Genomic DNA, 114,200 nt, shown 5'->3' on the forward strand with positions numbered 1-114,200 from the left:
CGGTGCACGCCCGACGGGACGCGGCGGTGCGGTGCGATGCGGGGCGGTGCGGTGCGGTCAGGCCTGCGGCGCGGACCGCGGGCGGAGCGTGCCGTCCGACGGCACGACCGGCGACGCCTCGGCGAGCGCCGCCCGCGTCGCCGTCAGCAGGTGCTGCGCGGTCTCGATCCCGTTCGCCGAACCGGTCGTCGCCTGTCCGCCCGCGTGCGCGAGGAGCTGCGCGCCGATCGCCGGACCGATGCGGTCCGCTTCGCCGGGGTTCCGCGCGACCCAGTCGCGCGCCACGGCATCGGCGAGGCGCTCCGCGGCCGCACCGCGCTCGGCGTCGCCGCGCGACCGGTGCCAGAGTCCCGTGACGACGAGGTGCGCCACCACGGCGCCGATGTCGCGGACCGGGAAGCCCCACCCGGCGGTGTCGATGTCGAGCAGGCCCGAGATGCGCCACGGCTCGTCCTCGTCGACGAAGACCTGCTCGAGGTGCAGGTCCCCGTGCACGACCTGCTTCGTCGCGCTCCCCCAGCCGACCGAGCGGCGGCCGATCGCGTCGTAGAGCGCGTCGATCTCGGCGGCGTCCTGCGGCAGCGCGGTGACCAGCGTGCGACGGTGCCAGTCGGCGTGGTCCATCGCGTCGGCGCGTGCCTGCTGCGTCATCGGCACGGTCGCGATCCGCCCGGTGAGCGCCGCGAGCGAGGCGACGAAGCGCGGGTCGTCGGCGATCTCGGTGATGCGGCTGCCGGCCGGCACCCCGCGGATCCGCTCGAGCACGAGCAGGCCGTCCCCGCGGCTCGACAGCACCCGCGGCACCGGCAGCCCGGCGGCGGTGAACTGCTCGTGGGACTCGACGATCGGAGCGACCCGGTGCGGTCGCACGATCTTGAGGAAGAGGGTGCGCTCCGGGGCGTCGACGCGGACGACCGCCCGCTTGCCCGGGCGGTAGGCCGCGACGGAGAGCACCGGGTCGGTGACGGGCATGCCGAGGCCGGCCAGGAGCTCGGCCACGGCGTCACGGTAGGTGACCTGCGGCAGCACGGGCAGGCCGGGGTCGTTCGGGTACGCCCACACGGACACGGGCTCGCCGGTCGCGGGATCGGTGACGATGGCGCTGTTCTGGTCGTGGGCGCCGCCGGTGTCGACGTAGGTCAGGACGGTGGCGCGCTGGCCGGCCCGGTCCACCGTGTCGACCTCGTACCCGTAGAGGTAGCCGTTGCCCGACGGTTCGACGGAGTGCGCGCGTGCGGCGACCACCGAGGTCCCGGAGCCGGCGAAGGCCTGCGGGATGACGCGCTCATGGTTGGGCCACACGGGACCAGTCAACCGTGCGGACGTGCTTTCGTCGCCATCGTGCACGGCTCGGCGTGCGGCTCGTGGCTAGCGTGGTCGTCGTGAACCCGGTCGCGCGCCTCCGCAGTTCCAGCCGCACGCCGTTCCTGCAGGTCGTGAAGACCGCGGTGGCGGTGGTCGCGGCGGTGCTGCTCTGCCGGGTGCTCGTCGACGGACCGTTCCCGACCTTCGCCGCGATCGCGGCGCTGCTCGTCGTGCAACCGAGCATCAACCAGTCCTTCGTGAAGGGGTTGGAGCGGAGCGCCGGGGTGGTGCTCGGCGTCGTGCTGGCCACCGGGTTCCACCTGCTGTTCGGCGACGCTGTCTGGGTCGTGCTCGTCGTCATCGTGCTCGCGATCCTGCTCAGCTGGGCGCTCCGGCTCACCCCGACGTCGGCGACCCAGGTGGGCATCAGCGGCATGCTCGTGCTCACCGCGGGCGTTGTCACGCCGAACTACTCGGCCGACCGCATCCTCGAGACGGTGATCGGCGCGGTCGTCGCGCTCGTGGTCAACGCGGTCGTCGTGCCGCCCGTGCTCCTCGAACCGGCACACCTGGCGGTCGCCCGACTCGCCCGCGACACCGCGGCCGCGTTCGAACGGATCGCGATCGGGCTCACCGAGGGGTGGGACGCCGACCGGTGGCACGAGGCACTCCTGCAGGCCCGTGCGCTCCGGCAGCAGCACGCCCGCGCCGAGGCCTCCCTCACGGCCGCCGGCGAGTCGCTGACGATGAACCCGCGGGGCGGTCGGCACCGGACGATCCTCGAGCGGGACGTCGCCGTCGCCGAACACCTGCGGGTCCTCGTGACGCGGGTGACCGGCATGACGCGCGCCGTCCGCGACAACACGGCGCCGGACCTGCGCTCGGACCCCGTCGTCGGCAGCATCGCGACCGAGGTCGCCCGGATCGGAGCGGACGTCCGGGCGCTGAGCGCACGCGTCGAGGCGACGCGGTTGCACCACGCGGAGCACGACGGCTTCGTGGGCGCGGAGCGGGACGACACGGACGCGGTGGAGCCGGCGCTCACGGCGCCGCTCGCGGTCGTCCGCCCGAACTCGCGGCACTGGGTGCTCATCGGGGCGCTGCTCGAGGACATCCGACGCGTGCGCGAGGAGCTGCTCGGCGAGGACGACTGACGGCGGCAGGACGCTCCGCTGGGTCGCCTGGTCGCTGCGTCGCTGCTGCGTCGCTGCGTCGCTGCGTCGCTGCGTCGCTGCGTCGCTGCGGTCAGCGGACCAGGGTGACGGGCTCCGGACGTCCGACCGCCCGGGCTGCCTCGACCGCCGTGTGCACGATGTCCTCCCACAGCCCGGTCGCGGCCCCTGCAGGCCCGACACCGTCCGGAACGTGACCGGCCACGGCACGGATGGTCGCGACGACGTGCTCCGCTCCGGCCTCGTGCGCGGCCCGGCTCGCCAGGTCCGGCACCGCGGTGCGGAGCTCGGCGACGACACGCTCGCGCCGCGGGGCGTCGAGCTCGTCGAGGACGACGATGCCGACGCGCGCGGCGTCGAGCTCGGCCAGCAGGCGTTCGACGGCCGGGTGGTGCTGCGCTGGCGTGTCGGCGTGGTCTGATCGGTCGTGCACGGTTCCCCCCACGGACACCGCGTCGGGTACGCCGTGTCCGGTCCGGAGCCTAGCAACGAGTACCGCTCGGTATCACTCCCCACTCCACGGGACGCACCGTCCTGCCCCCGGCCGGGTGACACCGGCACGGCAGCCCCGTCGTCCGGGCGCCGCTCGGCAGCCCGGTGCCCGCGGGGTCACTGAGACGAGATTCAGCGACTTCGGAGGTCCGACGGCCCCGAACCGCCCGTTCCCTGCCACGATGGGGTCCGAGGAGGTCGATCATGCGCCTGTTGGTGGTCGAGGACGACGACGAGATGCGTGCGCTCATGGAGCGGGGACTCGCAGCAGAGGGGTACCGCGTCACCGCGGTCGAGAACGGGGTCGAGGCGCTCATCGCCCTCGGCGAGCAGGCCTTCGATCTCGCGGTCGTCGACGTCATGATGCCCGGCATGTCCGGCTTCGAGCTCGCGCGACGCATCCGCGAGCGCGAGGACCCGGTCCGCATCCTGCTCGTGACCGCGCGCGACGCCGTGGACGACCGCGTGTTCGGCCTCGACGCCGGCGCCGACGACTACCTGACGAAGCCCTTCGCCTTCGCCGAGCTCACCGCCCGGCTCCGGGCCCTCGGTCGCCGTGAGTCGACCGCCGGCCAGCGCACGATCGAGGTCGGCGACGTCGCGATCGACTCCGAGGCCCGCCGCATCTCCATCAAGGGGCAGCGCGTCGCCGTGAGCCCGACCGAGTTCGCGCTCCTGCGGCTCCTCGCCCGCTCCGTCGGCTCCGTCGTCGACCGCCCGAAGATCCTCGAGGAGGTCTGGGACGGCTCGCAGCACGTCGACCCGAACGTCGTCGAGCAGTACATCTCGTACCTCCGCAAGAAGCTGACGTCGCACGAGGCGACCGTCGCCATCTCGACCGTGCGGGGTCGCGGGTACCGCCTCGACCTGCTCGGGGCGTGACCGACACGGCGCCGACCCCCGGGAGTCCCGGACCCCGACACGGGCTGCCCCGTCCGCTGCGGAACCTGTCGCTCCGCTCGCGGATCACGATCGGTTCGACCGCGATCGCGGCGGTCGTCATCGTCCTGCTCGTGCTCGTCATGCGCTTCCAGGTCGTCAGCGTCGTCGCGAGCGCCACGAGGACGCTCCTCGACGCCGACGTCGACCCGTACGTGGCGACGCTCGAGGTGGACAGCGATCCCGACCTGTCCGCACCCGGCAACGCCCAGCTCGTCGCCGTCGTCGCCCCGTCGGGACAGATCCGCCTGTCGACGATGCCGCCCCGGGTCGAGCGCGCCCTCGGCAGCCTGACCAGCACCCAGGCCGGTGCCTCGGTCATCGACGTGTCCGGCTCCGAGTACCGCGTGGTCATCGAGCACCCGGTCAACCAGGCCGGCCGCTGGACGGTCGTCGCCGCCCGCAACTCCCAGGCCGAGGCGATCGTCGTCGACGACCTCACCACCACCCTGTCGCTCACCGGACTCGCGATCCTCATCGCCTTCGGTGTCGCCTCGTGGATCCTCGCCACTGCCGCCTTGCGCCCGGTGAACCGGATGCGCCGCGAGGCCGAGCGGCTCTCGGTCGCCCCCGAGCGAGCCGAGCTCCCGGTCGGTCCGGCCCAGGACGAGCTCGCCTCGCTCGCCACCACGCTGAACGCCTTCCTCGCCCGGACGCGGCAGGCCACCGAGCGCGAACGACAGATGGTGTCGGACGCCAGCCACGAGCTCCGCACCCCGCTCGCCATCCTCACCACGCAGCTCGACCTCGCGTCACTCGACGGCGACGACGCCGCGGCGCTCGCGGCCCACATCGACCGCGCCAAGCGCAGTGTGGCCCGGCTGTCCCGACTCGCGAACGACCTGCTGACGCTCTCCAGGATCGAGGACTCGGAGCGACGCGAACAGGACGGCGGACCGCAGCCGACGACCACGTGGAGCGACCTCGGTGACGAGGTCATGGCCGCCGTCGACCGCGTGCGGCTCATCGCGTCGGCGAAGGACATCACGGTGGACTTCGACCTCGAGCCGCCCGGACCCACGAGCCCGGCCGGTTCGTCCGAGCCGCACGGTGCACCGGTCGCGGCCCCGCGCTCGGACGCGTCGTCGGACCGATCCGACGGCGCGGTCCCCGGTGGCGACGGGACGGACGCGGGCGAGCCGCGCTTCCGGTTGGACACCGGCGGCATGGCGCAGCTCGTGACGAACACCGCGAGCAACGCGGTCGCGGCACTCCCCCGCGGGGGTGGCGTGTTCGTGTCCTGGCGCGTCGAGGGGGCCGAGGGCGTCCTGCAGGTCACCGACGACGGCCCCGGGGTGCCGGAGTCGTTCATCCCGGTCGCCTTCGACCGGTTCACGCGCCCCGACGAGGCGCGGACGTCACGCCGCGACCCGGACCCGGCGACGGGCGGGGTCCCGCTGCCGGGCGGCTCCGGCCTCGGGCTCGCGATCGTGCGCGCCATCGCGGAACGGTCGGGAGGCACGGCCTCCCTCCGCAACGTGCGTTCCGGTGGGCTCGAGGTCACCGTCCGGGTACCCGTGGTGCCTCCGCAGACCACCGCCTGACCGGCACCCGCGCACCGTCAGCCGTCGGCACCGCCACCGCCGCCCGCGGCGGTCACTGGAAGTCCCGCGACCGCGTCCGCACCCCCAGCGGCAGGTGCTCGATCTGGTCGGCCACCAGGTTCACCACACCGTCGGGCGACCGCTCGAGGATCCCCCGGACCACCACCGCCGGCGACTCCCGCGCCACCCGTCGGTACCGTCCCCACACGCCGACGCTGCAGATGACGTTCACCAACCCGGTCTCGTCCTCGACGTTGAGGAACGTGATCCCCGACGCCGTCGCCGGACGCTGCCGGTGGGTGACGATCCCGCCGACCTCGACGCGACGCCCGGTCTCGGCCGTGGCCGTGTCCAGCACGCTCAGCACCCCTCGGGCGTCCAGCCGCGGGCGGGCGTGTCGCACGGGGTGGTCGTCGGTCGACATGCCCGTCGACCACATGTCGGCGATGAGGACGTCCCCGCTCGTCATCTGCCCGAACAGCGGCGGCTGCACCGTCACCTGCGTGTCCGGCAGCTGGTCGGGACGCTCCGCCGCGGCCTGGGCGGCGGACCACATGCCGCTCCGCCGGTCGATCCCGAGTCCGGCGAACGCGTCCGCCGCCGCGAGGGCCTCGAGCTGCGCCGTCGTCAGGCGGACCCGCCGGGCGAGGTCGGACATGTCGGTGAACGGCCCGTGGGCCTCCCGCTCGGCGACGATCGCCTCGGCACTCCGGCGGCCGAGCGAGGCGACCTCGGCGAGTCCGAGGCGGACCGCGAAGGCCCCGTCGCGGCGGTGCTCGGCGGTGTCGTCCGGCCGCGAGCCGTCGAACGGCAGCACCGGGGGCTGTTCCTCGGCCAGGCACGCGTCGGCACCGTGGTGCACGGCTCCGTCGTGCTCGTCGAGCGGTTCGAGCGTCGCGTCGACACCCGAGCGCAGGACGTCCGGCCGGAGCACGCGCACGCCGTGCCGCCGGGCGTCGGCCACCAGCGTCTGCGGCGAGTAGAACCCCATCGGCTGCGCCCGGAGCAGCGCCGCCAGGAACGCCCCCGGGTAGTGCAGGCGCATCCACGCGCTCGCGTAGACGATGAGCGCGAAGCTGATCGAGTGGCTCTCCGCGAACCCGAAGTTCGCGAACGCCTGGATCTTCGCGTAGATCGCGTCCGCGTCCGCGCCGTGGATGTCGTTCGACGCCATCCCCGCGTAGAGCTTCTCGCGGAGCCGCTCGATCTTCTCGTGCCCCCGCTTCGACCCCATCGCGCGGCGGAGCAGGTCGGCGTCGTCGCCGGAGCACCCGCCGACCGCGATCGCCATCTGCATGAGCTGCTCCTGGAACAGCGGCACCCCCAGCGTCCGCTCGAGCACGGGCTCCAAGGAGGGGTGGATGTAGGTGATGGGCTCCTCGCCGGTCCGACGCCGGATGTACGGGTGCACGGCCCCGCCCTGGATCGGCCCGGGGCGCACCAGGGCGACCTCGATCACCAGGTCGTAGAACCGTCGGGGCAGCAGGCGCGGCAACGTCCCCATCTGCGCACGGGACTCGACCTGGAACACCCCGATCGTGTCCGCGCGGCACAGCTGGTCGTAGACGCCCTGCTCCTCCTTCGGGATGGAGTGCATGTCCCAGCGCTCCCCGCAGTGCTCGTCGGCCAGGTCGAACGAGTACTGCAGCGCCGCGAGCATCCCGAGCCCGAGCATGTCGAACTTCACGAGCCCCATGTACGCGCAGTCGTCCTTGTCCCACTGCAGCACGGTCCGGCCGTCCATCCGGGCGTGCTCGATCGGCACGACCTCACCCACCGGTCGGTCGGTGAGCACCATGCCGCCGGAGTGGATGCCGAGGTGCCGCGGGAACCCGAGCACCTGCTGCGCCATGTCGACCACCGTGTCCGGGATGTCGTGGTCCTGGCTCTCGGTGACCGACCCCCAGCGCTCGACCTGCTTCGACCAGGCGTCCTGCTGCCCCGGGCTGTGCCCGAGCGCCTTCGCCATGTCGCGCACGGCGCCCTTCGGCCGGTAGGTGATGACGTTCGCGACCTGGGCGGCGTTGAACCGTCCGTACTTCTCGTAGACGTACTGGATGACCTCCTCACGGCGGTCCGAGTCGAAGTCGACGTCGATGTCGGGCTCCTCGTCGCGCATCGCCGACAGGAACCGCTCGAACGGCAGTCCGTACCGGATCGAGTCGACCGCGGTGATCTCGAGCAGGTAGCAGACCGCCGAGTTCGCCGCCGACCCACGCCCCTGGCAGAGGATGCCGCGGTCGCGGGCGTACTGCACCATGTCCCGCACGATCAGGAAGTACCCCGGGAAGTCCTTGTCCGCGATGACGGAGAGCTCCCGCTCGATGCGCTCGCGCTTCTGCGGGTCGACGCCGTCCGCGCTGCCCGGGTAGAACCGCCGTGCCCCGCGCCAGGTGAGCTCGCGGAGCCACGACATCGTGGTGTGTCCCTCGGGGACCTCGACGTCGGGCAGCCCGGGCTTCGCGGTCCGCAGCCGGAAGCCGAGCTCGTCGGCCAGCTCGACGCTCGTCTCCACAGCCCCGGGCCACCGCGCGAACCGCCGGGCCATCTCGGCCCCCGACCGCAGGTGGGCGGTCGGCGCGGCCGGCAGCCAGCCGTCGATCTCGTCGAGGCTCCGCCGCGCCCGCACGGCTGCCAGCGCGGTCGCCACCGGGAACCGGTCGGGTGTCGCGTAGTGCACGTTCCCGGTCGCGACGACGGGCAGTCCGTGCTGTGCCGCGAGGGCTGCGAGCACGTCGTTCCGCGCGCTGTCGAGCGGCTCGCCCTGGTCGGTGAGCTCGACGACGACCCCGGCCGTGCCGAACCGGTCGAGCAGGGCCCGCAGGGCCTCGTCGGCGGCGGACTCGCCGCCCTGCTCGAGGGCCCGGCGCACGGTGCCCTTGCGGCAGCCCGTGAGCACCCGCCAGTGCCCGTCCGCCTGTGCTGCGAGCTCGTCGAGGTCGTACTGCGGCCGCCCCTTCTCGGCACCGGCGGCGAGGTGCGCCCGGGTGACCGCCGCCGCCAACCGGTGGTAGCCGTCCTGGCCGTCGGCGAGCAGCAGCAGGTGCGTGCCCTCGGGGTCGGGCACACCGTTCTGCGGTTCGGTCAGCCCGAGCGACAGCTCGGTGCCGTACACGGTGGCGACGGTCGGGTACGCCTCGGCGACCTCGGCCATCCGGGCGGCCCCGTAGAAGCCGTCGTGGTCGGTGAGCGCCAGGCCGTGCAGGTGCAGGCGCGCTGCCTCCTCGACCAGGTGCTCCGGACCGCTCGCACCGTCGAGGAAGCTGAAGGTCGAGTGCGCGTGCAGCTCGGCGTACGGCACGACCGGGACGTCGTCGTCGGACGCCGAGGGCGGCGGGACGTACCGGGAGCGCTTCCGCGACCAGGCCGGACTGTCCCCGCCGTCGCCGGCGTGCGCGCTGTCCGGACGCTTGTCGGACAGCGCTCGCTCGAACTCCGACCACGGGATCGGGGGGTTGCTGTAGCCCATCAGTGCTCCCTCACGTCGCGACCGCCTCGGCCCACCAGCGGTGGTCGGCGAGCACCAGGTACCAGGCACGGCCGTCACCGTCGACCAGCTGCAGCCGGTGCAGGCGCCGGCCGCCGGACTCCCACCAGCGCACGACGAGCGGCCACGGGCCCGCCCACGCGGTCACCGGGGCGAACCGTCCGCCGCGCTCCCCCTCGGCCCGGAAGCGCTCGGGCGCACCGGTCAGCGCACCGCGGTCGTCGACGTCCACGGTCTCACCGTCGGCGGCGACCACGTCCACCGGTCGGGGCCGCTCGAGCACGGTGGCGGGCGGCGGTCCGGGGAGCCGGCCGGGCCACGGTCGGTCCCGGACGGTCGCCAGCGCACGCTCGCCGCCCACGGGGGCGTCGCCCCACGGGACGAGCACGACGCGTTCGGCCAGGGTGCGCCCGCCGCCGATCCGCGGGGTGACCACGCCCTCGTGCCCGACGAGTCCCTGCACACGGGCGAGGGCGTGGTGCACCCGTTCGTCGGGTCCGGTGCCCCAGAGCCCGCGCTCGTGGTTCGCCGCGTCGTCGACCGCGACCGGTTCGAGCACGACCTGGACGACGGGTGCCTCGAGCCCCGTGGGGTCCACCCCGCCGGCGAGCTGCCACCGGACCCGGTCGACCACGTCGGCGGCGTCGAACCACCGCGGGTGCACCCAGGTCCGTTCGAGCAGCAGGTCGCGCTCGTCGACGATGCCGACCCGGATGGTGGTGGCGACGAGACCCGCCGATCGCAGCCGGGCGGCGAAGTCGTCCGCCGACCGCCGGAAGGCGAACGCCACCTGGTCGGCGCGGTCGAGCGGCGGTTCGAAGGACGCCTCGACCTGGAGCTCCGGCGGGACCGCACGCGACGTGACCTCGCGCGGGTCACGGCCGCCCGCGAGCCGGTGCAGGAACGCCCCGGCGACGCCGAACCGGTCACGCACCTGCTCGTCGCCGAGCGCGGCGAAGTCGCCGAGGGTGCCGAGGCCCAGCCGCCCGAGCACCGTCGCCAGGTCGGGGTCGCCGAGCACGCCGAGCGGCAGGTCTGCCAGGAACGGCGCCGACCCGCCGACCGGCACGATCCGCACCCGCTCGCCCGGGCGCACGGGACGGGCACGCGCCGCCTGCTCCGCCGCGAACGGCGTGTCCGCCACCCCGGCCCGCACCCCGGGGGCGCCGTGGTCGGCGGCGATGCCGGCGAGGGTCGCCGCAGCCGCACGCTCGCCGCCGTAGTACCGGGCCGGCCCCCGGGAGCGCAGGGCGACCGTGCCGGGCCGCAGGACCTCGACCCCGGGGACGGCTTCCTCGATCGCCCGGATGACCGGTTCGAACGCCCGGTGGTCGAGGGCGTCGTCGTAGGGCTCCACCACGAGCTCGGGACAGCGCGCCTGGGCCTCCCGCACGCGGAGCCCGCGCACCACGCCCTGCTGCCGGGCGCTGGCCGAGCTGGCGAACACCGTCCCCTTCGCCACCAGGGCGAACGGGTGGTCCGGTGGCGAGCCCGCCGCACGGGCCGCCGCGATCACGGGCCAGTCCGGGCACCAGAGCACGATCGTGCGGGTGGGCGGCGGCTCCGGCAGTGCTCCACCGCGCGCCAGCGCATCGGCCCGCACGGACACGGCACCGGGCACGGCGGCGCTCGACCGTGCCGCCACCCGCGGCGCGGTCGCCCGCGAGCGCCCGCGGGGACTCACGACGCCACCGCGACGGGACGCAGCACGGGCGACGACGACCCGGCAGCACCGGCAGCACCGACAGATCCGGCAGCCCCGACCGCACCGACGACCGCGGGACGAACCGCGCCGTCGGCCGCCGGCAGGAGCAGGTCGGCGCTGACCGGCCGTCCCGCTCCCGCCCGCCCCGAGGCCGTCACGGTCGCCCGGCGCTCCGCCAGGTGCCCGTGGCCGTCCCCGATCCCGCTCCACACCGACTCCGTCACCCGCAGCGTGACGTCGGCACCGGGCCAGGACCCCAGCGCGACGAGCGCCCCGCCGCGCTGCCGCAGCCGAGCGGCGAGCCGCGAGACGTCGCCGGGCACCACGCGGCCGAGCGGTCGGGTGAGGACGATCTGCGCGACGTCGGCGAGTGCGGCCGTCACGGTGAGCCACTGGTCCCCGGGGTCGGGCACGAGCACGAGCCGTTCGAGGTCGATCCCCATCGCGGCGGCGGCCTCGACCCCGAAGGACGGCACGCCGACGACGGCGCACCAGGCACCCTCGGCCGACGCGGCCTGGAGCATGGTCATCGCGAGGAGCACCGACTCCTGCACCGCGTAGGACCCGCCGACGCGGATCGCACCGCCGGGCAGCAGGGACTGCAGCGCCGCGGCGGTGGGCAGCCCCTGGACGTCGACGCGGGTTGCCTCCATCTCGGACACCCTGGAGCGCAACGCGGTGATGCGCTCGAGCGCCGCCCGCGCGTCACCGAGGTGGTCCACGCGCCGGGTCGGCCGCGCGGAGGCCGGCGACACCGCGCCCGCCCGGGCAGGACCGGTCCGCCCGGACGTCCCCTCGGACCCGGGCGACAGGAGTGCCGCCGCCGACTGCATGCCCTCATATTCGAACATGTGTTCGATGATGTCAACCGGGTCCGACATCCGTGGACAACCTGGTCGAACACGCGTTCGACACGCCCGGCGTCACCAGGACAGGGTGGCTCCCAGCGCCCCGAGGACCGACCGGGTCTTCGTCTCGACCTCGTCGGCCTCGTCCGCCGCCGTCGAGGACCACGTCACCGCACCACCGGCGCCGAACGACCGCGACCGCTCGACGCCCCGACCGTCGAGGACCGTGACCAGTGTGCGGATGGCCACCGACAGGTCGACCGAGCCGTCCGCCGAGAAGTACCCGATGACCCCGGAGTACACGCCCCGCGGAGCACCCTCGAGCCGGTCCGCGATCGCCGTCGCGCTGCGCTTCGGCGCGCCGGTCATCGACCCCGGCGGGAACGCCGCGTGCACGACCGCCGCCCGCGAGACCCCCTCCGGCAGCACCGCCGACACCGTCGACACGAGCTGGTGCACGCTCGCGTAGGTCTCGACGGCGCAGAGCCGCTCGACGTGCACCGACCCGGGCACCGCCGTCCGGAGCAGGTCGTTCCGCAGCAGGTCGACGATCATGACGTTCTCGGCCCGGTCCTTCGCGCTCGTCGCCAGTCCGGCCCGGACGACCGCGTCGCGCGCCGGGTCCGGGTCACGCCGCCGGGTCCCCTTGATGGGCTCCGCGACCACCGTGCCCGCCGCGTCGACGCGCAGGAAGCGCTCCGGCGACCGGCTCGCCACCCGCAGGGGGCCGAGCCGCAGGTACGCACCGAACGGCACGGGGTCCGCCCGTCGCACCCGCAGGTACTCGTCCAGGTGGGGGTCCGTGCCGGGGCCGACCCGCGCCTCCCGTCCGACCGTCCCCACCGCGAAGGCGGTGGTGAGACACACCTGGAACGCGTTCCCCTCGCGGATCTCGGTGCGGCAGTCCTCCACGGCCGCCTCGTAGGCGGCGCGCGTCACGCGCCCGGTGGCGACGGCCGGGAGGCCCGTGGTCGCGTCCGGCGCGGCGCCCCGCGTCCGCGACCCGTGCGGGTCCTCGAGCCACGCCCGGTTCGCCGCACCGGCCGTCGGCTCGTCCTCGCCCACCAGGGCGAGCGCCCAGGCGCGCCCGTCGGCGTGCACGACCACCGCGCGGTCGACGAACCGCAGGTCCGCGTCGGCGTGCCCGTCGGCGGTGCGGTCCGGACCGTCCGACTCCCGGCCGAGCTCGTACCCGAGGAACCCGACCCACCCGAGCGCGAAGCCGCAGCCGGGCACGGGCGCGTCGAGCACCGGCGTGCGCTCGAGCAGGTCGCCGAGCACGGCGAACGCCCGGCGGTCCTCCGTGCGGGACGCCCCGAACCACAGCTCGGCGGCGGGTGGGACATCGAGGACGGCCCGGCGGTCCTCGTGCCGGAACCGCGTCGAGAAGGGACCGTCCGTCAGCGCGAGGACCGACCAGGCGGCCCGCTCGTGGGCGGTGTCGGGGGCGCCGTCGGGCAGACCGGAGTCGAGCCAGACGACGTCAGCGGTCGTCGCCGCCGCGAGCGCGCCGAGGTCCGGCGTCCGGTCGAGCCGTCGCGCGACGACCCGCGCTCGGCTCAGACCGCGGCGATCGTCCACGACGCGGCGTGTGCGGCACCGGGGGCGAGCACGACGAGGCCGGACCCGGACCCGGCGTTGAAGGCGTCCGGCGCGCAGGTCATCGGCTCGACCGCGAGCCCGACACGGTGGTACTCGGGGACGACGTGGTCGGCGGTGTGCACCTGCGCCCAGCCGCACTCCGGACCGAAGGACACCCGGACGCCGTGCCCGTCCGCCGCGGTGAGCACGATGGTGGCGGTCCCCGCGGCGTCGCGGTCGAACCCGGTGAAGGCGTGGTCGATGAACCGGTCGCCGATCGGGGTCGCGGTGCGGAGGTCGAACGCGTCGTGCACGGGCGCGAGACCGGTCGGCACCAGGCGGTCCTCGGTGACCTCGAGCACCTCGGACGCGGGCAGGGTCAGCGTCCAGTCGTCGACCCGGCCGGCACCGGCCACGAGGTACGGGTGCGGCCCGGTCCCCCACGGTGCCGCGTCGGCGCCCGTGTTCGTGCCGGTGATCGTCGTGTGCAGGCCGTCGGCGTCGAGGCGGTACTCGACGAGCACCTCGACGCGGAACGGGTAGCCCTCCTGCGCCGGCACCGTGGTGGCGAGGACGGCACGGTCGGGCTCGTGCGCGACGACGCGGAAGTCGGTCCACGCGACGAGGCCGTGCAGGGCGTGCTGGCGCTTCGGCTCGGTCAGGGCGAGCTCGTGCTCCCGGCCGTCGAACGTGTAGCGACCGTCGACGACCCGGTTCGGCCACGGCGCGAGCACGGCACCGCGGAAGGCCGGGCGGACCTCGTCGGCGGCGAACGGCACGACCAGGTCACGCCCCTCGACGCGGAGGGTCCGGAGCGAGGCCCCCACCGAAGCGATCTCGGCGGTGTACCCGCCGGCGGTGATCGTCAGGGCGGATCCGGACAGGGGCGCGTCGTTGCTCATGCGGATCAGCGTAGTGGCGGGCGGGAGCCGCGCCGGACCGCGGAGGCCGGCGCCCGGGAACGACGAAACCCCGCCGCATCGCGACGGGGTTCCTGCGTGTTCCGTTGTGGGTGGATCTGAGGGGACTCGAACCCCTGACCCCCTGCATGCCATGCAGGTGCGCTACCAGCTGCGCCACAGACCCGTGATGGTACTGCCGTTCGTCTTGCCGTTCTTCCGTGCCACCGTTCCCGGAGGCACCATGGAAGCGTACACCACGCGGACCCCGGGTGACGAAATCGTCGCCGCCACCCGGGCGCGTCGCACCTACGCGGTGTGGTCGACCGGCAGTTCGAGCGGGATCGTCGGGCAGTCCGACCAGAGCCGCTCGAGCGAGTAGTACTGGCGGTCCTCCTCGTGGAAGACGTGCACGACGATCTCCCCGAAGTCGATGAGGACCCAGCGACCCTCGGTCCGTCCTTCGCGACGGAGGGGCTTCGCGCCGGCCGCGATGAGCCGGTCCTCGACCTCGTCCGCGATGGCGAGCACGTTGCGCTCGTTCCGACCGGTCGCGAGCAGGAACACGTCGGTGAGCTGCAGCGGGGCGGTCACGTCGAGGGCGACGAGGTCTTCGGCCTGCTTCGCGTCGGCCGCCTGGGCGGCGATCTGCACGAGTTCCAGTGCACGTGGGGAGGCGGTCACGGAGTCCTTCCGGTCGACGGACCCGCCGTGTGCGGCTCCGTGTGGTGGGTCCCGATCATAGGCCACCCCGCCGACAGCGGCCAGGCCGGTGCGGCGGGGTGGACGAGGACCCGAGGTGGTGTCGGGGGCGGTCAGCCGCCGAAGTGGGTGGTCAGCAGCGCGACGATGATGACGCCAGCCGCGGCGAGGCCGACGGCACCGACGGTGACGCCGAGGATCACCGGGGTGCGGGACTCCTTCGGCTTCGCCGCCGCGAGGACGACCTGTCGCGTGGAGGTGTGGCTCGACACCGCACGGCTCGCCCGCACGGGGCTGGCGTCCGTCTCGGGCTGCTCGTCGTGCTGCTCGAGCAACCGGTCGACCTCGGCACCGTCGATCGGTCGGTGCGACCCGGTCGACGACAGCGAGGCGGGCAGGTCGATCGACCCGGTCAGGATGACCTCGCCGGTCGCGTTCAACGCGCCCGTCGGGTCCGCGAGGGCCGAGTCGGGCAGCACGATCGAGTTCGTGTCCTGCACCGCCAGGCGGCGGACCCCGGTCGCGTCGTGCACGTCGTCACCGTCCTGGGCCTGCTGCGACCAGTGACCGGCGGGCGGCTCGAAGGCCGTGGTGACGGGCTTGGGCTCGGTCGGCCGCTGGAACGCGGCGGGCAGACGGGGAGCCTCCGGCACGTCGCGACCGTTCCGGTCGTCGTCGCGGTCGTCGGTCGCGGGCGTGGGCCGCTGGACCGGTACCTCGTTCGTGTCGTCGTCGAGCGACAGCGGGAAGACCACGGGCGTCGAGGAGGACGGCACAGCGGTCGTCGGCATCGCAGCGACCGACCCGGTACCGGCGTCCTGCACGTCGTCGTCCTGGGCGTCGTGGTCCTGAGCGTCGTGGCCCTGGGCGTCGTGGTCCTGCGCGTCGTGGTCCTGGGCGTCGTCGTCCTCCGGCGGCGCCCACGTCGAGCGGTGCCGGCGCGGTTCCTCGGCGTGTGCGGCGGCCTCGCTCAGGGGCTCGACGGCGTCGGGCGAGCCGTCGGCCTCGGTGGCCTGCGCCACGGTCGCGGCGTCGAGCTGCTCGGGCTCGGCGGACGACTCCTGCGCGGGGTCGTCGTGCGCGCCGCCGTGCAGGTCGTCGACGGATCCGATGACGTCCTGCACGGTGCGGTCGGAGGAGTGCGGCGTCGGCGCACGCAGGGGCACGGGCTGGACCGCCTGCCCCTCGGCCTCGCGCATCAGTCGGAGCTGTCGGCGGGTGAGACCCCCGGTCCCCGGCACGATCTCGGTCGCGGAGGCGGGTGCCGGCGTGAGCGGGAACACGCCCGCGGACGGAGCGGTGCCCGCGGAACGCGGCCCGCTCTCGCTGCCCGGGCGGACGGCGGACTGCGCCGGTCCGCTCGGCGACGGCGCGACGTGCGAGCCGGGGCGACGCGGCCCGTCGGCCTCGCCGGTGGTGGGGGCGGCGACGGTGGGCGGCGGCGTGACCGGCTGCCCGCCGGCTGCGGCGGCACGCTCCCGCTCGCGCGCCTCGCGCCGCGACAGTGGCGGCTGCGCGTCGGACGAACTCATGCAACGCTCCGATACAGGTGGTGCTTGGAGATGTACTGGACGACCCCGTCCGGGACCAGGTACCAGACCGGGTGGCCACGCCTGACCCGGTCGCGGCAATCGGTCGAGGATATCGCCAGTGCGGGGACTTCGAGCACGCTCACGTCACGCTCGGGGAGACCGGTGATGCTCAGGTCGTGCCCCGGCCGCGTGACCGCGACGAAGTGCGCGAGGTCCCACAGCTCATCGTGGTCCTTCCAGTCGAGGATCTGCTGAACGGCGTCAGCGCCCGAGATGAAGACGAGCTGGGCGTCCGGTCGCTGGTCGTGGAGGTCCCGCAGGGTGTCGATCGTGTAGGTCGGACCGGGCCGGTCGATGTCGACGCGGCTGACGGTGAACATCGGGTTCGACGCCGTCGCGATCACCGTCATGAGGTAGCGGTGCTCGGCGTCGGTGACGTCGGACTTCATGTACGGCTGGCCGGTCGGGACGAACACGACCTCGTCCAGGTCGAAGGCGCGGGCGACCTCCGATGCCGCCACGAGGTGCCCGTGGTGGATCGGGTCGAACGTGCCACCCATCACGCCGATGCGGGGGCGCCCCGTGCTCTCGAGCATCGAGCGGCTGGTCAGAGCTTGGTGTGACCGAACTCGTCGACACCCGTCTCGTGGTGGCGGGTGGCCTCGAACTTGTGCGAGTGGCGGTAGGCGACGTCGCGGAAGCTCCAGGTCACGAACCCGAGGAAGATGAAGAAGAGCGCGCCGCACATCGGGAAGACGAACGCGGGGACCGAGGAGGCGTGCTCTGCGGCTTCAGCGAGGAAGGTCATCGGTCCGGTGCTCCGTTCGATCGGGTGGGAAGTCGCCGCCCAGTCTAGCCGCGGATCTGACCCTGCCCGCGCACGATCCACTTGGTGCTCGTCAGTTCCGGCAGCCCCATGGGGCCGCGGGCGTGCAGCTTCTGCGTGGAGATGCCGACCTCGGCACCGAAGCCGAACTCCCCGCCGTCGGTGAAGCGGGTCGAGGCGTTGGCCATCACCACGGCCGAGTCGACCTCGGCGAGGAACCGCTCGGCCGTGACGAGGTCGTCCGTGACGATCGACTCGGTGTGGTGCGTCGACCACCGCGCGATGTGGGCCATCGCCGCGTCGACGTCGGGCACGACGCGGATCGAGAGGTCGAGGTCCATGGACTCCGTCGCCCAGTCGGCCTCGGTCGCCCGCAGCACGCCCGGCACGATCGTCCGGGTGGCGTCGTCCCCACGCAGGGTGACGCCCGCGGCGCGCAGCCGGTCGGCCAGCTCGGGCAGCAGCCGCTCGGCGGCACCCTCGTGCACGAGCAGGGTCTCGAGCGCGTTGCAGACGCTCGGCCGCTGCACCTTGCTGTTGAGCACGATGTCGACCGAGCGCGCCAGCGGTGCCGAGGCGTCGAGGAACACGTGCACGACGCCGGCGCCGGTCTCGATCACGGGCACCTGCGACTCGGTCACCACCGTCTGGATGAGCGAGGCGCTCCCCCGGGGCACGAGCACGTCCACCAGGCCCCTGGCGCGCATGAGGTCCGTCGCGCCCTGTCGCCCGAACTCGTCGATCGTCTGCACGAGGTCCGCCGGCAGCCCGACCGAGGCGACCGCGGCGCGGATCCGCTCCACCAGCTCGGCGTTGGTGCGCTGCGCCGCCGACCCGCCGCGCAGCACGACGGCGTTGCCGCTCTTCAGTGCCAGGGCGGCGATGTCGACCGTGACGTTCGGGCGCGCCTCGTAGATGGCCCCGACCACCCCGAACGGCACGCGCACCTGGGTGAGCTGCAGGCCGTTCGGCAGCCGGGAGCCGCGGACGTGCTCCCCCACCGGGTCGGTGAGGCCGACGACGTGCTCCACCGCTGCCGCCAGGGCGTCGATCCGTCCCGCGTCGAGCCGCAGCCGATCGAGGAGTCCGGAGGACGTGCCGCGCTCCTCGCCCGCCACGAGGTCGTCGTGGTTCGCGGTGACGATCGCGTCGGTGCCGTCCCGGAGGGCCGCCGCCACGGCCCGGAGTGCCCGGTCCTTGACCGCGGTCGTGGCCGTCGCCAGTGCGGTCGACGCGGCACGGGCGGCGACGAGCTTGTCGGTGAGCGTGGGAGCGGTGACCGTCGGCGACATGGTCCGATGATAGGTCGCCGCCGGCATCGTGACGCCCGTCGTGACGGCGACGAGACGCCACCTTCAATGCGAGACGGTCCGGCGGCGCCGAGACGGGCCCGGATCCGGCGGCGTCTCGGCCACGTGGCGGTGTCTGGCCACACGCTGGACCGGCACCGCGCCTCCCGGCCGCTCGCCATTGCCTGCTGCGTCAGCCGCGCGGAGCCGCGTGGAACCAGGTGCCGACGTGCTCGCCGGTCAGCGCCCGGTCCACCAGCGCCGTCGCCGTCACGAGCACGGCGGTGCCGGCCTCGGCCGCGAGCCGTGCCGCGGCGACCTTGGTCCCCGCTCCCCCGGTGCCGACCCCGGCCTTCCCGGTGGACCCGAACGTGACCCCGGCGAGCTCGTCCCCGAACGGGACCTCGTCGATCGGCTCCGCGTCCGGGTGCTCGGGGGGTCGCGTGTACAGCGACTCGACGTCGGACAGGAGCACGAGCGCATCGGCGCCGAGCAGCCGGGCGACGAGCGCCGCGAGTCGGTCGTTGTCGCCGAAGCGGATCTCGTCCGTGGCGACCGTGTCGTTCTCGTTGACGATCGGCAGCACCCGCAGCGCGAGCAAGCGGTCCACGGCGCGCTGGGCGTTCACCCGGTGCGTCGGGTTCTGCAGGTCGCCGGCGGTGAGCAGGACCTGCGCCGCGACGACCCCGTGCCGGTCGAGTTCCTTCTGGTAGCGGAACATGAGCACGTTCTGGCCCGTGGCCGCCGCCGCCTGCTGCGTCGCGAGGTCGTCCGGCCGTCCCTCGAGTCCGAGGAACGGGAAGCCCGTGGCGATCGCTCCGGAGGACACCAGGACCACCTCGGTCCCCCGGGCGTGCGCGGCGGCGATCGCGTCGACGAGCGCCGCGATCTGCCCGGTGTTCTCCCCGCTGACCGACGACGACCCGACCTTGACCACGAGCCGACGTGCACGCGGGACGTCCTGCCGCCGGGTGACGGGTCCGAGGTCGGTGCGCGCGCTCGTGTCGGTCATGCCGGGATCAGTCCTCGTCGTCGTCGGCCCACAGGCCGGAGATGCGCTCCTGCTCGAGTTCGGCGCGTGCGGCCGCCTTGGCGTCCATGCGCTCGAAGTAGTCCTCGCGGCGCTCGTTGCGGGTGGGTCGCGAGGACCCGCCGACCCGGGCGTCGGTGCCGCGGGCACTCGTGATGAGCTCCGCGGTCGAGGTGAGCGTGGGCTCCCAGTCGAACACCATGCCGCCGTCGCCGCCGATCACGACGGTGGAGCCGGCGACGGCACCGGCCTTGAACAGGCCGTCCTCGACGCCGAGCTTCGCGAGCCGGTCGGCCAGGTAGCCGATCGCCTCCTCGTTCGTGAAGTCGGTCTGCACGACCCAGCGCTCCGGCTTGGCGCCACGGACCCGGTAGAAGCGGTGCTCCTCGCCGCCCTCGGCGCGCACGGTGAAGGGCTTCTCGTCGACCGCCTTCGGCCGGAGCACGATGCGCTCCTGCTCCGGTGCCGCGGGACGCTCGGCGCGGGCGCGCTCGACGACCTCGGCCATGGCGAAGGTCAGCTCGCGCAGGCCCTGCCGGGAGGCCGTCGAGATCGGGAAGACGCGGTAGCCGCGCTCCTCGAGCTCGGCGGTGACGAACTCGGCGAGCTCGGCGGCCTCGGGCACGTCGACCTTGTTGAGCGCGACGAGCTGGGGACGCTCGAGCAGCGGCGTCTGTCCCTCGGGCACCGGGTAGCGCTCGAGCTCGCCGAGGATGACGTCGAGGTCGCTGAGGGGGTCGCGACCCGGGTCCATCGTCGCGCAGTCGATGACGTGCAGGAGCGCCTCGCAGCGCTCGACGTGGCGGAGGAACTCGAGGCCGAGGCCCTTGCCCTCCGAGGCACCCTCGATGAGCCCGGGGACGTCGGCGACGGTGAAGCGGACGTCACCGGACTCGACGACGCCGAGGTTCGGGGTCAGGGTGGTGAACGGGTAGTCGGCGATCTTCGGCTTCGCGGCGGAGACCGCGGCGATGAGCGAGGACTTGCCGGCGCTCGGGAAGCCGACGAGCGCGACGTCGGCGATGGTCTTCAGCTCGAGGCTGACGTCACCGGTCCACCCGGGCGTGCCGAGCAGCGCGAACCCGGGGGCCTTGCGCTTCGTGGTCGCGAGCGCCGCGTTGCCGAGGCCACCCTGGCCACCGGGGGCCACGACGACCCGCATGCCCGGCTCGGTCATGTCGGCGAGGACCTCGCCGCCCTCGTCGTGCACGACGGTGCCGATCGGCACGGGTAGCTCGAGGGTCTCACCGCTCACGCCGCTGCGGTGGTCGCCCATGCCGGGCTGACCGTTGCGCGACGAACGGTGCGGCGAGCGGTGGTAGCCGAGCAGGGTCGTCACCTGCGGGTCGGCGACGAGCACGATGTCGCCACCGTCGCCGCCGTTGCCGCCGTCCGGGCCGGCGAGGGGCTTGAACTTCTCACGGCGGACCGACACGCAGCCGTTGCCGCCGTTCCCCGCGGTGAGGTGCAGGGTCACGCGGTCGACGAAGGTCGCCATGGGTCCACTCCTAGGTGTTGCAGCGGGGCCACGAGGTGTCGCAGCGGTGCCGCCGGGTGTTGCACGAAAGAACGGGAGGGGCGGGCACGTGGCCCGCCCCTCCCGCAGAGTCTGTCGTCGCTGGTGTTACGCGTTGACGATGTTGACGACCTTGCGGCCGCCCTTGGTGCCGAACTCGACCGAACCGGCCGAGAGGGCGAACAGCGTGTCGTCGCCACCACGGCCGACGTTGGCGCCCGGGTGGAAGTGGGTGCCACGCTGGCGGAGGATGATCTCGCCGGCGTTGACGACCTCGCCACCGAAGCGCTTCACGCCGAGGCGCTGTGCGTTCGAGTCACGACCGTTGCGAGTGGAGCTCGCACCCTTCTTGTGTGCCATCTTCTACTCCCGCCTTACGCGATCGAGGTGATCTTGACGCGGGTCAGCTCAGCGCGGAAACCCTGACGCTTCTTGTACCCGGTCTTGTTCTTGAACTTCTGGATGACGACCTTCGGACCGCGGAGGTCCTCGAGCACCTGGGCGGTGACGGTCACGTTCGCGAGCTCGGAGGCCGCCGACGTGATCTTGTCACCGTCCACGAGGAGCACCGGGGCGAGGTCGATGTTGCCCTTGTCGTCGGCCTTGGCTCGGTCGAGCGTGATGATCGTCCCGACCTCGACCTTTTCCTGACGGCCGCCGGCGCGCACTACTGCGTAAACCACGTGGAATTCCTTACGTACTCTGCTTGAGGGAAGTCTCGGGTGCCCACTTCTGCACGAGCGGCTCCCGGAGCCCGGGCCCGATCGGCGACGCAGGCAGAACGGCCCGCTGACACCAGGGATCGAGTTTACTCGATGTCCCCGGCTCCGGTCAAACGGCGACACACGTAGCATTGCCGCGTGACCGTGCTGATCGACCCGCCGACGTGGCCCGCCCACGACACCGTCTGGTCGCACCTCGTCAGTGACCGATCCTACGACGAGCTGCACGCCTTCGCCGCACGCGCCGGGATCCCCCGCCGGGCGTTCGACCACGACCACTACGACGTCCCCCTCGCGCGCTACGACGAACTGGTCGCCGCGGGTGCCACGGCCGTCACCGGGCGTGAGCTGGTGCTCCGCCTCATCGCGAGCGGACTGCGGGTGGCGCAGCGGGACAAGCGCGCGCACTGAGGTCGCGCCCCGACGCTGAGTCCAGACGGCGCCGGACGGGAGGCACGCCCCGCTCCGGCGGGACGGGTCCGGTCAGCGGCTCGGCGGCATCCAGCGGTCGTCCGGTCCCGGGACCGGCTGCTGTCCGCCCACGTTGGGCTGCCCCGGCTGCTGGCCACCCACGGGCGGCACGGACGGCCCCGGGTCCCGCGGCAGCGGCGGACCCGGTACGGGCTGCACGGTCGACGGCGGGACCGCGTCGGCCGGGCGCACGGTCCCGGGGCGGCCAGCACCGGACTGCTGTCCCGCGCGCTGTCCGCGGGGACGGCCGAGCCACAGCCACGCCGCGGTGGACGTCGCGAGGAGCATGAGGGTGAAGGGGACGCCGTTCTGCAGCGGGGCGGTGACGACGTCGATGACGAGCCGGGCTCCCGAGCCGGTGCGGGCGGCCGCCCACGACCCGGTGAACACCCCGACGAGGGCGAGCGCGACCGTCCCGGCGGCACCGGCGAGGACAGCGCGGAGGAGCACCGTCGGCAGCGGGCTGCGGCGGGCGATCGGCGTGAGGAAGGCCAGCGCCGTGAACGCCCCGGCGTAGAAGGGGAACGGCGAGGCGAAGACGCCGGAGACGAAGCTGCCGAGCAGGGTCGCACCGGTGCCGTAGGTCGAGAACGGGTGCACCACCAGGGACGTCCCGAGCAGTCCGAGGACCCCGGAGACGAACTCGACGAGCACGACGGACACGACGGCGATGAGCGCGCCCGTCGTGTTGGCGACCGAGGCACCCGGTGCGAAGGCACGACGCGGGTCCGCGCTGCTGCGCCCCGACCGTCCCCGCGGCCGGAGCCCGGGCGCCTGCTGCTCGCCGGGCTGCTGCCCGTACGGCTGGTGCGGGACCTGCTGCCCGGCGGGCTGCTGCGGGACCTGCTGCCCCGCCCAGGCGTTCCCGGCGGAGGGCCCCGGCCCGGGCGGTGCGGGCTGCGACCAGCCCGCACCGTAGAACCCGCGGTCCGGCTGCCGTCCGCGCGGGTCGCCCGGGTCGGTCACCTCAGTTCCCCACGATCACGGCGCCGTCGTCCTGCACGTCGTCACCGGACGACGCGGGCGCGCTGATGCTCGGGGACGACACCCGCCGGGACCGCGAACGGCCCTGACCGGGCTGCTTCGGCTCCGGGAGCGCCTGCAGCACCGAGTCGAGCAGCGACTCGGCGTCGTCGCGGACCGGCCGCGGCTCGCGCTTCGTGACCGCGACGGGGATGTCGAGGATCGCGACCGTGTTCTCCGTCGGGGTGACCGGAGCGCTCGAACTCACGCGACGTCGGGCCGGCGCGGCGCTCTTCGTCGGCGCGCCGGTCGGCTCGCCGGCAGTGGTCGCCTCGGCGACCGCGGGGACGTCCGCACGGGCGGCGGGCTCGGGCGCAGCGGTCGGCTCCACAGCGGTCGGCTCCACAGCGGTCTTCTCCACAGCGGCCGAGGGCAGCTCGTCGTTCGACGACGACGCCTGCTCCGCACCCGGGGCACCGGCGCCGCGGCCACCACGGCGACGACGACGCTTCGAGCCGGACGGCTGCTCGCCACCCTGGCCGTCGGCGGCGGGGGTCGACGCGTCCTGCTCGGTCCCCTGCTCCGGCGCGGACACCGGCGAGACCGTCGACGCGGCGGGAGCCTGGCCACCGTTCGGAGCCGCGACACCGGTCACACCGGCGGCGGCCTCGTCGTGGGGCAGCGTCGAGGCCGCGATGCGGGACAGCGCGTTCTTGACGTCCTCGGTGATCTGGTGCGCCTGGGACGACTGGCCGTTCGACCCGTGCGAGCCGTTGCCCGACGCGCCGTTGCCGTTGCCGTTGCCGCCGTTCGGGCCGCTGTTCCCGCGGGCCTTCCGCCGGCTCTTCGACGGCCCCGGGTCCGCGTTGTTGTCGTTGACCTTCGCGTTGACCTCGTCGAGGGACTCGCGGAGGCCGACACCGATCTTCTTGCGGGTCATCTGCACGAGACCGAGCGACGTGACCTCGGCGACCTGGTGCTTCGTCCGGTCGCGGCTCAGGCACTCGACGAGTCGACGGAGCACGAGGTCACGGTTCGACTCGAGCACCATGTCGATGAAGTCGACGACGATGATGCCGCCGATGTCCCGGAGCCGGAGCTGCCGGACGATCTCCTCGGCCGCCTCGAGGTTGTTCTTCGTGACGGTCTCCTCGAGGTTGCCGCCCGAGCCGACGAACTTGCCCGTGTTGACGTCGACGACCGTCATGGCCTCGGTGCGGTCGATCACGAGCGAGCCACCCGACGGCAGCCAGACCTTGCGGTCGAGCGCCTTCTCGATCTGCTCGTTGAGGCGGTACTCCTCGAAGGAGTCCGGGCCGTCGTAGATCTCGACGCGGTCCTTGAGGTCCGGCGCGACGGCGTCGAGGTACTCCTCGATCGTGCCGCGGGCGGCGTCGCCGTCGATGATGAGCTTCGTGAAGTCCTCGTTGAAGACGTCGCGGACGATCTTCACGAGCAGGTCGGGCTCCGAGTGGAGCATGACCGGTGCCTGGCCGTTCGCGACCTTCTTCTGGATCGCCTCCCACTGGCTGGTCAGGCGCTGCACGTCGCGGGTGAGCTGCTCCTCGGTCGCGCCCTCGGCCGCGGTGCGCACGATGACGCCCGCGTGCTCCGGCAGGACCTCCTTGAGGATCTTCTTCAGGCGAGCGCGCTCGGTGTCCGGCAGCTTGCGGGAGATGCCGTTCATCGAGCCGTTCGGCACGTACACCAGGTAGCGACCGGGCAGCGAGACCTGTGAGGTGAGGCGGGCACCCTTGTGGCCCACCGGGTCCTTCGTGACCTGCACGAGCACCTTGTCGCCGGGGCGGAGCGCGGCCTCGATGCGACGGCCGTGGTTGCCGGTGTCGACCGAGTTCCAGTCGACCTCGCCGGCGTAGAGCACCGCGTTGCGGCCGCGGCCGATGTCGACGAACGCCGCCTCCATCGAGGGCAGCACGTTCTGCACCTTGCCGAGGTAGACGTTGCCGATGAGCGAGACGTTGTGCGACTTCGTGACGTAGTGCTCGGCGAGCACGTTGTCCTCGAGCACGCCGATCTCGATCTTCGACGAGCTCGACCGCACGATCATCTGGCGGTCGACGCTCTCGCGGCGGGCGAGGAACTCGTCCTCGGTGATGACCGTGCGACGACGACCGGCGTCACGGCCGTCGCGGCGACGCTGCTTCTTCGCCTCGAGGCGCGTGGAGCCCTTGATGCGCTGCGGCTCGGTGATGAGCTCGGGCTCGCGACGACGCGGTTCCTGGTGGTCGCGCGGTTCGCGGACGCCCCGCTCCTGACGGTCGGCGCTGCTGCCACGGCGGCGCGAGCGACGACGGTTGCCGCCCTGCTCGTCGTCCTCGTCCTCGTCGTCGTGCTCGTCGCGGGCCGGGCGGACCGGGAGGTCCGGCAGGACCGGCGCGTGGAAGATCAGGCTGAGCGTGCTGGTCGCGCGCGGGACGAAGGGCTCGGCGGCCGACTCCTCCGGCTCGGCTGCCGACACGGGCTCGGCTGCCGACGCGGGCTCCGGACGGGAGGCAGGGGTCGCCTCCGTCACGGGCGTCACCGCGGCGGGGCTCGCGTCCTCGGACACCGGCGGCGTCCCGACGACCGGCTGGCTGCCGGTCACGGTCGACACGTCCTGCGGCTCGGTCGCGGCGACCGCGACCTGCTCGACCGCCACGGGCGTCGACGCCGGGACGGCGTCGGGCGCCGTCGGCGCGATCGACTCGTCGGCGACCGTCTCGGCGTCCGCGGTGGTCTCGTCGACGTCACCACGGGCCTCCAGGCCGGTGGACCGCGCACGGCGGTTGCCGAAGAGGCGTCCCCGGCGCTTCGGTGCGACTTCTTCGTTGTTCGTGTTGTCGGTGTTCTGCTCCACCATGGATCTGGTGCACTCCTCGGCCCCACTCGCGCCCTGTCGGACGGCGGGAATTCTGTGGTTGTCACGGGTGGCGTCGACGTCCCCGTGTTCGTTCCTTGCGACCGGTGCGCACCGCCCTGGGGTTGTGGTCCTCGGCCGTTCCGTGTCGGGCACCCGGCCCGTCCGGCTCGGCGTCCCAGGTGACGCGAGTCCCGGTCACGGCGCGCTCTCACCGCACCTGATCGTCCGGGCTGCGCCCGGAAAGCTCTCACGCCGCACGGATCGGCCGCGCGACTCCAGCCATTGTCGCACGACGTGCCAGGAAAGTACCGGAACGGGCATGCGATGATGACGGCGTGAGCACGAGCGCAACCTCGCCCCGCCGCCCCGTCGCCATGGCGGTCTTCCTCGTCGTGACCGGCGCGGTCGGCCTCTTCGCCGCGTTCAACCTGGTGATCGACGAGTTCGCGAAGTACGAGAACCCGTCGAAGGCGCTGTCCTGCGACGTCAGTCCGTTCGTGAACTGCTCGCAGGTGATGACGAGCTGGCAGGGGTCGCTCTTCGGCTTCCCGAACCCGCTCCTGGGCGTGATGGGCTTCGTCGCCCCGATCGCCGTGGGCGTCATGCTGCTCGCCGGCATGCGGAACGGACACCGGTGGTTCTGGGTCCTGTTCAACGCGGGCGTGTTCCTCGCCTGGGTCTTCGTGACCTGGCTCTTCACCCAGACCGTGTGGGTCATCGGCTACCTGTGCCCCTGGTGCCTGCTCGTCTGGAGCGTCACGATCCCGATGTTCTGGATCTTCACGACCTGGAACGCGGCGCAGGGACGCTTCGGCGCCGGGCTCCAGCGGTTCGGGCGTGCGCTGCTGCCCTACTCGTGGGCGCTCGTGCTGGCGAACTACGCCGTGATCGTGGTCAGCATCCTGATCGTCTTCCCCCGGGTCCTCACCACGCTCTGACGCCGGCAGGCGCTCCGCGCCGCGCGCGCTGCTGGCCGCGGGCGGCCACGTGCGCGCCCGTTCCTTCCCATGACAGGTGCGGTACCTGGCGAGAACGGGCGTCCCTGGCGGAACAGATCGACCAGGCACGCCCGGAACGACCACGTGCGCCCGCGGCCCTGTCCCTCGACCGACCCGCTCCTCCGCGCCGCGCGCGCTGCTGGCGCCCGTGTGCCCCGCGGGCGCTGCTGCCCACCGTCGACCACGTGCGCGCCCGTTCCTTCCCATGACAGGTGCGGTACCCGGCGGGAACGGGCGTACCTGGTCGGACAGATCGACCAGGTACGCCCGGAACGACCAGGTACGCCCGGGACGACCAGGCACGCGAGCGCGCCCGACCGACTCCCGCACGAGCGACCCCGGCGACCCCGGGCACGACGACGGCCCCGCACCCCCGGGAGCGGGGTACGGGGCCGTACGGCGTGGAGCGACTACTTCGCGGCGGCCTGGATGGTCGGCACGACGTCGGTGAGCGTGTTCACGCGCTGCCCGTTCACGAGGATGGTCGGCGTGCCGAAGCCCTGCGGACCCTTGAGGCTCTCGTCGGCGAGCACCTGGTTCGTCACCTTCGTGACCCACCCCTTGTACGTCTCGTTCGACAGGCACTCGGAGACCGCGGAGCTCGTGGCGCCGCCGGCCTTCACCAGGTCGGCGATCTCGGCGTTCGTCAGGCCCTTCGTGCCCTCCTCCGGCTGCTTCTCGAAGAACTGCGTCTGCACGTCGAGGAACTTGTCCGGCTCGTTGTTCGCAACGCACATGGCGGCGTTCGCGGCACGGCTGGCGTAGCGCGACCCGAGGTAGCTGCGGTCGAGGATCGAGACCGGGTGGATCTCGAGCGTCGCCTGGCCGTTCTTGACGTAGTCGGCGATCTGGTCGGCGTAGGCGCCCTCGAACTGCTTGCAGACCGGGCAGGCCCAGTCGACGTACTCGACGACCTTGACCTTGCCGTCGCTGTCGGCGGTCGGGACCGGGGACGGGGTGCCGTCGGCGGAGACACCACCCGTCGTCACCGGCTCGATCTTGCCGTCGGCACCGGTGAACTGGATGCCGCCGGTGACCATGTTCTTCGGGCCGGCGGCCGACACGGAGCCGCCACCGTTGTTGACGTTCACCACGACGATCGCGACGATGGCCGCGACTGCCACGATGCCCAGGCCGATGCCGCCCTGGAGGAACCACTTGTTGCGGCGCTTGCGACGCTTCTCGGCGTCGGCGCGCTGGCGGGCGACGTCGCGGGCGTGCTGACGGCGCTCGTTCTTGGTCGGTCGGTCGTTGTTCGTCATCGCTTCGGGATCCTGTCGGGGCCGGGGGTCACGCGAACCAGAGGGCGAGCTCGCGGGCGGCGGACTCCGGGGAGTCCGAGCCGTGCACGAGGTTCTGCTGCACCTTGAGGCCCCAGTCACGACCGAGGTCGCCACGGATGGTGCCCGGGGCCGCCGAGGTCGGGTCGGTGGTGCCGGCGAGCGAGCGGAAGCCCTGGATCACACCGTTGCCCGCGACGCGCACGGCGACGACGGGTCCGGACTGCATGAACTCGACGAGCGGCTCGAAGAACGGCTTGCCCTGGTGCTCCTCGTAGTGCGAGTCGAGCAGCTCGCGGGAGGCGGTCACCATCTTCAGGTCGACGATCTCGTAGCCCTTGGCCTCGATCCGGCGGAGGACCTCTCCGGTGAGCTGGCGGGCGACGCCGTCGGGCTTGACGAGGACGAGGGTCTCTTCGAGATCGGACACGCAGTTCTCCTGTGGTTCGGTGGTCGTCAGTCCTCGCCCTGCGCGGCTCGGAACGCGGCGTTCTGCCGGTCGAGCTGACCGCCCTTGACGAAGCAGAACACCCACAGCGCCAGGAACACCGCGCCGACCGCGAACATGAACGGTTCGATGAAACCGGTGGCGAGGATGGCCGCCTGCAGCAGCCACCCGAACCATACACCGGCCGGCTTGCCCGTCAGGCGTGAGGAAGCTGCGAGGACGATGATCGCGAGGATCCCGCCGCCGAACGCCGCGAGCGGCGGCAGCGTGCCCTTCCCGTACACGACGAGCATCGGGAAGAAGAACATCACGGCCTCGAGTCCGAGGGTGATGGCGAGCAGGCTCTCGCGGGCACCGCGCTGCTGACGCGGCTTCCGCACGCGCGGCTGGCGGCCCGGCCGGGAGGCCCGTGGTGCGTCCGTCACTCCGCCTCGCCTCCCCCGGGACGCAGCCCCTCCGCGTGGACCAGGTCCATGACCTTGCCCACCATCACGATGGACCCCGCGACGAGCACGAGGGCGTCCTCGGCGTCCGCCTCGTCCGCCAGGTCGCGCGCCTCCTGCAGCGCCTGCTCGAGCGACGGCTCGACGACGACGCGGTCCTCGCCGACCTCGGCCACGACGACGCGCGCGAACGCGTCGGCGTCCAGGGCGCGGTCGCCGGGCGGCTGCGTGACGACGAAGGTCTGCACGGTGTCCTTGAGCGCGCGGACGAAGCCGCGGGCGTCCTTGTCGCCGAGGATCCCGACGACGCCGACGACGTGCTCCGACGGGAACGCGACCGGCAGCGCCTCGGCCAGGGCGCGGGCCCCGTGCGGGTTGTGCGCGGCGTCGACCACGACGGTCGGCTCCTGTGCGATCGGCTGCAGGCGACCGGGGCTCGTCGCCGCGGCGAGGCCCTCGACGAGGACGTCCTCGTCGAGGGCCTGCGACCCGCGACCGAGGAACGACTCGACCGCGGCGATCGCGACCGCGGCGTTGTGCGCCTGGTGCTGCCCGAACAGCGGGACGAACAGGTCGTCGTACCGGCCGGCGATGCCCTGCACGGTGACGAGCTGGCCGCCGACCGCCGGGGTGTCCGACACGACCGAGAACCGGGTGCCCTCGACGGCGAGCGTCGACTCGGTGAGCTCGGCCGCACGCTCGAGCTCCGCGAGCGCCTCGGGCGTCTGCGCGCTCGACACGACGGACGACGACGGCTTGATGATCCCGGACTTCGTGCGGGCGATCTCGGCGACGGTCGACCCGAGCTGCTTGGCGTGGTCGATCGCGACGGGCGTGATCACCTGCACCTGGCTCTGCACGACGTTCGTGGAGTCCCACTCCCCGCCCATGCCGACCTCGATCACGGCGACGTCGACCGGCGCCTCGGCGAAGCACGCCAGGGCGAGGACGGTGAGCGCCTCGAAGAAGGTCAGGGGCTGCTCGCCCCGGTCGGTGAGCTCCTGGTCGGTCATCGCGAGGATCGGCGTGATGTCGTCCCAGTTCTCGACGAACCGACTCGGCGCGATCGGCTCGCCGTCGATGACGATGCGCTCGCGGATCGAGACCAGGTGCGGGCTCGTCATCAGGCCCGTCCGGAGCCCGTGCGCGCGGACGATGCTCTCGGTCATGCGGGCGGTCGACGTCTTGCCGTTCGTCCCCGTGACGTGGATGACCGGGTACGCCAGGTGCGGGTCGCCGAGGAGTTCGACGGCACGTCGGGTCGCGGTCAGCCGGCGCTCGGGGGCCTGCTCGCCGATCCGGGCGTACAGGGCCGCCTCGACGCGCCGGACCTCGTCGTCGTCCCCGCCGTACGGCAGGGCCTCGGCCGGGGTCTGGTCGCCGGACGGGCCGACGGGGATCTCGATGCCGTCCCCAGTCGGGTCGTCGTGGTCGTCGTACGCGTTGCTGTCGCTCATGCGCGTGCCACCTCCACGGACACCTTCGCACCGTCGCCGACGTCCGAGCCCTCGCCGGGAGCGAACGTCGTCGTGGTCACCTCGACGCTCGTCGACAGGGTCTCCCCCGCGATGAGCTGCTCGTGCTCGCGGACCGGGCCTTCGGCGCCGGCAGACACCCGGAGGGTCAGGGCGATGCGGTCGCTGACGTCGAGGTCGGCGTCGCGGCGGGCCTGCTGCACGGCGCGGACGACGTCGCGGGCGAGCCCCTCGGCCTCGAGCTCCGGCGTGGTCACGGTGTCGAGCACCGCGAAGCCGCCGCCGTCGAGGAACGCCACCGCGACGGAGTCGTCCGCCACGGTGAGGTCGAGCGTGTACTCGCCCTCGACGAGGTCCACCCCGCCGACGGTGACGCCGGACTCGGTCGCGACCCAGTCGCCCTGCTTGGCGGCCGGGATCACCTGCTGCACCTGCTTGCCGATCCGGGGACCGACGGCACGGGCGTTGACGGTGAGCTTCCGCTCGATGCCGTAGCGGCCGAGCGAGGACTCCTCCTGCTGCTCGAGCACGACCCGCTTCACGTTGAGCTCGTCGCGCAGGATGTCCGCGAACGGCTCGATCGCGGTCGGGTCTGGCACCACGAGGGTCAGCGTGGCGAGCGGCAGCCGGACGCGACGCCCGGTCGCCTTGCGGAGCGCGAGGCCCTTCGAGGCGACGTCCCGCACGCGGTCCATCGCGGCGACGAGGGCGTCGTCGGCCGGGAACTCGTCGGGCGACGGGAAGTCCTCGAGGTGCACGCTGCGCCCGCCGGTCAGGCCCTGCCAGACCTCCTCGGTGACGAGCGGAGCGAGCGGCGCGGCGACGCGGGTGAGCGTCTCGAGCACGGTGTGGAGCGTGTCGAACGCCGCCTGCGCCTCGGGCGAGGACGCCGCGCCGAGCCAGAACTTGTCGCGCGAACGCCGGACGTACCAGTTCGTCAGCACGTCGGCGAAGTCGCGCACGGCCTGGGCCGCGAGCGGGGTGTCGAGCGCGTCGAGGTGCGTCGTGACGTCGGCGACGAGCACGCGGGTCTTCGCGAGCAGGTACCGATCGAGCACGTCGGTGCTGTCGGTGCGCCGGGTGGCCTGGTACCCGGAGTCGCCCGAGGCGTTCGCGTAGAGGGTGAAGAAGTAGTACGTCGACCACAGCGGGAGCAGGAACTCGCGGACGCCCTGGCGGATGCCCTCCTCGGTCACGACGAGGTTCCCGCCGCGGATGACCGACGACGACATGAGGAACCAGCGCATGGCGTCGGCACCGTCGCGGTCGAAGACCTCGGAGACGTCCGGGTAGTTCCGGAGCGACTTCGACATCTTCTGGCCGTCCGAGCCGAGCACGATGCCGTGGCTGATGACGTTCCGGAAGGCCGGGCGGTCGAACAGCGCCGTGGACAGCGCGTGCATGACGTAGAACCAGCCCCGGGTCTGCCCGATGTACTCGACGATGAAGTCCGCGGGGCTGTGCTCCTCGAACCACTCGCGGTTCTCGAACGGGTAGTGCACCTGCGCGTACGGCATCGACCCGGAGTCGAACCAGACGTCGAACACGTCCGAGATGCGGCGCATCGTCGACTGCCCGGTCGGGTCGTCGGGGTTCGGGCGGGTCAGGTCGTCGATGAACGGACGGTGCAGGTCGACCTCGCCGTCGGCGTTCAGCGGCAGCCGGCCGAAGTCGCGCTCGAGCTCCTCGAGGGAGCCGTAGACGTCCTGGCGCGGGTACGCCGGGTCGTCGGACACCCACACCGGGATCGGCGTGCCGAAGTAGCGGTTGCGCGACACCGACCAGTCGATGGCGTTCCCGACCCACTTGCCGAACTGGCCGTCCTTGACGTTGTCCGGCACCCAGTTGATGTCCTGGTTCAGCTCGCCCATCCGGTCGCGGAACTCCGTGACGCGGACGAACCACGACGAGACCGCCTTGTAGATGAGCGGCTTGCGGCACCGCCAGCAGTGCGGGTAGCTGTGCTCGTAGGACGCCTGGCGCAGCAGACGGCCCATGTCGCGCACGGCCTTCGTCAGCGGCTTGTTCGCATCCGACCAGAGCATGCCGGCGACGTCACCGAACTGCGCGGTGAAGACGCCGCCCTCGTCGAGGGACAGCACGACGGGGATGCCGGCGGCCGCGCAGACCTCCTGGTCGTCGGCGCCGTAGGCCGGGGCCTGGTGCACGATGCCGGTGCCCTCGCCGGTCTCGACGTACTCGGCCACGAGGACGCGCCAGGCGTTCTCGTAGCCCTCCTGATCGGCCAGGAAGTCGAACAGCCGCTCGTACTCGACGCCGTCGAGCTCGGCGCCGGCGACCGTGCGGAGCACGGCGGCGATCGCTTCGTCGGCCGACTCGTAGCCGAGGTCCTTCGCGTGGGCCGCCACGGTGTCCGAAGCCAGGAGGTACCGGGCCGCACCGGCGTCGCCACCGTCAGCCGCGCCTCCCGGCCCGGCCGGCACGACCGCGTACGCGATCTCCGGACCGACGGCGAGCGCCGCGTTCGTCGGCAGCGTCCACGGGGTCGTCGTCCAGGCGAGGGCGCGGACCCCGGTCAGGTCGAGCTCGGCGGCGCGGGCACCCTGCAGCGGGAACGACACCGTGACCGACTGGTCCTGACGCATCTTGTAGACGTCGTCGTCCATGCGGAGCTCGTGGTTCGACAGCGGGGTCTGGTCGTTCCAGCAGTACGGCAGGACGCGGAAGCCCTCGTACGCCAGGCCCTTGTCCCAGAGCTGCTTCCACGCCCACAGGACGCTCTCCATGTAGGTGACGTCGAGGGTCTTGTAGTCGTCCTCGAAGTCGACCCAGCGCGCCTGGCGGGTGACGTACGCCTGCCACTCGTCGGTGTACTGCAGCACGGACCTCTTGGCGGCCGCGTTGAAGACGTCGACGCCCATGTCGTCGATCTCGTGCTTCTCGGTGATCCCGAGCTGCCGCATCGCCTCGAGCTCGGCGGGCAGGCCGTGGGTGTCCCAGCCGAACCGGCGGTGCACCTGCTTGCCGCGCATGGTCTGGTAGCGCGGGAAGACGTCCTTCGCGTAGCCGGTCAGCAGGTGACCGTAGTGCGGCAGGCCGTTGGCGAACGGCGGGCCGTCGTAGAACGTCCACTCGGTGCAGCCCTCGCGCTGGTCGATCGACGCCTGGAAGGTGTCGTCGCCCTTCCAGAAGGCGAGGATCCCCTGCTCGACGGCGGGGAAGCTCGGCGAGGGCGTGACGCCGTCGGCGTTCGAGTTCAAGGGGTAGCGCACCGCATGGCTCCTGTGGTCGGGGTCGTCTGCCACGAGGACGGAGCGTGCTCCGCGGTACCACCTCGCTTGCCGGCCGCTGCTCGCGCTGCGACCGACCGCTCGTTCGCCGGATGGGGTGCGGTCCGGTCCGCCCGGGTCTACTGACGGCGGTGGTGCTGCCGCGTTCTGCCGGAGGCTCCCCGGTGATGGCCGGTTCGACGCCTGGTGGGACGAGTCTACAAGAGTCGGAGCATGCTGGAGCGATGCCCTCGTCCGAGAAGCAGGACCGTCCGGAGTCCCTGCTCACCGTCGTCATCGCCTTCGCCGCCAACCTGCTCGTCGCCGTCGCCAAGACCGTCGCCTCCATGCTCACCGGGTCGGCGTCGATGACCGCCGAGGCCGCGCACTCGTGGGCCGACACCGGCAACGAGGTCTTCCTGCTCGTGGCGGAACGCCGGGGTGCGAAGCAACGGGACCGGAAGCACCCGCTGGGCTACGGCCGCGAGACCTACATCTGGTCGATGTTCGCCGCGTTCGGCCTCTTCACCGCCGGCGCCGTCGTGTCGATCTGGCACGGGATCACCGAGCTCGGCGAGACCGGTCCCGCGGAGGACGTCGTCCTCAACTACGTCGTGCTGGCGATCGCGTTCGTCCTCGAGGGCACGAGCTTCCTGCAGGCCTACCGCCAGGCGCACGGTGCCGCCACGAAGCGCCGCGTCCCGGTGCTCCGGCACGTGCTGCAGTCGTCGAACCCCACGCTCCGGGCCGTCTTCGCCGAGGACGCCGCCGCGCTCGTCGGTCTCGTCATCGCGTTCCTCGGGGTCTTCCTCCACCAGGTCACCGGCCTCGCGGTGTTCGACGCGATCGGCTCCATCGCGGTGGGGCTGCTGCTCGGGGTCGTCGCGATCGTCCTCATCGAGCGGAACCGCCGCTTCCTGGTCGGCGAGGCCACCTCGCCCGAGCTGGAGGACGCCGTCCTCACCGAGCTGCTCCGCCGCGACGAGGTGGAGCGGGTCACGTACCTGCACCTCGAGTTCGTCGGACCGTCACGGGTGTTCCTCGTCGCCGCCGTCGACCTGACCGGCAACGAGGACGAGGAGCACGTCGCCGTGCGGCTGCGCCGGGTCGAGGAGTCCCTGGAGACCAGTCAGTACATCGAGGAGGCGGTGCTCACGCTGAGCATCCCGGGCGATGCGTCGCTCGCGGCGCGCGGGGACGGCGAGGTCCCCGCGATCGTCCGCGACGGCACGGTCGAGGACGTCGCGTCCGGCGGCGCGGGCACGCTCCGGGCGTAGGGCCCGACCGCGGCCCGGTCAGCGCGCGTCGAGCCCCGCCGCGACCGGTGTCAGCGCCGCGCCGACGTACTCCACGAGCGAGCGTCGCCCGACCCCGTCGGCGACCCAGACCCCGAACGCCGCTGCGGCCGCCCCGAGCAGCGCTCCGGAGACCGTCTGCGGCCAGAGCGCCGTCGGGCGCTCCCCCGTCCGGGAACCGACGAACGCCGACACCGCCCCGTGCTGCGCCATCACCCGCGCGGCGACGCTCGCGACGAGCTCGGTGCCGATGTCCATCACCTCGGCCTGCGCGATCGCCCACGGCACGCGCTCCGGGTCGTGCGCCCGGGCGGCCGCCACGAGCGCCTCCTCCACCGCGCGCACCGGGTTCCGCTCGGTCGACGCAGCCAGGAACGCGGGGACGTCGGCGACCGCGGCGTCCAGTTCGAGCCAGAGCACGTCGGACTTGGCGCCGAAGTAGTTGAAGAAGGTCGCACGGCTGACGCCGGCCCGGGCGGCGATGTGGTCGACCGTCGTCCGTCCGTAGCCCTGCTCGAGGAACAGCTCGGCCGCCGCGTCGGCGAGCACCCCGGCGCTCGAGCGTCGGGGGCGGCCACCGCGGCGCATCGTCTCGTCCATGCCCTCAGTAAACCGCTAGACTCGACGCGCCATGATCTTGGACCGAGTACAGAAATCACGCGCCCGCGCCCTCCTCACCGCCGCGGGCGCCTCCGCGGTCCTGCTGGCCCTCACCGCCTGCACCGGTGGCGGCGCGGCCACCTCCGACAGCACGCCGGTCAGCGGCGGCACCCTCACGTACGCCTCGGGCGATGCGGAGCCGACCTGCCTCGACCCGCACGTCGGCGGCAACTACCCGCAGGCCCTGCTGTCGACGCAGTACATCGAGACGCTCACGAGCCTCGACCGCGACCGCCGGCCGAGCCCCGCCCTCGCGACCGACTGGCAGACCAGCGGCGACGGCAGGACCCTGACGTTCGACCTGCGGAAGGACGTCACGTTCTCGGACGGCACCCCGTTCGACGCGGCCGCCGTCGTCGCGAACATCGAGCACGTGCAGGACCCGACGACCGCGTCGAGCACGGGCTACCTCGCCCTGCAGTCGATCACGAAGGCCACCGCGACCGACGACCACACGGTGACGCTGACCCTGAGCCGTCCGGACAGCGCGCTGCTCGAGTCGTTCTCGCAGCCGTGGGTCGGGATGGAGTCCCCGAAGGCGCTCGAGCGTCCGCAGGCGACCAACTGCGAGTCCCCGGTCGGCACCGGGCCGTTCACCGTGACGAAGTGGCAGCACGGTGACCGCGTCACCCTGGCGAAGAACACCCGGTACACGCCGCTCTCCGGGTCGACGGAGCCCCGCCTCGACGGCATCACCTGGCGCTTCCTGCCCGACTCGACCTCGCGCTACGCGGCGCTGCAGGCGGGCCAGGTCGACGTCATCGACAACGCCCAGCCCGACCAGCTGAAGGCCGCGTCCACCAAGGGCGCGATCCGCGACCTCGACGCCCCGCGCCCCGGCGCCTCGAACCGCCTCGAGCTGAACTCCGGGCACGGGGTGTTCCGCGACGAAGCGGTCCGGAAGGCCTTCATCGCCGGCGCCGAGATCGACCCGGGCCTCCAGAGCCTGTTCCTCGGCACCGCGAAGCGCTCGTACTCGGTGCTGTCGAGCGTCGAGCCCGACGGGTACTCCGATCCGGCGCTGTTCGAGTACTCCCCCACGACCGCGGAGCGCCTGCTCGACGAGGCCGGCTGGAAGGTCGGCAGCGACGGGATCCGCCAGAAGGACGGCGAGCGCCTCACCGTGACCTTCCCGGTGTCGACGAACCAGTCCGTGCCCGCCGAACGCAGCCTGTTCCAGCAGGTCCAAGCCTCCGAGAAGGCCGTCGGGTTCGACGTCCGGCTCGAGGAGCTCGACCTGTCGAGCTGGTACGCCGCGCTCGCCGCGAACGAGTACGACGTCGTCAGTGCGCCGTACACGAAGGTCGGCCCCGACGTCCTCCGGATCCTCTACGACAGCGCGAGCATCACGCCGGCGCCGTCGGGCTACTTCGCGAACCTCGCGCAGCTCGACGACCCGACGGTCGACGACCTCCTGCAGCGTGCGGCCGCGACCGCCGGCGCCGACGAGCGCGGGGACCTGTACCGTCAGGCCCAGCAGCGGATCCTCGCCAGCGGCACCGTGCTGCCGCTCTACGACCAGCAGAACCACTTCCTGTACCGGTCGACCGTCCACGGCATCGAGACCACGTCGGTCTCCACACCGTGGTTCGGCACGGCGTGGATCGCGCGCTGACGAGCCCACCGGCCGGGAGGCACCCCCTGCGTCCGACACGCGAGCACCGGTCCGCCGTCGGCTCGGCATGGGTCCTGTGGGGCCTCCGCCGGGTGGCCGGCGGCGTCGGCGTGCTCTGGGCCGTCGCGACGATCGTCTTCGTCGCGATCCGGCTCGTTCCCGGTGACCCGGCGCTCGCGATCCTCGGTGGTCCGGGTTCGCAGGCCTCGGCCGAGGCGGTCGACACCGTCCGCCGGGAGTACGGGCTCGACCGGCCGGTGCTCGTCCAGTACGCGGTGTTCCTCGGCCGACTCGCGACCGGGCACCTCGGCGACTCCTACGCCTTCCGCACCCCGGTGTCGACGCTCCTCGCGCAGCAGCTCCCGGTGACGCTGACGCTCGCCGTGGCCGGGCTCGTCGTCGCCTGGGTGCTCGCGATCGCCGCCGCGTGGTGGTCCACCCAGCGCGGCCGCGTCGCCGCCGCCCTGACCGGCGCGATCACGGTGACGGCCAGCGTCGTCCCGCACTTCTGGCTCGGCAGCGTGCTCATCGTCGTCTTCGCGAGCGCACTCGGCTGGGTGCCGGCGGTCTCGGACGGGTCCGTCCGAGGTTGGGTGCTGCCCGTGCTCACGGTCGCGGTCCCCGTCGCCGGGTACCTCGCCGAGACCGTGCGCGACGGCGTGGTCGACGCGCAGCGCTCGGCGTTCGCCCTGGCCGCCCGCGGTCGCGGCGAGTCGCGCGCGGGACTCTTCGGTCGGCACCTGCTGCGGCACGCGGCACTGCCCGGCATCGCCCTGTCCGCCTGGGCCTTCGGGTCGCTGGTGTCCGGCGCGGTCGTCGTCGAGTCGGTGTTCGCGCTGCCCGGCATCGGCCGTGCCCTGGTGACCGCGGTCACGCAGCGGGACATGCCGCTCGTCGTCGGCATCGCGCTCGTGTCCGCCGCTGCGTACGTCGTCGTCCTCGCCGTCGCGGACCTCGTCGAGCGTCTGGTCGACCCGCGGGCCGGCGCCCCCGTCGGCGGCCGCCTCGGCGGACGGACCGCGACGCGCCGGCGGGGCCGGGTACCCGTCGGGACGCACCACGGGACGGGCGCACGGTGAGCGGCATCGCCGACCCGGGCCTCCAGGCCGGTGCGACGCCGGCCACGGCACGGTCCGAGCGGTCTCGTGGGGGGACGCTCGGGCCGGCGGGGCTGGTGGCCGCGGTCGTCGTCGCCGTCGCGGTGGTGGCGGCCGTCTGGCCGTCGCTGCTCGGCGGCGGGGACCCGCTCGCAGTGCACCCGGCGGACGCCCTGGCCGCGCCGAGCGGGGCGCACCCGTTCGGCACCGACGAGTCCGGACGCGACGTCCTGACGCGGGTGGTCGCCGGCACGCGCGCGTCGCTCGTGGTCGGGGTGGTGGCCACCCTGGTGGGCGGCACGACGGGTGTCGTGCTGGGCACGGTCGCGGGCCTCGGTGGACGGCTCGTCGACGCGGTGGTCGGTCGGCTCACCGAGGTGGCGTTCGCCCTGCCGCTCCTGCTCGTCGCGCTCGTCGTCATCGCGGTGACCGGGCCCGGACCGGTGCCGGCGACGCTGGCGGTCGGGTTCGCGACGGCACCCGGTTACGCACGCATCGTCCGCGCACTCGTCCGCACCGCGCGGTCCTCGCAGGTGGTCGAGACGGCCGTGCTGCAGGGACGCCCGCCCGGTCGGATCCTGTTCCGCCACGTGCTGCCCCCGGCGCTCTGGCCCGTCGTCGCCGTCGCCACCCTCGGGGTCGGGCAGGCGGTCGTGTGGGCCTCGGCGCTGAGCTACCTCGGTGTCGGGACGCCGCCGCCGGCGCCGGAGTGGGGCGCGATGCTCGCGGACGGTCGCACCTACCTGCTGACCGCGCCGTGGATGAGCACGTTCCCCGGGCTCGCGATCGTCGTCCTGGCCACGTCCGTGACGGTGCTCGGACGCGCGGTGCGACGAGCGGGGGCCGCACGGTGAACACGGGAGGCGCGGAGCGCACGGGAGGCTCAGAGCACACGGCGACCGCTCGCGTGCTCGACGTCAGCGGGCTCACCGTGACGATCGGCGGTGCCACGCTGGTGCACGACGTCAGCCTGCACGTCGACGCCGGCGAGTGCGTCGCCCTCGTCGGCGCGTCCGGGTCGGGGAAGACCGTCACCGCCCGGGCGGCGCTCGGGCTGTCGGCACCGGGCGCGGTCGTCAGCGCGGATCGGCTCGACCTCGACCGCACCGACGTCCGCGGGCTGTCCGAACGCCGGTGGCGGCGGCTCCGGGGCTCGACCGTCGGCTACGTCGGACAGGAGGCCCTCGGCGCCCTCGACCCGCTCCGCCCCGTCGGTCGGGAGGTCGCCGACGCCCTGCGCCTGCACACCGACCTGCGGGCGACCGACCGGGTCGAGGCGGTGCGCGCGGCGCTGGCGGCCGTCGGGCTCGACCCGGCGCTGGCCACCGACGGGCGGCTCGCGGGCACGCTGTCGGGCGGGATGCGGCAGCGGGCGCTCATCGCCGCGGCGACCGTGGCCTCGCCGGCCCTCGTCGTGGCGGACGAACCGACCACCGCACTCGACGCGGCGGTCGCGGTGACCGTCATGGAGCAGTTGCGGGCGGCGCAGCAGCGCGGTGCCGGGCTCCTCGTCATCACCCACGACCTCGGCCTCGTCGCCGGGTGGGCGGACCGCGTGGTCGTCGTGGACGACGGCACGGTGGTCGAGGACGGCCCGGTCGCGGCGGTCCTCGACGCGCCCGCGCACCCCGCGACACGGGCGCTGGTGCGGGCTGCGCGCTCGGGCGCCGACCGCTCCCGGGCCCCGGTTCCGGCGACGGACAGCCCGCCGGTGCTCGACGGCGTGGGGCTGACCCGCGTGTTCGACGGGGTCCCCGCCGTGCAGGACCTCGCGGTCGCGGTGCGTCCGGGTCGGGTGACCGGGGTGATCGGTGCCTCCGGTTCCGGCAAGACCACGGTCGCGCGGATGCTGCTCGGGCTCGAGACCCCGGACGCCGGCACGGTGACGCTCGACGGTGGACCGTGGGTGCCGCTGCCCGAACGGGAGCGCCGGGACCGACGGCACCGGGTGGCCGCCGTCGTGCAGGACCCCGGGGCGACGTTCGACGAGCGGTGGACGGTCGAGCGTGTGCTCGCCGACGCCCTGACGGACGGCGGTGCACGCCGGGCGACCGGTGCGCTCGCCGACCGGGTCGGCGCGGCACTCCGGCAGGTCGGGCTGGACCCAGCGCTGCGCTCCCGTCCCCCGCGCACGCTGTCGGGCGGGCAGCGGCAGCGGCTCGCGATCGCCCGGGCGCTGGCGAGCTCACCCGAGGTGGTCGTGCTCGACGAACCCGTGACGGCCCTGGACGCGACGGTGCAGGACGCCGTGCTGACGCTGCTCGAGCGACTCCGCGACGAGACCGGCGTCGCGATGCTGTTCGTGTCGCACGACCTCCGGGCGGTGCGCCGGATGGCCGACGACGTGCTCGTCGTGCACGAGGGCCGGGTCGTCGAGCAGGGGCCGGCGTCCCGCGTGTTCGACGCACCCGAGCACCCGGCGACCGAGCGGCTGCTCACGGCCTCCGCCCGCCTGACCGCCGGCGTCTGAGCAGCTGCAGCCGACGCGAGACTCGGCCCCCCGGACGGTTTCGCGGGTCCCCCGTCACGAAACAGTCCGCAGGGCCGAGTCTCGTGGACGGGCCGCCGACGCGGCTACGAGCCGGTGGTCTCCTGCTTCGGGGCGTCGCCCGAGATGATCGGGATCTCGCTCGTCGAGAAGTCCTTCGCCCAGTCGGACTGTGCGAGCTCCGAGCTCGGGTCGTTGTAGTCCTCGATGACGCCGGCGACCTCGTCCTCGTGCGCCACCGTCGGGCCGGAACCCATCAGCGGCGTCGCAGCCGTCTCCTTCGTGAAGTACACGGCGACGAGCCCGATCACGGCTGCGAGCATGAGGTAGAACGCGGGGATGTCCTCGGCCCACGACAGGCCGGCGTCCTTCGCCCCGGCGATGAGCGCCTGGGTCGCGAGGGGCGTGGTGCCACCGAACAGCGAGACCGAGACGTTGAAGGCGATGGCGAGGGCGCCGTAGCGGATGATCGTCGGGAAGAGCGCCGGGAGCGTCGACGGCATGGTCGAGGTGAACGTGACGAGCACGAGCCCCAGGATCAGCAGGCCGAAGAACACGCCGGCACCGGTGCCGGACTGCACGAGCTTGAGCGCCGGCCACGACAGCAGGATGAAGCCGATGCAGCCCGCGGCGAGGACCGGACGTCGACCGAACTTGTCGGACAGACGGCCGCCGAAGGTGATGACGACCATCATGAGGATCATCACGATGACGATGAGGATCAGGCCGAACGTCGCGTTCTGGCCGAGGTTCGTCTCGAGGTAGGTCGGCATGTACGACAGCAGCATGTAGTCGGTCACGTTGAACACGAGGACCAGACCGATGCAGATGAGGAGCGACCGCCAGTTCTCGGCGAAGAGCTTGAGGAACGGCGTCTTCTGCGACTCGCGCTCGGCCGCCTGCTCCTGCTGCTTCTGGAACGCGGGAGTCTCCTCGAGCTTCAGGCGCAGGTAGAGGCCGATGAGCCCGAGCGGGCCCGCGACGAGGAACGGGATGCGCCAGCCCCAGCTGAGCAACGAGTCCTCGGGGAGGGCGTACTGCAGGGCCGTGACGATCGAGGCGCCGAGCACGTAGCCGGCGAGCGTGCCGAACTCGAGCCACGAGCCCATGAACCCGCGGCGCTTGTCCGGCGAGTACTCGGCGATGAACGTCGCGGCGCCGCCGTACTCACCGCCCGTCGAGAAGCCCTGCACGAAGCGTGCGACGAGGAGCAGCACCGGTGCCCAGAACCCGATCGTGTCGTACGAGGGGATGAGGCCGATCATGAGCGTGCCGGCGGCCATGAGGATCATGGTCAGCGCGAGGACCTTCTGGCGGCCGATCTTGTCGCCGATCGGGCCGAAGACGGCACCGCCGATCGGACGCACGATGAACGCGGCCGCGAAGAAGCCGAAGGTCGCGACGAGGTTCGACGTCGGGTCGCCCTCGGGCAGGAACACCTTCGAGATCGTGACGGTCAGGTACGCGAAGATGCCGAAGTCGAACCACTCCATCGCGTTGCCGAGTGCCGCGGCGGCGACGGCACGCTTGAGCAGCGACTCCTCGACGACGGTGACGTCGTCCTCGGTCAGCTTGCGGCGTGCACGCTTCGCGGCGGCCTTCGTGCGCAACGGCCGATCGCCGTGCTGGTGGGATTCGTTCGGTGCCAAGTTCGTTCCTCCGGTAGTGCTGTGTCTTGCCTTCGGGCGTCCGGCGGAGAGCGACTGTGCAGTCCTGACGGAAACCGCGTCCGCCGGACAAACTCCGACAGCCTAGCAGATGGAGCGCTCCGACGCGACGGCCCGCTACGATGTGCTCACCACGCACGTCCTGCGTGTCACTCAGGCACCTCACCACGGACTCGGTGCCGCACACATCGATCGAAAGGCCCCGCCATGTCGAAGCCCATGCCCGAGAAGCCCACCGTCGACGGACTCGAGCAGGTCTGGGGCCCGGTCTGGGAGCAGGACGGCACCTACCGCTTCGACCGCGACAGCGCGACGAAGGACGCGGTGTACTCGATCGACACCCCGCCGCCGACCGCCTCCGGATCGCTGCACATCGGCCACGTGTTCTCGTACACGCACACCGACCTCAAGGCCCGGTACGAGCGCATGCGCGGCAAGCACGTCTTCTACCCGATGGGCTGGGACGACAACGGCCTGCCGACCGAGCGTCGCGTGCAGAACTACTACGGCGTCCGCTGTGACCCGCAGCTCCCGTACGACCCGGCGTTCGTCCCGCCGTTCGAGGGCGGCGACGGCAAGTCCGCCAAGGCCGCCGACCAGCTGCCGATCTCGCGCCGCAACTTCATCGAGCTGTGCGAGCGCCTGACCGTGCAGGACGAGCAGCAGTTCGAGCACCTCTTCCGCACGCTCGGCCTCTCCGTGGACTGGACGCAGTCGTACCGGACCATCGACGACACCTCCCGCGCGAGCGCGCAGCGTGCCTTCCTCCGCAACCTCGAGCGCGGCGAGGCCTACCAGGCCGACGCCCCGACGCTCTGGGACGTCACGTTCCGCACCGCGGTGGCCCAGGCCGAGCTCGAGGACAAGGAGATGCCCGGCGCGTACCACGGCCTCGCGTTCCACCGCACCGACGGCGGCGAGGACGTCGTCATCCAGACCACCCGCCCCGAGCTGCTCCCCGCTTGCGTGGCCCTCGTCGCCCACCCGGACGACGAGCGCTTCCAGGACCTGTTCGGCAAGACCGTCCGCTCTCCCCTGTTCGACGTCGAGGTCCCGGTGCTCGCGCACCACCTCGCGCAGCAGGACAAGGGCGCCGGCATCGCGATGGTCTGCACCTTCGGTGACACCACCGACGTGGTGTGGTGGCGCGAGCTCCAGCTGCCGAACCGCGCGATCATCGGCTTCGACGGCCGCGTGCGCTCGGACGAGCCGACCTGGATCGAGTCCGCCCGCGGCAAGGAGCTCTACGCCGAGATGGCCGGCAAGACTGTGTTCTCGGCGAAGAAGGTCCTCGTGGACGCCCTCACCGAGTCCGGCGAACTCGTCGGCGACGTCAGGACGATCAACCACCCGGTGAAGTTCTTCGAGAAGGGCGACAAGCCGCTCGAGATCGTCTCGACCCGCCAGTGGTACATCGTCAACGGCGCCCGCGACGAGCAGCTCCGCAGCACGCTCCACCGGCGCGGCGAGGAGATCGCGTTCCACCCGGACTTCATGCGCGTCCGCTACGACAACTGGGTCGGCGGCCTGTCCGGCGACTGGCTCATCTCGCGCCAGCGCTTCTTCGGCGTGCCGCTGCCGGTCTGGTACCCGCTCGACGCCGACGGCAACCCGGTGTTCGACCAGCCGATCGTCCCGACCGAGGACCAGCTCCCGGTGGACCCGGCATCCGAGCCGGCCCCCGGCTACGAGGAGTCCCAGCGCGGCGTCGCCGGCGGCTTCCAGGGCGAGCTCGACGTGATGGACACGTGGGCGACCTCGTCGCTCACGCCGCAGCTCGCGGGCAAGTGGGAGACCGACCCGGCGCTGTACGACCTCGTGTTCCCGTACGACGTCCGCCCGCAGGCGCAGGACATCATCCGCACCTGGCTCTTCACGACGGTGCTCCGCAGCCAGCTCGAGGCCGACGTGGCACCCTGGAAGCACGCGAGCATCTCCGGCTTCATCGTCGACCCCGACCGCAAGAAGATGTCGAAGTCGAAGGGCAACGTCGTCACGCCGCTGTCGATCCTCGAGCAGCACGGTGCGGACGCGGTCCGCTACTGGGCGGCCTCGTCGAAGCTCGGCACGGACGCGGCGTTCGACGCGCAGAACCCGAAGCAGATCAAGGTCGGCCGACGCCTGGCGATCAAGGTGCTCAACGCCGCCAAGTTCGTTTACGGGTTCGAGCTCCCGAGCGGGGCCACGAGCGTGACCGAGGCGCTCGACGTCGACATGCTCGCCGAGCTGGCGAGCGTGATCGACCAGGCCACCACGGCTTTCGACGGCTTCGACCACGCCCGCGCGCTCGAGGTCATCGAACGGTTCTTCTGGACCTTCTGCGACGACTACCTCGAGCTCGTCAAGGAGCGCGCCTACGGCACCGCGACCGACGCGACGCACGAGACGCAAGCGAGCGCGGTCCTGGCGCTGCGCGCCGCGATCGACGCGCTGCTGCGGCTGCTGGCACCGTTCCTCCCGTTCGCGACGGAGGAGGTGTGGGCCTGGACCCACGAGACCAGCGTGCACCGCGCCTCCTGGCCGACGACGGCCGAGCTGCCGACGCAGGCCGCTCCGACGGGTCTGCTGGCAGCCGTCGGGCAGGCGCTCATCGGCATCCGCGGTGCGAAGACCACCGCGAAGGCCTCGCAGAAGACGCCGGTGACGCGCGCCGTCGTGTCGGCCCCGGCCGAGCAGCGGGCGCTCATCGAGCGTGCGGCGGTCGACCTGGCGGCGGTCGGGCGCATCGAGAACCTGTCGTTCACGGACGGCGAGGAGCTCGCCGTCACCGAGATCGAGCTCGCCGAGCAGCAGGCGTAGCGTCACGGGGAGCAGGCCGGACCGTCCGCGGTCCGGCCTGCGACACGACGGATCGGGACGGACTGGAGGCACGGATGCAGTTGGGCACGCGCTGGAACGTGGGTGGGGAGCCGCCGTCGCGACTGCCGGAGACGGTCGTCGTCGCCGTGCGCGGTGTCGAGGACGAGCTGGCGGCCGAGTCGGTCGACGCGTCGACCTGGCGGTGGACGCTCACCTTCCTCGAGGGCAAGCCGGTCGTCGAGCTCGACGACGGCACGTCGATCCACCTCGACGCCGCGGGGCGGGCGCAGGTGACGAACCCGGACGACGCGCCGGAGGAGGACTGAGCCGGGCGGTCCGCCCGGGGTCCCTCCGCTCCGTGGGTCAGACGAGCCCGGCGCGGTGGGCCGTGATGGCCAACTGCGTCCGGTTCTGCAGACCGAGCTTGTCGAGGAGCCGCGAGACGTAGGTCTTGGCCGAGGCCGGTGTGACGCCGAGCCGCGCGGCGATCTGCGCGTTCGTCAGCCCCTCGCCGACGGCGACCGCGAGCTCCCGCTCCCGCGGGGTGAGGTCGGCGAGGTCGTCGTCGACCCCCGGTCCGGCGTCCGCGACCGCCGTCGTGCCGACCACCGTGGGGCGGGTCGGCGTCGGGCGGGTCACCGCCCTGGCCACCACCGCCGACGCCACCGCCGGTGCCAGCACGCAGCGGTCGGCCGCGACGTCCCGAACCGCGGCCGCGAGCTCGTGCGGGCGAGCCCCCTTCAGCAGGAACCCCGACGCGCCGACCTCGAGCGCGCGGAGCACCGCGTCGTCGTGCTCGAAGGCGGTGAGCACCACCACGCGGGGCGGGACCTCGAGCGCCCGCAGGAGCCCGGTCGTCGCGATGCCGTCCGGTCCGCCGGGCATCCGGAGGTCCACGAGTGCGACGTCGACCCGCAGGCGACGGGCGACCGCCGCCCCGCGTTCCCCGTCCGGGCACTCGGCGACCACGACGATGTCCGGCTCGGACTCGAGCACGAGCCGGATGCTCGCCCGGACGTCGGCGTCGTCGTCGACGAGCAGGACACGGATCACCGGGGCACCTCGACGGTCACCCGGAAGCGCTCTCCGACGACGCCGTGCGTCACGCGTCCGCCGACCGACGCCGCGCGCTCCGCCGCGACCGCCAGTCCGTGGCCCCCGCTCGGCAGTGCCGGTGCGTGGTCCGTGACGGGGTTCTCGACCAGGACCCGGACGAGGTCGGGCCAGATCTCGCCGCGGACGTCCACCGCCGCCCCGGGGGCGTGCTTCGTCGCGTTGTGGAGGGCCTCGGCGAGCACGGCGTCCAGGACGGCGCTCGATGCGTCGTCGACCCCGGCCGTCCGGGCGATCGGGCCGGCCGCGGGTCCGTGCCGGCGGACCACGGTGCCGTCGCGCTCCGCCGCGTCGATCGACTCCTGCCACGAGCGGGACGACCGTGCGCGGGGACCGGTCCCGATGTCCGGGCCGCTCGACGACGCGACGTGCGCGCCGTCGGCGCCGTCGGCGCCGTCAGCGGCGTCCGCGCCGGTCGCGCGGTCCGCGCCGTCCGCGCCGTCGCGCAGGAGTCCGACGACGAAGTGCACGTCCTCCAGGAGGTCCGCGCCCGTGTCCGCGATCCTGGTCGCCAGCGACCGGGCTTCGGCGTCGGCACTGCGCGCGGCGATCGCACTCGCGTGCAGGGTCATCCGGCTGACGTTCTGACCGACGAGGTCGTGCATGTCGCGGCTCAGGCGGAGCCGCTCGTGCGCGACGACGTCGGCCGCTCGGGCGGCGGCCACCTCGGCGGCGAGCCGGAGGCGGTCCTCACGCAGCGCGACCAACCGGGAGGCCTCCCCCACGGCACCGCCGACCAGCGCGGGCAGGACGACCCCGAGCAGCGGCGCGGTCTCCTCGGGGAGCGCGACGTGCCCGGCTCGGAACGAACAGGGCACGGGGACGAGGCCGAGCGGGTGCAGGACCGTGTACGCACCGAGGACCAGCAGCCACCCCCGCGGACGGCGGGCACCGAGCACGACCGCCATCACCATCACGAAGGAGCACGACCCGGTGGCGGCCCACACGAGGGGTGCGACCACGCTCGGGACGACGGGGAGTCGCCGGACCAGGTACAGCGACAGCCCGCCCGCGAGGAACGCCAGCAGCTGCCCGGCGTCCGGCGCCTCCCGCGCCGCGAGTGCGTCGTACCAGGTACTCCAGGCCGTCACGACCAGGGGGAACGACAGTGCGGCGGCGCGGAGGACCCGGCGGGTGCGGAGGTCCGGGGCATCGACGAGCCGCTCGATCCACCGATGGGGTCGCGGGAGGGCGCCCGTCGCGACTGCTGCTTGGAATATCACATGTTCAGTATATGCACCGCGGTCGCGATGCAGCGAGCGGACCCCGGTACACTCGGGAACGGCCGTTCCCGTCTGCTCGGAGCGACCGCCGCACGGGATCGGGAGGACGACCGTTGGCGAACGCCGTGGACCAGGAGACGAGCGAGCGCATCCGCGCCACCGCCGACGCGCTCTTCGCCGCCCGTGGGTTCCAGTCGGTCGGCATGGACGACATCCGGACCGGTGCCGGCGTCTCGCTGAAGAAGCTCTACGCCGCGTTCCCGGGCAAGGACCAGCTCATCGCCGCGGTCCTCGCCGGGCGGCACGCCACGTGGGAGCAGGGCATCACCGCGGCCGTCGCGGCTGCGACGGCTCCGCGGGACCGACTCCTCGTGATGTACGACTTCCTCGAGCAGTGGTTCGGCGACGACACGTTCCGCGGGTGCGGCTTCATCAACGCCTTCGGGGAGCTCGGCGGGACCTCCCCCGCGGTGGCGGAGATCGCACGGGCACACAAGGACTCCTTCCAGCGCTACGTCGCCGGGCTGGCCGCCGACGTCGTCGCCGACGCGGAGACCGCCGAGGAGCTCGCCGCGCAGCTCGCGCTGCTCGCCGAGGGGGCGCAGACCACGGCGGCCATCGCGGGCGACACCGCACCGGCGCGGCACGCGCGCCGTGCCGCCGCGACCCTCATCGACGCCGCGACGCGCTGACGGCCCGCGCGGCCCACGGGGCGAGCGCGCGACCAGGTGACGGACGGGAGGCGCGTGGCGGGGCCGCCGCGCTCCTCCCGTCCGTAGTGTGGGGACCATGGCAACCCCGTTCGACGAACCGAGCACCCTCCCCTACGCCCTCCCGCCGTTCGACGACGTCCGGCTCGAGCACTTCCGCCCCGCGTTCGACGCCGGGACGGCCGAGCAGCGCGCCGAGGTCGAGGCGATCGCCGCCTCGGACGAGGCCCCGACCTTCGAGAACACGCTCGTGGCGCTCGAGCGCTCCGGGCAGCTGCTGACGCGCGTCTCCCACGTGTTCTTCACCCTGTCCTCCGCCGACTCGACGCCCGAGCTGCACGACCTCGAGGCCGAGGTCTCCCCGCTGCTCGCCGCGCACCGTGACGCGATCACGCTCGACTCCCGGCTGTACGCGCGCGTCGACGCGGTGCGTTCCGCCCTGGGCGACCGGGCCGACCTGACGGACGAGGACCGCCGTCTCGTCGAGCGGACCCACGCCGAGATGACGCTCGCCGGCGCCGGACTCGACGAAGCCGGCAAGGAGCGCCTGACCGTGATCAACCAGGAGCTCTCGACGCTCACCACGACCTTCGAGCGGAACCTGCTCGAGGACACCAACGACCTCGCCGTGCACGTCACCGACGAACAGGAGCTCGACGGGCTCGACGACGGCGCGAGGTCCGCCGCTGCCGGGGCCGCTCGCGACCGGGGGCTCGACGGGTGGTTGATCACCCTGCCGCTGTACACCGGGCACCCGTGGCTCGCGTCGCTGACCGACCGTGGGCTCCGGGAGCGGATCATGCGGGCCTCACGCTCCCGCGGGCGCCGCGGGAACGAGCACGACAACCGCGACGTGCTGCTGCGGATCGTGCGCCTCCGCGCCGAGCGCGCCGAACTGCTCGGGTTCCCGAACCACGCCGCCGTCGTCACCGCGGACGAGACCGCTCGGACGCCCGAGGCCGTCGACGGCCTGCTGTCGTCGCTCGTGCCGGCCGCCACGGCGAACGCCGACGACGAGCGGGCCGTCCGCTCCCGCACCGTCGGCTTCGACGTCGAGGCGTGGGACTGGGCGTACGCGACCGAGGTCCTGCGCGGCGAGCAGTTCGCCGCGGACAGCTCGGCGCTCCGGCCGTACTTCGAGGCCGACCGGGTCCTGCGCGACGGCGTCTTCCACGCGGCCGGCGCGCTCTACGGGCTGACGTTCACCGAACGTCCGGACCTGCACGGCTACAACGACGAGGTCCGGGTCTTCGAGGTGCGTTCGGACGACGACGCACCGGTCGGGCTCTACCTGCTCGACCTGTACACGCGGGACGGCAAGCGCGGTGGCGCGTGGATGAACCCCGTCGTCGAGCAGTCCGAGCTGCTCGGCACGCTGCCGGTCGTCGTCAACAACCTCAACGTGGCGAAGCCGGCGGCGGGCTCCCCCACGCTCCTCATCCAGGACGAGGTCGAGACGCTCTTCCACGAGTTCGGGCACGCGCTGCACGGACTCATCGCCCGGACGACGTACCCGCGGTTCTCGGGGACGAACGTCGAACGTGACTTCGTCGAGTTCCCGTCGCAGGTGAACGAGATGTGGGTGTCGTGGCCGTCGGTGCTCGCGAACTACGCCAAGCACCACGAGACCGGTGCGCCGCTGCCGCCGGAGCTCGTGCTCGGCCTGAGCGACTCGGCCGGCTTCAACGAGGGCTTCTCGACCACGGAGTACCTCGCCGCGGCGCTCCTCGACCAGGCGTGGCACCGGCTGTCCGCGGCGGCAGCAGCCGAGGTCACCGACGTCGAGGCGTTCGAGCGACAGGCCCTGACGGACGCCGGGGTGGACGTGCACGCCGTGCCGCCGCGGTACTCGTCGACGTACTTCGCGCACACCTTCTCGGGCGGGTACGACGCCGGGTACTACGGGTACATCTGGTCCGAGGTGCTCGACGCCGACACCGTCGAGTGGTTCCGCGAGAACGGCGGGCTGTCCCGGGAGGCCGGGGCGCGGTTCGCGGCGAAGGTGCTCGGCGTCGGCGGGGCGCAGGACCCGCTGGAGGCCTACCGCGCGTTCCGCGGGCGCGACGCCGAGGTCGGCCCGCTGCTGCGTCGCCGCGGGCTGGAGTAGGCGCGCGGCGGGGCCCGGCCGGTCCGGCCGGGCGGCCGGGCGGCCCGGCGGCCGGCCGGTGCCGCAGTCGTTCGCACAACTGCAGGCTCGTCGCGCCACGGGATCACGTGGCGCGACGAGCTCCGGGTTGTGCGGCAGCACCGCGCGCCGTGTTCCGCCGCCCGGACAACGTATCCGCCCGGAGCGCCCCCCACACACACGAACGGCCCGACCCCCGAGGGGACCGGGCCGTTCGCGAACGGCGAGCTACGCGGACTTCTCGACGCGCTTTGCCCGCGGGTGCGGCACGATCGTCGGCGCCGCGTTCTCGAGCACGGACTCGCGCGTGATCACCACGCTTGCGACGTCGTCGTCCGAGGGCACGTCGAACATGACCGGCCCGAGGACCTCCTCGAGGATGGCGCGGAGCCCACGGGCACCGGTCTGCCGCAGCACGGCGAGGTCGGCGATGGCCTCGAGCGCGCCGCGGTCGAACTCGAGCTCGACCCCGTCGATCTGGAACATCCGCTGGTACTGCTTCACCAGCGCGTTCTTGGGCTCGGTCAGGATCTGCATGAGCGCCGACTGGTCGAGCTGCGACACCGTGGTGACGACGGGGAGACGCCCGATGAACTCGGGGATCAGACCGAACTTGTGCAGGTCCTCCGGCAGGACGTCCGCGAAGAGGTCCTGCTGGTCGAGCGGGCTGTGGAGCGGCGCCCCGAACCCGATGCCGCGCTTGCCGACGCGCGAGGACACGATGTCCTCGAGTCCCGCGAACGCCCCCGCGACGATGAACAGCACGTTCGTCGTGTCGATCTGGATGAACTCCTGGTGCGGGTGCTTCCGTCCACCCTGCGGCGGGACCGAGGCCGTCGTCCCCTCGAGGATCTTGAGCAGCGCCTGCTGCACGCCCTCGCCCGAGACGTCGCGCGTGATCGAGGGGTTCTCGGCCTTCCGCGCGATCTTGTCGACCTCGTCGATGTAGATGATGCCGGTCTCGGCCCGCTTGACGTCGTAGTCCGCGGCCTGGATCAGCTTGAGGAGGATGTTCTCGACGTCCTCGCCCACGTAGCCGGCCTCGGTCAGGGCAGTCGCGTCGGCGACCGCGAACGGCACGTTCAGACGCTTCGCGAGCGTCTGGGCCAGGTAGGTCTTGCCGCAGCCGGTCGGGCCGATGAGCAGGATGTTCGACTTGGCGATCTCGACGTCGTCGCGGTCCTCCGCGGCGGTGATCTGCCCCTGCGCGCGGATGCGCTTGTAGTGGTTGTAGACGGCCACGGCGAGGGCACGCTTCGCGGGGTCCTGCCCGATGACGTACTCCTGCAGGAAGTCGAAGATCTCGCGGGGCTTCGGCAGGTCGAAGTCGCCGCCCGTGGTGTCCTCGCCGGCCTCGGCCAGGCGCTCCTCGATGATCTCGTTGCACAGCTCGACGCACTCGTCGCAGATGTACACCCCCGGTCCGGCGATGAGCTGCTGGACCTGCTTCTGGCTCTTGCCGCAGAAGGAGCACTTCAGCAGGTCAGCGCTCTCCCCGATGCGTGCCATGTCGGTGCCCTCCTTGGATGACCGGTGCGGATGACCGGTGCGGTCGACCGATGCAGGCTGGTGACCCGCCCGATGGATCGACTCTAACCGCATCCGGTGACACCGACCGCGACGCCGTCCGGCCTGTCCCGGCACGTTCGCCCAGGGCGTGCACACCTGGTACGGTGACTCCGGTTCCTCTACAAGTTGTAGAGGTCGGAAGGACCCCATGACGAAGCGACTCGCCCTCCTCGGTACCGGCACCCTCGGCGTCACCGCCGCGATCGTCCTCGGCACTGCCGCTGCGGCCAGCGCCCACGTCGAGGCCGACGCGACCTCCACCGCGGCGAACTCGTACACCACGGCCACGTTCTCGGTGCCGCACGGATGCGACGGCTCCCCCACCACGAAGCTCGTCTTCCAGGTGCCCGAGTCCGTCATCGAGGTCACGCCGACGGTCAACCCGAACTGGACCATCACGAAGGCCACCGAGCCGTACACCGCTCCGTCGAGCGGCACCGCGAGCGACGAGGAGACCGAGGCCGGCGCCGAGCGCGTCACGAGTGTCACCTACACCGCGAAGACCCCGCTCCCCGCCGACGAGCGCGACACCTTCGCCCTGTCGTTCTCCCTGCCGGACGGCAAGCCCGGCGACCGGGTGTCCTTCCCCGTGGTGCAGACCTGCGAGCGCGGCTCGGTCGACTGGGACCAGGCGCAGGAGTCCGGGAAGGCCGAGCCGGAGCACCCCGCGCCCTCGATCGTGCTGACCGCCGCCACCACCCAGGGCGACGACGACGACGCCACCACCGCCACCGCGAGCGACACCGGCACGACCGCGGCGCAGCCCGACCTCGTCGGTCGCTTCCTCGGGCTCGGCGGCCTGGTCGTCGGCGCCGTCGGACTGGTCGTCGCGGTCGCGGCGACGCGTCGCCGGGACGCATCGAAGTGACCCTCGGATCGCGTCCGACGCGCGGCAGCCGGTCCGGGACGGTCCGACGTCCGGCCTGGAGGCCCGTGGCCGCGACCGCCGCAGCCCTCGCCGTCGCGGGCGGCGCGGTCCTCGGCCTGGCCGCCCCCGCCAGCGCGCACAACTACCTCGTGTCCTCGACGCCCGAGGTGGGCGGGACGCTCACCGAGCTCCCGGACCGCTTCGACATCACGACGAACGACCGGTTGCTGGCCATCGGCGGCTCGGACTCCGGCTTCGCCTTCCGCGTGATCGGTCCCGACGGGAGGTACCACGAGGACGGCTGCGTCTCCGTGGACGGCCCGTCGATGACCACGAAGGCCGCCCTCGGGAGCTCCGGCAGGTACGAGGTCGAGTGGCAGATCGTCTCCGCCGACGGCCACACCGTCTCCGACCGCTACGACTTCACGTGGAAGGCGCCGGCCGGCTTCTCGCCCGACCGCGGCTCCGCGACGCCGGCGACGTGCGCGACCGGTGACGGGTCGAGCCCCGCCCCGGGCTCGACGAACGGCAGCGAGGCCGCCGGCGACGACTCGAGTGCGACGGACGCGCTCTTCATCGGTGCCGGCGGGATCGTCCTGGCCGGCGTCGTCGTCGCGGTCCTGCTCCTGCTCCGGCGCCGACCGGCACCCGCGGCTGACGACCACGACGAGGACTGACCGGGGCCGGACGGCGGGCCGTCATGCAGTCCCGGGGTCGTCACCCGGCCCGTACTGCGTCACCACGAGGGTCTGTCGTCGTTCCTCGAGGTCCGAGTCGAGCTCGATCGTCCACTCCCCCCGGTGGTCGACGTGCCCTTCGCCGAGCACGTCGTCGGTGTCCTTCCGGCGGACGACGACCGCGCTCCCCGGCTCCCCGTGCCCCGTCAGGACCGGGCGGAGATCGGTGTCGGCACCGTCCTCGGGCGACGCGATGCTCACGGCGGTGAAGACGCCGTCATCGCGCACGAGCCCGCCGTCGACGATCCGGAACCGCTGGACGAGGTCGGTCGAAGCGGGCATCCGCTCGCTGTCCCGCCAGGGGAACACCCCGTCGTGCTGCTGGTGCCGGATGACCAGGATCTGCCCCTCCTGCCAGTGCGCGTCGAACCGGTCGGCGAGCGGGTACGCGGTCTCGTCACCCTTGATCGACCAGTCGCCGAGCGACCGTTCGTCGTCGGCCGACCGCAGTTCGATGCCGATGTACTCGCGCCCGGCCCACGAGGAGTGGGCCTGGTAGGTCGTGCGGGGCACGAGCCGGAGCTCGTGGTCCTCGGGCAGGATGGCGAGCCGCGCGACCGGGCGGTCCTTCTGCCCGAGGAGGTCGACCAGGTTCCCGGCCCGGGCACGGATCGTCCCGTCGATCACCTCCCGAGGTCCGCGGGGGTCCACGAGCTCCACGGTGATGCTCCCGTACCCCTGGTCGACCGCCGACACCGTCGTGGCACCGACGGACACGGGGGCGCCGTCGCTGCTGCCGATGCCCTCGACCGGGACGTCCGGGAAGTGCCGCTGCCCGACGACGACCTCGGGGGCACCGACGATCGCGCCGACCGGGGTACCCACCTCGGGCAGGATGTGCTCCGGACGGTCCGTCGACGTGTCCACGTTCTCCCAGATCGCCCGCTGGAGTGCGGGACGCTGCGCAAGGTCGGCCGCGGCCTGCTCGCCGATCGGGATGCCCCACTGCTCGAAGAACGGTCGGAGATCGCGATCGGCGAGCCGCCCGGCCACCGTGGCGAAGGAGTCGACCGTCGCCTGGCTCGTGCCGAGGTCGAGCTCCCCGAGTGCGTTCGCAACGCGGAGTTCCTGGTTCAACCGGGGGTAGAAGTGGTCGCCGAAGGCCCGCCGCAGCTGGTCGTACATGAGCAGCCGCACGAACAGGTCCTCGCCAGCGTACGTCCGCTCCCACACCGGCTGCGCGAAGAACGCCTCGACGAGGTCACGCTTGGTGTCGAGACGGTTCCCGGCCCCGAGCGCGTGCTGCACCGCGAGCGCGGAGATGTTGACCGAGACCTCACCCTGCCCGTCCCACGTGGACGCCGGCATCTGGTACGTGTGGCCCACCTCGTGCCAGAACCCCCAGAGGTCGGACACCGGCAGTCGGAAGAGGTCTGCTGCGGCATCGGTGTCGACCTGGAACGTGACGTGCTCCTGCGTCGCGCTCGCGTACCCGACTCCCGTGTCCGGAGAGGCGATGTAGATGCGGTGCGGTGCCTTCCGAGCGGTCCCGACCAGGTCGTCGTGCAGGTTGTACGTGCGGTTGGTGAGGGACACGACGTCGTCCCACGTCTGGAGCCGTGCCGTCATGTCCGCCGGGAACGCGCTCGCGCTGCGACGCTGGAAGTCGCCGAAGACCCGCCCGCCCACGAGTTCGACCACCGGGGCGTCCGGCAACGTCCGGAGCTGCTCACGGAACTCGGCGTCCGAGGTCTGGCCGAGGACGAAGGTGGGAACCACGCGCCCGCCGTGGACCCGGAGCACCGCGCTGCCCGTCGGGGCGGTGCTCACCAGGAAGAGCATGCCGTCCCGGTCGGCGGTCCACGAAGTCGACGTCCCGCTCGGCGTGGGCACGAGTGCCGAGAGCGAGGTTGCCGCGACGCCCTCGTACCCGCCGTAGAGCCCCACCCGGATGCCGGTCGTGGGCGCCCCGGCGGGGACGTCGACGGTGACTCGCTCGCCGGCGCGCACGAAGCGACCGGTCGGCTGGAGGTCGCTGTGCTGCATCCGTCGTTCCTCGCGGGCCTGCTCAGCCGCGGCACTGCCGAGGCCGTGGACGCGGACCGCGGTGGACTCGAGGTCCTCGGAAGGCTCGATCGACGCCGGTCGCGGACCGCTGTCGACGACGGTGAAGCGGCCGTGTGCGAGCACGGCCCCGCTGTTCCCCAGCACGCGGACGTCGCCCTCACGGCGCTCGCCGTCCTGGCGCTCGACCGTCCGCACCGTGAACCACGGGTGTCGCGAGGGGTCGGACCACGACACGCCCTCGCCGCGCCAGACCACGGACCGGCTGTCCGGTGCGACATCGGCACCGGTGTCCGACCCGTCGAAGCCGGCACCGGTGACCTCGGAACCCACCGGCACCTCCACCCGGAGGTCACCCTGGACGTCCGCACCGACGCGCACCGGCACACGCTCGGACTCGGTTCCGGACGCGAGCGGCGGCACCACGACGCCGATGGAGCCGGTGAGGTCGACCGGGACCGTTCCTTCCGCGAGGACGCGACTGCCGCCGTGCTCCGTGATCCGCGCGGTCCCCGTGACGGCCTCCGACGGCGCGTCGTCGTCGGCGCGGAGTCGGATCTTCGCCGCTCGCCACCCGGACGACCAGGTGTTGTTGCCGGGCCACGTCGCAGAGGACCCGTCCTCGGCGATCCGCCCCGCGAGCGGACGGACGTCCGCATCGGCGGCGGTGATGCTCGTCCCGGGCGGCGCCGTCACGGTGAGCACACCAGCGACCGTCCGCTCCGGGACGACGGCGATCCACCCGGACTCGGTGCCCACACCCAGCGGCGTGCGCTCGACCGGGATGGCCACGTCCGGCGCGGTCACGTCCACCGGCAGGGTTCCGGTCGCCACCACGGCACCGCCCTCGGGGTCCACGACGCGGACCGACCCGGAGGTCCGACCGGGCGGGGTCTCCGGGCTGACACGGAGCCGGACCTTCGGCACGCGCCACCCCTCCGACCACGAGTTCCTGCCCACCCAGGTCGCCGAGCTCCCGTCCGACGCGATCGAGCCCTCCAGGGGCCGGACGTCAGCGTCCGCCCAGACGATCGTCGTCCCGGGCGGTGCCGTCACGCGGAGCTCGCCGAGCACGAGCGACGACGGCACCAGGCGGATCCAGTCCGACACGGCCCCGGGTCCGACCCGGGCGGGGTCCACGGTGACGTCCACGACGTCCGTCGATCGCTGCTCGGACGACCCGACCGCTGCAGCACCGTCGCCAGCGGCGAGGACGCCGGTGGAACCCAGCAGGGTGACGAGCAGCCCGGCAGCCGCGATCCGCACGACGCGCCGGTGGCGGGACCAGGAGGAGAACATCAGCATACGGAATACCGTATCGTGCATCGGCAACGACGAAGGCCCCGGACCAGCGGGTCCGGGGCCTTCGATCGTGCGGTGCGGTGCTACTTGACGAGCGCCGGCAGGTTCTTGCGGCTCGTGAGGACCTGGTCGATCAGGCCGTACTCCAGAGCCTCTTCGGCGGACATGATCTTGTCGCGCTCGATGTCGTTGTTGACCTGCTCCGGCGTCTTGTTGGAGTGCTTCGACAGCGTCTCCTCGAGCCAGGTGCGCATGCGGAGGATCTCCGCCGCCTGGATCTCGATGTCGGACGCCTGGCCGCCGCCCTGCTGCACGGCGGGCTGGTGGATGAGCACGCGGGCGTTCGGCAGGGCGAGACGCTTGCCGGGGGTACCGGCAGCGAGGAGCACCGACGCGGCCGAGGCCGCCTGGCCGAGGCAGACCGTCTGGATCTGCGGGCGGATGTACTGCATCGTGTCGTAGATCGCCGTCATCGCGGTGAACGAGCCACCGGGCGAGTTGATGTACATGACGATGTCGCGGTCCGGGTCCATCGACTCGAGCACGAGCAGCTGGGCCATGACGTCGTCGGCGGACGCGTCGTCCACCTGCACGCCGAGGAACACGATGCGGTCCTCGAAGAGCTTCGCGTACGGGTCCTGCCGCTTGAAGCCGTAGGCCGTGCGCTCCTCGAAGCTGGGGAGGATGTAGCGATCGGACGGAGCCGGGACGTTCTGCGCGCCACCGAGCATGGGGAGGTGCATTCTCGTTTCCTTCTCTTCGGTGGTGGTCAGTTGGACTCGGGCTCGGCCGCCGACGTCGGCGTCTCGCCGTCGCCCACGGTTCCGCCGCCGCCGATGACCTCGATCGACGAGGCACGGAGGTGGTCGACGAAGCCGTACTCGAGGGCCTCCTGCGCCGTGAACCAGTTGTCGCGGTCGTTGTCCTTGAGGACCTGCTCGATCGACTTGCCGGTCTGCTCGGCCGTGAGCTCCGCCATCCGCTGCTTCATGTCGAGGATGACCTTGGCCTGCGTCTGGATGTCGGCAGCGGTACCGCCGAAGCCACCGGACGGCTGGTGCAGGAGCACGCGCGCGTTCGGGGTGATGTAGCGCTTGCCCGGGGTGCCCGACGAGAGCAGGAACTGCCCCATCGAGGCCGCGAGGCCGATGCCCACGGTGACGATGTCGTTCGGCACGAACTGCATCGTGTCGTAGATCGCCATGCCCGCGGTGATCGAACCACCGGGCGAGTTGATGTAGAGGTAGATGTCCTTCTCGGGGTCCTCGGCGGCGAGCATCAGCAGCTTCGCTGCGATCTCGTTCGAGTTGTCGTCGCGGACCTCAGAGCCGAGCCACACGATCCGGTCTCTCAGAAGGCGGTCAAAAACACTGGGGTTCAGTGTCGCTTCGGCCATGGAAAAGCTCCCGTTCAGTTGTCGCTTGATGTCGAACTTATCGGGTGCAACGCACCACTTCGCGCCTGTTCGCTCTGGGCGGTCGGATGGTGCCGGGACGACGGACGGGAGGCACGGTGCCAGCTGGCACCGTGCCTCCCGTCCGTCAGCGCGTCGCGTTACTTCGCGTCGGCCTCGGTGGTCTCGTCAGCCGACTCGTCGGCGTCCGACTCCTGCGCCACACCGGCGGTGAAGGCGGAGAGGTCGACGGCGTCGCCGTTGGTGTCCTTGACGGTCACCTTGGCGAGGACGGTCGCGACCGCCTTCGAGCGGGCGACCTCGCCGACCATGCCGGGGATCTGGCCGTTCTGGTCGATGACCTTGATGAACTCGGCCGGCTCCATGCCGTACTGCGCCGCAGCCTGGATGAGGTACTGCGTGAGTTCCTCCTGGGAGACCTGGATCTCCTCCTTCTCGGCGATGGCGTCGAGGAGGATCTGCGAGCGGAAGGCCTTCTCGCTGGACTCGGAGACCTCCTTGCGGTGCTCCTCGTCCTCGAGACGGTTCTCCTGCTCGAGGTGACGGTGCACCTCGTCCTCGATGAGCTGCTCCGAGATCGGGATGTTCACGTCCTCGATGAGCTTCTCGACGAGCTTGTCGCGAGCCGCGGCGCCCTGACCGAAGGTCTTGGACTTCGCGATCTGCTCCTTCAGGTCCGCCTTGAGCTCGTCGATGGTGTCGAACTGGCTGGCGATCTGGGCGAACTCGTCGTCGGCCTCGGGGAGCTCGCGCTCCTTGACGGCGGTGACGGTCACGGCGATCTGCGCGGTCTCGCCCTCGCGGTCGCCACCGACCAGCGTGGACTCGAACGTGGTCGACTCACCGGCGGTCAGCGACTCGAGCGCCTCGTCGATGCCCTCGAGCAGGTCGCCCGAGCCGATCTCGTAGGAGACGCCGGTGGCCGAGTCGACCTCGTCGTCGCCGATGGTGGCGGTCAGGTCGATCTGGGCGAAGTCGCCGGTCTTCGCCGGACGGTCGACCGTGACGAGCGTGCCGAAGCGGGTGCGCAGGTTCTGCAGCTCCTCCTCGATCTCGTCGTCGGAGACGTCGACGGCGTCGACCGTGAGCTCGTACTCGCCGTAGTTCGGCAGGTCGAACTCCGGACGGACGTCCACCTCGAAGGTGAGGACGAGGTCGCCGGAGAAGTCCTTCACGTTCGGGAGCTCGGCGACGTCGGCCTCGGCGCGACCGAGGATGCGCAGCTCCTGCTCCTCCACCGCCTGGCGGTAGAAGGTGTCGATGGCGTCACCGACGGCGTGGTTCAGGACCTCGCCGCGGCCGACGCGCTGGTCGACGATCGCCGGCGGGACCTTCCCCTTGCGGAAGCCGGGGATGTTGATCTGCTCGGCGATGTGCTTGTAGGCGTGGTCGATGCTCGGCTTGAGATCGTCCGGCGTCACGTTCACGGTGAGCTTGACGCGGGTGTCGCTCACCTTGTCGACGGTGCTGGTGGCCAAGGGATGTACTCCTGTTGGTTGACGTTCGAGTGGACCTGGTCGGGGCGACAGGATTTGAACCTGCGACCTCCCGCTCCCAAAGCGGGCGCTCTACCAAGCTGAGCTACGCCCCGTGACTGGGCCAGGGTGGTCGCGCACACCCGAGGGCACGCACGACCGCGACGAGTCTAGCGGTCCGCCGGTGCCTGGTTCCCGGGAGGCGTGCCGGGGTCGGGCGCGTCGGCCTCCGCGCGCCGGCGCAGGCCCTGCCGCCAGCGCACCCCGACGACGACCTGGACACCGAGCGCGGCGACCATGAGCGCGACGCCGAGCACGATCCGCCAGACGTGCAGCAGGGCGTGCAGCGGCTGCGCCTGGGGGTCACCGAAGGCCTCGGGCCGCAGGGAGAACACCACGGCGGCGAGGGCCAGCAGCACGAAGGAGACGACGCGGGAGCGCTTGATGCGGCGTGTGTCCGACCCGTCCGGCTGCGGGAGCACGTTCGATGGCATGGGGGTGGTCGTTCGTCCGCTACGATGGTGGCGCTGCGGACCTGGTGCCGCAGTGCGGGGATGTAGCTCAATGGTAGAGCCCCAGTCTTCCAAACTGGCCACGCGGGTTCGATTCCCGTCATCCCCTCCGTGTCCTCCAGCGCTGCGCGAGGGTCGTCGGCTGCTCGTCCCGGTCCCGTCCTCGTGACGCCCGCCCGCGTCCTGGCTGTCTCGCGCCCTGGCCGTCTCGCGCCCTGGCGTCCGGAAGCCCGAGTGGTCTCCGAGAGCGGCAGTCCTCCCGGAGAGTCCGGCGTCAGGGAGCGCTGAACGTCAGGATCAGGTGGGCCGTGTCGCCGACCTCGACCCCCGCCCGCCGCCGCTCCGCGGTGCGCAGGGGCACGAGGTAGCCGCCGTCCTTCGGGAACAACGAGGTGGTCCAGCGCACGCTGCCGATGGTCACCCCGGCGGGCACGACGCCCCAGCCGTAGGTCAGCTCGGACGCCAGCTCGTGCACGAGGTCGACCACGTCGGGCGGGACGACCGCGAAGACGAACGGGGCGGGCCCCCGCCACTCGATGACGTCGCCGTCGAACTCGATGTCCACGCGGGGATCGTACGGCTCAGGCGGTCGTCTTCGTCAGCCCGTGCTCCGTCTTCTCCCAGTAGTGCGGTCGGGTGACGAGCTGCCAGAGCCCCTTGTACGCGGCGATCGAGTGCAGGACCCAGTAGAGCGGGTTGAGCAGTGCCCAGCCCATCAGGTCGAAGCGCCCCCGCTTGTACGGCCCCATCATCGTCAGGTAGATCATCGTGGCGTTGCCGAGCAGGAAGTCGAGCACGCACAGCCAGAGGACGGGCGCGGGGAACATCGGTGCCGTCCAGTCCGCCGGCAGCACGAGGGTCGCGATCGTGACGACGATGCCGGGGAGCATGCCGAGGAACGTCAGCGGGGTGCCGGCGATGAGCAGGGCGAAGGCGGCGGCACGACGGAGGCCGATCTCGGCGACGAGCGCCCGCGGGCGCCGGGCATGCACGAGCGCGGTCTGCATGTACCCCTTGATCCAGCGTGACCGCTGTCGGACGAAGTTCGGGATCGAGGTGTTCGCCTCCTCCATCGTCGTGGAGTTGACGACGGCGACGCGGTACCCGACGGCCGACGCCCGGATGCCGAGGTCGGCGTCCTCGGTCACGTTGTACGGGTCCCACCCACCGAGCTCGCGGAGCAGGTCGGTGCGGAAGTGGTTCGAGGTGCCGCCGAGCGGGATCGGCAGTGCCCGGGCGTCGAGCCCGGCGAGCATGTAGTCGAACCAGTACGAGTACTCGAGCGTGAACATGCGGGTGAGCGCGTTCTCGTCGGCGTTGAAGTAGCTCAGCGCCGCCTGCACGCACACGGTGTCCTCACCGGACCGGTCGAAGGTCAGGAAGACCTTCTTGAGCTGGTCCGGGTCGGGACGGTCCTCGGCGTCGTAGATGACGACGTACTCCCCCTGTGCGATGGCCAGGCCGACGTTGCAGGCGCGGGGCTTGGTCTGCGGCGACCCCGGCGGCACGATGACGATGCGCATCCACTCGGGCGGCTCGGCGTCGAGCACGGCCTCGCGCGTCTCGTGGTCCTCGGCCTCGACGAGCACGAGGACCTCGAGCCGGTCCTTCGGCCAGTCGAGCACCTCGAGGTTGCGGACGAGGTCGTGCACGATGTTCGCCTCGCGGAACACCGGGACGAGCACGGTGTAGGTCGGCAGGGCGTCGTCGTCGAGGGCCGCGACGTCGTCGGCGGAGACCTGCTCGACGAGGTCGAAGCGCGCGCCGACCATCGACACCCAGAACTTGAAGAGGATGCCGGCGAAGAACCCGAGCGAGAGCACCGCGGTCGCGACGGCGACGGTACTGCCCGGCGCGACGACGAGGCACACCGCGAAGACGAGCAGTGCGACCGCCCCGCCGACCTGCTGCCCGCGCGACAGGACGGTCTTCGCGGAGAGCGCCGGGTTCGTGCGGGCGAGCCCGTGCGCGGCGAGGTCGGCGACCTCCTCCTCGAGTTCGTAGGCGATGCGCTGCCGGACGTCGGCCTCGGACGCGCTGCGCAGCACGACGGGCTCACCGAACTCCTCGGTGAGCGCCACCCGGAGGACGTCCGGGTCGGACCGTCCGCTCGTGAGGACGAGCACGCCCTCCCGGATGCGGGCCGACGCGACCCAGCCCTCCTCGACGTGACGCTGGACCGAGCACCGGTGCGGCGGCCGCCAGTCGGTCTCGGTACCCCGGTGTCGGGCGGTCCGGACGAGCGGGCCGGGATCGGCGGTGTGCGACTCGACCGCGGTCATCCGAGCACCACCGCGACGAGCGCGTGCATCCACTCGACGACGACCTCGCGCTGGAACGCGGCTGCCCAGGCGAGCGGCACCTGCAGGACGGCGAGCACGACGACGAGGGTGCTCGTGACCCGACCCTGCACGGGGGGCAGGATCGCGATCGCGACGCTGAGCATCGTGACGAAGACGTTGCCGGCCGCGGCGACGGGGACCAGGCCGATCGCGTACCCGCCGATGATGCCCCCGAACAGCGCGACGACGAGGGCGACCGCTCCCGGACGACCGACGAGGAGCGCGAGCGTCGCGCCCGCGACGACCATCGCGACGAGGAGCAGGCCGTCGGCCGTGGCGAACAGGTGCTGCAGCCCCGCGAGTCGCTGCCCGGACACGTCGATCGTCCCGCGGAGCGCCGCGAACGGGTCGTGGAGCACCATGGTGTCGAGCACCGCGGTGGAGAGCGCCACCGCGACGCTGGGGAACACGAGGACCAGGACGTTCGCGCGTCGGATCCCGCGCTGCTCGTGGCGTGCCAGGTCGAGCACCGGCGCGGCGAGCGCGGCGATGGCGAGGTAGACGAACCCCATCGGGTCGACCAACGTGGAGAGCATCAGTGCGAGGCCGGCGCGGAAGCCCGCCTGGGTGTCGCCCCACGCGAAGAAGCGGACCATGTCGACGACCGCCAGCGCGAAGAGCGCGATCCCGAGGAACGCCTGCAGGTCGTTCAACGCGACGAACGCGTACAGCGGGTTCGCGCCGAGGGCGATCGTGAAGGCGACGACCTCCCGCATCCGCAGACCTCGACGGCGCATGTCCTGCGCGAGGAGCTGGAGCAGGACACCGGCGACGACCCCGCCGAGCACCGCGGCACCCTGGGCGCCGAAGGGCATGAACCGGAGCAGCACCCCCGACAACAGCGGGTAGAGCTGACCGATGGCCTGGACGACGCCGCCGTCGAGCGCGGTCGTCGCGCGGTCGAGCGTCGCCTGGTTGCCGGTCAGCCCGAGGAGCGTCGTCGGCGTGGTCTGCGCGGCGATCAGTGCGAGGACGACGTACGGCACGGCGAACGCGGCGCGGAGCAGCCACCGCACCGCGCGTGGCGGGAGCGGGCGCAGGACCGAGTCGGCGGGCGCGGCCTCGACGGAGGCCGGGAGGGACGACGAGAGCGTGATGGTCATGCCGCTCCTTCCGGCGGAGCACACAGAGGCGTCCCGCACCATCCATTCCACGCTGCGTTGCAGGGATACGACAGCCCACGTACGGGGTACACCCGTGTCCTCCGCGCGACCGACACGGCGGGACGGACGCGCCCCGCGCCTCCCGGCCGGAACCAGGAGCCACGGGGCGCGAGCCGCCGTACAGAACGGACGTCAGTGGTACGTCGCGGCCTGCCCGTAGAGCACCTGCGTCAGCGACGACACGTACGGCGAGACGTCCCCGTCCGGCAGGTTGTACGTCATGAAGACGCCGTACCCGTCGGCCTGCGACCGCTCCGCGAGCGACACCGCCGTCGACTCCGGGGTGTTCTGGACGTCGACCGCCGCCGCGGAGAGCCGGTCCTTCCCGAGCCCCGGGATCGACGGCGCCGAGTACGTGCCGTAGTAGGGGTTCCAGGCGTAGTCGAGCTGCGAGCCGATCGTGCTGCTCGACGACGACAGGGCGTCCGACGCCGGGCCGATGTCGTAGAACGAGATGAGCTTGCCGGGCATGTCCGCGCGCAGGGCGCTGACGAGCCAGCCGATCGACTGCTGGTTCGGTTGCGGGGTGCCGTTCGTGCCGTAGTCGGAGTACTCGTCGTCGAGGTCGACCCCGTCGAGGCCGTACTCCGCGACGGTCGCGGAGACCTGCGCGGCGAAGTCCGCGGCCGCCTGCTGCGTCGGGAAGTTCGCGATGCCGGTGCCCTGGTGGTTGCCGAGGACCGACAGCGACACCTTGATGCCCTTCGCCTGCAGCGGGCGGATCTGCGTGGCGGCGTCGTCGAGGGTGCGCTGCACGTTCTCGTTGGCGTACAGCACGGCGTCGCCGTCCGCGTCCCGGTTGATGTTCGCCGCGAAGATGATCGCGACGTCGAACGCGTTCGCGCCGTTCGCGAGCTGGTAACGGCCGACGTTCGCGAGCTGGTCGTTGTTGACCTCGACGTACGCGATGCTCGTCGGGCCGTCCTTCGTGGGGACGGCGTGCGGCTGCCGCCCGTGGCCGACGCCGTGCCCGACGCGGTGGTGCGCGCCGACCCCGTGGGAGAGGCCGGTCGGGGAAGGTGCCGCCGACGCTGCGGCCGGCACCATCGGTGCTGCGAGCATCGCGGCGAGCGCCGCCACGATGCCGATCTTCACGGACTGCTTCATGTCACTCCTCATCGAGCGATGGACCGGTCGACCGGTGTCGACCGGGGACCGCCGTCGGGGGACCCGAACCCCCGGCGGCGGGGTCTCAGGCGCGCGGGTAGCGGAAGGTCCGCACCTCGTACGCGTCGACCGGGAAGGCCGCGACACCGTCGGTGACCGCGGCGACGCCCGGCAGGGAGTCGTCGACCTCCTCGAGCAGCGTCACCTCGACCGGGTCACCGAAGACGCCGGGCTCGGCCACGGCGATCCCGCCGGTCCCCCGTCGGCCGCTCGGCTCGTACACGCGGACGACCAGGTCGCCCGACCGGTCGTCGGCGAGCTTCACGCTCGACAGCACGACGTCACCGGACACCTGCACGAGCGGGTCGAAGCCGTGTGCGCCGGTCACCGTCCGCGCGCTCGCGTTCATCACGACGCCGGCAGCGGTCGCGCCGAGCTGGTCGGTCCCGACGACGACCCCGTACCGGTGCGTCTGCAGCCCCTGGTCGGTCTCCGGGTCGGGGAACCGCGGGGCCCGCAGCAGCGACAGCCGCACGGTCGTGGTGACGTGTCCGTCCTCGGCGTCCCGCGTGGTGTCGAACCCGTGGATCGAGGAGTTCACGAGGGCGACGCCGAAGCCGGGCTCCTCGACGAGCACGTAGCGGTGCATCGAGGTCTCGAACTTCGCGGCCTCCCACGAGGTGTTCGTGTGCGTCACCCGCTTCTGCGCGCCGAACTGCGTCTCGGCGATGGTGTGCTCGGCGCGGACGTCGAGCGGGAACGCCACCTTGAGGAACTTCTCGGTCTCGTGCCAGTCGGTGGCCTGGTCGAACTCGAGCGTGCGGGAGTCGGGCGCGAGCACGATCTCCTGCGTGACCGTGGAGTCCCCGAACGAGCGCGACACGACGACGCGTGCGGCCCCGGCGTCGTCCACCGACGCCTCCAGCGAGTCGACGGCGACCAGGTCCTCGACGCGGTTCCGGTAGTACCGGTCGACGTCCCACGCGTCCCACATGTTCGGGAAGTCCTGGTGCAGCTGCAGCAGGTTCGCGGCCCGGCCGGGGGCGATCGCGTCGCGCCCGGTGGTCAGGTCGACGGCGCTCGTCACGAGCCCCTCGGCGGTGACGACGACCCGGACCAGGTCGTTGGCGAGCACGAAGCCGCCGTCCTGCTCCTCCAGGGACACCGCGGTCGCCTCCGGCACGTCGGTCGCCGGGACCGCACCCTGCGCGGGAGCACCGGCCTGGAGGAACGGGGCCGGGTTGACGACGACGGTCTCCGTCCCCGGACCGGCGAGTGCCGACAGCGCGTCCTCGATGATCGCGGTCAGCGCTGCGGCCGTCTCGGCGTACTTTGCGACGGCCTCGCGGTGCACCCAGGCGATCGAGGTGCCGGGCAGGATGTCGTGGAACTGCTGCAGGAGGACCTGCTGCCAGAGCGCGTCGAGCTCGTCGTACGGGTACACGAACCCGGTGCGGGCCGCGGCGGTCGTCGCCCACAGCTCGGCCTCGATGAGCAGCTGCTCACACCGACGGTTGCCCTGCTTCGTCTGGTGCTGGCTCGTCAGGGTCGCGCGGTGGAGCTCGAGGTAGAGCTCGCCGACCCACACGGGCGGGTGCTCGAGCTCGGACCGCGCCCGGTCGAAGAACGCGTCGGGGTGCTCCCACCGGACCTTCGCGCTCCCCTCGAGGTCGGCCAGCCGCGCGGCGGTGCCGGTCATCTCGCGGGTCGTGCCACCACCGCCGTCGCCCCAGCCGACCGGCGCGATCGACCCGGTGGCGAGCCGGTTCTCGCGGAACTGCCGCGAGGCCTTCGCCACCTCCTCCCCGCTCAGCCGCGAGTTGTAGGTGTCCATCGACGGGAAGTGCGAGAACACCCGCGAGCCGTCGATGCCCTCCCACAGGAACGTGTGGTGCGGGAACTTGTTGACCTGGTTCCACGAGATCTTCTGCGTGAAGAACCACTCGAAGCCCGCGCGGCGCATGAGCTGCGGCAGGGCCGGCGAGTACCCGAAGCTGTCCGGCAGCCAGACGCCCTTCGGTCGGATGCCGAACTCCCGCTCGAAGAACCGCTGTCCCTGCGAGAACTGCCGGACGATGCTCTCACCCGTCGGCATCACGGTGTCGGACTCGACCCACATGCCGCCGAGGGGCAGGAACCGGCCGGCGGCGACGGCGTCCTGCACCTTCGCGTAGACCTCGGGGCGGTGCTCCTTGATCCAGGCGTACTGCTGCGCGCTCGACATGCCGTAGAGGAAGTCGTCGGTCTGGTCGATCAGCTCGGTCATCGTCGAGGTGGTGCGGGCCACCTTGCGGATCGTCTCGCGGACGGGCCAGAGCCACGCGGAGTCGATGTGCGCGTGCCCGATCGCCGAGATCGTGTGCGCCGAGGCCTCGGCGGGCGCGGCGAGCACGTCGACGAGTGCCGCCCGGGCGTCCGGGGCGGTCGCCGCGATGCGCTGCAGGTCGAGCCGGTCGAGGGCGTCGTCGAGCGCCTGCAGGATCCGCATCCGCCGCGGAGCGTCGGGCAGCTGCGCCTGGAGTTCGAGGAGCACCTCGAGGTCGAGGGACAGCTCGTGCACCTCGGACGCGAACACGGCGAGGTCCATCCGGCGGCTCGTGTACAGGCGCTTCGACGACGACGTCTGCACGTCGCCCTCCTGCGTCGGCAGGAAGGGGTGGTAGTCGAGCAGGACGGGGTTGGACGCCGCCTCGACGAGCAGCTCGACGGACTCGCCGCCCTCGGCGCGCTCGGTGACGAGCACCCACTGGTTCCGCGGGTTGATCGACTTCACGGGCGTGCCGTCGGCCCGGTACACGAGCCCCTCGCACTGGAACCCGGGCATGTTCTTGTCGAAGCCGAGGTCGATCACCGCCTCCACCCGCTGTCCGGCGTACTCGGCGGGCACGGTGCCGGTCAGCCGGAACCAGGTCGTGCCCCAGGCCGCTCCCCACGGCGTCCCGACCTCGTACGGCTCGAAGGCGAGCTCCAGACCGGAGGCGGGGGCGATCGGCTCCCCGGGCAGTTCGTGCCAGGCGGTGTCGAGCGGGGTCGAGACGGCGTGCACCGCGGGCAGGATCCGCTCGTCGAGGACCCGTCGGGCGCGTCCGGTGGTCAGGGGGATGTCGTCGTGCATGGGGTCCTTCCAGGGAGGAACGGGAGCAGCGGATGGTCGTCGGGGCGTCAGGGCGTCGGGTCGTCAGGGCAAGGCGGCGGGGTGCGCGACCACGAGCGGTGCGCCGGTCGTGTCGTCCGGCACGTCCACGATGCTCGTGATGCCCCGGGCCGCGGTCAGGGCGGTGTCGCCGAGGCGGGAGCGGAGCAGCACCTGCGGACCACGGCCGTCCGGCGCGGACTCGGCGCAGTCCAGCCACGCGGCGGCGAACCGACCGCCCGGGGCGCAGTCCGCTCGGGTGTCGGAGCGGGGTGACCCGTCGGGCCGGACGTCGTCGAGGACGATCGCGGTCGACGGCGGGACCGCCGTCGACGTCGCACCGGAACGGGCGAGCGCGGCGAAGGCCTCGCCCGCGGGCTTCAGCCGGCCGTCGTTGGTGAACAGGCCGAGGTCGTACTCGAGCTCCGGGAAGTCGGCGAGCGACCGGGAGACGTCGTGCGAGCACCACCAGGTGACACCGAGGACGTCCTGCGCACCGAGGACGTGCCGGATCGTCCGCTCGGTGAAGGCCGCGGCGTCGCCGGGGTCGACGACGTTCGTCGGGGCGCCGACCTCCTGCAGCCAGTTCGGCCGCCCGGGCTCGCGGTTCCAGGCCGCCGCGAGCTGGAGGAGGTACTCCCCGTGCCGCACCGACCCGGCACCGAGTGCGCCGTGCAGTGCCGCCGAGCCGTTGAACACCCACGAGTGCGTGACCGTCGCGTCGCCGTGGTCCGCCGCGTGCTCCGGGCCGAAGGGCTGCGCGTCGTCGTACCAGGCCGCGTCGTACTGGGCGACGGTGACCAGCGGGGTCGGACGCGACCCGGAGGCGGTGGCGACCGTCGGGGCGGACGTGTCACGGGCCTCCCGGCCGGCCGACGTGGCCGTCGACAGCCCGCGTCGCGCTGCCGCGACCATCGCCGCCGCCCACGTGTGCGCCTGCTCCGCCGTGGTGGCGTGCGGTGCGGGGTGCGGGGCATGGGCGAACTGGTTGACCTCGTTGCCGATCGAGACGCCGAGCAGGTTGGGCCGGTCGCCGACCGCCGTGGCGAGCGCCTCGACGTACGCCGCGGTCGACGCGACCACGTCCGGGTCGGTGAACAGGTTCCGGCGGTGCCAGCTCTCGAGCCACGACGGCAGGAAGTCGAAGCTCGACAGGTGCCCCTGCAGCGCGTCGACGTTCACGTCGAGCCCGAAGGACCCGGCGATGTCGACGACGGTGGCGACGTCCGCCAGCGCCCGCTGCCGGATGAGCGTCCGGTTCGGCTGCACGACGGGCCACAGCGGGAAGATGCGCACGTGGTCGGCGCCGAGGGAGGCGATCTGCTCGAGGTCGCGCGCGGTGTCCGACGCCGAGAAGTCGAGCCACGAGTGGAACCAGCCGACCGACGGGGTGTGGTTGACGCCGAAGCGCATCAGCCCTTCACCCCGCCCTCTTCGACGCCCTTGAAGAAGAAGCGCTGCAGGACGGCGAAGATCACGGCGATGGGGATGAACGCGATCATGGTGCCCGCCGCGATCATGCGCTGGTCGGTGGCGAACGTGCCCTGCAGGTACTGCAGCCCGACGGTGAGGGTCAGGTTCTCGGGCGACTGCAGCACGATGAGCGGCCAGAGGAAGTCGTCCCACGCGCCGATGAACGAGAAGATCGCGATCACGGCGATGGTCCCCTGCACGGCGGGCAGCGAGATGTACCGGAGGCGCTGCATCGCGTTCGCCCCGTCCATCACCGCCGCCTGGTCGATCTCCTCGGGGATCTGTCGGAACGCGTTGAACATCAGCAGCACGTTCAGTGCGGCGATCATGCCGGGCAGTGCGACGCCGACCAGGTTGTCGGCGAGACCGAGGTCCTTCACGGTGACGAACTGGCTGATGATCGTCGCCTCGCCCGGCAGCACCAGGGTCGCCAGGAACAGGCCGAGCACGAGCTTGCGGAAGCGCCACTGCAGGCGTGCGAGGGCGAACCCGGCGAGGGTGGCGAACACGATGTTGCCGAACACATCGATCGCCGCCACGAGCAGCGAGTTGCCGATGTACCGGAAGACCGGGATCGCCGCCGCCACCTTGAGGTAGTTGTCGAACGTGGGCTCGCTCGGGATGAAGGACGGGTTCGCGGTGTAGATGTCCTCGCCCGCGCCCTTGAGCGAGGTGGAGAGCTGCCAGAGGAACGGGCCGATCGTGATGAAGAGGACCACGATCAGCAGGACGTAGCGGACGACCTTCTCGCGGGTGGACATGACGCCCCAGACCTGGCGGCGCTTCCGTGGTGTCGGCCTGGAGGCGCGGCGTCCGTCCGTCCCGCCGGTCACGTCCGGTGCGGGTGCGGCGGCGCCGGCGGCGCCCCCGATCACGGGTTCCGTGGTGCTGGTCGTGTTCGTCACTTGTCCGCCTTGCTGTTCATGCGCGCGAGGGCGAGCATCGGCACGAGCGTCACCACGAAGAGCAGCAGGCTGAGCGCGGACGCGTAGCCGAGGTTGCCGGTGAAGCCGCGGGCGTACTGCTGGATGAGCATGACGAGCGAGTTGTCCTGCCCGCCGGGTCCGCCGGTGCCGTTGGTGAGGATGTAGAGCTCGCTGAACACCCGGAGCGCGCTGACGCACACCAGGATGCCGACGAGCGTCATGGTGCCGCGGACACCGGGCATCGTCACGGACCAGAAGCGGCGGACCGCTCCGGCGCCGTCGAGGGCGGCGGCCTCGTGCAGGTCCTTGCCGACGTTCCCGAGCGCCGCGAGGAAGATGATCATGTAGTAGCCGAGGCCCTTCCAGACCGTCAGGCTGATCGCGCTGACGAGCAGCAGCCACCGGTCGGTCAGGAACGGGATGCCCGCGCCACCGAGCGCCTTCACGATCTCGTTCACCACGCCGCGGTCGTCGAGGATCCACGTCCAGATGAGCCCGACCACGACGGCCGAGGCGATCACGGGCGTGTAGTACGCCGTGCGGAAGAACGCGATGCCGGGGAGCTTCTGCTGCACGAGCACCGCGATGAGCAGCGGCAGGACGGTGAGCAGCGGCAGGCAGATCGCCATGTAGATGACGCTGTTGAGCAGCGCCTCCCACACCTGCGGGTCGGCGAGCAGGGTCTGGAAGTTGCGGACGCCCACCCACTGGCTCACGCCCCCGAGCGGGCTGGCGTTCGTGAACGACAACCGGACGGTGTTGATCGACGGCCAGAGGCTGAACGCGAGGAGCCAGACGAGTGCCGGCAGGACGAGCAGCCAGGGCGTGAACCAGCGGTTGGCGCGCATCAGCCGTTGGCCAGCAGGCTGTTCATCTTGTCCTGCGCGGTCTGCAGGGCCTTCTCCGGCGAGACCTGACCCTTCATGGCGAGGGCGATCTGCTGATCGAGGAAGTCCGTCATCGCGGAGTTCGCCTCGACCGGGTTGAGGACCTTCGCCTCCTTGAGCGCCTCGTTCGCGAGCACGCGGGCCTTGCCGTTCACGGTGCCGTCGTCCTTCGAGAAGTACGGGTCGGACTGCGACGAGGTGGTCGACGGGAAGATGTTCACCTGGTGGGCGAACGCCTCCTGGTTCTCCGCGTTCGTCATGTACTGCGCGAACGCCTCGGCGGTGGCGAGGTGCTTCGACTTGCTCGACACCGACAGGCCCTGCACGTAGAGCGGCGGGGTGTCGAGCGCGGGGCTGACGGTGACGTTGCCCTTGAGCGACGGGTTGCTCTTCTCCATGTCGGCCAGCGCGGTCGCACCACCGGTGGTCCACGCGACCTTGCCCTGCGTGAAGAGCGTCGAGTTGCCGAGGTAGTCGCTGTTGAGGACGTTCGACGGCATGTAGCCGTCCTGGTACGCCGTCTTGTAGCGGTCGATCAGGTCGGCGGCCTTCGACGAGTCGGCGAACGTGAACTTCGTGCCGTCCCCGTTGACCACCTTGACGCCGGCGAGCGTGAAGTCACCGAGGCCGGGCTTCCGGCTCATCAGGTAGTCGTCCGGGCACCGCTCGTGCATCGTCTTCGCCTGGGTGAACAGGTCGTCGGTCGTCTTCGGCGGGTTGTCCGCGTCGAGCCCGCACTTCGCGAACATCGACGAGTTCCAGTAGTCGACGTCGGTGTTGAGGTACCACGGGTAGCCGTAGGTGCCGTCCAGACCCTTGTACTCGTACGAGTCCAACGCGCCGGCGACGTACGTGCTGCTCAGCTTGCTGTCGTCCTTCGAGACGTCCTGCAGGAACCCGCGCTTCGCGAGCGGCAGCGCGATGTCCGGGGGCAGGTTGATGACGTCGGGCAGCGAGTTCGACGAGGCCTGGCTGAGCACCTTGTCGGCGTAGCCGTCGCCCGGCTGGTCCTGCAGCTTGACCTTCGCACCCGGGTGTTCCTTCTCGAAGCCGTCGATGACGCCCTGCAGGTAGTCCGTGTAGGTCGGCGTGAGCGCCCAGGTCTGCAGCGTGATCGAGCCGTCGACCTTGCCGCTGCCCCCGCCGCTGGCGCCGCTGCTGCCGCTCGAGCAGCCGGTCAGGACGAGCGCGGTGGCGGCTGCGGTCGCGAGCAGCGCTGCCGCGCGGCCCCTCGTCACTCTCGATGTGGTCCTCATGGCGTTGTGACTCCTTCGTCATCCTGCTCAAGCGGTTCAGTGCTGATCTCCTGAACCGGTGTCTGCTTGCCACTGTGCGCGACTAAAACGCTATAGTCAACCCGTGGCTTCCAAGCGTCGGACGACGATCGCCGACATCGCCGCCCGCGCGGGCGTCTCCATCAGCGCGGTGTCGTTCGCGCTGAACGACCGGCCCGGGGTGTCCGTCGAGACCCGTCGCCGCGTGCAGGAGATCGCCCGTGAACTCGACTGGCAGCCGCACACCGCGGCGCGCGCGCTCGGCGGCGCGCGGGCCGGGTCGATCGGGTTCGTCCTGAACCGGCCGGCACGGACGCTCGGCACGGAGTCGTTCTTCGGCGACCTCATCTCGGGGATCCAGCTCGGGCTCGCCGGCACGCACGTCGGCATGACACTCCTCGTCGCCCGCGATGCCGACGAGGAGCTCGCGACCTACCGCGACTGGTGGCGGGGCCACCGCGTGGACGGTGTCATCGTGATCGACCCACGCCGTGCGGACGAGCGGCTCACCCTGCTCGCGGAGCTCGGCATGCCCGCCGTGGTCGTCGGGTCCCACCCGACCCCGGAGGGCACGGCACCCAGCGTGTGGATCGACGACTCGGACGCCACCGACACCGTCCTGCGGTACCTGCACGCGCTCGGACACCGGCACATCGCCCACGTCTCGGGCCGGCCGGAGTTCGAGCACACCGCCATGCGCGTGGAGCGCCTCCGGGCCTTCGCCGCCGCGGCCGGGCTCGAGCGGACCGTGTCCGTCCCGACCGACTACTCCGCCGACGAGGGCGCTCGGGCGACCCGGACGCTCCTGTCCCACCCCGACCGTCCGACCGCGATCGTGTACGACAACGACGTCCTCGCGGTCGCCGGCCTCGGCGTCGCGAGCGAGATGGGCGTCGCCGTCCCCACGGACGTGTCCATCGTCTCGTTCGACGACTCCGCCATGGTCCGGCTCGTCCGGCCCTCCGTCACGTCGCTGACCCGCGACACCGTCGAGCTCGGACAGCGCGCCGCCGTGCTCCTGCGGGAGCAGATCGACACCGGGACGGTCCTGCCGTCGCGTCCGGGGCCGCCGCTGACCCTGAGCGTCCGCGACTCGACCGGGCGCGCGCCGACACGCCCGTCGACCGACCGCTCCGCGTGGTGACCGCGCGCCGGACTTGACGGCGGTTCGAACACACGTTCGAATACCGGTGTGGGACGGCGTCGCGAGAACCGGTGGCAGCCCCCGGAGCACCCGGAGGTCGAACGCCCGCGCGCCTACTCCCTGTCCGAGGACGCCCGCGGGCCGGACGTCTGCCACGCCGTCACGCCCGTCCCCGTCTGGGCGTGGATCCAGTTCCCGACGTTCCACATCCGCGTGAAGGGGTTCGCGAAGAGCTGGACCCGCGACGCCGTGCTCGTCGAGTGGGCGCAGTTCGGGCAGCAGGCCGACGCGTGGGTCTGGCGGTCCGCCGTGAAGCACCGCACCCTCCGCGCCGACCGCGCCGACCGGCATCCGGCGGACGCACGGCATTGACTTCCGCCGCCGCGACGAGGATCGTTCAGTGAACAGCGGTCGGTCGAACTACTCACCGATCGAGTAGTTCGACCCGGCGACCATCGAGGAGGCACCGTGAAGAAGAGCGAGGTGCCGTCCTGGGTCGCCCACGTGCTCACCCCGCCCGAGGTCATCGCGGCCTACGTCGAGCGGCGGATCAACGACCCGGCACTGCTGTCGGGCGTGCAGGCGGAGCCCACCTACGCGGACTTCCTCCGCGTCGAGTAGCCGGTCGTCCGGGAGGCACGGCGGACGTCCCCGGGATCAGGGCACCTGGTCGGCGCCCGGCGGCAGCCCCGTGTCCGGCCGGGTCCGGCCGCGTCGCGCGGACAGCGTGACGCCGATGCTCGCGACGCTCACGCACGCGAGCGCGACGACCTCCTGCGTCGCGAGGGCCTCGTGCAGGACCACGAGCCCGGCGAGCGCTGCGATCCCCGGGCCGAGGCTCTGCAGCACCCCGAACACCCGCGTCGGCATCCGCCGGAGCGCGAGCATCTCGAGCGCGTAGGGCAGGACGCTCGACAGCACCGCGACCGCGCCGAACACGAGCAGCAGCGTCGGGTGCGCAGCGACGCCCTCGACGGCCGGACCGAGGCCGGTCGGCAGCGAGACGACCATCGCCACGACCATCGACACCGCGAGCCCGTCGACACCGGGGATCGCGGCGCCGACGCGACGGTTCATGACGATGTAGCCCGCCCAGCACGCGGCGGCGGCCACCGCGGCGAGCACGCCCCCGACCGCGGTGACGGCGGCCGGACCGACACCGAGCAGCACCACGCCGGCGAGCGCGAGCAGCGCCCACGTGACGTCCCGCCACCGCCGGGTGTGCACGAGGGAGAGCACGAGCGGACCGAGGAACTCGATGGTCACCGCCACGCCGATCGGGATGCTCGCGAAGGCGACGTAGATGAGGACGTTCATGCCGCCGAGGGCCAGGCCGAGCAGCGCCGCTGCCGTCCACTGCGCACGCGTCCAGTGCCGGACGCGCGGACGCACCACGAGCAGGAGCACGACGGCGCCGATGACCAGCCGGAGCGTCGCCGCGCCCACCGGCTCGACCTCGTCGAAGCGGGTCTTCGCGACCGCCGCGCCGATCTGCACGGACACCATGGCGGCGAGCGCGAGGAGCGGCGCGGGGACACGGGGCGCGGTCGCCATCGGGACGGCGCCGCTCAGCCGAGGTAGGCGAGCACGGCGAGGACGCGGCGGTGGTCCTCGCCGGTGTCCTCGAGGGCGAGCTTGCCGAAGATGCTCGTGACGTGCTTCTCGACGGCGCCGGTGCCGATCACCAGGGCACGGGCGATCGCGGCGTTGGTGCGGCCCTCGGCCATGAGCCCGAGCACGTCGCGCTCCCGCGGTGTCAGGGCGGCGAGCGGGTCCCGGCGGCGGCCCATGAGCTGCGTGACGACCTCGGGGTCGAGCACCGTCCCGCCCGCGGCGATGCGCCGGACGGCGTCGTCGATCTCCTCGAGCCGGGTCACGCGGTCCTTGAGCAGGTACCCGATGCCGGTCGCGCCGGCGGCGAGGACGTCCTCGGCGTAGGTGGCCTCGACGTACTGCGAGAGCAGCAGGACCCCGGTCCGCGGGGCCACCCGGCGGGTCTCGACGGCGGCACGGACGCCCTCGTCGGTGAAGGTCGGCGGCATCCGCACGTCCATCACGACGACGTCCGGAGCGGCCTCGGGCAGCGTGGCGAGGAAGGCGTCGGCGTCGGCGTACTGGCCGACGACGTCGATGCCCGCCTCGTCGAGCACGCGGGCGAGGCCCTCGCGCAGGAGCACCGCGTCGTCGACGACGACGGCCCGGATGCGTGCTGCACCCGGGCCGTCGCTCATGCCGACCAGCCTAGTGGGAGCGGTCGCTCCCCCGGCCTCACGCCCTCGTGACCGGGACCCCGTGCAGGGCGCCGAGCGGGATCCGGGCCGTGGCCTCGGTGGGGCCGCCCTCGGGACTGTTCACGACGAGTTCGCCGTCGAGGGCCCGCATCCGTCCGGTCAGCCCCTCGATCCCGTGGCCGGCCTGCGTGCGGGCACCGCCGCGACCGTCGTCGGTCACGCTGACGGTGAGGTACCAGAGCCCGGAGGCGTCCACGATGAGGCCGAGGTAGACACCCGCCGCCGAGGCGCCCGCGTGCTTCGTCGTGTTCGTCAGCAGCTCGCTCACGGTGAAGTACACGTTGCGCTGGACCTCGGTCGCGAGCTCGAGCCCCTCGGGCAGCCGGACGTCGAGTCCGACGGGGATCGGCGTCCGCGCGACCAGGGCCTCGAGCGCCGCGACGAGCCCGCGGTCGAGCAGGATCGGCGGTGCGAAGCCCCGCGACAGTGCGCGCAGCTCGTCGAGGGCGTCCTGCGCGTGCTCGGTCGCCTCGCCGATGAGCCGCTTCGCCTTCTCCGGGTCACGGTCGAAGGCGCGTTCGGCGGCGGCGAGGTCCATGCGGAGCCGGACGAGTCGCTGCTGCGGTCCGTCGTGCAGGTCACGCTCGATCTGCCGGAGCGTCTGCCCCTCGGCCGTGACGGCCCCGGCACGAGACGCCTGGAGCCCGGCGACGCGCTGCTCGAGCTGCTCGGCACGGAACCCGCCGAGCAGCCCGGCGTCGATCCAGTAGTGGGCCAGGACCGAGCCGCGCGCCCAGAGCGGGAAGAGCGCGACCGAGGCCGCCATCGAGAGCAGGGCCGCGGTGCCGATGCCCACCAGCGCGCCGCTGTCGACGAAGTCGAGCGACGGCAGGGCACCGTTCATCGTCCGGCCGAGGACGAAGCCGCCGGCGAGCAGGAGGGGCCACAGGAAACCCGCGACCAGGACGGCGCCGACACCCACGGTGACGAGCGCCGCGAGCGGGTACACGACGACCGCGTGCAGCAGGTACAGCCAGTAGTGCGGGTTGGCGACCGCCGAGCCGGTCCGGGTCCACCAGTTCTGCTGCCACCGCGGGGTCCAGTCCACCGGGCGGATCGGCCGGGGGTCCGCCCACCCGATGCGGAGCTTCTCGAACTGCCCGACCCACCGCGCCACGAACAGCGCGATGAAGAACATCAGCAGGACGAACGGGTTGAACAGGTCGCGCAGGCCCCGCCCGAACAGCGCCGCGGGGAACGCCACGTAGAGCGTGCAGAGCAGCACGGCCGTCAGCGCCATGTACCCGAAGTCGCGCGGCAGGCGCCGCCAGGCCTCGCGGTAGAAGCCACCGGCGGTCGTCCGCCGACCGGACCCTGCTCCGCCGCCCGGTCCCACGACGGGCGTCGGCTCGGCACCGACGGCGGGCGTCGACGACCACGACGGCGGCGGCGGCGGCGGCGTCGGCGTCGTCGTCGGCGGTGTCAGCGGCTCTTCGGGCACGGGCTTCGTGGCTCCCTGGGGCACGGCGTCGTCCAGCGGGACGGTGTGTGCCCGGTCGGCGGCGGAGTGGTCCAGCGGGACGGTCTCGGCCTGGTCGAGGCGGTCGGTGTCGGTCATGGGTCCAGCCTCACGGAGCCCGTCCCCGCGTCCCATCCTGCCGTCTCCCGGATCGGGGGTGGGGTTGTCCCCACCCCGTGCGCCCGTCGCGCCGTCAGACGAGGGCGGCGGCGACCGCCGGGGACTCCTCGGGCACCGACCACGGGCGGTGGGTCATCCCGCTGTCGCCCCGGAACGAGGTGACCGTGCCCGATCCGTCCCGCGCGTAGCTGATCAGCTCGTCGACGGAGCCGAAGCGGTTGCCCGATGCCATCCGGAGCGTGTCCTCGTCGACGACCTCGAGCCGCACCGGTGACTCGGTCGGCACGGGCTGCGTCGGGTCGATCGCGAGCAGCCGGTCGCCGATGCGTGCCACGTCCGTGATCCCCTCGAAGGTGGTGAACCGGCCGGTGTAGCGGTCGGTGTCGACGTCGGCGGGGAGCACCGGCCCCGGGGCGTGCTCATCGGCGGCGGCGTCGAGCAGGTGGACGATCCCGGTGGCGATCATGCCCGCGGGGCCGGTCGCACTGCTCGTCAGGACGGACACGACGAGCGACGAGGCCGGGTCGAACACCGACTGGGTGATCTGCCCGGGGAACCCGCCGGAGTGGCCGCGGACCTCGCGCCCGTTGATCCGGTCGACGACGAACCCCGCGCCGTAGCCGCGCGCCGCCGGGTCGTCGTCGAGGGCGCTCCAGGCCTTCCGCTGGGCCAGGCGCTTGGCGTGGTCGGACAGCAGCGAGCCGCGACCGGGCACGTGCTCCGAGAAGTAGCGGACCAGGTCGGACGCGGTGCCGTGGAAGCCGGTGGCCGCGGCGAGCGCCCCGGTCGTCACGTGCGGGACACGCTGACGGGTGCGGGCGTCGTGCAGGCTGGTGTAGCCGACGACGAACTCGTCCTCGCGTGCCGGGTCGAACTCCGGGCCGGTGCCGGCGAGGCCGAGCGGTTCGGTGATCGCGGTCCGGACGTGCTCGGCGTAGGACGTCCCGGTGACGGCCTCGATCACGAGCCCGAGCAGGCCGTAGCCGAGGTTCGAGTAGTTGAACGCGGACCCGACGGGCACCTTCGCGCCGCCCTCGACGACGAGCGCGACGAGCCGGTCGGCGTCGGGGAACGGGTGGTCGAGCGCCCAGTGGTCGCCGTCGGCACCGTCGCGGACCACCCCGGCGCCCATCTCCATGAGCTCGCGGACCGTCGCGTCCGCGATCGGCGACCCGGCCTCGACCAGGGCGGGCACGAACGAGCCGACCGTGTCGTCGAGCCGCAGGGCGCCGGCGTCGGCGAGCTGCAGCAGGGCGGTCGCGGTGAAGGTCTTCGAGTGCGACGCGATCCGGAACAGGTCGGTCGTGGTCAGGCGGCGACCGGCCTCCACGTCGGCGTACCCCCACGCCTCGGAGAACAGCTCCTGGCCCTCGAAGCCGATCGCGACCTGCACACCGGGCAGGCGCAACTGCCACACCTTGTAGGCGACCCACTCACGGACGTAGGGCAGGACGGACTCGTACGCGGTGCGCTTCTCCATGCCGACCAGCCTGGCACGAGCCCCGCCTCAGCCGGACAGCGCCGCGAGCCGCGCCGAACGCCGGGCCGCCTGCTCGACGGGGTCCGGCACCGGCGCCGCCTGGACGAGCCGCCGCGTGTACGGGTCCTGCGGTGCCCGGAGGATCGCGTCGCGCGGTCCCTCCTCGGCGATCCGTCCGCGATGGAGCACCACCACGCGGTCGCACAGGGTGTCGACCACCGCCAGGTCGTGCGTGACGAACAGGCAGGCGAACCCGAGGCGCTCCTGGAGCTCGCGGAAGACGTCGAGCACCCGGGCCTGCACGGAGACGTCGAGCGCGCTGGTCGGTTCGTCGGCGATGAGCAGGGCGGGGTCGAGCGCGACGGCGCGGGCGATCGCCACGCGCTGCCGCTGACCGCCGCTGAGTTCGTGCGGGTACCGCTCGCGGAAGCCGCCGTCGAGCCCGACGTCCGCGAGCAGTCGCTCGACACGCGGGCCCACCTCGGCCGACGGCAGCCGGAGGATCTGGCGGAGCGGTTCGGCCACCGTCTGCCCGACCGTGTACCGCGGGTTCAGGGAACGCAGCGGGTTCTGGAAGACCACACCGACCCGGCGACGCATCGTGTTCCGGGAGGCGCGGCGCGCGCCCGCCACGTCGGTCCCCTCCACGAGGACCGACCCGTCGGAGATCGGCGCGAGTCCGACGGCGGCGCGTCCGATCGTGGTCTTGCCGCTGCCGGACTCGCCGACCAGGCCGAGGATCTCACCACGACCGACGGTGAACGACACGTCGTCGACCGCGCGGAAGCGCCCGCGCAGGGCGCCGCCGTACTCGACCACGAGGTGCCGGACGTCGAGGACGGGCACAGCGGGTTCCGTGGCGGGCGTGGGCCGCGCCTCCAGCACGGAGGTGCCCATCCGCGGGACGGCGGCGAGGAGTTCCCGCGTGTACTCGGCGGCCGGGTCGGCGAAGACGCCGACGGCCGTCCCGCGCTCGACGACCTCGCCCCGGCGCATCACGACCACCCGGTCGGCGATGTCGGCGACGACGCCCATGTCGTGCGTGATCAGGAGGATCGCGGTGCCGGTCCGGTCGCGGAGCGCCCGGAGCACGTCGAGGACCTCCGCCTGCACGGTGACGTCGAGCGCCGTCGTCGGCTCGTCGGCGATGAGGAGGTCCGGGTCCGCGGCGAGCGCCATCGCGATCATGACGCGCTGGCACTGACCGCCCGAGAGCTCGTGCGGGTACTGCCCGAGTCGACGCTCCGGCTCCGGGACCTCCACGGCGCGGAGGAGTTCGAGCGAGCGCGCACGGACGGCCGCGCGGTCGAGGCCGCCCTCGGCGCGGCGGACGGCCTCGGCGAGCTGGAACCCGACCGTGAAGACGGGGTTCAGGGCGGCGGACGGGTCCTGGAAGATCATCGACACCCGGCGACCGCGCACCTCGCGGAGCACCTGCTCGTCGGCGCCGAGCACCTCGAGGTCCCCGATCCGGATGCTCCCGGTGGCGCGGGCCCCCTCGGGCGCGATGCCCATCGCGGTCATCGCGGTCATGCTCTTGCCCGACCCGGACTCGCCGACGACGGCCACGACCTCGCCGCGGCCGACCGTGAACGAGGCTCCGTCGACCGCGCGGACGACGTCGCCGTCCACGTCGAACGTGACGGTGAGCTGGTCGACGGTGAGGACGTCGGTCATGGGGTCTCCGGTCGGTCGGTCTCGTCGCGGGCCGCCTTGAAGGCCTCCCACTCCTCGAGCATCTTGACGTGGTACCCGCGCAGCCACTGCATGTAGTCGCGGCCGTTGCGGAGGCGTTCACGGACCTCGGCGTCCACGTCGCCGTCCGCGGTGTGGCCGCCGGACTCGACGATCGCGAGCCCGCGGCCGATGACGTCGCGCTGCCGGTCGAGGTACCGACGCTCCCCGGCGAGCCAGGACCCCCAGACGTCGGCCTCGGCGCGGAAGTAGTGGCTGCGTTCGCCCGGGACGGTGTGCCGCTTGACGAAGCCGCTGTCCGCGAGCCGCCGGGTGGCCATCGAGATCGCACCCGAGCTCGCGCCGAGCGCGAGCTGCAGGTCGGACGACGACGAGTGCGGGGCCCGGGTCATCATGAGGTAGCCGAGGACCCGCGCGTCGGTGAGCGGCGTGCCGGCGAGTTCGCTGAACATGAGCGCGAACTCCTCGACGAACGCCTGGCGCTCCGGTTCGAGGACGACGTCGTCCTGCACGTCCGTGCCCGCGGACGGGCGCTCCCCGGCGCTCATGCCTCGAGGCCGGCGGCGACCGCGGGCGACTCGGTCGGGATCGTCCACGGCTCCATGGTCATCCCGCCACCGGCACGGATCGAACGGACACCGCCGTCGGCGTCGCGGTCGTACGTGACGTCCTCGTCCACGGACCCGAACCGGTTGCCGTGGGTCATCCGGAGGGTGTCGGCGTCGACGACCTCGAGTCGGGTCGGCGCGTCGAGCGGCGCCGGTGCGGACGGGTCGATCTCGACGAGCCGGTCGCCGATGCGGGCGACGTCGGTGACGCCCCACGGGTTCGCGAAGCGCCCGGTGAAGGTCGCGGCGTCGACGTCGTCCGGGACGACCGCGTTCGGGGCGTCGTCCCCGACGGCCGCGTCGAGGAGCGTGATGATCGCGGTCGCGATGAGCGTCGCCGGCCCGGCCGCGGCGCTGGTGAGCACCGAGACGACGAGCCCGGACGCCGGGTCGAACATCGACTGCGTGATCTGCCCGGGGAAGCCGCCGGAGTGCCCGCGGATGTCCCGGCCCCCGATCCGGTCGACGACGAACCCGGCACCGTACCCGCGCTCGGCGTCGTCGTCGGTGGCGCTCCACGCCTTCCGCTGGACCAGGCGCTTCGAGTGGTCGCTGAGCAGGGTGCCCTGCCCGATGACGTGCTGGGAGAAGTACCGGACGAGGTCGGACGCGGTGCCGTGGAACCCGGTGGCGGCGGCCATCGCGCGGGTGTCGACGTGGTCGATGCGCTTCCGGGTCCGGGCGGTGTGGAAGCCCGTGTACCCGACCACGAAGTCGTCGGCCCGGGCCGGGTCCCAGTCCGGGCCGGTGTTCCGCAGGCCGAGCGGCTCGGTGATCGACGCGCGGACGAAGTCGTCGTACGACTGCCCGGAGACCGCGGCGATGACGAGCCCGAGCAGGGAGTACCCGAGGTTCGAGTAGTTGAACGACGATCCGGTGGGGACCTTCTGTCCGCGGTCGAGGACGAGCGCGAGCAGTTCCTCCTCGTCCGGGAAGGGGCGCTGCAGGGACCAGTAGTCCCCGTCGTGACCGTCCCGGATGACGCCGGCGCCCATCTCCATGAGCTCGCGGACCGTCGCGTCGGCGATCGGCGACCCGCCCGCGACGAGGGCCGGGACGTGGGTGCCGACGGTGTCGTCGAGCCGGAGGTCGCCGCGCTCGACGAGCTGCAGGAGTGCCGTCGCGGTGAAGGTCTTCGAGTGCGACGCGATGCGGAACAGGTCGGTCGTGGTGAGGCGCCGTCCGGCCTCGACGTCGGCGTGGCCCCACGCCTCGTCGAACAGGACCTCGCCCCCGTGGCCGATCGCGACCTGCACGCCCGGGACCCGCAGTTGCCACACCTTGTACGACACCCACTCCCGGATGTACGGGAGGGTCTTCCGGTAAGCGTCGAGGGTGTCGGTCACGGTGGTCCTTTCGAGGAGCGGTGGGTCGAGTCTGTCGCGTCGTGCGCCGCGGCGTGTGCCGCGACGCGCTCAGCGACGTCGGGGGTCGAGCGCGGCGCGCAGGGTGTCCCCGAGCGCGATGACGGAGAGCACCGTCACCGCCAGGAACACCGCGGGCGCGACGAGCATGTGCGGTGCCCGGAGGAACTGGCTCGTCGCCGCGGACAGCTGCAGCCCCCAGGAGATGGCGGGGCTCTCGAGCCCGATGCCGAGGTAGGTGAGGGACGACTCGGACACGATGACCCCTCCGACCGTGATCGTCGCGAGGACGAGCAGCGGCGAGATCGACGCCGGCAGGACGTACCGGGTGGTGATCCGCCAGGTGGAGAGGCCCATCGTGCGGGCGGCCAGGACGAACTCGGCGTTCCGGACGCTCCGCACGCTCGAGCGGACGAGTCGGGCCATGGTCGGCCAGCCGAACAGGGCGAGGACGAGCGAGACGGTCAGTACCGACCGCTCCCCCACGCTGTTCAGGACGACGACCGCCCCGAGCAGGAACGGGAACCCGAGGAACACGTCGGTGAGCCGGGCGAGCACGGCGTCCACCCACCCGCCGACCATGCCGGCGACGGTCCCGACGACCACGGCGACGGCACCGGCGAGGACCGTGGTGAGCACGGCGACGGCGATCGACGACCGGGTTCCGTAGAGGACGTTGGCGTAGACGTCGCACCCCTGCAGGTCGAAGCCGAAGGGGTGACCGGCTGCGGCGGGCGCACCGCTCTTCCCGAGGTCGCACACGCGGGGGTCGCCGTGCCCGAAGAGGCCGGCGAAGAAGCCCGGGAAGAGCGCGACGAGCACGACGACGGTCAGGACACCGGCCGGCAGCCAGAACCCGGGGCGCCGGACCGCGGAGCGCAGTGGTCGCCGTCGGGTGACGACGGCCTGCGGGACGGTGGCGCCGATGGCGGAGGTGGTCATGCGGAGGCTCCTGTCCGGACGCGGGGGTCGAGGGCGGCGTGCAGCAGGTCGACGAGCACGCTCGTGACGAGGAACACCAGGATGAGCGCGGTCGAGATGCCGACGACGACGGCACCCTCGTGCGACCGGATGCCCTGGAACAGCAGGTTCCCGACGCCGGGCAGGTTGAAGATGCCCTCGACGATCACCGTCCCGCCCATGAGGTACCCGAGGTCGGTGGCGAGGTACGTCGCCGTGGGGATGAGCGAGTTGCGCATGACGTGCACGCCGACGATGCGGCCGGGGGTGAGCCCCTTCGCGCGGGCCGTCCGGACGAAGTCGGCGTCGAGCGTCTCGATCATCGACGTCCGGGTCAGCCGGGACACGGCCGCCAAGCCGAAGAGCGCGATGACGAACGCGGGCAGCAGGTACGCCGTCGGCCATCCCGCGGTCGCCCCGGCGACGGGGAACCAGTGCAGCCGCACCGAGAAGACCAGCTGCAGGGCGACACCGAGCACGAAGACCGGGACGGCCCCGACGACGATCGTGCCGACCAGGACGCTCTTGTCGAGGAGGGTGCCACGGCGCAGTGCCGACACCACCCCGAGCCCGATGCCGAGCACGATCTCGATCGCCCACGCGGTGAGCGCGAGCGTGACCGTGACCGGCCAGCGCGACGCCATCTGCTCGCCGACGGACTGCCCGCTGAAGTCCGTGCCGAAGTCCCCGCGGAACAGGCCGCCGAGGTACTGCAGGTACTGCAGCCACAGCGGCTGGTCGAGGTGGTACTCGGCCCGCAGGGCGCGCACGACGGAGTCGCTGAGCGGCCGGTCGCCGCCGAGCGCCTTGATCGGGTCGCCGGGGAGCGCGAACGTCATCGCGTAGATGAGGAAGGTCACGCCGAGGAAGACGACCACCAGGCCGCCGATCCGGCGGCCGACCGTGAGCGTGGGACGCATCACGCGCCTCCCGTCGTCGCCAGGGCCGGTCGGGAGGCGCGTGGTGCGTCCGTCCCGTCGCCCACGACGTGCGCTGCGCAGGCCAGGATCGCCCCGAACTGCACCCCCACCAGCGTCGCCACCGGGATGGGCACCGCCCCCGTTCCGGCGTCTGCCTGCCAGAGCGCGTACTGCGCCGCGAGCCGGTCCCGCAGCCGCCGGAGCGGCGCGGGTGCCGTGCCGGCACCCGTCTCCGCCTCGAGCGCACGGAGCAGCATGCCGCCGTAGCGGAGCCCGAAGCACCGGACGAGGTCCTCGCAGCCGAAGCGCTCGGCGACGGTGGCCCTCCGGGCGGCCGGTTCCCGGTCGGCCCGCAGCCGGTCGGTCTCGACCATGCCGGCGAGCATCGGCACGAAGGCACGGGAGGCCTCGAGGAAGGGTGTCTCGATCGTGAGCAGGGGCGTCGCGGCGTCGAGCACGTCCTGCAGGACGACCCCCACGGCGCCGAGGTCGTCCGCGCACCGACGGAGGAGGTCCGCGTACGACTCGGCCGTCGGGGTCTGGTCGTCGGCGTCCGGGTGGCTCCAGTACGGCAGCTCGGCGACCACGCACAGCGCCCCGTGCCGCATCGCCCACGCGGCGCTGGACGCCCCGTGGATGTGCTCCGCGGGGTCGACGCCGAGCGACTCCAGGTAGTCGTACGCCCGCTCCACGCCGTCCATGGCGAACACCGCCGGGGCGAGTTCGCGCAGGAACGGTGACTCCGGCTCCCCGGTGTCGAGCGGCAGCCCGAGTGCCGCCGGGACGGCGTGCAGGGTGTCGACCACGCCGGGCAGGTCCTCGGAGAGGTAGTAGTAGACGCCGCCCATCTCGCCGTTGTGCAGCGACACGAGCAGGTCGGGCTCGGTGTCGTCGATGAGCCGCATGAACGCGAGCGTCTCCGGCAGCACCTGGTCGAAGTACACCGACCCGTGGCTGTTCGGGAAGGTCCACTCGACCTGGCTGTCCGGCGCCGGCCGGTAGAAGTGCCGCGCGTAGTGCACCCGGTCGTACGGGTCGTCGAACCACGCCTCGTTCAGGCGCATGCCGTCGGGGTCGATCGTGGGGACGACGTGCCACGTGACGTCGAGCTCCTCCGTCCCGCCCGCCAGCAGCCAGGTCGCCAGGTGGAGCGACGTCCACGACCCGATCGGCTCGTTCGGGTGCACGCCGCCGACGACGACGGCGGCGTGCGACCCGGACCCGATCCGGTAGCTGTGGAGCGGCTCCCCGAGGCGGCTGGTGCCGATCCGGGTGACCGTGACCTGCCCCGGGTGCGACGCGGCGAGCGCGGCGAACCGGGCGTGCAGGTCGTCGACGAGCGGGAAGCCGTCGCGGTCGGGGACCTCGGTGACGAGACGGAGGACGGTGCGCTGGTCCATGCGGTGCGGATCGCTTCCTGCGGCTACTGGACGGTGATGGCCTGGACCACCGGGCTGCCGTCGACGGCGGGGAGCGAGGCGATCTTGTCGCTCACGACGTAGGAGTACTTGTCGAAGAAGGTCGGCACGACCGGGAAGTCCCGCAGCACGGCCTCCTGCGTCTGCGCGTAGTACTCGTTCGCCTCGTCCTGCGACCCCGCGGAGTCGGCCTTCGCGAGCAGCGAGTCGACCTCGTCCGACTGGTAGTAGCCGGTGCACGGCGCGCAGCCACCCGCACTGGTGAACAGTGCGCGGAGGGTGTTCTGCTGGCTGGCGTACAGCGCACCCCAGTGCCCGAAGTGCGGTCCCTCGATCTTCTTGTCGGTCAGCTCCGAGTAGTACGACGCCCAGTCGGTGGTGGCCTTCGCCTCGGTGTCGACGCCGAGGTTCTGCCGGATCTGGTTCGCGTACGCCTGGTAGAGCGAGTCGAGGCCGTTGCCGCCGGGGTAGACGAGGGTGATCGAGCCGTCGAACCCGCCGGCCTTCGCCAGGAGCGCCTTCGCCTTCGACGGCGAGAACTCGCAGGCCTCGCCGCAGATGCCCTCCTGCGTGCCGGACATGCCCGGCGGGGTGAGCGCGGTGGCCGGCTCGTACAGGCCGCCGTAGATGGCCTGGTTGACCTGCTTCCGGTTGATCGACATGGAGATGGCCCGTCGGACGTCGGGGTCGGCGTACCGCTCGTCCCACAGCGGGAAGCCGAGGTAGTCGATGCCCGGGGCGTCGAAGGAGTGCAGGCGGTCCCCGAAGTCACCGGAGGCGCTGGTCATCTTGTCCGTCGGCAGGAACAGCACGTCGGCGTTGCCGGCGAGCACGTCGGTGTACGCGGTGTTCATGTCGGCGTAGCTCTTGAAGGTGACGTCCTCCGTCTTCGCCTTCGTGCCCTCGTAGCCCGACCACGCCCTGACCGTGAACGGCTGGTTCGCCGTCCACTTCTCGGTCATCTCGTACGGGCCGTTGCCGATCGGCTTCGCGTCGTAGGCCTTCAGGTCGCTGTACGCGGCCTCGGGCATCGGGTAGAACGCGGTCTGCGCCTGGCTGAGCTGGAGCGGGAACTGGCTGTCCGCGTGGGTGAGCGTCACCGTGAAGGTGTCCTTGCCCGTCACCTTCAGGCCCGACATCTCCTTCGTCTTCGGGGTGCCCGAGTCGGGGTTGAGGTCCGAGTAGCCGACGATCGCGGCGAGCTGTCCGCTGTTCTCCCAGGCGTTCGGGCCGTACGCGGTGTGGTTCCAGGCCTTGACGTAGCTCTCGGGCGTGACGGCCTCGCCGTTCTGGAACGTCCAGCCGTCGCGGAGCGTGATCGTCCAGGTGGTGGCGTCGCTCGACTCGACGCTCTTCGCGGCGACGTCGTGCAGTCCGCCCTTCGCGTCCGTCTCGGTGAGCGGCGCGAACAGGCTCATGGTCTGGGTGAAGGCCACCGTCTGGCGGCCCGGGGTCAGGTGGTCGGGCTCGCCGGTCGCGTAGACCAGGCTCCCGCCGGAGCCGCCCTGGGCGTCCCCGTTCCCGTTCCCGGTGGCCGAACAGCCGGTGGCCACCAGCGCCAGCGTGGCCGCTGCGGCCACCGCCGCGATCGTCCTGCGTCGCATCTTGAACTCCTCGAGTCGAAGCGCGTCCGGTTCGGGCCCGGTCGTCGTGGTCGAGACGGTAGGGGCCGCGCAAACCCGAGCACAAGGTTCCTTTCACTGATCTCTGAAACCTTTACCGCCCGGAAACGAGCCGGAAACGACACCCGTCGCGAAGGCGGGCGACCTGTGCCACGCTCGTCGCATGCGCCACACACCCCGCTTCCTGATGACCGACGTCGCCGAGGTGCGGCGCGTGGTCGCCGAGAACCCGTGGGCGACGATCGTGTCCCACACCGCGGCCGGGATCGTCGCGTCGCACTACCCGGTGCTCCTCGAGACGCCCGGCCCCGACGACGACCCGGACGCGATCGTGCTCGTCTCGCACGTCGGCCGCCCCGACGAGGTCGCGCACGAGCTCGGGCAGCACGAGGTCCTCGTCGTGTTCCAGGGGCCGCACGGCTACGTCTCCCCCGCGTGGTACCCGCCGGAGCAGTTCGTCCCGACGTGGAACCACGTGACCGCGCACCTGTGGGGCACGCCGGAGATCCTGTCCGACGAGGAGAACTTCCGCGTGCTCGACGAGCTCGTCGACCACTTCGAGCGCGTCATGCCCGAGCCGGTCTCGCTCGACGTCGACGAGGAGACCGCCCGACGGGTGGCGAAGGGCACCGTGGGGATCCGCATCCGGGTCACGCGCTCCGACGCCCGCGCCAAGCTGTCGCAGAACAAGGCACCCGAGGTGGTCGAACGCATCGTCGCGGGCCTGCGCGGGGACGGGCCCTACGCGTCGCCGGCGCTCGCCGACGAGATGGACCGCGTGCGCGCGGAGAGCCGGGAGGCACGATGAGCGACCTCCTGCTGCGTTCCGTCCGGCGGGTGGGAACGTCCGGTGCCCCGTCCGACGTGCGGATCGTCGACGGACGGGTCACTGCGATCGCGCCCACCGGCACCCTCGTCGCAGCTGACGTCGAGGTCGTCGAGGCCGACGGCGCGTGGCTCGGTCCGGGGCTCGTCGACCACCACGTCCACTTCGACCAGTGGGCCCTCGTCCGCCGTCGCGTCGACGTGTCCGGCTGCGACTCGGCGGAAGCAACCGCCGACCTGCTCGCCGGGGCGGCGCGTACCGCCGTGCCGGACGGCGGTCCGGCCGCGACGATCGTCGGTCACGGCTACCGGGACGGGCTCTGGCCCCGCCCCGCGCGACGCGAGCTGCTCGACCGGGCCGCGCCGGGCCTCCCGGCCGTCGTCATCAGCGGTGACCTGCACGCCGTCTGGTGCAACGCGATCGCCCTCGAGCGGTTCTCGGCGGCGGTGGGCCGCCCGCTCGTGGCGGGCGACGACGGGGTGCTGCGCGAGCAGGACGCGTTCGACGTGACGGCCGCGCTCTCCCGCGTGCCCGACGACGTGCTCGACGGCTACGTGTCCGACGCCGTCGACGCGGCCACGGCGCGCGGCGTGACCCGCGTCGTCGACCTGGAGATGCGGTCCGGCCTCGGCCGCTGGACCCGACGGGTGCGGGCCGGCACCGACGGACTCCGGGTCGCGTGCGGCGTGTACCCGCACGAGCTCGAGGACGCGATCGCCCGTGGACTCCGCACCGGCGCGGTCGTCGACGGCACCGGCGGACTGCTGTCGACCGGCCCGTTCAAGGTGATCACCGACGGATCGCTCGGTACCCGGACCGCGGCGATGGCCTCCGGCGACGGCGTCCTGGCCTACGCGTTCGACGAGCTCGTGGCGATGGTCCGCCGGGCGGTCGACGCCGGGCTCGTCCCGGCCGTGCACGCGATCGGTGACCGGGCGAACACGCTCGCACTCGACGTGTTCGAGGCCGTCGGCGCGCGCGGGTCGATCGAGCACGCGCAGCTGCTCGACGGCGCCGACCTCGACCGGTTCGCCCGGCTCGGGGTCGCCGCGTCCGTCCAGCCCGAGCACGCGATGGACGACCGCGACATCGCCGACCGGCACTGGGCGGGCGAGACGGACCGGGCCTTCCCGTTCGCCGCGCTCGAGCGGGCCGGCGCCGAACTGCGGCTCGGCTCGGACGCGCCCGTCGCGCCGCTCGACCCGTGGGTATCGATGGCGGCCGCGGTCGGACGGGACCGGGACGGCCGCGAGCCGTGGCACCCCGAGCAGCGGATGTCGGCGCTCGCCGCGTGGAGGGGGTCCACCGACGGCCGGGTCTCGGTCGCGGTCGGTGACGCCGCGGACCTCGTGCTGCTGCCGCTGGACCCGCTGGCGGTCGCCGTGTCCGAGCCGTCGGACGTGCTGCGAACGATGCCGGTGCTCGCGACGGCCGTCGCCGGGCGGTTCACGCACCGCTCGGTGTGACGCGCTACTTCTGGTCCTTCGGGCACCAGTAGAGCTTGCGACCGGCCATGTCCGCCATCCGGATCTCCGTGCCGCACACCCGGCAGGGCTCCCCCTGGCGGTGGTACACCCAGTGCCGGTCCTTCCGCGACCGCAGCGCCTTCTTGTGATCAGCCTCGGACAGGTCGTCCATCGTCAGCATGAGGCCGTCGCGGACGCCCTCGTGCAGCAGCTTCGACCAGTCCTGCCAGAGCGCCTTCGCCTGCTTGACGGTGATCTTCTTGCCGGGCTTGTACGGGTCGATGCGCTGCCGGAAGAGCAGCTCCGCGCGGTAGATGTTCCCGATGCCGGCGACCACCGACTGGTCCATCAGCAGCTGGCCGATCGCGACGTTGCGCTTCCGCACGTTCTCGACGAAGGTCTTCTCGGCCTCGGGACCGTCGTCGTTGATCGGGTCCGGACCGAGCTTGTCCAGCGCCTTCTGCACCCCGGCAGGGTCCTCGACCACGCAGGCGGTCGGACCACGCAGGTCGGCGACGGTGTCCTCGGTGAGGATCCGCACGCGCACCTGGCCGACCGGGTCGGGCGGGAAGGACTCGATCGGGTCCTCGGCCTTCTCCTGCTCAGCCATGCGGTAGCGGGCGAGCCGCGGGGCGCCGATCGACGCGAGCGACTCCTCGCCGTCGCCGTCCTCGGACAGGGCCTCCGCCGACGAGATCACGCCCGCGAAGTCCCACGCTCCGTAGAGACCGAGGTGCACCCGGAGGAACAGGTCGTCCTCGAACTCCAGGAACAGCTGCTTCGCCACCGCCCGCGCTGCGGTCATCCGCTTGCCGTCGAGCTGCGCCGCTCCGGCCGCGAAGCGACCCTGCGGACTCGACACCTCGCAGCGCTTGCCGACGAAGTGCCGCGAGAACTGGTTCGCGATGCGGTGGACGGAGTGACCCTCTGGCATCGGTCCTGTCTACCCGGACTACTCGTCGATCTGCCGACCGGCGATGTGCCCCGTCGTCTCGTACTCGGCGAGCTGCGCGATGCGGCGGGCGTGACGCTCCTCGCCGGAGAAGGGCTCGGCGATGAAGAGGTCGACGAAGCGGATGGCCTCGTCCTCGGTGTGCTGCCGGGCACCGATCGAGATGACGTTCGCGTCGTTGTGCTGGCGGGCGAGGAGGGCCGTCGACTCGTTCCACACCAGCGCGGCCCGGATGCCCTCGACCTTGTTGGCCGCGATCTGCTCGCCGTTGCCCGAACCGCCGAAGACGACACCGAGCGCCTCGACACCGGCACGCTGGTCCTGCACCACGGCGTGCGCGGCGTTGATGCAGAACGAGGGGTAGTCGTCGAGCGCGTCGTACTCGGACGGACCGTGGTCGACCACCTCGTGCCCCGCCTCGGTGAGGTGCTGGGCGAGGGTCTTGTTGAACTCGAGGCCGGCGTGGTCCGTTCCGAGGTGGATGCGCATGGCCTCGATCCTATTCCCGCGCCTACGCCGCCCGGACCACGACGACGACGTACCGGACCGCCTCGTCACCCGGGTTGCGGTAGACCACGTCCGCCGGGTCGCCGAGCTCGATCCGGTCCCCCGCGCCGAGCCGCGTGGACTCCCCCGCGACGACCACCTCGAGGACGCCGTCGACGACCCAGATGCAGTGACGGAGGAAGGCGTAGGCGCTCGCCGGGTACGCGACCTCGCGTCCGGCCGGGAGGCGCACCTCCGTGACGTCCGCGGGGAACGCCGCACTCGAGACGGGACGCCGGCGGTACCCGGTCTCCGGGTCGGTCCAGGAGTCCGCGGTCGCCCCGCGCTGCACGCCACGCGCCTCGTCGGGATCGGCCGTGCGCGGGACGTCGTGCTCCAGCGTCTCGTCGAGGAGCTGCGAGACCGTGAGACCGAACGCGCCGGACAGCCGACCGAGGATGGTGGCCGTCGGGCTCGACACCCCGCGCTCGACGCGGTTGATCATCGCGCGGGAGACGCCGGACTCCTCGGCGAGCTCGGTCAGACTCCACTTCCGCTCGGTCCGCAGGCGCTGCAGGCGTTGCCCGAGGCGGCGCTGGTCGGCGTCGTCGGCGGTCTCGGCAGCGCTCCCGGCCGCGCCCTCCGCCAGTTCCGTTGCCGCTCCCGCGTCGTCTACGATCTGAGACATGACGACAGCATATGCGACGGGCAGTCCTGCCTCCGTCACCGTGCGGGACTGCGAGCCGCGCGACCTCGACGTCGTCCACGCGCTGCACGTCGACGCCGTGCTGCACTCGACGGCGATCTGGCAGGAGGAGCCGCACCCACGGGAGTACTTCGACGGGTGGCTCGCCGAGCGTCGTGCCGCCGGACTCCCCGTGCTCGTCGCCGAGGTCGACGGGATCGTCGCCGGCTACGTCACCTACAGCGCGTTCCGGCCGCACCAGGGGTACCGCCACACGGTCGAGCACAGCGTCTACGTCGTGCCGGCGTTCCGCGGCCGGGGCATCGCGACCGTGCTGATGGACGCCCTCGTCGCACACGCCCGTGCGGCGGACGTGCACGTCGTGATGGCCGGCATCTGTTCGTCGAACACGGGCTCGATCGCCCTGCACGAGCGGCTCGGGTTCGTGACCGTCGGGGTGCTGCCCGAGGTCGGGCGGAAGTTCGACCGGTGGCTCGACCTGACGCTCATGCAGTTGCGCATCGCTTGAGGCGCACGGCCGGTGGAGGTCACTCGCTGCCGGGCAGCGGCACCTCGATCGGCGGAGGAGACGGACGGAACGCCGGGGCAGTGTCGCCGTGCGCAACGGCACGATGGGTGGGGCGAACCAGTCCCACGCGAGCGCTTCCTCGGCCGCCGCGGGGCTCTCCGTGAGGCAGTCGTTGCACCGCGCGTGCCACCCCTCGTCGTCGTGCCAGCGGTGTGGGTGCCCCTCCGGCACCCAGTCCGGCGACCACCTGACGTCGAAGGCGTACACGATCTCGGCGGCGATGCCCCACGCCAGCTTGCGCAGTGCAGCGTCCTCGATGCCCTGCTCCCACGACAGCCAGCCGTTCCGGAGTTCCTCGAGGACGTTGTCGGCCAGGAGCGCGTGGTGCCGGTTCTCCCACGCATCGCCCGAGGAGCGCACCACGACGGCCGGAGTGTCCGAGGGGACCGACGGCGTAGCGGTCTCTGTGCTCGGCTGCGCGCTCGCACCGTGCGTCCGTGCGTAGCGCTCGCCCTCGGGCGCGTTCATGAGCCACAGCGTCGCGGCGAGGTCCTCGTCGGACTCGCCGACTCCCGGCGCGCTCACGTACCGGGACTGCAGCGTGGCGACCTGGTCCGCGATCGTCCGGTCGGTCTCGACGAACGCCAGCACGCCCTGTGCCCGCACGAACATCCCGCTCGTCAGCAGGCCCCGACGGAGGCCGACCTCGAGCGCCCGGAGTGCCATCGCACGGGCGGCGCCAGGGTCCGGCTCGTGGTCCGTCCGCGCCAGCCGGTGTACGGCACGGAGATCGGTGGCACACCCGTTGCGGCCGAACTCGAGGACGTCGAGCAGGAGCCGTTCCTCGGGCGTCCTCGGTGCAGGCTCGGCGCTCGGTGGAAGGCCGTCGTCGCGCCGGACGCTGCGCCGCTGCACCTTCGGGTCCTCGGCGTCGACGGGTGGGACCACGTCGATGTACTGCTCGTGACCGGGCAGCGGCTCGCGGAGCGCTGCGATCGAGCCGTCGGGCATCTGCCGGACCTCGATGGTCGGGAAGGCCACGTACTCAAGGCCTGCGTCAGACAACGATCTCGTCCCCATGCGGCTCGATGACGTTGCCTTCGGCGTCCCAGATCCCCTCAAAGGAGTGGTCCACGTGCGCATCCGGATCGATACCCGCTGCCTCACGCCGACTCCGCTCGGCCGAGTAGAGATGCATCCCTCGGGGAGTGTCGGTCGCGAAGACGTTCCAGAGCGTGCCGGTCGTACGGTATCGCGCGTCAGCTCGCTCGAGACGTTCCTCCGCCGATCCATCCCAGTTCGACCACCTCCCGCGCCCGTCCTCACCAGGTTCGAGAGATCCGAGACCCATGATGTCCTGCTCGACCGAAGCCCGGATCCAGCCGAGCACGCGGGAGCGCGTGGTCGCGTCGTCCTCGCCGGTGCGGTAGGCGATGGGCTCGTGCCATCCGTAGAGGTCCGTACCCAGACCGTCCGCGACGTCGGCGAGGAGTTGGTAGGTCAGTTCGTTCATCGGGCGTCCTCCGGTAGGTCGTGTGGATCCGATCCCTTCGGGAGATGGATCCTGATCTTGTCCTTCGAGCTCGCGTGGACATCAATGGTCTGACCGCCGGATCGGCTGTCCGTGCGGGTGCGCGGCTCGGCGTCAGACAGCGATCTCGTCACCGCGTGGCTCGATGACGTTCCCGTCGGCATCCCAGACGTTCCGAAGCCGTGGGAGCGTGTCTCGACCAGCGGACAGACGCCGCGTACGTTCCCGTGTGTACATCTCCGAGCCGTGCTCCGTCCTCATCAGGTAGCAATCCCAGAACTGCACCTCGTCAGGCTCGACATCAACGGTGTAGATCGCAGCGATGCGTTCGACCAGTGACTCGGGGTCGCCGGTCCACGGCCGCCATACGGCTCTGCCCGAGTCGCCGTCCTCGAAGTTCCCGACCGCCACGAGATCGCCCTCGAGGAGCTGCTGAAGGCGTCGGAGGAGCCACGAGCGAGTGTCCTCGAGAGGGCGATGGCGGCCCTTCTCAATGTTGCCGGACCATGCCCACAGGTCGTCTCCCGTCCCGTCTTCGACACTGGCGAGGCAGTAGTAGGTGAACTCGTTCATCGTCAGCCCTCCGGTAGAGCGTCATCAGGAAGATCGTGCGGACCGGGTCGATCGACGCGCTCTGGCAGGTGCACCTTCACGTTGTCCCACTCCGACGACTTCGGGTTGTGCACCTCGACCACTGGTCCCCCGGTTCCGCTGTCACGCCGGTACTGCACCCTCGTGCCATCTGGAAGGACCACCTGGATGCGATCTCGAGCGGTCCCGGTGACGAGCTTCCCGCCACGACTCAGATCGCGCCACGCCGCCACGACCTCCTCGGGCGTGTCCACCTCTCGGTGCGGTTCGGTCTTCCCCGGCCGACCGATCGAACGGATGTGCTCGTTCGCCTCCGGCCCGGTCATCGGCCCGATGACGTCGGTCATGATGCCAGCACCACCGGCGACCTCGCGCGGCTTGCCGGTGAGTGGATCGTGCGTCCAGGCCCAGGCGTCCCGGTCGGCCTGCGCCATCCGTTGCCGCATCGCATCCGCGGGAGTCTGCTTCGCGGTGTCACCGCTCAGACCGAACAGGATCCCGAGGAGCTCGAGCGCGGACAGTCCGGCGGCCGCACTCCCCGCCCCGGCGGCCGTGCCACCGGCCGCGCCGAGCCACGGCCACGGGAACTGGAACGGCGTCGAGGGGAACCCGGGGAGCGGCATCGGCGCCACCAAGCTCGCGTTCCGGACGTCCGTCTCGTCGGTGGCGAGCCCGTCCGTCGAGTCCCCGCCGTCGATCCGACCGATGCGGGAGGCCAGGTCGCGCTGCCACTCCCGCCACTGCTCGTTCCACGCATCCGCCGCCGATCGGAGCGCGGCGTCCTCGGCGGCGAGGCCGGGAACCTGCCGCCACGGCGTCGCCGCCGACGGTGGGTCAGCCAGCGAGGCGTCGTGCTGCGCCACGGCATCGCCGATCCCTCCCGTGAAGGACGCGATCCGTTCCACCAGGGCAGTCCGCCGGGAACGGAGGTCGGCGAACTCGAATGATGCCGTGTCGAGGAGCCGGTGCAGGGCCGTGACGCTGTCGGCCAGGCCGTCGGCTGCATCGCTGGACCGGCGGGTCATCGCGGGCATCGCCTCGCTCACCCCGGGCATCGCGAAGACCGACGGCACGGCGGCCCAGGAACGGTCGCCGTTCGCGGCAGCGGTTCGGACGCGCTCCCCAGCAGTGCTCGCCACACCGGCTGCGGCGACGACCGCCGCCATGTCGAGACGGATCTCGTCGAGGAGCCCCGCGGTCACCGGCGCGTTCACCGGACGGCGCCCCGCTCGGCCCGAACGGCCATCTCCGCGTCTGCTTCGTCCACCGCGGCCAGGGCGACGCGGCCGACCGCGCTGACCGCCGCGAGGTGCGCGCCGATCCGCGGTGCGGTGGCCGAGCGCGCAGCGGCGAAGGACGAGACGGCCGATGCGACGACGTCCGAACCGCTCGCCGCCGAGGTGACGGCGTCGAGCGCCTCGGCCAGTGCCCCCGCCCGTTCGGCGACGTCCTCGGCCGCGCCGTGGACGTCCGCGACCGTCCGTTCGGTCGCCCCTCGGTCGACCCGGTACTGCTCCCCCATCGAGACCCCCGTGCTCGTGATGTTTCAGCGTTCAGCCAGCACCGTAGCAGACTGGAGGCACGGTGCGGACCCGCACCGTGCCTCCAGTCCTCCCGCTGGTCGCGTCCGCGACGCAGGCCGTGCTACGCGACCGTGTCGAAGATCGGACCGACCGTCCGCGAGCGCTTGAGCTCGAAGAAACCGGGGTACTTCGCGACGGCGACGACGCCGTCCCACAGGTCCACCGCCTCCTGTCCCTTCGGTGCCGGCGAGATGACCGGGCCGAAGAAGGCCGTGCCCTCGACGGCGATCACGGGCGTCCCGACGTCCTGGCCGACGCGGTCGATGCCCTCCTGGTGGCTCGCGCGGACGACCTGGTCGACCTCGTCGGTCCAGGCGTACTCGAGCAGGTCGGCGTCGAGGTCGAGCTCGCGGAGCACGGCCGGGACGACCTGCTCGGGGTCGGACTCCTGGCGGTGGTGGACGTGCTCGCCGAGCGCGTCGTACAGCGGCTTGACGATCTCCTGGCCGTGACGGAGCGCCGCGGCGGTGACGATCCGCGGGTAGAGCTGCCCCTTGTGGATGCGCTCGCGGTACTCCTGGGAGATGTCCTGGTCCTCGTTCAGGACGAACAGGCTCATCACCTTCCAGGTCACGTCGAGGTCCCGGTGGCGGGCGACCTCGTCGACCCAGCGGCTCGTCATCCAGGCCCAGGGGCAGTTCGGGTCGAACCAGAACTCCACAGCGGTACGGGCGGTCTCGGTGTTGTCCACAGCAGTCTCGGTCACGGTGCGAGCGTACGCGCGCTCGCTAGGCTGATCCCATCGTCCCGACGGCGCACGACGCCGTGCCGGGACTCCCCCTCACCGCGGACATCGATCGTCCGCGCCGCAAGCGAAGTTGGAGCGTCCGTGCCCGGAGAGAACCTCACCAGAACCGAAGCCCAGGAACGTGCCGCGGTCGTCGCCGTGCAGACGTACGACGTCGAGCTGGACCTGACCCGCGGCGCCGAGACGTTCGGCAGCACCACGCGTGTCCGCTTCACCGCGACGCCCGGCGCCTCGACCTTCATCGACGCGATCACGAAGGCCGTGCACTCGGTCGAGCTGAACGGTGCCGCGCTCGACGTCGCCGCGGTCAACGACGGTGTCCGCATCCAGCTGGACGGGCTGCAGGAGCAGAACGAGCTCGTCGTCGTCGCCGACGCGCTCTACACGAACACGGGCGAGGGCCTGCACCGCTTCGTCGACCCGGTCGACGACGAGGTCTACCTGTACTCGCAGTTCGAGGTGCCGGACTCCCGCCGCATGTTCGCGGTCTTCGAGCAGCCCGACCTCAAGGCCGAGTTCACCTTCACCGTGACGGCCCCGGCCCGCTGGCAGGTCGTCTCGAACGCCCCGACGCCCGAGCCGCGCGTCGACGGCGAGGTCGCGACGTGGGTCTTCCCCGCGACGTCCCGCATCTCGAGCTACATCACGGCGCTGATCGCCGGTCCGTACGAGGTCGTTCGCGACGAGCTGACCAGCCGCGACGGCCGGACGATCCCGCTCGGCGTCTTCGCGCGTCGCTCGCTCGCCGAGTACCTCGACCCGGAGTACGTGTTCGAGACGACGAAGAAGGGCTTCGCGTACTTCGAGGAAAAGTTCGACGTCGCCTACCCGTTCGAGAAGTACGACCAGCTGTTCGTGCCGGAGTTCAACGCCGGCGCGATGGAGAACGCGGGTGCGGTCACCTTCACCGAGACCTACGTGTTCCGGTCCAAGGTCACCGACGCCATCAAGGAGCGCCGGGTCGTCACGATCCTGCACGAGCTCGCGCACATGTGGTTCGGCGACCTCGTCACGATGAAGTGGTGGAACGACCTCTGGCTGAACGAGTCGTTCGCCGAGTGGGCCTCCACGATCGCCACGGCCGAGGCCACCGAGTGGACCGAGGCGTGGACGACCTTCCAGGCCATGGAGAAGTCCTGGGCCTACCGCCAGGACCAGCTCCCCTCGACGCACCCGATCGTCGCGACGATCAACGACCTCGAGGACGTCCAGGTCAACTTCGACGGCATCACGTACGCGAAGGGCGGCTCCGTCCTCAAGCAGCTCGTGGCGTGGGTCGGCATCGACGCGTTCTTCGCAGGCGTCTCGGCGTACTTCAAGAAGCACCACCACTCGAACACCGAGCTCCGCGACCTGCTCGTCGAGCTCGAGGCGACGAGCGGCCGGGACCTGTCCGAGTGGTCGCAGCTGTGGCTCGAGACCGCCGGCGTCAACACGCTGCGCCCCGAGATCGAGGTCGACGAGGCCGGCGTGATCACCTCGTTCGCCGTCCTGCAGGAGGCCCCGGCGGACCACCCGACGCTCCGCCCGCACCGGCTCGCGATCGGCGTCTACGCGTTCCAGCAGGACGCGGAGGCACCGTTCGGCGCCGACACCGCGTCGTCGGGCGGCAAGCTCGAGCGTGCGCACCGCGTCGAGATCGACGTGGACGGCGCCCGCACCGAGGTCCCCGAGCTCGTCGGCGTGCACCGCGGCGACCTCGTGCTGCTCAACGACGACGACCTGGCGTACGCCAAGATCCGTCTCGACGAGCAGTCCCGCCGCACGGCGATCGAGCACCTCGCCTCGATCGCGAACCCGCTCGCCCGCTCGATCGTCTGGGGCGCGATGTGGGACGCCACGCGCGACGCCGAGTCGCCCGCGAGCGACTACGTCCGCCTGGTGCTCGGCAACATCGCCACCGAGACCGAGTCGACGACGATCCGCACGACGCTGTCGCAGCTGCTGCTCACCGCTCGCAACTACGTCGCCCCGGCGAAGGTCGACGCCACCGTCCGCTCCGTGGGCGACACGCTGTGGCAGCTGGCCGCGTCGGCTGAGTCCGGGTCCGACGCTCAGTTCCAGTTCGTGAAGTTCTTCGCGCAGATCGCCTCGACGCCGGAGCACGTGACGACGCTGCAGGGCCTCCGGGACGGTTCGGTCACGCTGCAGGGTCTCGAGGTCGACACCGACCTGCGCTGGGAGCTGCTCGAGGGCCTCGTGCTCGCGGGCGCCGCCGGTGACGCCGAGGTCGACGCCGAGCTGGCCGCGGACAAGACCGCGTCGGGCGAGCAGGCCGCCGCGCGTGCCCGTGCGACGATCCCGACCGCCGAGGGCAAGCTCGCGGCGTTCTCGTCGCTCGTCGACTCCGACGAGCTGCCGAACGCGATCGTCCGGCAGACCACCGTCGGGTTCCAGCACACGAACAGCCCCGTCGTCCTCGAGGGTCTGGTGTCCCGCTACTTCGACGCCCTCACCCGCATCTGGGCGGAGCGCAGCTACCACATGGCCGACACGATCGTCACGGGGCTCTACCCGGCGCCGCTCGCCTCGGTCGAGCTCCGCGACGCGGCGAACGCCTGGCTCGAGGCGCACCCGGAGACCCCGGCGCTCCGTCGCATCGTGACGGAGAACGTCGCCGGCACCGAGCGGGCGCTGCGGGTCCAGGCGGCCGACGCCTGATCAGAGCGACACGCGATGCCAGAGGGCGGGGCCTCGGTGATCCTCACGGGACACCGAGGCCCCGCCCTCTAGCATCGTCCGGATGATGAACTCGGCAGCGAACACGACCGACGACGTCTCGAAGTGGGCGTCCAACGCCTTCACCCAGTTCGTGGACACCTGGCACATCCCGATCACGATCGTCATCACGATCCTCGTGGCGATCATCGTCCGGCTGCTGCTCCGTCGCACGATCAAGCAGGTCGTCGACCGGATCGTGAACGGCGTGAAGAAACGGCAGGGCGCCGACGACACCCAGGCGCTCATCGCCTCGCCGGTGCAGACCGCCCGCGTGGTGCAGCGGACCCGCACGCTCGGCAGCGTGCTCGAGAACCTCGCGACGGTGGTCATCGCCGTGATCGCGCTCGCGATCATCATCTCCACGTCCTTCCCGACGGCGGCGGTCGGCATCGTCGGAGGTGCCTCGGTCGTCGCCGCGGGCCTGGCCGTCGGCGCGCAGAGCATCGTGAAGGACCTGCTGTCCGGAGTGTTCATGATCCTCGAGGACCAGGCCGGCGTCGGCGACGTCGTGGACACCGGCCCCGCGACCGGCGTGGTCGAGAACGTCGGTCTGCGCGTGATGCAGATCCGCGATGTCAACGGCATCCTGTGGTTCGTCCCGAACGGTCAGATCCTGCGCGTCGGCAACCTGTCGCAGGGGTGGTCGCGAGTGCTCGTCGACATCACGGTGCCCTACGACACCGACATCGACGCCGTGCAGGACGCACTCCTCCGCACGGCGGTCGCGATGTCGCAGGAACCCCGCTGGCGGCAGCGGATCGTCGAGAAGCCCGAGATCTGGGGGCTACAGTCCATCACCGACGCCGGCATGGTGTTCCGGCTCGTCGTGAAGACCCGCGCGTCCGAACTCGACGTCGTCGGTCGCGAGATGCGCGTCCGCCTGAAGCGCGCCGTCGACGAGCTCGGCGTGACGCTGCCGGCGATGGCGATGATCATGCCCGAGGGGTGGGAGAACGCCACCTCCATCAACGGCCTGCGCACCGTGCGCACCCAGCCGACGCCGGCACCCACCAAGTCCCGCGGGAAGCGTGGGAACCTGTTCGGGCGGGCCATCCGCACCGACGACCAGGAGTCCGGGAAGGACCACCAGTGAGCGACCCCACCACGCCCGTCCCCGGTCAGCCGATCACGCTGCGCGTGGGGCTGGGCGGCGCCGCCGCCACGGGGTCGCTGTACGAGCGCATCGGCGGCGCGCCGACCTTCGACCGGCTCGTCCGACGGTTCTACGAGGGCGTGCAGCAGGACGACGTCATCTGGCCGATGTACCCGGCTGACGACCTCGAGGGTGCGATCTGGCGGCTGTCCGCGTTCCTCCAGCAGTACTGGGGCGGCCCCGGGACCTACAGCGAGGAGCGCGGGCACCCCCGGCTCCGGATGCGCCACAACCCCTTCCGGATCACGTCGGAGGCCCGCGAGCGCTGGCTGCACCACATGCACGATGCCGTCGAGTCGCTCGCGCTGGCTCCGCTGGACGAGGCCGAGCTGTGGGCGTACCTCGACCGTGCGGCGCACGCGATGACGAACACCTTCGACTGACGTTCGCGACGTGAAGCGTCTCGGCCCGGTGGTGGCCGTCGTGATCGACCGGACGCGACCACGGGGCGGACGGGAGGCACGGGCCGCGCCCGCCACGCGCCTCCCGTCCGGCCGGTGGCTGCGGTGGAGTCCACGACGCGGCCTCCGGCCCACCCGCCGTGCGGTCTACCGGACGTACGAACCGTCGGCCAGGTCCTCGAGCAGGGACGGCCGCGACGGTCGCCAGCCGAAGGCCGCGCGTGCATGCGCGCCGGATGCCTCCTGGTGCAGGAGCAGCGCGTCGGCGAAGTCGGTGCCCAGACGCTCCCGGCTGGCATCGACGCTCTCGGCGACGACGGGGGAACCGTGCGCCCCCGCCTCGGCGATCTCGCGCACGGTCGGGTTGGCCCCGCTCGCCGCCACGACGTACCCGTCCTGCTCACCGCGGTGGACGGCCAGGACGTAGAGCTCGGCGAGGTCGTCGACGTGCACGGTCGTCCAGCGCTGCGAACCGTCGCCGACGAACCGCACCTCGTGCTCCCCGTCACCGACGAACATCGCCGGGATCCCCGCGCCCCGGCCGTGCACGATGCCCGGCGCGACGATCGTGGTGCGGACGTCGCTGGCTCGCACCGTCGCCTCGACGGGAGCACGCCACGCGGTGAGCGCCGGCGGCGAGACGGGTGACTGCTCGGAGATGTCGGTGGAGTCGCCGAACGTGAAGATGCCCCCGGTGTGGACGAACGGTCGAGCCGAGCCGGAGAACGCCTCGAGCACGGTCGCCGTGAACCCGGGGTCGACCGACTCGGCCGACGCCGTGTGCACGACCGCGTCGGCGTCGTGCACGAGACGACGGACGACGTCCGTGTCCGTCACGTCGCCGACGACCGCGCTGCCGCCGGCGTCGCGGACCGCCTGCGCCTTCTCGTCGGAGCGGACGAGCGCGGTGACCCGGTCGCCGTGGGCGACGAGGGCGCGGAGGACGGAGGAACCGATGTAGCCGGACGCGCCGGTGAGGAAGACCTGCATGCAGTCACCCAACCACGACCGCTCCGGCGCCGGGGACGCGGGCGGACCACCTGTGGACGGAGGGCCGGCACCCACAGGAACCGGTCGTCGACCGGTGTCAGTCGGCGAGGCCCCAGGCGCGCCGCTTGACCAGCACGTGACCGCGGGAGGTCGTCAAGCGGCTCCACCGACCGGCCTCGAACAGCCGCACCGGGTCGTGGCCGAGGAAGCCGAGGCTCTCCCCCGCGAACCCGGCGGCGGCCGGCACGTGCTCGATGCCGGGGACCGGGCGCCCCCACACCTCGGCACGGATGCGGCGCACGATCGCCTCCCCGGCGTTGGACGGCACGGCGTCGGCGACCTCGGCGATGCCGTCGCGGGCGGCACGACGGAGCAGCTCCGGCGAGATGTCGGGCAGCGGCACCCACCCGCCGCGGGGCGGCGAGATCGCAGCCCAGGTCACGGTGTTGACCTCGTGCGGCAGCTCGACCTCGACCGGGGTGGCGCGGGTCGGGTCCGCGCCGTCAGCACCGGCGGCGTCCTGCTCCTCGGCGAGCACACGGAGGCGTTCCTGCAGCGAGGCGAGCGGCACGACCGCGTCGATCGTGACCGGCTGCGTGAGCGAGAACGTCCGCAGCCCGAGCACCGTCGGCAGCTCGTCGAGCAGGCCGAGCGGGTAGAGGATCGCCGTGTAGACCGCCAGGACACGCGAGTCCGCGATGAGCCGGACCGATCCGTCCTCGATCCGGGCGGCCCGCCCGAGGTAGGTGCGGAGGTCACCGAGCGAAGCGGTGTCGGGAAGCGTGAACGAGGTGCCCATGTCGCCACCGATCCTACCGGCGGCGGGTTCGTAGACTGCGGGTGTGAACGGCGAACCCGACTTCCTCAGCACCCTCCGCCTGCAGGACACCGGCGCGAGCACGGGTGAGACGATCCTGACGGGTGCCAGCCACTGGTCGCCCGGTGGACGGGTCTTCGGCGGCCAGGTGCTCGCGCAGTGCATCGTCGCCGCCCAGCACACCATCGAGGACCGCGACATCCACTCGATGCACGGCTACTTCCTGCGGCCGGGCGACACCGAGCTGCCGATCACCTTCGCGGTCGAGCGGATCCACGACGGTCGCTCGTTCGCCACCCGGCGGGTGCAGGCGTACCAGCGCGGGGTGCCGATCTTCTCGATGATCGCCTCGTTCCAGCGCCCGGACGAGGGCGTCGAACACCAGGACCCCTTCCCCGTGGACGTCCCCGAGCCGGAGACCCTGCCGTCCGCGGCGTCGATCCTCTCGGCGATCGACCACCCGGTCGCGCAGGCCTGGGCGGCGCGGTCGATCGACCTCCGGCACGTCGAGGGGCCGGTGTTCGTCGACGTGCAGGGCGAGCGGGTGCCCCACCAGGCGGTGTGGTTCCGGGTCGAGGGGGCGCTGCCCGCGGACCCGGCCCTGCACCGTGCCGTGCTCGGGTACGCGAGCGACATGTCGATCCTCGAGCCGATCATGCGGCGGCACGGCGTCGCCTGGGGCACCCCGGGCGTGAAGAGCGCGAGTCTCGACCACGCCATGTGGTGGCACCGGGACGCTCCGGCCGACGAGTGGGTGCTCTACGCGCAGGAGTCACCGAGTGCGCAGGGCGGGAGGGGGCTCGCTTTCGGCCGGATGTTCGCGCGCGACGGACGGCTGCTCGCGTCGGTGGCGCAGGAGGGCATGCTGCGCGTCCCGCGCTGAGCGCCGCCACTCGCGGTTCGGAGTGCTTGCGCACAACGGGAAGCAGCCCGCGCCACGCGATCTCGTGGCACGAGCTGCTTCCCGTTGTGCGGCGGCGGCGCGCGCCGGACGCTTCCGCTACGGGCGGGCGAACACCACCGGCGGCTCGGTGTACGGCGCGCACGCGGCACGTTCCGCATCCGTCAGCCGACGCGGGCGCTCCGTGGCCGTGTCGACCATCACCAGGGCCGTGGTCGCCCGGGTGTACAGGACGGTGGGCTCGACGCCCGCGGGTGACCACACCTCGTACGAGACGTCGATGCTCGCGCCACCCGTGCGCCCGATCCACAGCTGCACGTCGAGCGGACGACGCTGGTACGGGATCGAGGCGAGGTACTCGAGCCGCTGGGCCGCGATCACCGTCATGGTGCCCGATCCGGGACGACCGTCGATGATCGGCGCCGCGAGGTCGCCGTCCTCGTCGACGTCGGACGGGTCGTGTCCCCAGAACCCCGCGATGCGCGCCTCCTCGAGGAGGCGCAGCACCGCGGAGTTGTTGACGTGCCCGTACGCGTCGATGTCACTCCACCGCAGGCGGATCGGGACGTGGAGCCTCGCCACGGATCAGTCGCGCGTGAGCTTGCGGTAGGTCGCCCGACCCGGCTTCGCGGCGTCGGCACCGAGACGCTCGACCTTGTTCTCCTCGTACGCCTCGAAGTTGCCCTCGAACCAGTACCAGTTCGGCGTCCCGTCCTCGTTGAGGCCCTCCCACGCGAGGATGTGCGTCGCGATGCGGTCGAGGAACCACCGGTCGTGGGTGATCACCACGGCACAGCCGGGGTACTCGAGCAACGCGTTCTCGAGACTGCCGAGCGTCTCGACGTCCAGGTCGTTCGTCGGCTCGTCGAGGAGCAGGAGGTTGCCGCCCTGCTTCAGGGTCAGCGCGAGGTTCAGACGGTTGCGCTCACCACCGGAGAGGATGCCGGCGCGCTTCTGCTGGTCCGGCCCCTTGAAGCCGAACTGCGACACGTAGGCGCGCGACGGGATCTCCGTCTTGCCGACCTGGATGTAGTCGAGTCCGTCGGACACGACCTCCCACAGGTTCTTGTTCGGGTCGATGCCACCGCGGCTCTGGTCGACGTACGAGATGTCGACGGTCTCGCCGACCTTCAGCGAGCCGCCGTCGAGCGGCTCGAGGCCGACGATCGTCTTGAAGAGCGTCGTCTTGCCGACACCGTTCGGACCGATGACGCCGACGATGCCGTTGCGGGGCAGCGTGAAGGACAGGTCGTCGATGATGACGCGCTCACCGAACGACTTGTGGAGCTTGTCGGCGTCGATGACCTGCGACCCGAGACGCGGACCGACGGGGATGACGATCTCCTCGAAGTCGAGCTTCCGCGTGCGCTCGGCCTCCGACACCATCTCCTCGTAGCGGGCGAGACGGGCCTTCGACTTCGCCTGGCGACCCTTCTGGTTGCTCCGCACCCAGTCGAGCTCGGACGAGAGACGCTTCGCGAGCTTCGCGTCCTTCTTGCCCTGGACCTCGAGTCGGGCACGCTTCTTCTCGAGGTAGGTCGAGTAGTTGCCCTCGTACGGGTAGAGGCGGCCGCGGTCGACCTCGGCGATCCACTGCGCGACGTGGTCGAGGAAGTACCGGTCGTGGGTCACGGCCAGGACGGCGCCGTGGTACTGCTGCAGGTGCTGCTCGAGCCAGAGCACGGACTCGGCGTCGAGGTGGTTGGTGGGCTCGTCGAGGAGGAGCAGGTCGGGCTTCTGCAGCAGGAGCTTGCAGAGGGCGACGCGACGCTTCTCACCACCGGAGAGGTGGGTGACGAGCTCGTCCCCCGGCGGGCACTGGAGCGCGGCCATGGCCTGCTCGAGCTGCGAGTCGAGGTCCCATGCGTCGGCGGCGTCGATGTCCTCCTGCAGGGTGCCCATCTCGGCCAGGAGGGCGTCGAAGTCGGCGTCCGGCTCGGCCATCAGCGCGGAGATCTCGTTGAAGCGCGTGATCTTCCCGTGGATCTCGCCGACGCCCTCCTGCACGTTCTCGAGGACGGTCTTCGACTCGTCGAGCTCCGGCTCCTGCATGAGGATGCCGACGGTGAAGCCCGGGGTGAGCTTCGCCTCGCCGTTGGACGGCTGGTCGAGACCCGCCATGATCTTCAGGATCGTCGACTTGCCTGCACCGTTCGGCCCGACGACGCCGATCTTGGCGCCGGGGAGGAACGACATCGTGACGTCGTCGAGGATCAGCTTGTCGCCGACCGTCTTGCGGGCGCGGACCATCTGGTAGATGTACTCAGCCATATCGCGGCAAGTCTACTGACACGGTGCCCCGGAGCGCCCCCTCTCTTCGACATCGCCGGACGCGACTCCGGTGCTCACGCCGCGTCACGGCCGGAGAGTGCACGGTCTTCCGGCCCGTCGAGCGGGGACGAGGGCGTGGCGAAGTCCCCGCCCAGGGCGGACGCGGTGTGCCGTGCCGCCTCGGCAGGATCCGGCAGCTCGTCCTCGGCGGTCGCGTCCGCGTCCGGGTCGACCTGCCCGCGGACCTCGCCCGTCCGCGGGTCGACCGATGGGGAGTCGCCGGGAACGGCAGTGGACTCGGTGCTGTGTCGCGGCACCCGGATCCAGTTGCTGATGCCCCAGGCGAGGTCGTGTCCGATGCCCTCGGCATCGATCTCCACGGAGGTCCCGCCGCGACCGTCCCGTTCCCAGGTGCGGATGCGGACCCGCCCCGTGACCACGATGCGGTCGCCCTTCTTCAGGGACTTGTGGACGTTCGCGGCCAGGGAGCGGAACGCGGTGACCGTGAACCAGTTGGTGGTGCCGTTGGTCCAGGACGAGGTGCTGCGGTCCCAGCGACGGGACGGGGACGCCAGGCGCATGCTCGAGATGGCGATGCCGGTGTCGGTGACGAGGTGGCGGGGTTCGGTCGCGACGATGCCGCAGACGGTGATCGTGTCGTTCATGACTCGATCGTCGGCGAGGGCCGGGGCGAACCAGCGCCCCGGCCCTCGTCCTGTGACCGGTCATCTCGATCACGTCTGCTGTGCAGGAGGAGTCCCCCGCGCCTCCAGACCGACCGTGGTCAGTGCGCGCGGAACTCGGGCCGGTCGGCGAACGGACCGAGCGCCGCGTGGACCGCCTCCTTCGCGGACCCGAGCGACGGGTAGGTGCCGCCTCGTCCGGTCCGGCCGTAGAGCTCGACGTGGAACCCGTCCGACGCGCGGCGGATGCTGCCGACCGCGCCCGCCGGACCGACGGCCACCCAGGTCCCGGTGTTGTCCATCATCGTTCGACCACCTCCTCGTGGCCCCGGCGCCGCGTCTCAGGACGCCAGGATGTACCGACTGTAGGCCTTGCGGACCTTGTTCACCTTGGGGAGCGCGACCGCCAAGCAGTAGCCCTGACCCGGGTTCTTGGCGAAGAAGTCCTGGTGGTACTCCTCCGCACGGAAGAACGGCCCGGGCGCCTCGATCGTCGTGACGACGCCGCCGTCCCACATCGTGCCGGCGCGGTCGATCGCCCGACGGAACAGCGCCTCCTGCTCGGCGTCGGCGGGGAACATCGCGGACCGGTACTGCGTGCCCACGTCGGCACCCTGTCGGTTCAGCTGCCGCGGGTCGTGGAGCGTGAAGAAGACGTCGAGGACGACGTCAGCGGGGATGACGGACTCGTCGAAGGTCACCGCGACCGCCTCGGCGTGCCCGGTCGTGCCGGTGCAGACCGCCTCGTAGGACGGGGCGTCCGTGGTGCCGCCGATGTAGCCCGAGACCACCTCTTGCACGCCCTGGAGCGTGCGGTACACCGCGTCGAGACACCAGAAGCAGCCACCTGCGAGCACGAACGTCGTCATGCGCAGAACCTACCTCGCCGGGCTCTTGGCGGACCGTGAACGGGGTCGTCGTCCTGCACGGCGTGTGTCCCCCCACGTGTCCTCCACAGCGCTGCACGACGCCCTCGGGAGTGTCGGTGGTCGCCCGTACCGTCGCTGGTACACCACACGACAGACCACAAGGAGGCACCAGTGCAGCTCAGCACCGATCTCGCGTTCCGCTCCCGCCCGACGCCCGTGGCGCGGAGCCGAGGCGACCTCCGCGTCCTCGACGTGCGCGACGACCTCAGCCGGGTCACGCGGGCGAACGGCGAGATCGTCGGGTACGTCGACCGCCTCGACGTCGCCGGCGGCACGGCGTACCGCGCCCGACGGTACGTCGCCACCGAGCGCCGGTTCGTGGAGCTCCCGAACGCGTGGTCCGCGGACGACGCGGTCGACTTCCTCCGCTGGGGCTGACGCGGTCGACTTCCTCCGCTGGTGCTGACCCGCACGGTCCCGACGGCGCGGCACGGCAGGGGCTCCCGCCGGTCGGGATCGACGGAACGCCGACGGGCCTGCGCTGATCGCGCCCGTGCGCTGCGTAGGGTGCGCGCATGGACTGGTGGAACGACCTGACCGACTGGACGGCGTCCGACACGGGATGGCGGGTGCTCTCCGGAGCGATCATCCCCTTCATCGCGATCGTCGTGGCCGGGGTGATCGCCGCCCTGATCGGACGCGCGGCGACGAAGCGCGTCGTCGCACTGCACGACCGGGAGAGCCGGACCGCCGCGGTCGCCGGGATCGTCTCGGTCTCGCGGAAGGCATCGCGGTGGGGCTCGCTCGGACACGAGGAACGCGCGTACACCGACCACCTCGCCGAGGACGCCGACATCCGCCTGCGCATGCTGCCCGTCAGCGGCGCGGCACTCGCGGCCGACTGGGCGCAGCACGAGATCGCCGACATCAAGCGCAACTCGTCGACCTTCACGTCGACGGACCAGTCGCTCGGCGAACTGCGCGACCGTCTGCTCGAGTGGAACGCCCGGCCCAACCGCGCGCGCAAGCTGTTCAAGGCCGACCTCGAGCGCTGGAAGTTCGACTCGCCCGACCCGGACGCCGAGTTGATCGGCCGCCAGCAGGACTGGAACGCGGACCAGCAGCAGAAGCGCGGTGCCGCGGACGCCGACGCGCCGTCCCAGCCCGCCACGCCGACCACGACGGCACTGCGCCCCACGCTGCAGCAGCAGCAACAACAGCCCGTCGTCGCCCCCTCTGCGCCGGCACCGGGGTCGGCTGACCGCGACCAGGACGCCACGACCCCGATCAACGACCTCCGCCCCGCCCCCGACAACCGCACCCGCCCGTACGGCCAGGGCGAGACCGTGCCGCTCGACGGCGCTCCGGTCCGACCGCCGCTCGGCTCCCCCATCGCCCCGGGTCGACCGAGCACCCCTGCGCCCGCCGCGCGGAACGACGTCGGTGGCCACGACGTCGGTGGCCACGACGCGGACGCCCGCGACGTGGACGCGACCGACCAGGACCGGACCCCGTCGTCACCCCGCATCGCCAGTCCCACGGCGGCGGACGCACACGTGAACCGAGCCTCCGGATCCGCGACCGGCCTCGACCGGACGGCAGACCAGGACACCCGCCCGGGCGACGCGGACGACCCGGCGGCGGAGCGGGACGACGAACCGTCGCCGTACACGCAGCCGATCAGCGCCAGCGAGCTGCGACGCCGAGCCGGCGACGACGACTGAGCACGACCACCACTGCCGGTCCGGCCTGAAACCGACCGGCGCGGGGCCGACCGGCGCGAGGCCGCCATCCGAGGGGATGGCGGCCTCGTCCGTTCCGGTGCCCCCGGCAGGAATCGAACCCGCGGCACGGTGGGTAGAAACCACCTGCTCTATCCACTGAGCTACGGAGGCCGGCGGCGACGATCCTACCGCCGGTGGCGATCCGGTGACGCGACCACAGGGCCGAGCCGGCCGATCGCGGACCGGACGCGACCGACGGAGGTGTGACGCGCCTCCCGGCCGGACCGTCGAGACGTCAGAGTGCCTTGGCCACCGCCAGCAGCAGCTGATCCCGCGAGGGGACACCGGGCGAACGGAAGACCTCGGTCCCGTCGTCCCGCCGCACGATGATCGTGGGGGTCGAACGGAGACCGAGGTCCTCTGCGGTGTCGGGGTGTGCCGCCACGTCGCGCTCGGTGACCCGCAGCCCCGGGACGAGCGCCGCCACGTCACCGGTCACGCGGCGGGCGGCCGCGCACGGGGCGCAGAAGGCGGAGGTCCAGAGATCGAGGCGCACGGCTCGTGCAACGCGGGCGGCGTCGGGTCTACTCCCGGTCGAACCCGCCGCTGCGGTCGCCGCGGTCCTGCAGGTCGTCGACCGGGTCGGAGTCGGCGGCGTCGTACTCGTACTCGACCGAGGTCTGGTCGAGCACCTGGCGGGACTTGGTGGCCTTGTAGGTGAAGGCCGTCTGGAGGCCCTCGACGTCCGCGTACACCGTGACCTCGTCGTCGACCGCGTCGCCGGTGGCGGTGCGGGTGTCGGTCGTGCCGTCGAAGGGACCGCCGTGGAAGATCGCGGTGTACTCGTCGCCCTCGGAGATGGTGATGTCGCTCATGCGTCCCTTCTACCAGGACGCCCCTGTTGACGGATGCATAGCCTTGCTATACAGTTCCGGAGTGGAATCAACAAGGGCACAGACGGTGGAGACGCTCCTCGTCTCCGTCAACCGGCTGATCCGCGCCGCCGCACGAGCCACCGGCAACCCGACCTCGGCCGCCGTGTGGCGGACCCTCGGGATCCTCGAGACCGAGCAGCCTCTCCGCCTCGGCGAGCTCGCCGCCGCCTCGCGCGTGGCGCAGCCCACCATGACCAAGCTCGTCACCGGCATGCTCGCCGACGGGCTGGTCTCGCGCAGCGTCGACCCGGACGACTCCCGCGGCCAGCTCATCGAGCTCACCGACACCGGGCGCGACCGGCTCCGCACGTGGCGCGCCACCATCACCGAGACGGTCGGGCCGGTCTTCGCCGACCTCGGCGACGACGAGTGGGACGTGCTGCACCGCGCAGCCGCCATCGTCGCCGCACGCACGCCCGCCACGACCACCACCAGAACGGAGATCCCCGCGTGAACGCCCACGCACCCGCTGCATCCGGCAGCATCCTCAAGCAGTCGTCCGCGGTGTGGGCGATCGCCTTCGCCTGCGTCGTCGCCTTCATGGGCATCGGCCTCGTCGACCCGATCCTGCCCGCGATCGCGTCCTCGTTGCACGCGACCGCTGCGCAGACCGAGCTGCTCTTCACGAGCTACCTCGCGGTCACGGGCGTCGCCATGTTCTTCACCAGCTGGGTGTCGAGCCGCATCGGCGCGAAGAACACGCTGCTCATCGGACTCGCGCTCATCGTCGTCTTCTCCGTGCTCGCCGCCACCTCCGGCAGCGTCTGGAACATCATCGGCTTCCGCGCCGGCTGGGGCCTCGGCAACGCGCTCTTCATCTCCACCGCGCTCGCGACGATCGTGGGTGCGGCCTCGGGCGGCACCGCGTCGGCGATCATCCTCTACGAGGCAGCCCTCGGCCTCGGCATCGCCGTCGGCCCGCTCGTCGGCGGCCTGCTCGGCTCGGTGAGCTGGCGCGGCCCGTTCTTCGGCGTCACCACCCTCATGGCGATCGCGTTCATCGCGGTCGTGGTGCTCCTGAAGTCGTCCGGGCTCGAGAAGCCGACGCCCACCAAGCTCTCCGCGCCGTTCCGGGCGCTCGGGCAGCCGGCGCTCGCGGCCCTCGCCGTCACCGCACTCTTCTACAACATCGGCTTCTTCGTGCTGCTCGCCTACACGCCGTTCCCGCTCGGGTTCGGGGCGCTCGGCATCGGCTTCACGTTCTTCGGCTGGGGCGTCGGACTCGCGATCACCTCGGTGTGGGTCGCGCCGGCCCTGACCGCCCGGATGCGCCGGACGACCGTGCTGAAGATCGCCCTGCCGCTGCTCGCCCTCGACCTGTTCGCCGCCGCGGTCGTCGTGACGTCGCAGGTCGGGCTGATCGTCTGCGTGGTCATCGGCGGACTCGTGCTCGGGGTCCTCAACACCGTGCTCACCGAGTGCGTCATGGAGGCGACGGACCTCCCCCGCTCCGTGGCGTCGAGCGCGTACTCGGCCGTGCGGTTCATCGGCGGTGCGATCGCCCCGCCCGTGGCGACCCTGCTGGCGGACGCGTACTCCCCCTCGGCGGCGTACGTCTTCGCCGGGGTGTCGGTGGCCGTGGCGTTCGTGGTCGTGGTCGTGACGACGCGGGTGCTCCGACGTGTGGACGACGGGGCGGAGCCCGAGCGGGTCGAGGCCGAGGCGATCTCGGCGGGCGAGATGGTCTGAGGCGCCGGCGGTCGCGCCCTCGCGCGTGTGCTCTACGCGGCTCCGGGGCGGTGTGGGCGGCGACGCTGCTGGCTGAGCTGCGGCCTTCCGCGAACGGGCGGAACCGGTGGTCGGACCGAGGGTCCGGCGGTCGGTTCCGCCCGTTCGTCGTTCGGGTGCGTCCCGTGGGGGGCGTGCTCGCGCGCTCGGGGCGAGGGGCTCGGGCCCCGAGCTGTCGGAGCGCGAGCGGGTGGAAGCTGCTGGTCGCGGTCGTGACGCGCACTGTCTCCGCCCGCTCGCGAGGTCGAGGTGACCGGCTGGCGGGGGCGCGACGACGGGGAGGGTGGGGCGAGCCTCCCGGCGGTGGTTCCCGTCCGCACGTCCCGGTCGTCGGCGGCCGTCTCCTCCGCGCGCACGGTCGCGAGGTGTGTGCGGCCGACCCGCGGGACGCGAGCGGGCGGGAACGGCGGCTCGCGGTCGTGACGCGCGCCGCTTCCGCCCGCTCGCGTCCTGGTCGGGGTCCGGGTGGACCGCCGACCGCCGCCGTGGACCGTCACCCTCCCGCGAGCGGGCGGGTGCCGTGTGCGAGCGATTCCTCCAGAGCAAGTCGCGCCCGCTCGCGGGTTCCGGACGGTCGGACCGGAGGCACGGGTCATCCACCGGGACCGCCCGCTGCACGAGCAGGCAGATCCCGCCGCCTGGCCGGCCCGGGCGAGCGGGTTCCGCCCGCTCGCGGGACCCGCGTGCACGCCGGCAGCGGCGCACCCTCCACAGCACGGCAGTCCGGCACCGGGAGCGTCACCGGCGCGGAATAGGATCGAGGGCATGGCAACTGCGAACGACCGCCTCGTCTGGATCGACTGCGAGATGACCGGCCTCGACGTCGAGGTCGACCAACTCGTCGAGGTGGCCGTCGTCATCACCGACTTCGACCTGGTCCCCGTGCACGCCGGCTTCGACATCGTCATCAAGCCCGACCAGTCGGCGCTCGACAACATGAACGAGTTCGTGACGAACATGCACACGACCTCGGGGCTCATCGAGGAGATCCCGGACGGGGTCTCCCTCGCCGACGCCGAGTACCAGGTGCTCGAGTACATCCTCCAGCACGTCCCTGCCGAAGGCAGCGCACCCCTGGCTGGCAACACGATCGGCACCGACCGGGCGTTCCTGGCGAAGTACATGCCGCGCGTCGACGGGCACCTGCACTACCGCAGCGTGGACGTGTCGAGCATCAAGGAGCTGTGCCGCCGCTGGTTCCCGCGCGTGTACTTCAACGCGCCGGAGAAGCACGGCGGGCACCGTGCCCTCGCGGACATCCTCGAGTCGATCCGCGAGCTCGAGTACTACCGCCGTGCCGGCTTCGTCGCGGAGCCCGGGCCGACCACCGAGGACGTGCGCGCCGTCGCCGCCGAGGTCGTCGAGCGGTGGGAACCGCGACTCGCCCAGCCCGCGACCGAGTGACGACACGCCTGTTCTGCGGGACCTCCGGCGTGTACTACTATTGAGTGGTCGCGCCGGTCCGCCGGTTCGAACATGGTGGATATAGCTCAGTTGGTAGAGCGCCTGGTTGTGGTCTAGGAGGTCGCGGGTTCGAGACCCGTTATTCACCCCAGTACGTGAAGGCCCCGTCCGTTCGGACGGGGCCTTCGTCGTCCTCCGATCCCGGTGTGCCACGATCGGATCGTGATGGAGATGTCCGCCGACGCGTTCGAGCAGCTCGTGACCGACGAGCTCGACCGGCTGCCCGACGAGATGGTCGACGGGCTCGACAACGTCGTGTTCGTCGTCGAGGACGAACCCGAGGACGGCTCCGACCTGTTCGGCATCTACGACGGGGTCGCAGCGACCGAA

102 protein-coding genes and 5 tRNA genes (1 of these 107 cut by a window edge) are annotated in these 114,200 nt (G+C 72.1%); 34 read left to right on the forward strand and 73 right to left on the reverse strand.

Going from position 1 to position 114,200, the window contains the following annotated elements:
• Positions 1 to 57: 57 nt before the first annotated feature.
• Positions 58 to 1,302, reverse strand: coding sequence for an aminoglycoside phosphotransferase family protein (locus AB0N84_RS00550; protein ID WP_069711479.1), 1,245 nt, complete (start codon positions 1,300 to 1,302; stop codon positions 58 to 60).
• An 80-nt stretch (positions 1,303 to 1,382) separates the two neighbouring features.
• On the opposite strand from AB0N84_RS00550, the gene AB0N84_RS00555 reads away from it, so the two are divergent.
• Positions 1,383 to 2,459, forward strand: a complete 1,077-nt coding sequence (locus tag AB0N84_RS00555; protein WP_182047212.1) for an aromatic acid exporter family protein — start codon at positions 1,383 to 1,385, stop codon at positions 2,457 to 2,459.
• 91 nt (positions 2,460 to 2,550) lie between these two features.
• Here AB0N84_RS00555 and AB0N84_RS00560 read toward each other — a convergent pair whose 3' ends face one another.
• On the reverse strand, positions 2,551 to 2,910 hold the full coding sequence (locus AB0N84_RS00560) for a hypothetical protein (RefSeq protein WP_363543058.1): 360 nt from the start codon (positions 2,908 to 2,910) through the stop codon (positions 2,551 to 2,553).
• 263 nt (positions 2,911 to 3,173) lie between these two features.
• Here AB0N84_RS00560 and AB0N84_RS00565 point away from each other — a divergent pair, with 263 nt between their 5' ends.
• Positions 3,174 to 3,851 carry a response regulator transcription factor gene (locus AB0N84_RS00565; protein WP_069711481.1) on the forward strand — a complete coding sequence of 226 codons (678 nt, stop codon included), beginning with the start codon at positions 3,174 to 3,176 and terminating at the stop codon, positions 3,849 to 3,851.
• Positions 3,848 to 5,452 carry a HAMP domain-containing sensor histidine kinase gene (locus AB0N84_RS00570; protein ID WP_363543060.1) on the forward strand — a complete coding sequence of 535 codons (1,605 nt, stop codon included), beginning with the start codon at positions 3,848 to 3,850 and terminating at the stop codon, positions 5,450 to 5,452. Before AB0N84_RS00565 ends, AB0N84_RS00570 begins: the two co-directional genes overlap by 4 nt.
• 52 nt (positions 5,453 to 5,504) lie before the next feature.
• Here AB0N84_RS00570 and AB0N84_RS00575 read toward each other — a convergent pair whose 3' ends face one another.
• From AB0N84_RS00575 to rplU, 15 genes are all read right to left on the reverse strand, one after another.
• The gene (locus AB0N84_RS00575) at positions 5,505 to 8,921 is read right to left on the reverse strand and encodes an error-prone DNA polymerase (RefSeq protein ID WP_363543062.1); all 3,417 of its coding nucleotides are present in this window, start codon (positions 8,919 to 8,921) and stop codon (positions 5,505 to 5,507) included.
• Positions 8,922 to 8,931: 10 nt separating this feature from the next.
• Positions 8,932 to 10,560 (reverse strand): DNA polymerase Y family protein, encoded by a 1,629-nt coding sequence (locus tag AB0N84_RS00580; RefSeq protein WP_363543064.1) that lies wholly within the window; start codon positions 10,558 to 10,560, stop codon positions 8,932 to 8,934.
• A gap of 59 nt (positions 10,561 to 10,619) precedes the next feature.
• On the reverse strand, positions 10,620 to 11,495 hold the full coding sequence (locus tag AB0N84_RS00585; RefSeq protein ID WP_182047216.1) for a hypothetical protein: 876 nt from the start codon (positions 11,493 to 11,495) through the stop codon (positions 10,620 to 10,622).
• A gap of 72 nt (positions 11,496 to 11,567) precedes the next feature.
• Positions 11,568 to 13,073, reverse strand: a complete 1,506-nt coding sequence (locus AB0N84_RS00590; RefSeq protein WP_363543066.1) for an anthranilate synthase component I family protein — start codon at positions 13,071 to 13,073, stop codon at positions 11,568 to 11,570.
• Positions 13,052 to 13,975, reverse strand: a complete 924-nt coding sequence (locus AB0N84_RS00595; RefSeq protein ID WP_363543068.1) for an aldose 1-epimerase family protein — start codon at positions 13,973 to 13,975, stop codon at positions 13,052 to 13,054. The genes AB0N84_RS00590 and AB0N84_RS00595 overlap by 22 nt, the downstream gene beginning before the upstream one ends.
• A 111-nt stretch (positions 13,976 to 14,086) precedes the next feature.
• A tRNA-Ala gene (locus AB0N84_RS00600) sits at positions 14,087 to 14,159 on the reverse strand.
• A gap of 122 nt (positions 14,160 to 14,281) precedes the next feature.
• Complete coding sequence (gene rsfS, locus AB0N84_RS00605; protein WP_069711486.1) at positions 14,282 to 14,656, reverse strand: ribosome silencing factor; 375 nt, start codon at positions 14,654 to 14,656, stop codon at positions 14,282 to 14,284.
• A 131-nt stretch (positions 14,657 to 14,787) separates the two neighbouring features.
• A complete protein-coding gene (locus AB0N84_RS00610; protein WP_363543070.1) occupies positions 14,788 to 16,206 on the reverse strand; it encodes a hypothetical protein in 1,419 nt (472 codons plus the stop codon).
• The gene (gene nadD, locus AB0N84_RS00615; RefSeq protein ID WP_083263708.1) at positions 16,203 to 16,802 is read right to left on the reverse strand and encodes a nicotinate-nucleotide adenylyltransferase; all 600 of its coding nucleotides are present in this window, start codon (positions 16,800 to 16,802) and stop codon (positions 16,203 to 16,205) included. Before nadD ends, AB0N84_RS00610 begins: the two co-directional genes overlap by 4 nt.
• An 11-nt stretch (positions 16,803 to 16,813) precedes the next feature.
• Complete coding sequence (locus tag AB0N84_RS00620) at positions 16,814 to 17,014, reverse strand: hypothetical protein (protein ID WP_069711488.1); 201 nt, start codon at positions 17,012 to 17,014, stop codon at positions 16,814 to 16,816.
• Positions 17,015 to 17,058: 44 nt separating this feature from the next.
• Positions 17,059 to 18,324 carry a glutamate-5-semialdehyde dehydrogenase gene (locus AB0N84_RS00625; RefSeq protein ID WP_289457622.1) on the reverse strand — a complete coding sequence of 422 codons (1,266 nt, stop codon included), beginning with the start codon at positions 18,322 to 18,324 and terminating at the stop codon, positions 17,059 to 17,061.
• A gap of 190 nt (positions 18,325 to 18,514) precedes the next feature.
• Positions 18,515 to 19,333, reverse strand: coding sequence for a glutamate 5-kinase (gene proB / locus AB0N84_RS00630; protein ID WP_289457623.1), 819 nt, complete (start codon positions 19,331 to 19,333; stop codon positions 18,515 to 18,517).
• A 7-nt stretch (positions 19,334 to 19,340) separates the two neighbouring features.
• On the reverse strand, positions 19,341 to 20,849 hold the full coding sequence (gene obgE / locus AB0N84_RS00635; RefSeq protein ID WP_069711490.1) for a GTPase ObgE: 1,509 nt from the start codon (positions 20,847 to 20,849) through the stop codon (positions 19,341 to 19,343).
• A gap of 126 nt (positions 20,850 to 20,975) precedes the next feature.
• Positions 20,976 to 21,227 carry a 50S ribosomal protein L27 gene (rpmA, locus tag AB0N84_RS00640; protein WP_022905368.1) on the reverse strand — a complete coding sequence of 84 codons (252 nt, stop codon included), beginning with the start codon at positions 21,225 to 21,227 and terminating at the stop codon, positions 20,976 to 20,978.
• 14 nt (positions 21,228 to 21,241) lie between these two features.
• The gene (gene rplU / locus AB0N84_RS00645) at positions 21,242 to 21,550 is read right to left on the reverse strand and encodes a 50S ribosomal protein L21 (protein WP_069711491.1); all 309 of its coding nucleotides are present in this window, start codon (positions 21,548 to 21,550) and stop codon (positions 21,242 to 21,244) included.
• A gap of 177 nt (positions 21,551 to 21,727) precedes the next feature.
• Here rplU and AB0N84_RS00650 point away from each other — a divergent pair, with 177 nt between their 5' ends.
• The gene (locus tag AB0N84_RS00650; protein WP_069711492.1) at positions 21,728 to 22,000 is read left to right on the forward strand and encodes a DUF4031 domain-containing protein; all 273 of its coding nucleotides are present in this window, start codon (positions 21,728 to 21,730) and stop codon (positions 21,998 to 22,000) included.
• 72 nt (positions 22,001 to 22,072) lie between these two features.
• Here AB0N84_RS00650 and AB0N84_RS00655 read toward each other — a convergent pair whose 3' ends face one another.
• Positions 22,073 to 23,026, reverse strand: coding sequence for a hypothetical protein (locus AB0N84_RS00655; protein WP_363543075.1), 954 nt, complete (start codon positions 23,024 to 23,026; stop codon positions 22,073 to 22,075).
• Between the two features lies 1 nt (position 23,027).
• Complete coding sequence (locus AB0N84_RS00660) at positions 23,028 to 25,883, reverse strand: Rne/Rng family ribonuclease (protein ID WP_363543077.1); 2,856 nt, start codon at positions 25,881 to 25,883, stop codon at positions 23,028 to 23,030.
• Positions 25,884 to 26,218: 335 nt separating this feature from the next.
• Here AB0N84_RS00660 and AB0N84_RS00665 point away from each other — a divergent pair, with 335 nt between their 5' ends.
• Entirely contained in the window at positions 26,219 to 26,821 is a 603-nt protein-coding gene (locus tag AB0N84_RS00665) for a vitamin K epoxide reductase family protein (protein ID WP_289457627.1), read from the forward strand.
• A 470-nt stretch (positions 26,822 to 27,291) separates the two neighbouring features.
• Here the strand turns inward: AB0N84_RS00665 and AB0N84_RS00670 are convergent, their stop codons facing one another.
• The 5 genes from AB0N84_RS00670 to ileS are packed head-to-tail and all read right to left on the reverse strand — an operon-like array spanning position 27,292 to position 33,760.
• Positions 27,292 to 28,143: a thioredoxin domain-containing protein gene (locus tag AB0N84_RS00670; protein ID WP_069711496.1), complete on the reverse strand. Its 852-nt coding sequence runs from the start codon at positions 28,141 to 28,143 to the stop codon at positions 27,292 to 27,294.
• A 28-nt stretch (positions 28,144 to 28,171) separates the two neighbouring features.
• Positions 28,172 to 28,591 (reverse strand): nucleoside-diphosphate kinase, encoded by a 420-nt coding sequence (ndk, locus tag AB0N84_RS00675; protein ID WP_069711497.1) that lies wholly within the window; start codon positions 28,589 to 28,591, stop codon positions 28,172 to 28,174.
• Between the two features lie 26 nt (positions 28,592 to 28,617).
• Positions 28,618 to 29,034, reverse strand: a complete 417-nt coding sequence (locus tag AB0N84_RS00680; protein ID WP_363543080.1) for a DUF4233 domain-containing protein — start codon at positions 29,032 to 29,034, stop codon at positions 28,618 to 28,620.
• Positions 29,031 to 30,509, reverse strand: coding sequence for a folylpolyglutamate synthase/dihydrofolate synthase family protein (locus AB0N84_RS00685; RefSeq protein WP_363543082.1), 1,479 nt, complete (start codon positions 30,507 to 30,509; stop codon positions 29,031 to 29,033). Before AB0N84_RS00685 ends, AB0N84_RS00680 begins: the two co-directional genes overlap by 4 nt.
• Positions 30,506 to 33,760 (reverse strand): isoleucine--tRNA ligase, encoded by a 3,255-nt coding sequence (gene ileS / locus AB0N84_RS00690; RefSeq protein ID WP_363543084.1) that lies wholly within the window; start codon positions 33,758 to 33,760, stop codon positions 30,506 to 30,508. The genes AB0N84_RS00685 and ileS overlap by 4 nt, the downstream gene beginning before the upstream one ends.
• A 242-nt stretch (positions 33,761 to 34,002) precedes the next feature.
• On the opposite strand from ileS, the gene AB0N84_RS00695 reads away from it, so the two are divergent.
• Positions 34,003 to 35,034 carry a cation diffusion facilitator family transporter gene (locus AB0N84_RS00695; protein ID WP_069711500.1) on the forward strand — a complete coding sequence of 344 codons (1,032 nt, stop codon included), beginning with the start codon at positions 34,003 to 34,005 and terminating at the stop codon, positions 35,032 to 35,034.
• A gap of 18 nt (positions 35,035 to 35,052) precedes the next feature.
• Here the strand turns inward: AB0N84_RS00695 and AB0N84_RS00700 are convergent, their stop codons facing one another.
• Positions 35,053 to 35,652: a TetR family transcriptional regulator gene (locus tag AB0N84_RS00700; protein ID WP_363543087.1), complete on the reverse strand. Its 600-nt coding sequence runs from the start codon at positions 35,650 to 35,652 to the stop codon at positions 35,053 to 35,055.
• 31 nt (positions 35,653 to 35,683) lie between these two features.
• On the opposite strand from AB0N84_RS00700, the gene AB0N84_RS00705 reads away from it, so the two are divergent.
• The 4 genes from AB0N84_RS00705 to AB0N84_RS00720 are packed head-to-tail and all read left to right on the forward strand — an operon-like array spanning position 35,684 to position 40,894.
• On the forward strand, positions 35,684 to 37,327 hold the full coding sequence (locus AB0N84_RS00705) for an ABC transporter substrate-binding protein (RefSeq protein WP_363543089.1): 1,644 nt from the start codon (positions 35,684 to 35,686) through the stop codon (positions 37,325 to 37,327).
• Complete coding sequence (locus tag AB0N84_RS00710; protein WP_363543091.1) at positions 37,312 to 38,406, forward strand: ABC transporter permease; 1,095 nt, start codon at positions 37,312 to 37,314, stop codon at positions 38,404 to 38,406. Before AB0N84_RS00705 ends, AB0N84_RS00710 begins: the two co-directional genes overlap by 16 nt.
• Entirely contained in the window at positions 38,403 to 39,278 is an 876-nt protein-coding gene (locus tag AB0N84_RS00715) for an ABC transporter permease (protein ID WP_363543092.1), read from the forward strand. The genes AB0N84_RS00710 and AB0N84_RS00715 overlap by 4 nt, the downstream gene beginning before the upstream one ends.
• 53 nt (positions 39,279 to 39,331) lie before the next feature.
• On the forward strand, positions 39,332 to 40,894 hold the full coding sequence (locus AB0N84_RS00720) for an ABC transporter ATP-binding protein (RefSeq protein WP_363543093.1): 1,563 nt from the start codon (positions 39,332 to 39,334) through the stop codon (positions 40,892 to 40,894).
• A gap of 104 nt (positions 40,895 to 40,998) precedes the next feature.
• Here AB0N84_RS00720 and proP read toward each other — a convergent pair whose 3' ends face one another.
• Positions 40,999 to 42,561 carry a glycine betaine/L-proline transporter ProP gene (gene proP / locus AB0N84_RS00725; protein WP_289457632.1) on the reverse strand — a complete coding sequence of 521 codons (1,563 nt, stop codon included), beginning with the start codon at positions 42,559 to 42,561 and terminating at the stop codon, positions 40,999 to 41,001.
• Between the two features lie 225 nt (positions 42,562 to 42,786).
• Between proP and valS the strand changes: the two genes are divergently transcribed.
• A complete protein-coding gene (gene valS, locus AB0N84_RS00730) occupies positions 42,787 to 45,378 on the forward strand; it encodes a valine--tRNA ligase (protein WP_363543095.1) in 2,592 nt (863 codons plus the stop codon).
• A 74-nt stretch (positions 45,379 to 45,452) separates the two neighbouring features.
• Positions 45,453 to 45,704, forward strand: a complete 252-nt coding sequence (locus AB0N84_RS00735; RefSeq protein WP_069711757.1) for a hypothetical protein — start codon at positions 45,453 to 45,455, stop codon at positions 45,702 to 45,704.
• Positions 45,705 to 45,741: 37 nt separating this feature from the next.
• Here the strand turns inward: AB0N84_RS00735 and AB0N84_RS00740 are convergent, their stop codons facing one another.
• Both AB0N84_RS00740 and AB0N84_RS00745 read right to left on the reverse strand, forming a co-directional pair.
• Entirely contained in the window at positions 45,742 to 46,431 is a 690-nt protein-coding gene (locus AB0N84_RS00740; protein ID WP_363543098.1) for a response regulator transcription factor, read from the reverse strand.
• Positions 46,428 to 47,714: a histidine kinase gene (locus AB0N84_RS00745; RefSeq protein ID WP_363543100.1), complete on the reverse strand. Its 1,287-nt coding sequence runs from the start codon at positions 47,712 to 47,714 to the stop codon at positions 46,428 to 46,430. Before AB0N84_RS00745 ends, AB0N84_RS00740 begins: the two co-directional genes overlap by 4 nt.
• A gap of 113 nt (positions 47,715 to 47,827) precedes the next feature.
• Between AB0N84_RS00745 and AB0N84_RS00750 the strand changes: the two genes are divergently transcribed.
• A complete protein-coding gene (locus tag AB0N84_RS00750) occupies positions 47,828 to 48,406 on the forward strand; it encodes a TetR/AcrR family transcriptional regulator (protein ID WP_363543102.1) in 579 nt (192 codons plus the stop codon).
• 97 nt (positions 48,407 to 48,503) lie between these two features.
• Entirely contained in the window at positions 48,504 to 50,531 is a 2,028-nt protein-coding gene (locus AB0N84_RS00755) for a M3 family metallopeptidase (RefSeq protein WP_363543104.1), read from the forward strand.
• A gap of 246 nt (positions 50,532 to 50,777) precedes the next feature.
• On the opposite strand, the gene clpX is transcribed toward AB0N84_RS00755, so the two are convergent.
• On the reverse strand, positions 50,778 to 52,058 hold the full coding sequence (clpX, locus tag AB0N84_RS00760; RefSeq protein ID WP_363543106.1) for an ATP-dependent Clp protease ATP-binding subunit ClpX: 1,281 nt from the start codon (positions 52,056 to 52,058) through the stop codon (positions 50,778 to 50,780).
• Positions 52,059 to 52,266: 208 nt separating this feature from the next.
• Between clpX and AB0N84_RS00765 the strand changes: the two genes are divergently transcribed.
• The gene (locus AB0N84_RS00765) at positions 52,267 to 52,986 is read left to right on the forward strand and encodes a YcnI family protein (RefSeq protein WP_289457638.1); all 720 of its coding nucleotides are present in this window, start codon (positions 52,267 to 52,269) and stop codon (positions 52,984 to 52,986) included.
• 65 nt (positions 52,987 to 53,051) lie between these two features.
• Positions 53,052 to 53,663, forward strand: a complete 612-nt coding sequence (locus AB0N84_RS00770) for a copper resistance CopC family protein (RefSeq protein ID WP_289457639.1) — start codon at positions 53,052 to 53,054, stop codon at positions 53,661 to 53,663.
• Positions 53,664 to 53,684: 21 nt separating this feature from the next.
• On the opposite strand, the gene AB0N84_RS00775 is transcribed toward AB0N84_RS00770, so the two are convergent.
• The 6 genes from AB0N84_RS00775 to AB0N84_RS00800 all read right to left on the reverse strand — a co-directional run bounded on the left by AB0N84_RS00775 (position 53,685) and on the right by AB0N84_RS00800 (position 60,412).
• On the reverse strand, positions 53,685 to 57,032 hold the full coding sequence (locus tag AB0N84_RS00775) for a M60 family metallopeptidase (protein ID WP_363543109.1): 3,348 nt from the start codon (positions 57,030 to 57,032) through the stop codon (positions 53,685 to 53,687).
• Positions 57,033 to 57,112: 80 nt separating this feature from the next.
• A complete protein-coding gene (locus AB0N84_RS00780; RefSeq protein WP_069711513.1) occupies positions 57,113 to 57,772 on the reverse strand; it encodes an ATP-dependent Clp protease proteolytic subunit in 660 nt (219 codons plus the stop codon).
• A 26-nt stretch (positions 57,773 to 57,798) separates the two neighbouring features.
• A complete protein-coding gene (locus AB0N84_RS00785; protein WP_069711514.1) occupies positions 57,799 to 58,425 on the reverse strand; it encodes an ATP-dependent Clp protease proteolytic subunit in 627 nt (208 codons plus the stop codon).
• A 158-nt stretch (positions 58,426 to 58,583) separates the two neighbouring features.
• Positions 58,584 to 59,921 (reverse strand): trigger factor, encoded by a 1,338-nt coding sequence (gene tig / locus AB0N84_RS00790; protein ID WP_289457641.1) that lies wholly within the window; start codon positions 59,919 to 59,921, stop codon positions 58,584 to 58,586.
• Positions 59,922 to 59,957: 36 nt separating this feature from the next.
• Positions 59,958 to 60,034, reverse strand: a tRNA-Pro gene (locus AB0N84_RS00795).
• Between the two features lie 54 nt (positions 60,035 to 60,088).
• The gene (locus AB0N84_RS00800) at positions 60,089 to 60,412 is read right to left on the reverse strand and encodes a hypothetical protein (protein ID WP_363543112.1); all 324 of its coding nucleotides are present in this window, start codon (positions 60,410 to 60,412) and stop codon (positions 60,089 to 60,091) included.
• 56 nt (positions 60,413 to 60,468) lie between these two features.
• Here AB0N84_RS00800 and AB0N84_RS00805 point away from each other — a divergent pair.
• Positions 60,469 to 60,539 (forward strand) — tRNA-Gly (locus AB0N84_RS00805).
• Between the two features lie 165 nt (positions 60,540 to 60,704).
• On the opposite strand, the gene AB0N84_RS00810 is transcribed toward AB0N84_RS00805, so the two are convergent.
• From AB0N84_RS00810 to AB0N84_RS00850, 9 genes are all read right to left on the reverse strand, one after another.
• Positions 60,705 to 60,995 carry a DUF1905 domain-containing protein gene (locus tag AB0N84_RS00810; RefSeq protein WP_182045775.1) on the reverse strand — a complete coding sequence of 97 codons (291 nt, stop codon included), beginning with the start codon at positions 60,993 to 60,995 and terminating at the stop codon, positions 60,705 to 60,707.
• 16 nt (positions 60,996 to 61,011) lie between these two features.
• A complete protein-coding gene (locus AB0N84_RS00815) occupies positions 61,012 to 62,712 on the reverse strand; it encodes a glycosyltransferase (protein WP_182045773.1) in 1,701 nt (566 codons plus the stop codon).
• Positions 62,709 to 63,875 carry a hypothetical protein gene (locus tag AB0N84_RS00820; RefSeq protein WP_363543115.1) on the reverse strand — a complete coding sequence of 389 codons (1,167 nt, stop codon included), beginning with the start codon at positions 63,873 to 63,875 and terminating at the stop codon, positions 62,709 to 62,711. The genes AB0N84_RS00815 and AB0N84_RS00820 overlap by 4 nt, the downstream gene beginning before the upstream one ends.
• 192 nt (positions 63,876 to 64,067) lie before the next feature.
• The gene (locus AB0N84_RS00825) at positions 64,068 to 65,042 is read right to left on the reverse strand and encodes an endo-beta-N-acetylglucosaminidase H (protein WP_363543117.1); all 975 of its coding nucleotides are present in this window, start codon (positions 65,040 to 65,042) and stop codon (positions 64,068 to 64,070) included.
• A gap of 85 nt (positions 65,043 to 65,127) precedes the next feature.
• The gene (locus AB0N84_RS00830; protein ID WP_363543119.1) at positions 65,128 to 68,157 is read right to left on the reverse strand and encodes a glycoside hydrolase family 38 C-terminal domain-containing protein; all 3,030 of its coding nucleotides are present in this window, start codon (positions 68,155 to 68,157) and stop codon (positions 65,128 to 65,130) included.
• A 63-nt stretch (positions 68,158 to 68,220) separates the two neighbouring features.
• Positions 68,221 to 69,588, reverse strand: coding sequence for a glycosyl hydrolase (locus AB0N84_RS00835; RefSeq protein ID WP_363543121.1), 1,368 nt, complete (start codon positions 69,586 to 69,588; stop codon positions 68,221 to 68,223).
• Complete coding sequence (locus tag AB0N84_RS00840) at positions 69,588 to 70,553, reverse strand: carbohydrate ABC transporter permease (protein WP_220456183.1); 966 nt, start codon at positions 70,551 to 70,553, stop codon at positions 69,588 to 69,590. The genes AB0N84_RS00835 and AB0N84_RS00840 overlap by 1 nt, the downstream gene beginning before the upstream one ends.
• A complete protein-coding gene (locus tag AB0N84_RS00845; RefSeq protein ID WP_182045764.1) occupies positions 70,550 to 71,422 on the reverse strand; it encodes a sugar ABC transporter permease in 873 nt (290 codons plus the stop codon). Before AB0N84_RS00845 ends, AB0N84_RS00840 begins: the two co-directional genes overlap by 4 nt.
• Positions 71,422 to 72,717, reverse strand: coding sequence for a sugar ABC transporter substrate-binding protein (locus AB0N84_RS00850; protein WP_182045762.1), 1,296 nt, complete (start codon positions 72,715 to 72,717; stop codon positions 71,422 to 71,424). The genes AB0N84_RS00845 and AB0N84_RS00850 overlap by 1 nt, the downstream gene beginning before the upstream one ends.
• Positions 72,718 to 72,820: 103 nt before the next feature.
• Between AB0N84_RS00850 and AB0N84_RS00855 the strand changes: the two genes are divergently transcribed.
• The 3 genes from AB0N84_RS00855 to AB0N84_RS00865 all read left to right on the forward strand — a co-directional run bounded on the left by AB0N84_RS00855 (position 72,821) and on the right by AB0N84_RS00865 (position 74,500).
• Positions 72,821 to 73,879 (forward strand): LacI family DNA-binding transcriptional regulator, encoded by a 1,059-nt coding sequence (locus AB0N84_RS00855; protein ID WP_363543124.1) that lies wholly within the window; start codon positions 72,821 to 72,823, stop codon positions 73,877 to 73,879.
• Positions 73,880 to 73,927: 48 nt separating this feature from the next.
• Entirely contained in the window at positions 73,928 to 74,251 is a 324-nt protein-coding gene (locus tag AB0N84_RS00860) for a hypothetical protein (protein ID WP_069711526.1), read from the forward strand.
• Positions 74,252 to 74,347: 96 nt separating this feature from the next.
• Complete coding sequence (locus AB0N84_RS00865) at positions 74,348 to 74,500, forward strand: hypothetical protein (RefSeq protein ID WP_181429186.1); 153 nt, start codon at positions 74,348 to 74,350, stop codon at positions 74,498 to 74,500.
• Positions 74,501 to 74,536: 36 nt separating this feature from the next.
• On the opposite strand, the gene AB0N84_RS00870 is transcribed toward AB0N84_RS00865, so the two are convergent.
• From AB0N84_RS00870 to AB0N84_RS00920, 11 genes are all read right to left on the reverse strand, one after another.
• A complete protein-coding gene (locus AB0N84_RS00870; RefSeq protein ID WP_363543127.1) occupies positions 74,537 to 75,433 on the reverse strand; it encodes an EamA family transporter in 897 nt (298 codons plus the stop codon).
• Positions 75,434 to 75,447: 14 nt separating this feature from the next.
• Complete coding sequence (locus AB0N84_RS00875) at positions 75,448 to 76,110, reverse strand: response regulator transcription factor (RefSeq protein WP_289457651.1); 663 nt, start codon at positions 76,108 to 76,110, stop codon at positions 75,448 to 75,450.
• A gap of 37 nt (positions 76,111 to 76,147) precedes the next feature.
• The gene (locus AB0N84_RS00880) at positions 76,148 to 77,728 is read right to left on the reverse strand and encodes a sensor histidine kinase (protein WP_363543129.1); all 1,581 of its coding nucleotides are present in this window, start codon (positions 77,726 to 77,728) and stop codon (positions 76,148 to 76,150) included.
• A 94-nt stretch (positions 77,729 to 77,822) separates the two neighbouring features.
• On the reverse strand, positions 77,823 to 79,229 hold the full coding sequence (locus tag AB0N84_RS00885; RefSeq protein ID WP_363543131.1) for a serine hydrolase domain-containing protein: 1,407 nt from the start codon (positions 79,227 to 79,229) through the stop codon (positions 77,823 to 77,825).
• A 27-nt stretch (positions 79,230 to 79,256) separates the two neighbouring features.
• Positions 79,257 to 80,906 (reverse strand): ABC transporter ATP-binding protein, encoded by a 1,650-nt coding sequence (locus AB0N84_RS00890; protein ID WP_363543133.1) that lies wholly within the window; start codon positions 80,904 to 80,906, stop codon positions 79,257 to 79,259.
• Positions 80,903 to 81,472, reverse strand: coding sequence for a transcriptional regulator (locus tag AB0N84_RS00895; protein WP_182045747.1), 570 nt, complete (start codon positions 81,470 to 81,472; stop codon positions 80,903 to 80,905). The genes AB0N84_RS00890 and AB0N84_RS00895 overlap by 4 nt, the downstream gene beginning before the upstream one ends.
• Entirely contained in the window at positions 81,469 to 82,878 is a 1,410-nt protein-coding gene (locus tag AB0N84_RS00900; RefSeq protein ID WP_182045745.1) for a serine hydrolase, read from the reverse strand. Before AB0N84_RS00900 ends, AB0N84_RS00895 begins: the two co-directional genes overlap by 4 nt.
• Before the next feature lie 69 nt (positions 82,879 to 82,947).
• Positions 82,948 to 83,838 carry an ABC transporter permease gene (locus AB0N84_RS00905; protein WP_363543136.1) on the reverse strand — a complete coding sequence of 297 codons (891 nt, stop codon included), beginning with the start codon at positions 83,836 to 83,838 and terminating at the stop codon, positions 82,948 to 82,950.
• Entirely contained in the window at positions 83,835 to 84,776 is a 942-nt protein-coding gene (locus AB0N84_RS00910) for an ABC transporter permease (RefSeq protein ID WP_363543387.1), read from the reverse strand. Before AB0N84_RS00910 ends, AB0N84_RS00905 begins: the two co-directional genes overlap by 4 nt.
• Entirely contained in the window at positions 84,776 to 86,176 is a 1,401-nt protein-coding gene (locus AB0N84_RS00915; protein WP_363543138.1) for a M14 family zinc carboxypeptidase, read from the reverse strand. Before AB0N84_RS00915 ends, AB0N84_RS00910 begins: the two co-directional genes overlap by 1 nt.
• A gap of 23 nt (positions 86,177 to 86,199) precedes the next feature.
• Positions 86,200 to 87,798, reverse strand: coding sequence for an ABC transporter substrate-binding protein (locus tag AB0N84_RS00920; protein WP_363543140.1), 1,599 nt, complete (start codon positions 87,796 to 87,798; stop codon positions 86,200 to 86,202).
• Positions 87,799 to 87,979: 181 nt separating this feature from the next.
• On the opposite strand from AB0N84_RS00920, the gene AB0N84_RS00925 reads away from it, so the two are divergent.
• On the forward strand, positions 87,980 to 88,624 hold the full coding sequence (locus tag AB0N84_RS00925; RefSeq protein WP_363543142.1) for an FMN-binding negative transcriptional regulator: 645 nt from the start codon (positions 87,980 to 87,982) through the stop codon (positions 88,622 to 88,624).
• On the forward strand, positions 88,621 to 90,108 hold the full coding sequence (locus AB0N84_RS00930; RefSeq protein WP_363543144.1) for an amidohydrolase family protein: 1,488 nt from the start codon (positions 88,621 to 88,623) through the stop codon (positions 90,106 to 90,108). Before AB0N84_RS00925 ends, AB0N84_RS00930 begins: the two co-directional genes overlap by 4 nt.
• A gap of 4 nt (positions 90,109 to 90,112) precedes the next feature.
• On the opposite strand, the gene AB0N84_RS00935 is transcribed toward AB0N84_RS00930, so the two are convergent.
• From AB0N84_RS00935 to AB0N84_RS00945, 3 genes are read right to left on the reverse strand one after another with little or no spacing between them, the layout of a single operon-like run.
• Positions 90,113 to 91,042: a DNA-formamidopyrimidine glycosylase family protein gene (locus tag AB0N84_RS00935; protein ID WP_363543146.1), complete on the reverse strand. Its 930-nt coding sequence runs from the start codon at positions 91,040 to 91,042 to the stop codon at positions 90,113 to 90,115.
• Positions 91,043 to 91,060: 18 nt separating this feature from the next.
• A complete protein-coding gene (locus tag AB0N84_RS00940; protein WP_289457662.1) occupies positions 91,061 to 91,549 on the reverse strand; it encodes a ribose-5-phosphate isomerase in 489 nt (162 codons plus the stop codon).
• Positions 91,550 to 91,571: 22 nt separating this feature from the next.
• Positions 91,572 to 92,234, reverse strand: coding sequence for a helix-turn-helix domain-containing protein (locus AB0N84_RS00945; protein WP_289457663.1), 663 nt, complete (start codon positions 92,232 to 92,234; stop codon positions 91,572 to 91,574).
• Between AB0N84_RS00945 and AB0N84_RS00950 the strand changes: the two genes are divergently transcribed.
• The gene (locus tag AB0N84_RS00950; protein ID WP_289457664.1) at positions 92,233 to 92,760 is read left to right on the forward strand and encodes a GNAT family N-acetyltransferase; all 528 of its coding nucleotides are present in this window, start codon (positions 92,233 to 92,235) and stop codon (positions 92,758 to 92,760) included. The genes AB0N84_RS00945 and AB0N84_RS00950 overlap by 2 nt on opposite strands.
• A gap of 1,057 nt (positions 92,761 to 93,817) precedes the next feature.
• Here AB0N84_RS00950 and AB0N84_RS00955 read toward each other — a convergent pair.
• The 5 genes from AB0N84_RS00955 to AB0N84_RS00975 form a co-directional block, all read right to left on the reverse strand.
• Positions 93,818 to 94,273, reverse strand: a complete 456-nt coding sequence (locus AB0N84_RS00955) for a hypothetical protein (RefSeq protein WP_363543150.1) — start codon at positions 94,271 to 94,273, stop codon at positions 93,818 to 93,820.
• A 132-nt stretch (positions 94,274 to 94,405) separates the two neighbouring features.
• Positions 94,406 to 94,864, reverse strand: a complete 459-nt coding sequence (locus AB0N84_RS00960) for a hypothetical protein (protein WP_182045728.1) — start codon at positions 94,862 to 94,864, stop codon at positions 94,406 to 94,408.
• Positions 94,865 to 94,866: 2 nt separating this feature from the next.
• A complete protein-coding gene (locus AB0N84_RS00965; protein WP_289457667.1) occupies positions 94,867 to 96,084 on the reverse strand; it encodes a hypothetical protein in 1,218 nt (405 codons plus the stop codon).
• An 8-nt stretch (positions 96,085 to 96,092) separates the two neighbouring features.
• Positions 96,093 to 96,404 carry a hypothetical protein gene (locus tag AB0N84_RS00970; RefSeq protein ID WP_363543152.1) on the reverse strand — a complete coding sequence of 104 codons (312 nt, stop codon included), beginning with the start codon at positions 96,402 to 96,404 and terminating at the stop codon, positions 96,093 to 96,095.
• A gap of 122 nt (positions 96,405 to 96,526) precedes the next feature.
• On the reverse strand, positions 96,527 to 97,087 hold the full coding sequence (locus tag AB0N84_RS00975; protein WP_289457902.1) for a disulfide bond formation protein DsbA: 561 nt from the start codon (positions 97,085 to 97,087) through the stop codon (positions 96,527 to 96,529).
• A 207-nt stretch (positions 97,088 to 97,294) separates the two neighbouring features.
• On the opposite strand from AB0N84_RS00975, the gene pepN reads away from it, so the two are divergent.
• The 3 genes from pepN (at position 97,295) to AB0N84_RS00990 (ending at position 101,470) form a co-directional block, all read left to right on the forward strand.
• Positions 97,295 to 99,874 carry an aminopeptidase N gene (pepN, locus tag AB0N84_RS00980; protein WP_363543154.1) on the forward strand — a complete coding sequence of 860 codons (2,580 nt, stop codon included), beginning with the start codon at positions 97,295 to 97,297 and terminating at the stop codon, positions 99,872 to 99,874.
• An 82-nt stretch (positions 99,875 to 99,956) separates the two neighbouring features.
• On the forward strand, positions 99,957 to 101,027 hold the full coding sequence (locus AB0N84_RS00985) for a mechanosensitive ion channel domain-containing protein (protein WP_363543156.1): 1,071 nt from the start codon (positions 99,957 to 99,959) through the stop codon (positions 101,025 to 101,027).
• A gap of 32 nt (positions 101,028 to 101,059) precedes the next feature.
• Positions 101,060 to 101,470, forward strand: a complete 411-nt coding sequence (locus tag AB0N84_RS00990) for a globin (protein ID WP_363543389.1) — start codon at positions 101,060 to 101,062, stop codon at positions 101,468 to 101,470.
• A gap of 165 nt (positions 101,471 to 101,635) precedes the next feature.
• On the opposite strand, the gene AB0N84_RS00995 is transcribed toward AB0N84_RS00990, so the two are convergent.
• Positions 101,636 to 102,478: an NAD(P)H-binding protein gene (locus tag AB0N84_RS00995; protein WP_363543158.1), complete on the reverse strand. Its 843-nt coding sequence runs from the start codon at positions 102,476 to 102,478 to the stop codon at positions 101,636 to 101,638.
• 97 nt (positions 102,479 to 102,575) lie between these two features.
• Positions 102,576 to 103,277 (reverse strand): hypothetical protein, encoded by a 702-nt coding sequence (locus AB0N84_RS01000; RefSeq protein WP_182045720.1) that lies wholly within the window; start codon positions 103,275 to 103,277, stop codon positions 102,576 to 102,578.
• 43 nt (positions 103,278 to 103,320) lie between these two features.
• Here AB0N84_RS01000 and AB0N84_RS01005 point away from each other — a divergent pair, with 43 nt between their 5' ends.
• Positions 103,321 to 104,178: an acyl-CoA thioesterase II gene (locus AB0N84_RS01005; protein WP_182045718.1), complete on the forward strand. Its 858-nt coding sequence runs from the start codon at positions 103,321 to 103,323 to the stop codon at positions 104,176 to 104,178.
• 117 nt (positions 104,179 to 104,295) lie between these two features.
• On the opposite strand, the gene AB0N84_RS01010 is transcribed toward AB0N84_RS01005, so the two are convergent.
• The 5 genes from AB0N84_RS01010 to msrA form a co-directional block, all read right to left on the reverse strand.
• Complete coding sequence (locus AB0N84_RS01010) at positions 104,296 to 104,778, reverse strand: thioesterase family protein (protein WP_182045716.1); 483 nt, start codon at positions 104,776 to 104,778, stop codon at positions 104,296 to 104,298.
• Between the two features lie 3 nt (positions 104,779 to 104,781).
• Entirely contained in the window at positions 104,782 to 106,467 is a 1,686-nt protein-coding gene (ettA, locus tag AB0N84_RS01015) for an energy-dependent translational throttle protein EttA (protein WP_069711553.1), read from the reverse strand.
• A gap of 74 nt (positions 106,468 to 106,541) precedes the next feature.
• Positions 106,542 to 107,132, reverse strand: coding sequence for a single-stranded DNA-binding protein (locus AB0N84_RS01020; protein WP_363543162.1), 591 nt, complete (start codon positions 107,130 to 107,132; stop codon positions 106,542 to 106,544).
• Positions 107,133 to 107,251: 119 nt separating this feature from the next.
• Positions 107,252 to 107,455, reverse strand: coding sequence for a methyltransferase (locus AB0N84_RS01025; protein WP_182045711.1), 204 nt, complete (start codon positions 107,453 to 107,455; stop codon positions 107,252 to 107,254).
• Between the two features lie 36 nt (positions 107,456 to 107,491).
• Positions 107,492 to 108,019, reverse strand: coding sequence for a peptide-methionine (S)-S-oxide reductase MsrA (msrA, locus tag AB0N84_RS01030; RefSeq protein WP_182045710.1), 528 nt, complete (start codon positions 108,017 to 108,019; stop codon positions 107,492 to 107,494).
• 171 nt (positions 108,020 to 108,190) lie between these two features.
• On the opposite strand from msrA, the gene AB0N84_RS01035 reads away from it, so the two are divergent.
• Together AB0N84_RS01035 and AB0N84_RS01040 are read left to right on the forward strand one after the other, a co-directional pair.
• The gene (locus AB0N84_RS01035) at positions 108,191 to 108,457 is read left to right on the forward strand and encodes a hypothetical protein (RefSeq protein ID WP_182045709.1); all 267 of its coding nucleotides are present in this window, start codon (positions 108,191 to 108,193) and stop codon (positions 108,455 to 108,457) included.
• Positions 108,458 to 108,594: 137 nt separating this feature from the next.
• Positions 108,595 to 109,743, forward strand: a complete 1,149-nt coding sequence (locus AB0N84_RS01040) for a hypothetical protein (protein ID WP_363543165.1) — start codon at positions 108,595 to 108,597, stop codon at positions 109,741 to 109,743.
• Positions 109,744 to 109,841: 98 nt separating this feature from the next.
• On the opposite strand, the gene AB0N84_RS01045 is transcribed toward AB0N84_RS01040, so the two are convergent.
• The 3 genes from AB0N84_RS01045 to AB0N84_RS01055 all read right to left on the reverse strand — a co-directional run bounded on the left by AB0N84_RS01045 (position 109,842) and on the right by AB0N84_RS01055 (position 110,618).
• Positions 109,842 to 109,914, reverse strand: a tRNA-Arg gene (locus AB0N84_RS01045).
• A gap of 124 nt (positions 109,915 to 110,038) precedes the next feature.
• Complete coding sequence (locus AB0N84_RS01050) at positions 110,039 to 110,299, reverse strand: thioredoxin family protein (RefSeq protein WP_069711563.1); 261 nt, start codon at positions 110,297 to 110,299, stop codon at positions 110,039 to 110,041.
• 28 nt (positions 110,300 to 110,327) lie between these two features.
• The gene (locus AB0N84_RS01055) at positions 110,328 to 110,618 is read right to left on the reverse strand and encodes a hypothetical protein (protein WP_069711564.1); all 291 of its coding nucleotides are present in this window, start codon (positions 110,616 to 110,618) and stop codon (positions 110,328 to 110,330) included.
• A 61-nt stretch (positions 110,619 to 110,679) separates the two neighbouring features.
• Between AB0N84_RS01055 and AB0N84_RS01060 the strand changes: the two genes are divergently transcribed.
• The 5 genes from AB0N84_RS01060 to AB0N84_RS01080 form a co-directional block, all read left to right on the forward strand.
• Positions 110,680 to 111,132, forward strand: coding sequence for a MarR family transcriptional regulator (locus tag AB0N84_RS01060; protein ID WP_363543169.1), 453 nt, complete (start codon positions 110,680 to 110,682; stop codon positions 111,130 to 111,132).
• On the forward strand, positions 111,129 to 112,367 hold the full coding sequence (locus AB0N84_RS01065; protein ID WP_289457682.1) for an MFS transporter: 1,239 nt from the start codon (positions 111,129 to 111,131) through the stop codon (positions 112,365 to 112,367). The genes AB0N84_RS01060 and AB0N84_RS01065 overlap by 4 nt, the downstream gene beginning before the upstream one ends.
• Before the next feature lie 804 nt (positions 112,368 to 113,171).
• Positions 113,172 to 113,810, forward strand: coding sequence for an oligoribonuclease (gene orn / locus AB0N84_RS01070; RefSeq protein ID WP_182045702.1), 639 nt, complete (start codon positions 113,172 to 113,174; stop codon positions 113,808 to 113,810).
• 75 nt (positions 113,811 to 113,885) lie between these two features.
• A tRNA-His gene (locus tag AB0N84_RS01075) sits at positions 113,886 to 113,961 on the forward strand.
• A 74-nt stretch (positions 113,962 to 114,035) separates the two neighbouring features.
• A protein-coding gene (locus tag AB0N84_RS01080; protein WP_363543391.1) for a metallopeptidase family protein crosses the window boundary here: on the forward strand, positions 114,036 to 114,200 show its 5' portion. 180 nt of this gene lie beyond the right edge of the window; only the first 165 of its 345 coding nucleotides appear in the window; its start codon is at positions 114,036 to 114,038; its stop codon lies beyond the right edge, outside the window.

The organism is Curtobacterium sp. NPDC089185 (assembly GCF_040685235.1).
Taxonomy (GTDB): Bacteria; Actinomycetota; Actinomycetes; order Actinomycetales; family Microbacteriaceae; genus Curtobacterium; species Curtobacterium citri.

Bases quoted from the DNA above. Each gene is read 5' to 3' on its own strand.
- AB0N84_RS01020 (WP_363543162.1), bottom strand. From the start codon at position 107,132: ATGAACGACACGATCACCGTCTGCGGCATCGTCGCGACCGAACCCCGC.
- AB0N84_RS00780 (WP_069711513.1), bottom strand. From the start codon at position 57,772: ATGCACCTCCCCATGCTCGGTGGCGCGCAGAACGTCCCGGCTCCGTCC.
- AB0N84_RS00875 (WP_289457651.1), bottom strand. From the start codon at position 76,110: ATGAGCGACGGCCCGGGTGCAGCACGCATCCGGGCCGTCGTCGTCGAC.
- AB0N84_RS00930 (WP_363543144.1), top strand. From the start codon at position 88,621: ATGAGCGACCTCCTGCTGCGTTCCGTCCGGCGGGTGGGAACGTCCGGT.
- AB0N84_RS00815 (WP_182045773.1), bottom strand. From the start codon at position 62,712: ATGACCGCGGTCGAGTCGCACACCGCCGATCCCGGCCCGCTCGTCCGG.
- AB0N84_RS00785 (WP_069711514.1), bottom strand. From the start codon at position 58,425: ATGGCCGAAGCGACACTGAACCCCAGTGTTTTTGACCGCCTTCTGAGA.
- AB0N84_RS00890 (WP_363543133.1), bottom strand. From the start codon at position 80,906: ATGACCGACGTCCTCACCGTCGACCAGCTCACCGTCACGTTCGACGTG.
- AB0N84_RS00765 (WP_289457638.1), top strand. From the start codon at position 52,267: ATGACGAAGCGACTCGCCCTCCTCGGTACCGGCACCCTCGGCGTCACC.
- AB0N84_RS00910 (WP_363543387.1), bottom strand. From the start codon at position 84,776: ATGCGTCCCACGCTCACGGTCGGCCGCCGGATCGGCGGCCTGGTGGTC.
- AB0N84_RS00905 (WP_363543136.1), bottom strand. From the start codon at position 83,838: ATGACCACCTCCGCCATCGGCGCCACCGTCCCGCAGGCCGTCGTCACC.
- AB0N84_RS00705 (WP_363543089.1), top strand. From the start codon at position 35,684: ATGATCTTGGACCGAGTACAGAAATCACGCGCCCGCGCCCTCCTCACC.
- AB0N84_RS00585 (WP_182047216.1), bottom strand. From the start codon at position 11,495: ATGTTCGAATATGAGGGCATGCAGTCGGCGGCGGCACTCCTGTCGCCC.
- valS (WP_363543095.1), top strand. From the start codon at position 42,787: ATGTCGAAGCCCATGCCCGAGAAGCCCACCGTCGACGGACTCGAGCAG.
- AB0N84_RS00595 (WP_363543068.1), bottom strand. From the start codon at position 13,975: ATGAGCAACGACGCGCCCCTGTCCGGATCCGCCCTGACGATCACCGCC.
- AB0N84_RS00985 (WP_363543156.1), top strand. From the start codon at position 99,957: ATGATGAACTCGGCAGCGAACACGACCGACGACGTCTCGAAGTGGGCG.
- AB0N84_RS00920 (WP_363543140.1), bottom strand. From the start codon at position 87,798: ATGCGACGCAGGACGATCGCGGCGGTGGCCGCAGCGGCCACGCTGGCG.
- AB0N84_RS00565 (WP_069711481.1), top strand. From the start codon at position 3,174: ATGCGCCTGTTGGTGGTCGAGGACGACGACGAGATGCGTGCGCTCATG.
- AB0N84_RS00885 (WP_363543131.1), bottom strand. From the start codon at position 79,229: ATGGAGAAGCGCACCGCGTACGAGTCCGTCCTGCCCTACGTCCGTGAG.
- AB0N84_RS00925 (WP_363543142.1), top strand. From the start codon at position 87,980: ATGCGCCACACACCCCGCTTCCTGATGACCGACGTCGCCGAGGTGCGG.
- AB0N84_RS00835 (WP_363543121.1), bottom strand. From the start codon at position 69,588: ATGCGCTTCGGCGTCAACCACACCCCGTCGGTCGGCTGGTTCCACTCG.
- AB0N84_RS00735 (WP_069711757.1), top strand. From the start codon at position 45,453: ATGCAGTTGGGCACGCGCTGGAACGTGGGTGGGGAGCCGCCGTCGCGA.
- proB (WP_289457623.1), bottom strand. From the start codon at position 19,333: ATGACCGACACGAGCGCGCGCACCGACCTCGGACCCGTCACCCGGCGG.
- AB0N84_RS00620 (WP_069711488.1), bottom strand. From the start codon at position 17,014: ATGACCTTCCTCGCTGAAGCCGCAGAGCACGCCTCCTCGGTCCCCGCG.
- AB0N84_RS01055 (WP_069711564.1), bottom strand. From the start codon at position 110,618: ATGAGCGACATCACCATCTCCGAGGGCGACGAGTACACCGCGATCTTC.
- AB0N84_RS01040 (WP_363543165.1), top strand. From the start codon at position 108,595: ATGGACTGGTGGAACGACCTGACCGACTGGACGGCGTCCGACACGGGA.
- AB0N84_RS00695 (WP_069711500.1), top strand. From the start codon at position 34,003: ATGCCCTCGTCCGAGAAGCAGGACCGTCCGGAGTCCCTGCTCACCGTC.
- AB0N84_RS00950 (WP_289457664.1), top strand. From the start codon at position 92,233: ATGACGACAGCATATGCGACGGGCAGTCCTGCCTCCGTCACCGTGCGG.
- obgE (WP_069711490.1), bottom strand. From the start codon at position 20,849: ATGGCGACCTTCGTCGACCGCGTGACCCTGCACCTCACCGCGGGGAAC.
- msrA (WP_182045710.1), bottom strand. From the start codon at position 108,019: ATGACGACGTTCGTGCTCGCAGGTGGCTGCTTCTGGTGTCTCGACGCG.
- AB0N84_RS00685 (WP_363543082.1), bottom strand. From the start codon at position 30,509: ATGAGCGACAGCAACGCGTACGACGACCACGACGACCCGACTGGGGAC.
- AB0N84_RS00955 (WP_363543150.1), bottom strand. From the start codon at position 94,273: ATGAACGAACTGACCTACCAACTCCTCGCCGACGTCGCGGACGGTCTG.
- orn (WP_182045702.1), top strand. From the start codon at position 113,172: ATGGCAACTGCGAACGACCGCCTCGTCTGGATCGACTGCGAGATGACC.
- AB0N84_RS00825 (WP_363543117.1), bottom strand. From the start codon at position 65,042: ATGAAGCAGTCCGTGAAGATCGGCATCGTGGCGGCGCTCGCCGCGATG.
- AB0N84_RS00660 (WP_363543077.1), bottom strand. From the start codon at position 25,883: ATGGTGGAGCAGAACACCGACAACACGAACAACGAAGAAGTCGCACCG.
- AB0N84_RS00625 (WP_289457622.1), bottom strand. From the start codon at position 18,324: ATGTCGCCGACGGTCACCGCTCCCACGCTCACCGACAAGCTCGTCGCC.
- AB0N84_RS00995 (WP_363543158.1), bottom strand. From the start codon at position 102,478: ATGCAGGTCTTCCTCACCGGCGCGTCCGGCTACATCGGTTCCTCCGTC.
- AB0N84_RS00845 (WP_182045764.1), bottom strand. From the start codon at position 71,422: ATGCGCGCCAACCGCTGGTTCACGCCCTGGCTGCTCGTCCTGCCGGCA.
- AB0N84_RS00895 (WP_182045747.1), bottom strand. From the start codon at position 81,472: ATGAGCGCCGGGGAGCGCCCGTCCGCGGGCACGGACGTGCAGGACGAC.
- AB0N84_RS00800 (WP_363543112.1), bottom strand. From the start codon at position 60,412: ATGCCATCGAACGTGCTCCCGCAGCCGGACGGGTCGGACACACGCCGC.
- AB0N84_RS00880 (WP_363543129.1), bottom strand. From the start codon at position 77,728: ATGACCGACACCGACCGCCTCGACCAGGCCGAGACCGTCCCGCTGGAC.
- AB0N84_RS00975 (WP_289457902.1), bottom strand. From the start codon at position 97,087: ATGACGAGCCGCTGGGTCGACGAGGTCGCCCGCCACCGGGACCTCGAC.
- AB0N84_RS00960 (WP_182045728.1), bottom strand. From the start codon at position 94,864: ATGAACGAGTTCACCTACTACTGCCTCGCCAGTGTCGAAGACGGGACG.
- nadD (WP_083263708.1), bottom strand. From the start codon at position 16,802: ATGCTCGAGAGCACGGGGCGCCCCCGCATCGGCGTGATGGGTGGCACG.
- AB0N84_RS00945 (WP_289457663.1), bottom strand. From the start codon at position 92,234: ATGTCTCAGATCGTAGACGACGCGGGAGCGGCAACGGAACTGGCGGAG.
- AB0N84_RS00970 (WP_363543152.1), bottom strand. From the start codon at position 96,404: ATGGGGGAGCAGTACCGGGTCGACCGAGGGGCGACCGAACGGACGGTC.
- AB0N84_RS01000 (WP_182045720.1), bottom strand. From the start codon at position 103,277: ATGGGCACCTCGTTCACGCTTCCCGACACCGCTTCGCTCGGTGACCTC.
- AB0N84_RS00820 (WP_363543115.1), bottom strand. From the start codon at position 63,875: ATGACCATCACGCTCTCGTCGTCCCTCCCGGCCTCCGTCGAGGCCGCG.
- AB0N84_RS00610 (WP_363543070.1), bottom strand. From the start codon at position 16,206: ATGAGTTCGTCCGACGCGCAGCCGCCACTGTCGCGGCGCGAGGCGCGC.
- AB0N84_RS00870 (WP_363543127.1), bottom strand. From the start codon at position 75,433: ATGGCGACCGCGCCCCGTGTCCCCGCGCCGCTCCTCGCGCTCGCCGCC.
- AB0N84_RS01025 (WP_182045711.1), bottom strand. From the start codon at position 107,455: ATGATGGACAACACCGGGACCTGGGTGGCCGTCGGTCCGGCGGGCGCG.
- AB0N84_RS00850 (WP_182045762.1), bottom strand. From the start codon at position 72,717: ATGAGGACCACATCGAGAGTGACGAGGGGCCGCGCGGCAGCGCTGCTC.
- ettA (WP_069711553.1), bottom strand. From the start codon at position 106,467: ATGGCTGAGTACATCTACCAGATGGTCCGCGCCCGCAAGACGGTCGGC.
- AB0N84_RS00775 (WP_363543109.1), bottom strand. From the start codon at position 57,032: ATGCTGATGTTCTCCTCCTGGTCCCGCCACCGGCGCGTCGTGCGGATC.
- AB0N84_RS00915 (WP_363543138.1), bottom strand. From the start codon at position 86,176: ATGGACCAGCGCACCGTCCTCCGTCTCGTCACCGAGGTCCCCGACCGC.
- AB0N84_RS00700 (WP_363543087.1), bottom strand. From the start codon at position 35,652: ATGGACGAGACGATGCGCCGCGGTGGCCGCCCCCGACGCTCGAGCGCC.
- clpX (WP_363543106.1), bottom strand. From the start codon at position 52,058: ATGGCACGCATCGGGGAGAGCGCTGACCTGCTGAAGTGCTCCTTCTGC.
- AB0N84_RS00940 (WP_289457662.1), bottom strand. From the start codon at position 91,549: ATGCGCATCCACCTCGGAACGGACCACGCCGGCCTCGAGTTCAACAAG.
- AB0N84_RS00830 (WP_363543119.1), bottom strand. From the start codon at position 68,157: ATGCACGACGACATCCCCCTGACCACCGGACGCGCCCGACGGGTCCTC.
- AB0N84_RS00935 (WP_363543146.1), bottom strand. From the start codon at position 91,042: ATGCCAGAGGGTCACTCCGTCCACCGCATCGCGAACCAGTTCTCGCGG.
- rpmA (WP_022905368.1), bottom strand. From the start codon at position 21,227: ATGGCACACAAGAAGGGTGCGAGCTCCACTCGCAACGGTCGTGACTCG.
- AB0N84_RS00755 (WP_363543104.1), top strand. From the start codon at position 48,504: ATGGCAACCCCGTTCGACGAACCGAGCACCCTCCCCTACGCCCTCCCG.
- AB0N84_RS00575 (WP_363543062.1), bottom strand. From the start codon at position 8,921: ATGGGCTACAGCAACCCCCCGATCCCGTGGTCGGAGTTCGAGCGAGCG.
- AB0N84_RS00670 (WP_069711496.1), bottom strand. From the start codon at position 28,143: ATGACGAACAACGACCGACCGACCAAGAACGAGCGCCGTCAGCACGCC.